The following is a 114,543-nucleotide window of genomic DNA, read 5'->3' on the forward strand; positions in this document are numbered from 1 at the left end:
CGTTTGTCGGACAAGTCCTTCGCGCGGATGTGGAACGATCTGATCGACCACGACACCACCGGCCAGATCCTCACCGCCTACATCGCGAAGGAACAGCTGCGACACCTGCTCGCCGCTGCCCGCGACAACGCCGACACGCACGAGGTCCGGGCCCGGCTCTACGCGTTCTACACCTGGTGCGCCGACGCCGACCTGCCCGAGCTCACCCGCCTCGCAACGACGATCGAGGCGTGGTGGCCGGCCATCTTGGCGTTCATCGACACCGGCATCACCAACGCCCGGACCGAAGGGCTCAACCGCCTGGTCAAGCAGGTCAAACGCGTCGCCTGCGGCTTCCGGAACACCGAAAACTCACGCCGCCGGATACGATTCCACTGCACCCGCACCCAGCGGGCCAGCATCCAGCAATTCCACTGCTAAGCAAGTTGCCCGCTCAACTTCGAAGAGCCTCGAAACAGAGGCACACTACAAGTACGAGAGCCGACCCACCCTGGCTCTACCAACCGGGCCGGAATGAAACCCAGGGCACTTCAGGCACTGCCCGAATGAAGGGAGGAGAAGGGATCCTGCTCCAGGTCGTTCATTCAGCCCTGGGTTCTAGTAGTGACCCTATGGTGGAGGCTAGGGTTTCTGGGTTCACGACATCTGTCACAGGTGATACGTCGCTGATGAGTCGGGACATACGTCGCACCCCTGCCGCGGAGGCGAGAGTGACCGTGCATGTCCCGTGCACGCGTCGCAGTGATGAAGGTCGTCTCCCACCAGCTCTCGGTCACCGACACTGCCCGCCAGTACGGCTACTCACGCCGCCAGCTCCACCGCCTGCTCGCCCGCTACCGCACCGACGGCCTCAATGCCGTCGAACCGCGCTCCCGGCGACCGAGCTACACCAGAAGCGGTACACGAGAAGATCATCGACCTATGAGCTTCCGCCACGCCGGCAGGATGCGTCACCTCGGCATCGGAATCGAACATGCCGGCAAACGCGGCATCGCCGTAGCCGACGACCACACCATCACCGTCATCCACCTCGACACCGGCGAAGTCATCGCATCAAACAACATCCAGCCCGACAAGACCTACTGGCGCAACACGCAGAAAGCCCCCGGCCGATGGCCGGGGGCTTCCTCGTGACCCATGTCGCGACTCATCATACTGTGGAGGCTAGGGGATTCGAACCCCTGACCCTCGCCTTGCAAAGGCGATGCTCTACCAACTGAGCTAAGCCCCCGTATTCGGTTGTGCACCCAACAATTGGCGCCGTCCTACCGCCAAGCTACGACCTTGTGGTGGACATGTCCACCACAAGGTCCCTGCTGGTCAAACCCCTCACCGGACCTGTCAGCTAGAGATAAGATTCGAACTCCTGACATCCGCCTTGCAAAGGCGGCGCTCTACCAACTGAGCTAAGGCCCCGGGACGGGGTGTGGTGGGCCTAGGAGGACTTGAACCTCCGACCTCTTCGTTATCAGCGAAGCGCTCTAACCGCCTGAGCTATAGGCCCGTGAACCGAGGTGGAACATTACCAGCGCACCTCGGGTTCTACAAAACAGCTGGTCAGTCCCTATCTGCGAGGGTCACCTCGATGCCGCCCACGAGGTCGGCGCAGAGGTTGTAGATGAACGCGCCCACGGTGGCGAGCGCGGTCAGCAGGATCACGTTCGCGAGGCCGACGAGGCCCGCGTAGGTGAACACGTCACCGGCGGTCAGGAGGCTCGCACCGGCCTGCTCGTTGGTCAGCGTCTGGAAGCTGTCGTTGATCTTGCTCCACACGCCCATGCCGCTGAGCACGATGTACAGCGCGCCGACCGCGATCATCCACACGAAGAACATCACCACCGAGATCACGCCGGTGACCTTGAACGTGGTCCACGGGTCGATGCTGCGCAGCTGCATCCCGGCCCGCACGGGACCGTTCGCGGCCTGCGTCTTCACGCCCGCGGCGCGGGCGGGAGTGCCGCCCACGGTGTGCAGGTTCGACGGTGCCGCCTCCTCCGGAGCCGCGGGAGCGGCCTCGCCGGCCGGGGTCGCGGCCGGAGCGGTGGCCGCGGGTGCGGCCTTCGCTAGGGGCGCCGTCGGTGCGACCTGATGGATCTTGTCGAGATCCGGCAGATCCTTGGGCAGCTCGTCACGTTCGACACCCTCGGTGGGCGCGTCGATGACGCGCCCGACATCGGTGTCGCGTCGCGGGATCCGGACGGGCTGGCGACCCGCCTCCGGCCCGGTCTCCGGCGGTCGGCCGCCGGGACCGGTTCCAGGGGTACTCACATGGGCTCCTTCGAAGTCGCGGCGACTACGCGTCGCCGTCCGCCTGCTCGGGCTCGTCGCTCTCGTCGGCATTGCGGGCGATGGCCAAAAGACTAGTGCCTTCGGCCAGGTTCATCAGCCGGACACCCTTCGTCTGGCGGCCCGCCTTCCGGACCTGCCGCGCGGCGGTGCGGATCACACCGCCGCCCGTCGTGATGGCGTACAGCTCGGTCTCGTCGTCGACGATGAGCGCACCCACCAGGTCGCCGCGCTTCGGGTCGAACTGGATCGTCAGCACGCCCTTACCGCCACGCCCCTGGACAGGGTAGTCGTCCATGGCCGTGCGCTTGGCGTAACCGCCCGAGGTCGCGACCAGGAGGTAGGTGTCCTCCTGAACCACGTTGAGCGCCAGGAGCTGATCGTCGCCGTTGAACCGCATCCCCTGCACACCGGAGGTTGCCCGGCCCATGGGCCGCAACGCCTCGTCGGTGGCGTGGAACCGGATGGACTGCGCGTTCTTGCTCACCAGGAGCAGGTCCTCGTCGGCCGAGGCCAGAACGGCCCCGACGAGCTCGTCCTCGTCACGCAGGTTGATGGCGACGATGCCGCCGCTGCGGTTCGAATCGAAGTCCTCGAGCTTGGACTTCTTGACCAGGCCGTTCTTGGTGGCGAGCACCAGGTACGGCGCATCCTGGTAGCCCTTGATCTGGATAACCTGGGCGATCCGCTCTTCCGGCTGGAAGGCCAGCAGGTTCGCGACGTGCTGGCCGCGCGCGGTGCGGCTCTGCTCGGGCAGCTCGTAGGCCTTCGCGCGGTACACGCGACCCTTGGTGGTGAAGAACAGGATCCAATCGTGGGTGGAACACACGAAGAAGTGCGCCACGATGTCGTCCTGCTTGAGGTCGGCGCCCTTGACGCCCTTACCGCCGCGCTTCTGGCTGCGGTAGAGGTCGGTCTTGGTGCGCTTGGCGTAGCCGGTCTCCGTGATGGTGACGACGACGTCCTCGCGGGCGATGAGGTCCTCGTCGGTGACGTCACCGTCGGCCGCGATGATCTTGGTGCGCCGGTCGTCGCCGAACTTCTCGACGATCTCGGCGAGCTCGTCGCGGACGATGGCGCGCTGCCGCTCCGGCTTCTCGAGGATGTCCTTGAGGTCCGCGATCTCGAGCTCGATCTCGGCCAACTGGTCGATGATCTTCTGCCGCTCGAGGGCCGCGAGACGGCGCAGCTGCATGTCGAGGATGGCGTTGGCCTGCAGCTCGTCGACGTCGAGGAGCTGGATCAGGCCGGCGCGCGCGATCTCGGTGGTCTCGGACCGCCGGATGAGGGCGATGACCTCGTCGAGCGCGTCGAGCGCCTTGACGAGGCCGCGCAGGATGTGGGCCCGCTCCTCCGCCTTGCGCAGCCGGAACCGGGTGCGCCGCACGATGACGTCCAACTGGTGCGTCACGTAGTAGCGGATCATCTGGTCCAGGCGCAGGGTGCGCGGCACCCCGTCGACGATGGACAGCATGTTCGCACCGAAGCTGGTCTGCAGCTGGCTGTGCTTGTAGAGGTTGTTGAGCACCACCTTGGCGACGGCATCGCGCTTGAGCCGCACCACGATCCGCATGCCCACACGGTCGGAGGACTGGTCCTCGATCTTGCTGATCCCGGCGATCTTGCCGTCGCGCACCTGCTCGGCGATCGACAGCACGAGGTTGTCGGGGTTCACCTGGTAGGGCAGCTCGGTGATGATGAGTTCCGTTGCGCCCTTGGAGTCCTCCTCCACGGCCACCACGCCGCGCATGCGGATGGAGCCGCGGCCGGTGGAGTAGGCGTCCTTGATGCCCTGGCTCCCGACGATGAGGCCGTGCGTCGGGAAGTCGGGGCCCTTGATCCGCTCCATGCACGCCTCGAGCGTCGCCTCGGAGTCGGCGTCGTAGTTCTCGAGGCACCAGAAGATCGCCTCGGCGAGCTCGCGCAGGTTGTGCGGCGGGATGTTGGTCGCCATGCCCACGGCGATGCCGCCGGAGCCGTTCATCAGCAGGTTCGGCACCCGCGCCGGGAGCACCGTCGGCTCCTGCGTCTTACCGTCGTAGTTCGGCGTGAAATCGACGGTCTCCTCGTCGATGTCGCGCAGCATCTCCATCGCCAGCGGGGTGAGCCTGGCCTCGGTGTATCGCATCGCCGCGGCAGGGTCGTTGCCCGGCGAGCCGAAGTTGCCCTGCCCGTCGATGAGCGGGTAGCGCAGCGACCAGGGCTGGGCGAGGCGCACGAGCGCGTCGTAGATCGCGGTGTCGCCGTGCGGATGGTAGTTGCCCATGGTCTCGGCGACCGGCTTCGCCGACTTGACGTAGCCGCGGTCCGGCCGATAGCCGGCGTCGTACGACGCGTACAGGATTCGGCGTTGCACCGGCTTCATGCCGTCGCGGACCTCGGGCAGCGCGCGGCCCACGATCACGCTCATCGCGTAGTCGATGTAACTGCGCTGCATCTCCTGCTGGATGTCGACCGGTTCGATCCGGTCGTGCCCGCCGGTCTCGGTGGGCGGGGTGGTGTCAGTCATGGAAATCCTTCAACTTCAGGCGGTTCGACGGTGCGCGGTAGTCGCCCGGAGGGCGATCGTCCGGCTACACGTCGAGGAACCGCACGTCCTTGGCGTTGCGCGCGATGAACGAGCGGCGGGCCACCACGTCCTCACCCATGAGGATCGAGAACAGTTCGTCGGCGGCGGCGGCATCGTCGAGCGTGATCTGCTTGAGCACGCGCACCTCCGGGTCCATCGTGGTCTCCCACAGCTCCTTGGCGTTCATCTCGCCGAGGCCCTTGTAGCGCTGGATGCCGTCGTCCTTGTTGATCTTCTTACCGGCCTTGAGGCCCTCGGCCAGCAGCGCATCTCGCTCGAGGTCGCTGTACGCGAACTCCGGCTCGGCGCCCTTCTGCCACTTGAGCTTGTAGAGCGGAGGCTGTGCGAGGAAGACATGACCGTGCTCGACGAGCGGTCGCATGAAGCGGAACAGCAGCGTGAGCAGGAGCGTCGCGATGTGCTGGCCGTCGACGTCGGCGTCGGCCATGAGAACGATCTTGTTGTACCGCAGTTTGGCGATGTCGAACTCGTCGTGGATACCGGTGCCGAAGGCGGTGATGATCGACTGGACCTCGGTGTTCTTGAGCACCTTGTCGATCCGCGCCTTCTCGACGTTGATGATCTTGCCGCGGATGGGCAGGATCGCCTGGTACATCGAGTCGCGGCCGCTCTTCGCGGAGCCGCCGGCGGAGTCGCCCTCCACGATGTAGACCTCGCACTTGGCCGGATCGTTGCTGCGGCAGTCCGCGAGCTTGCCCGGGAGGCCGCCGATGTCGGTGGCGCTCTTGCGACGCACCAGCTCTCGTGCCTTGCGGGCCGCGAGGCGGGCCTGTGCGGAGGCGGCCGCCTTCTGCACGATGGTCTTCGCGTCGGCCGGGTTCGAGTCGAACCAGAACTGCAGCTGCTCGCGACACACCTTCTGGACGAAGCCCTTGACCTCGGAGTTGCCGAGCTTGGTCTTGGTCTGGCCCTCGAACTGCGGCTCGGCCACCTTCACGGAGATGACGGCCGCGAGGCCCTCACGGATGTCGTCGCCCGAGAGCTCGCCGTCCTTCTCCTTGACCAGCTTCTTGTCCTTGGCGTAGGCCTTGACGACACCGGTCAGCGCGGTGCGGAAGCCCTCCTCGTGGGTGCCGCCCTCGTGCGTGTTGATGGTGTTGGCGAAGGTGTGCACGGACTCGGAGTAGCCGGAGTTCCACTGCATCGCGATCTCGATCTCGTGGCCCTTCTCCTTGCCCTCGAAGGAGATGATCGAGCCGTGGATCGGCGACTTCGACGTACGCGCGTTGATGTGCTTGACGTAGTCGACCAGGCCGTCGGGGTAGTGGAAGATGCGCTCGCGCTTCTTCGGCGCGACCTCGGCCAGCGCGGCCGCGACGTCGTCCTCATGCGCGGACGGCGCGGCCTCAGTGGTGTCCTCATCGGGGACCTCCACGGCGACCGGGCGCTCGTCGGTGAGCGTGATGGTCAGGCCCTTGTTGAGGAAGGCCATCTCCTGTAGGCGGCGCGAGACCGTCTCGAAGTCGTAGTGGGTGGTCTCGGTGAACACCTTCGGGTCGGCCCAGAATCGCACCGTGGTGCCGGTGCGGGTGGTGGGCTCGCCCTTGATCAGGTCCTCGGCGACGGAATCGCGCTTCTTCTCGTCCCAGTGGAAGTTGTTCTGCCAGTGGTAGCCGTCCACATCGATCTCGACCTCCACGCGGCTCGAGAGCGCGTTGACCACCGAGATGCCGACACCGTGCAGACCGCCGGAGACGGCGTAGGCGTCCGAGTCGAACTTGCCGCCGGCGTGCAGTGAGGTGAGCACCAGCTGCACGGTCGGCATGCCCTTGGCGTGCATCGCGACGGGGATGCCACGGCCGTCGTCGATGACCTCGACGCCGCCGTCGGCGAGCAGCTTCACGTCGACCCGGGTCGCGTGACCCGCCATCGCCTCGTCGACCGAGTTGTCGACGACCTCCCAGATCATGTGGTGCAGGCCGCGGGGTCCCGTGGTGCCGATGTACATGCCGGGGCGCTTGCGCACCGCCTCGAGGCCCTCGAGCTGCTTGATGGAATCTGCGCCGTACGAGCCCGCGGGCTTTCCAGCGTTGTTGTCAGCCGCCACGATGTGTTGGCGCTCCTTCGTCGGAACCACCGGGGCGAACGGCCCTGAACTTCCTCGGCCGCGGGCACCGCGATGGTGATCGGACAGCGACCCGAGGAGACGGGGCGCTCTTGCCCTTCCAGTCTACTCCTCTTCACGACGATGAACGCGCGTGGCGCGCCCTAATCGCCTCCCAGACGAATCCGACCTCGTTTCGGCGCGATCACCCCGGATTGCAATCGGATGCGTTCACGGCGACGCTGGGCCGTGAACCCGCAACCGCCCGCCTACCCGTACGTGTCGCGTGGACCACGCCCGGGGACGTGCAGCGGTCCCTTGCGCCAACTCGGCGCACTGGGGCCCGTGATGTTCAGCGAGGTCACCACACCCTGACCGACGGCGGCGTTGATCTTGGCCAGCAGCTGGGACTGCATGAGCCGCAGCTGTGTCGCCCATGCGGTCGACTCCGCCCGGACGTAGAGAACCTTGTCCCGGAGGTTCACGGGCTGTGCGTGCGCGGCCACGTCGGCACCCACGACGGCGTCCCAGCAACCGAGAACCGTTCCCTCGCTAACCTTCTTGTCCCAACCCCGCGCCTTGGCGATACCCCCGATGAGGGCACCGAAGGCCTGCGGGTCACGGTTGTCCGGCGACGGCCCGCTCCACCGCTTGGATCCACGGCGCAGCCGGCGCACCCCGCCGGTCATCGGCTCGGAACGGCCCTGGCCGACGGACTTGCCGGCCGCCTTCGCGGCTGCGCGCGCCTCTTCCAGCGCGCGCCGTGCGATGTCGGAGCCGTGCAGCTCCGCGTCACCGTTCGACCCGGTCATGCCGCCTCCCCGCACTCGCGAACTCGTGCCCCTCAGGCTACTCGCCGCCACTGACGGGTTCGGCGACGAAGAGGTCCGGAGCATCGAGTTCGTCCAGCAGTCCCCGGCAGCGTGCCTCGTCCCACTCACCCGGGTCCGACGGTGCCGCGGCCCCGTCGACGAGCAGTGCGTATCCGGTGCCCGGGCTACCCGTCCCCGCCCCGGCATGTCCGCCGACCACGTAGCCGCGCATCAGCGCGAGCCCGATCGCCGCGAGTTCCCCGTAGCCGACGGTGCTCGTGAACCCGAAGAGGCCGAACAGTCGCTGATAGTTCTCCGCGAGGCGCGCGCGGACCGTCCGTTCCGCGCGGTCGACGGCCGCCACCACGCGGTCCCGCTGCGGCCCCGCCGGCAACGAGGGCACCGCCATGGCGAGGGTCAGGTAGAGCCGCCACCGTCGGTCCTCGTCCCGATCGGCGAGGAGATCGTCGTCCGCGGATGCGCTCACCGCCCGCAGGAGTGCGGCCCGGCGCCCCGCCTCCATACGCAAAGTCGACGGATCGTCCCCGACGGCGCGCCGCACCACCCCGGTGGCCCGGGCGCCGCGGGTGGAGGCGGTCGGTAGCGCGTGCTCGGCGAGTGCGGCGAGGACGTCCGCGAGGAAGTCCTCACGCTGCGGCCAGCACCGATAGGCCGCAGTGCGGGAGACGTCCGCGTCGCGCACCACATCCTCGAGGCGGACGTGCTCGAGGCCGTTCCCTCCACGCTCGACGAAGACGCGATCGACGGCGGCGTCGAGGACCCGGCGACGGGTCTCCTCGAGAGCGAGGCGCGGCCTCCGGCTCGGGGTTGTCCCGGATTTTGGTACTCGGGGTTCCAAGTTCGCGCTCACCGACATATGGTACTCGGTGTACCAAGTTGGTACGCCAAGTACCAAAGGAGAGGGACATGATCCAGAACACGGACATTCGGGCCCCGTACGCACCGTCGGCCCGGACGAACGGCACCGTCGTCGCGTACGGGCTGGGCGCACTCGTGACCGCCGGCGCGCTCGTGTACGCGGTCGTCGATCAGCTCGCGGTCGGGGGCCTCGACGGCCACCTGCACCGCCTCTACGATCCGGTGGGGAAGTACGGCGAGGCCGCGCCGCTCTACGGCTACCTGTACGCGGTCGGCGTGATCGGCCTGCTCTGCTGGTGGGCGAACCTTCGGCGAGCCGTGCGCGGCGCGCGCGGAACCCGCCGCCTCGGCGTGATCACCCTCGTCGTCGCGCTGCTGCCCGTCGCGGCTCCCCTCGTCCTGCAGGAGTACGGGCAGCCGGTGATCCCCGTGCAGCTCATCGCCGGGTATCTCGTCGCCTGGCTCCTCGGGCTCGTCGGCGTCGTTCTCGCCGGCCGCGCAACGACGCCGGGGGCGTGATCGGAGAACGGTCAGTGGCGCTGCCGGAGCGCGGCGTCCACCGCCGGATCACGCAATCCGGACAGGAACTGCAGCGTGTGCGGGGGTGTCGACGGGTTCGCCGCGACGGCGACGCGCAGGGCGGGCAGGTTGTGCGCGATCTCGTCCAGATGCTGCTGCGGTGTAGCAGGATTCGCGGCCGCGACCTCCGCGGGCGGCAGGGCGCCGGCGGCGTTGGGCGGAAACGGCGCCGGGCCCGGGCCCATCGCGGGCCGAGGCCCGGTGCCCGCCGACACCCTCGCCATGACGTCGTTGAACAGGCCCGACACGTAGGCACCGCCGACGAGCACCACCACCGCACACAGCAGGATCAGCAGCCCCGGCAGCACGGTGTACGCGCTGTTGAACGCGATGACGGCCAGCACCAGCAGCACCGCCGCCACCGCCGGCCCGGCGACCTTGTTCACGAACACTCGTCCCGCACCGACCGCGAGACCTCCGAGCAACCGCTCCACCATCAGTACGCCCCTGAGCATTCCGCCGCGATCGGCGCCGCGTTCCGGTAGTAGGCCGACACCGAGAACGTACCGGTCATCTTGTCCAGTGCCTTCCCCGCGTCCTGCACCTCGCTCTTCGGGTAGTGCGAGGCGGCGGAGGCGAGCCCGTCGAGATCGACGACGTACGTGCTGTCGTCGCTCACCTTCGCAGAGGCCTTCGAGTAGGCCGAGCACAGATCGGACGTCGAGGTCTCCGCCCAGAAGGTCAACGAACCGATGAACACGACCAGCGCCACGAGCGCCGCCCCGCCCACGATCGGCGCCACGACCTCACGGTTCGGGCCCGACGGTGCCGGGCCCGGCCCCGGCGGAACGCCCGGTCCAGGATTCATCGCCATCGCGGCACTCCCCTTCGAAAGATCCTCGCTACGAAGGAGAACGGTAGTCAGGGCGGGCCGTCGCCGTCCATCGTCCGATCGGATGACACGGTCTGCGGGGCGGCCCCCGCCAGACGGGAGACGCGGGAGTCCGCCGGCCCCTCGACCGACACCTCGAAGGTCCGGGCCCGCAGTTCCGCGGGGAGGTCCTCGGGGACGGCCGCGGTGACGATCACCTGCTCGGTGTCCGCGGCGACCGCGGCGAGCGCGGTCCGGCGTTTGGCGTCGAGTTCGGCGAAGACGTCGTCGAGCAGCAGCACCGGTTCACTGCCGCCGGCGCGCAACAACTCCAGGGATGCGAGCCGTAGAGCCAGTGCGTACGACCAGGATTCGCCGTGCGAGGCGAAGCCCTTCGCCGGCTCGTTCCCCAACCGGAGGTCGAGGTCGTCCCGGTGCGGGCCGACCAGGCCCACGCCCCGGTCGATCTCCCGCTGGCGCGCGGCGGCCAGGCCCTCGAGCACGACCCGCTCCAGCTCGGCGACGGACGCGGAGGCGGGGTCACCGTCGAACTCCTCGAACAGCGAGCTCGTGTACGCGACGGTCGCGGCGCGGGAGTGCGGCGCGAGTGCCGCGTACGCGACGGTGAGGTGCGGCGCCAGGGAGGCCACCACCTCGAGCCGCGCGGCCAGGACCTCCGCGCCGAACCGCGCGAGCTGCGCGTCCCAGACGTCGAGCGTGGAGAGCATGGACTCCGCGTCCGCTCCCCCGCGCCGTGCGGCGGCGTAGGCGGTCTTCAGCAAGGCGTTGCGCTGCTTGAGAACCCGTTCGTAGTCCGCCTTCTCCGCGGCGATCCGGGGCGTTCGCAGGATCGCGAGATCGTCGAGGAAGCGGCGCCGGCCCCCCGGCTCCCCGCGCACGAGCGCCAGGTCCTCGGGGGCGAACAGCACCGACTGCAGGATGCCCAGAAGGTCGCGGGGCCGGCGGCACGGCGCAGTGTTGATGCGCGCCTTGTTCGCCCGGCCGGCCACGATGTCGATCTCCGCAGTGAGCTCCCGGCCCGCGTTGTGCACCGTCGCCGACACGGACGCACTCTCCGCGCCGACCCGGATCAGGGGCTGGTCGGTGGCGACGCGGTGCGAGCCGAGCGTCGCGAGGTAGTTCAACGCCTCGACGAGGTTGGTCTTCCCGAATCCGTTGCGGCCCACGAACACGCTGACGCCCGGTTCCAGGTCGACGGAGACGTCGTCCCAGGACCGGAAGTCGTGCAGATGCAGCCGGCGGACGTACAACGAGCGATCGGCCCCGCTAGTCCGCGCGGCGCACGGCGTGCCCGCCGAACTGGTTGCGCAGCGCGGAGACCGCCTTCATCGTGTCCGAATCGTCCTCGCGGGACTGGAACCGGGCGAACAGCGCGGCCGCGATCACCGGCGCCGGCACCGAGTGCCGGATGGCCTCCTCGACCGTCCACCGCCCCTCGCCGGAATCCTCGGTGTAGCCGGTGATCTCGTTCAGGCCGGGATCCTCCTCGAGCGCCTTCACGAGCAGATCGAGCAGCCAGGACCGCACGACGGTGCCCTTGCTCCACGCGCGCAGCGTGCCGGCCACGTTCTCGATCAGCGGCTCCGCCTGGAGCAGGTCGTAGCCCTCGCCGTAGGCCTGCATCAGGCCGTACTCGATGCCATTGTGGATCATCTTGGCGTAGTGCCCGGCGCCGACGGGGCCGCTGTGCGCGAAGCCGTCCTCGCGCTCGCCCGCGGGGCGCAGGGCGTCGAAGATCGGCATCGCCCGCTCGACATCGGCGTCCGAGCCGCCGACCATCAGGCCGTAGCCGTTCTCCAGGCCCCACACGCCGCCGGAGACGCCGCAGTCGAGGTAGCCGATCCCCTTGGTCTCGAGCAGTTCCGCGTTGACCTGGTCGTCGGTGTACCGCGAGTTACCGCCGTCGATCACCACGTCACCCGGCTCGAGGATGTCGGCGAGTTTGCGCACCGTGTCGCGCGTCGGCTCGCCGGCCGGGACCATGACCCACACGGTGCGGGGCGCCGTGAGGGCCCCGGCCAGGGCTTCGAGCGAGGGCACGTCGGTGACCTCCGGCCGCGGGTCGTACCCGACGACCTCGTGGCCGGCGTTGCGGATCCGCTGGCGCATGTTCGCGCCCATCTTGCCCAGACCGATCAGACCCAACTGCATGCTCACGGCACCTCTCCTCGCTGACGGACGATGTGACTCAGCCGGGCAGACGCACCGGCATCAGCAGGTACGTGTACGCGCTCTGCGGCGCCGGGAAGGCGCCCGAGTCGTCCGGCTCGTAGCCATTGTCCACCGCGGGCCGCAGCACCGCAGGCCGACTGGGAGTCGTGAACCCGAAGGTCACCGATTCGGTGTGGATGGCCGCCAGGCCGTCCTGGAGGTACCCGGGGTTGAACGCGATCGTCAGTGCCTCGCCCTGGAAGTCGGCGGGCAACTCCTCCTCGGCCCGGCCGGCGTCGTCGCCGCCGGCGGAGAGGCGCAGCGCACCGTCGGAGAACTCCATCCGCACCTGTGCGCCCCGGTCCGCGACCAGGGCGACGCGCTTGATGGCCTCGAGCAGCGGCGCGATCTCCATCGTCGCGAGCGCGGTGTGCGAGGCAGGCAGCAGCTGCCGGAACTTCGGGAAGTCGGCATCCAGCAGGCGGGTGGTGGTCCGACGGTCCGCGCCGACCACGCCGAGCAGGCCGTCGGCGCCCACGGCCGAGCCCGCGCCGAGTGCGATGCCGACCTCGGGGTCGACGGCGAAGGTCTTAGCGGCCTCCGACAGGGTCTTCGCGGGGACCAGGACCGCGGCCTTGACGTCGCTCGACGCCGGCCGCCAGTCGAACTCGCGCACGGCGAGACGGAACCGGTCCGTGGCGGCGAGAACGACCTTCTCGCCCTCGATCTCGACGCGGATGCCGGTGAGCATCGGCAGCGTGTCGTCCTTGCCGGCGGCGATGGCGACCTGCGCGATGGCCTCGGCGAAGGTTCCGCGCTCGATGCCACCGGTCTGCTGCGGCAGCTCGGGAAGCTGCGGGTAGTCCTCGACGGGCATCGTGGGCAGCGAGAACTTCGCGCTGCCGCAGGTGATCGCGACGCGAGTGGTGTCGAGTTGCACGTCGACCGGCTTGTTGGGCAGCGCCTTGGTGATGTCCGCGAGCAGGCGGCCGGAGACCAGGGCCTGGCCCTCATCCGCGACCTCGGCGGCGACGCGGACCTGCGCCGAGACCTCGTAGTCGAATCCCGAGACCGTCAGACCGTCGTCACCTGCGGTGAGCAGCACGCCGCCGAGCACCGGCACCGGAGGGCGCGAGGGCAGGCTGCGCGCCACCCACGCGACGGATTCGGCGAACTCCTCGTGCGGGACGCGAAACTTCATGCCGACGGGGCCTTTCGGTGGGGGGCGTTCGGGTACGGCGTGGCGGGCACGACCGTGAGGTCTTCGATGCTATAGGAGCGGGCCTGATCCGGTGGCGTTCAGGTGTCCGCCGGCCCGAACTACACGTCCGAGCGCGTGAAGCGTGCCGGACGTTCACACAGCCTCTTTTCAAAAGAAGTATCTAGAGAAGAAATATGTCATCGTCATAGGCCCTGTGGAGGATGTGGAAACTCCGTGTCGCCCCAGTTCTCCGTGCGTGTCGGGGTGTTGACGACGCGCCGCAGGGATTGTGGAACTACATCCGTGTGATTGTTGACGGAGCCTGCCTGTGGAAACCTGTGGATGAACTCTCCCCAGGTCACTCCTGGGATTTCGTCGATTCATCCACAGGCTGTGGGAAATACTCATCGGTAACTCACAGCCCGTCCCGGGCCGCCGTGCGCGTACGGTGTGACCATGGGATATCCGGATCCACAGCACCCGGGACAGCACCCCGGCGACCAGAACTACCCCGCGACGCCCTCGGCGCCCCGTCCGACCCGCGAGTACGAGCGGAGCGACTACGGAACCGACGCGACCGGCGAGCCCCAGGGGCCGCCGCCGCTCCCTCAGGGCCCCGCGGAGCAGCCCGGTCCCGGACCGGTGGGGCCGCAGGGCCCCGGATACGGTGCCGGCTACGGGGCGGGGCAGGAACCGCCGACGCAGGCCTACGACGGTGGCTACCAGCTCGGCTACGCGCCCGGGGGCCCCGGTGCGCAGTACGGGGGCGGTGTTCCCCCGGCGGGGCCTCCCGCGGGCCCCGGCGGCCCCGGTGGCGGCTCGGGGGGCGGTGACGGTTCCGGAGGCGGCAACAAGAAGCTGCTGTGGATCGCCGTCGCGGCTGTGGTCCTCGTGCTCGTGCTCGCGGTCATCGTCGTGCTCGTCGCGACGGGTGGCACCAAGAGCACCTCGACATCGTCGACCGGCACGACGCAGACCACGACCGCACCCACCACGACGCGCAGCGGGATCGCGCTCCCGACGGGCCTCCCGTCGGGCATCTCGATTCCGCCGATCTACGGCGGCTCGACGACCGGCGCCAACGCGAAGAAGTGGGTGGTGGAGGTCACGGGCAGCGGCTCCGCCCAGGTGATCGCCGTGGGCATCCCGGACACGAACACCCTGGGCTCGCAGACGCTTCCGTGGACGAAGTCGTTCACGGCCGACACCTTCCTGGTGACGGTCACGGTGTTCAGCCCGAAGCCCGACATGGCGTGCAAGATCACCCGCGACGGTGCGGTGGTCGCGGAGGAGAAGGCCTCGTCCGGGCCGCTCATCTGCACCGCGACCGGCTCGTAGGAGTACTACGAGAGAACCGCCCGGGCGCAGGGAGTGCATCCCCTACGCCCGGGCGGTCCTGTGCGAGAACGTTATTGGCTGCGCCGCTTGATCCGGGTGGTGAGCTCCTGCACCTGGTCGTACACGCGGCGCCGCTCGGGCATCTCCTTGCGGATCTTCCGCTCCGCGTACATGACCGTGGTGTGGTCGCGGTCGAAGATCTGCCCGATCTTCGGCAGCGACAGTTCGGTCAGTTCGCGGCACAGGTACATCGCGATCTGGCGCGCGTGGGTCACGGCGCGGGCGCGCTCGGTGCCCTTGAGGTCGGCCACGGAGATCTCGAAGTACTCCGCGACCACCGAAAGGATGGTGCTGGAGGAGATCTCGAGCGTCGTCGTGTCCGGCACCAGGTCGCGCAGCACCATCTCGGCCAGCTCGTAGGTCACATCGGTCTGCGTGAGCGAGGCGAAGGCCGTCACACGGATCAGCGCGCCCTCGAGCTCGCGGATGTTGCGATCGATGCGAGTAGCGATGAGCTCCAACACGTCCGGCGGAACGTGGATCCGTTCCATCTGCGCCTTCTTGAGCAGGATGGCCATGCGGATCTCGAGCTCGGGCGGCTGCACATCGGTGATCAGGCCCCACTCGAATCGCGTGCGTAGCCGATCTTCCAGTGTTGCAAGCTGTTTCGGCGGCCGGTCGGAGGAGACCACGATCTGCTTGTTCGCGTTGTGCAGTGTGTTGAACGTGTGGAAGAACTCCTCCTGGATACCCAGTTTCCCCTCGAGGAACTGGATGTCGTCCACGAGGAGGATGTCCACGTCGCGGTACCGTTGCTTGAACTGGACCTGACGGTCGTCCTTGAGCGAATTGATGAAGTCGTTCGTGAACTCCTCCGTGGACACGTACTTCACGCGCATCCCCGGGAACAGTCGCCGTGCGTAGTGGCCGGCGGCGTGCAGCAGGTGGGTCTTGCCGAGGCCGGACTCACCCCAGATGAAGAGCGGGTTGTAGGCGCGCGCCGGCGCCTCCGCCACGGCGAACGCGGCGGCGTGCGCGAAGCGGTTGGACGCGCCGATCACGAAGGTCTCGAAGGTGTACTTCTGATTGAGGCTGGAGCCCGACGAGCCGGACGGACCCGTGCCGTTGCCGCTCGGGGCCGGCCCCGTCGTGGGCGGCGGCAACTGGACGGACGGCGACGGAGCGCCCGGCATGCCGGACGAGATCTCGGTGACCGGCACGGCCAGATCCGCGGTACTCGGGCCCGACGGTGCCTCCGCCGGAGAGCCCACCGCGGGCGCCACGACCGGAGGTGTGGCGTCGGGCGAGATGCGCACGCCGAGCTCGACGTCCTGCCCGAGCCGGGTGGTGAGCGCGGCGACGAGCGGCTCGCGCAGGCTGCGCTCGATCGCGTCCTTCATGAGCTGCGAGGGCACCGCCACGAGCGCGAAGCCCTCGGTCAGGGTCAGCGGCTGGACGAGCTTGAGCCAGGCCTTCTCCTGCTTCGTGAGGGTGCGATCGGTGTTGTCTCCGCAGAGCTCGTCGACCACGGCGGTCCACGTCTCGATCAGCGGATCAACGGTCATCTGGTCCTCCGCACCGGTTCGAAAGCTTTCGTGCTCCGGCTTCCGACCGGCGTTCTCGTTACACGTCCAATATCGAGCTGTGCATATCGGAACCCCGCCCGACCTGCGCAAGAAACTGTACTCCACAGGTTCATCCACAGGTGTGGACGAGTGTGAGTACAGGTGTTGCCGGCAGCCTACTTCGGCCGAGAAGAGATCGAGGTGCCTGCGGATCGCGACAACCCGGGAAGCTCTGCTTAGGGCGCGGCCCCGAGCCCGCTACACGCCCGGTGCCGTACGCCCCGGAGCTGCCGTGCTCGGTCGCCACGGGGTGCCGTGGCCGTGCTCAGCAATCGCATTCGGCGAAGTTAACAGAGTGGAGCGCGGTCCTCAACACCGAGCACATTCCCGCAGGACGATGTGGGATGTCGGAGTCCCCCGGCGTGTCGGTCGAGACCGTCTGTGAGCTGCGTCACGGAGGTGAACGTGTTCCGGTTTGACCTTGTCAGTGGGGATAAGTAGGCTTGACCGGTCTGTGCGCACAACCGATCCGTCGGAAGGGTTCGACCTCAGGTCGAGCTTCATGTGCCGCCGAAGAGTTTCCGTCCACTACAGGCGGCGCGCGTGCGTCGCCTACTTATGCAAGGAGTGTCACCGTGGCCAAGGGCAAGCGGACGTTCCAGCCGAACAACCGTCGCCGCGCGCGGGTGCACGGCTTCCGTCTTCGTATGCGTACCCGTGCCGGGCGCGCCATCGTCTCTGCGCGTCGGACCAAGGGCCGCGCGAAGCTGACGGCCTGATTCCGACTTTCGCGTAGCGCCACCGTGTCCGGTCACCGGGTGCGGTGGCGTTCGTGCAGAGGCGAGAAGAGAAGGCAGACCGACACGTGTTACCCGCCCGTCACCGGATGAGCTCGTCGCGCGATTTCGCCGCGGCGGTCAAGGGTGGCAGGCGCGTCGGCCGCCGATCGATCGTGGTGCACGTGGCGAATGCGACGAACGCGAGCCCGGTCCCCGCTTCCGAGGGGGGACCGGGCCTCGTCGCGTCCGCAGGAGACGTCGTGACGCCGGCCCCGCGTGTGGGTCTCGTCGTGTCGAAGGCAGTGGGAGACGCGGTGACCAGGCACGCCGTGGCCCGGAAGTTGCGCGCCGCTGCGGCTTCCGTCACGGGCGAGCTGAACGACGGCGCCCTCGTCGTGATCCGGGCGCTGCGTGCGTCGGTGGACGATGATGCGAATGAGCTGGCGGCACAACTGCGGTCGGGCCTGACGAAGCTGGGTGCGCTGTGAGCGGCGCACGCCCGGCCGGCGTCGGCACGCGACTGCGGGCCGCGCCCCGTCGAGCCCTGATCTCTCTGGTTCAGCTGTACCGGACCTGGATCTCCCCCGTCCGCCCCCCGACCTGCCGTTTCGTACCCACCTGCAGCGAGTATGCGGTGGAGGCGCTTTCGGCGCACGGCGCGGTCAAGGGCGTGTACCTCAGTACCATTCGGCTGCTCAAATGCGGGCCGTGGCACCGCGGCGGATGGGACCCCGTCCCGGAGTAGCCACTCCCCCACCGGCGCCCGGCGCCGTCCGCGCGGATCACCGCGCCCGAGAACCTCTTCCGCAAAGAACAGCTAGGAGCTCAGAGAACCGTGGCTTTCAATCCAGTCTCGCTGGACTACGTGTACTACCCGGTATCGGGCATCATGTGGGTCTGGCACAAGGTGTTCTCCTTCGTGCCCGGCCTCGGCCCGGACAGCGGCGTCACGTGGGCCCTGTCGGTGGTCTTCCTCGTGCTCACGCTGCGCGCCATCCTGTACAAGCCCTTCGTCCGGCAGATCAAGACGACCAGGCAGATGCAGGAGTTCCAACCGCAGATGCAGGCGCTGCGGAAGAAGTACGGCAAGGACCGGCAGAAGCTGGCCCTGGAGATGCAGAAGCTGCAGAAGGAGCACGGCTTCAACCCGCTGCTCGGCTGCCTGCCGGCCCTGCTCCAGGTACCGGTCTTCATCGGCCTGTTCCACGTTCTGCGCTCGTTCAACCGGATGCACGAGGGCGGGAGCCCCACGTCCTTCCTCGGCGGCCCGCAGATGTCGGCCGAGGAGACCCGGAACACCGCCAACTACTTCTTCTCAGCACACGACGTCTCGAGCTTCCTCGACGCCCGCCTGTTCGGCGTGCCGCTGTCGTCGTACGTGCAGCAGAACCCGAAGGAGTGGGTGGCGTTCATGAACCCGCCCGTGCCGTACCACGAGGGCATGGACTTCGGCTTCACCAAGTGGAACATCCTGATCTTCGCGCTGCCGCTCATGATCATCGCTGCGCTGGCCACCCACTTCAACGCACGCGCCTCGATCTCGCGCCAGCCCGTGGCGTCGCTGGAGAACCCGCAGACGGCGATCATGAACCGCCTCATGCTGTGGATCTTCCCGCTCGGCGTGCTCGTCGGTGGCTTCTTCCTGCCCGTCGCGATCCTCATGTACTGGGTCACGCAGAACATCTGGACCTACTTCCAGCAGCACATCGTGTTCGGCCGCCTGGACAAGGAGGACGAGGAGAAGAAGCGTCTCGCCCAGGAGAAGCGCGCCGAGAACGCCCCGAAGCCCGGCGCGAAGCCCAAGCGTGGTGGCGCCGTCGCCCTCACCAAGTCCGCCGCGGACGCCGACGCCGATGACGCCGGCGACGATGCGGACGAGAGTGCGGCACCGTCGAAGCCCTCCCCCGGTGCGAAGCCCGCAGCGGGCGCGAAGCCTGCGGCCGGCGCCAAGCCCGCCGCGCAGCATCCTTCCGCGAACGCGCGGCAGCAGCAGCGCAACCAGCAGCAGCGCAGCAACAACCGCAAGAAGCGCAAGCGCTGATCGCGCCCCACGAACCCCTAACGAACGATTCCCAAGGAGTACCCATGGCTGTCGACGTGACCGTCGAGGAGGAGCAGACCGCGACCGAGGCGCCTGCCGAGGCCGAGGCCGAAAGCCCCGCCGAGGCGGCGGCCGAGAGCGCTGCGGAGGAGGACGACGAGCTGGTCGAAGAGGGCGAGATCGCCGCGGACTACCTCGAGTCGCTGCTCGACATTCTCGATTTCGACGGCGACATCGACCTCGATGTCGAGGGCGGCCGCGCGATCGTGGCGATCGACGGCGGTGAGGATCTCGCGAAGCTGGTGGGCCAGCGCGGCGAGGTGCTGGACGCGCTGCAGGAGCTGACGCGCCTCGCGGTACAGCAGTCCACCGGTGACCGCAGCCGCCTCATGCTCGACGTGGCGGGCTGGCGCGCCGGTCGCCGGACCCGGCTCTCGAGCCTGGGTGCCGAGGTCGCGAAGCGCGTCGTCGAGTCGGGCGAGAAGGAGTCGCTGAAGCCGATGACGCCGTTCGAGCGCAAGATCGTCCACGACGCCGTCGCCAAGGTCGACGGTGTGCGATCCGAGAGCGAGGGCGCGGAGCCCAACCGCCGCGTCGTGGTGCTTCCGACCGCATAGACTGCGAAGTAGGTGAACGATGGGTCCCGGGCCGTGCGCCTGGGGCCCATCGTTGTTTGTGAGAGTGGCCGGTCCGGGCATGAGGTCCGCGGCTTCCGATGAGTGATGTGTGACAGGAGTGGTTTCACGTGGAACGGAGCGACGAGGTGACGGAGAGCTCCGTCGGCGGTGAGGCGACTGTGGAGGCGCTGCCCCCGACTCCCCCGATCGCGGGTGAGGTGTTCGGCGACCGGCTCGCGCTCGCGGAGGAGTACGCCCGCGTGCTCGCGACGGACGGCGTTGTGCGCGGCCTGATAGGTCCCCGTGAGGTGCCGCGGCTGTGGGAGCGGCACGTGTTGAACTGCGCTGTGCTTGGTGAGCTGCTGGAGTCGGGTGAGACGCTCGTGGACATCGGGAGCGGCGCGGGCTTGCCGGGTGTGCCGGTCGCGATCGCGCGCCCGGATGTCGAGGTGATCCTCGTCGAGCCGCTGCTGCGTCGCGCGGTCTTCCTCGAAGAGTTCTGCGGTCCGCGGTTGCCCAATGTCCGGGTGGTGCGCGGGCGTGCCGAGGAGCGTTCGGTGATCGAAGCCGTCGGTGGCGCCGACGCCGTCACCTCCCGCGCCGTGTCCGGCTTCCCGAAGTTGGCGCCGTGGTCCGCTCCCCTGCTCCGGGACGGCGGCCGACTGCTCGCGCTCAAGGGCTCGCGTGCCGCGGAGGAGATCGAGGAGCATGGCGCGATCCTCACCAAGGCGGGTCTCCGCGACCCCGAGGTCGTGTTGTGCGGTGTCGGGATCGTCGATCCGGCGACGACGGTCGTCCGCGCCGTTCGCCGCGCACCCGTGTCCAAGAAGCGGGCTCGCGCGCGACGGTGACGGAAATTCGGGCATTTCCGGCCCGATTCTCCCGTAGGTAACCACCCACGGGTCGTTTCGACACGTGACAGTTCGCTCGTTTCGGTGGTGGCGCCGAGCGTCCCCATGGCGATCTTCAGGTACTGCCGTACCGGAATTGGCGCGATTTTCGCGCCGGGATCCGACGGTGCCGACCTTGCTGACCTTGCCGACCGAGAGGCTGAGGGGTTGAGGACCCCGCCGACACCGCCCCGTTGGTTGGAGCGGTCAGGAGACCGCACCGCGGACGCCGGCGCGTCGGGACCCGACTCCCCTGCGGCACGGCGTTGATCGCGAGCGGAGGCGGGAGATCGCCTCCGGTCGCTCGCAATGCTCGCCCTCCTCCGGTCGCTCGCAGTGCCCGCACCGAGCAGGCGATCGATCCGACCGGCGGACCGCATTGAGAGCGATCCGCGAGAGCGCGGCACGCGCCATGCCGATCCGGCGCGACGCCTCGGGTACGCCTCCCCACCGTCCGTTCAGGCGAGAAGCCGAAGAGGCGCTTCTCCCGGAGAATGGTGTCGGTCGCGCTTTCCGGACGGGGCTCCCGATGCTGTCTACCGCGCCCGAGCGAGGACTGCTGTCGAGCGCGGGCCGACCCGTTCCTGACCCTGAGGCGACTGTGTGACCGCGGGCGAGTCGCCGAGGCCGGGCCGTGACGACTGCACCGTGCGAGTGTGCTCCGTGCCGACATGATGCGGATGGGCGGGAAGTCGCAGGGCAGAAGGAGGGTGGCGCGCGGTATTCCGAGTCGGTCCTGAAGTCGTGCCCGCTCCGGGTGCGGCGGGAAGATCGTGACGCCCAGTGAGTAGCCGCTCGGCGGGGCGTCACTGCTGTCAGGCTCCGTGAGATCCACGAGCGAACCGGTCGACGCGATGGGCGTCAGGTCCGGTGAAGCTGGTCTTGTGTGCTGCGACCCGCGACCCGCGATCCGATTGGTGGCCGGGGCGAGGCCCGGATTCGGCGCACCACCGGTACGCCGCGGGAGCACGGGACCTCGCTCCTCCCCTCCCCCACAGCGGGATGCCGCTCCGCGTTTCACGTGAAACCCATGAGCGGTAGCCGGCCCACGAGAACCTGGACGAGCTTCCGGGGCAAGCATGCGCGATGCTCCGAACGTCGGGCGGGAGATGGAAGTCGACGCGGATCTGTCGGAGGCGAGGCGCCCGAGGCCGACGGACGGTTCCGACGATGATCGGCGCACGCGGTGTTCCCGGCCGCGGCGAGGGCCGCCACGGGCGGGGAGGGATGTGCGCGGAGTGGTGCGCCGGAAGCCGGCGCGGTTCATTCGGCGCGACAGGCGGCGTGCATCCGTGATCGGCGGACATGACTCTGTGCGGCGGGCCGCGATGCCCGGTGCGTCGATGAGTGGATGACGGGCTGCCACTGCGGGCGTGTGCACACGCCTGGAGTCGTCGGACGGTCTCCGCAGCGGGACGGTCGGGGGACTCCGAACGGATGGCTCGGATGCGTCGCGGCGATCGGATCGCGGGGTTGGTGGTCGTTCGCCGACCGGTCGAGACATCGTCGGAGCCGGCGCCGAAGCGAATGGCGCAGTTCGTGGCGCGACAGGCAACCACAACAGGGACGCGAGAGGAACGCTGTGACGGGGGATCACATCCGTGATCGTCGACAGGCCCCGCTGGAGGTGGCGGGATGACAGATCGTCGATGTTTCACGGGAAACATGACGGACGGCGCTCCCCCGTATCGAGGCCGTGAGCACGCGACAGGAAGCCGCGCCCTCAATCGCGCGCGAGTACGGGATCTCGGAGCTCCTCGCACGGGTCTACGAGGAGGGGAGATTCTCAGGGTCCAGGGGAAGGAGAGCCTGTCGCCTGCCGGTCGCTCTCGTTACGCGCGAACGTGCCCGGCGAACGGGCAGTCGGTCGCGCGAGGCTGCGTAGGTCGTTGCCGACAGCGGCTGCGCTGAGCCCCGAGATCTACTCGCTCGAGAGGAGGGGGATCGTTCCGAGCCACGTCGAGGAGACACCGCGGCAGCCGGCGCCGCGAACCAGAGGATCGTGCCGCGTTGACGGAGAGACATCCCGCGACGAGCTGGTCGGCGGATGCGCGTTCGGGTACGGCGCCTCCGTCCCCCGGGGATCATCCCTCCGTGACCGTGACCGTGACCGTGACCGTGACCGTGACCGTGACCGTGACCGTGACCGTGACCGTGACCGTGACCGTGACCGTGACCGTGACCGTGATCGTGACCGTGATCGTGACGGCTGTGTTTCACGGGAAACATGATCTGCTGCCGATGGGACGTACCTGGCGGGCTGTTCGGTGCGTCGAGCCACACGCCGGCGGCGCAGCAGCGGGCGAGTGTTCGCGAGCCGTACAGCGGAAGGCGACCCGTATGGATGAGAGTCCGATCGTGTGTCGATCTGGCGTCGGGGTGCCACGACGGTGAGGTCGCCGGCGCGGCTGACCGGGCGGCAGCGGAGATCGCTGTCCCTCCATCGGCGACGTTATGCGCGCCTGCATCCTGCACTCGTCCCACGGCGACCGGTGACCGCCGGACCCGTGACCGGTGTACTGCGGACGGCGCCGTGTGTCGGCTGCGGCTCGTCACAGCCGACCCGGGGTGGCGCCGGCGGCGGGCTCAGCTGCGACTGCGTAGGCATCGGCCCGTCGGTCCGGGAAGGCGGCTCGCACTGAATGCTCGCCGAGTGGGTATACGAGCGGGCGTGAGTCATCGGTCGACGACGAGGCGCCGCTGCCGACCGCGCTGCGCCGCGCCGGCGCGCACCGTCGCAGAGACTGCGGCACGTCCGGACGGGACGACGCCGTCGGATGGGAAGAGTGACGATAGGGCCGGTCACGACGAGTGCACCGTCGGGGGCGGGAGCCCGAGGCCGTTCCCTGGGGCCGCGACCACCGGTGGTGTCGGGTCGTTGTGGCGGAAGATCGAGCGGAGGAGTCGGACGCCCGGCTGACGCAGTCGGAGGGAGAAACTAGGATGGGGGCAACAGCTGAGGAGAGTACGTGACTGATCACGAATCCGGCTTCAACGTTTCACGTGGAACCACTGAAGACGACACCCCCATCGCCGCCGCCGCGCAGCGCGCCAGTCAGGTCCTGACACCGGGGGCGGCGGGCACGTTGCCCAAGCCTCGCGCGCGGCGCGTCCTGACCATCGCCAACCAGAAGGGCGGCGTCGGCAAGACGACGACCGCGGTGAACCTCGCGGCGGCACTCGCGCTCCAGGGCCTCAAGGTGCTCGTCATCGATCTGGACCCGCAGGGGAACGCGAGTACGGCGCTGGGCGTCGACCATCGATCGGGCGTCCCGTCGACGTACGAGCTCCTCCTCGGAGAGACGACGCTGGAGGAGGCGATGGCGCAGAGCCCGCACTCCCCCAACCTGTTCTGCGTGCCCGCGACGATCGACCTCGCCGGCGCGGAGATCGAACTAGTCAGCATGGTCGCCCGCGAGACGCGACTGAAGAATTCGCTCAACAGTCCCGCCGCCGCTGACATCGACTACGTGTTCATCGACTGCCCGCCGTCGCTGGGACTGCTCACGGTCAACGCGCTCGTCGCGGGCCGCGAAGTGCTCATCCCGATCCAGTGCGAGTACTACGCGCTCGAGGGCGTCGGTCAGCTGCTCCGCAACATCGAGCTGGTGCAGGCGCACCTCAACCCGGACCTCCACGTGTCCACGGTGCTCCTCACGATGTACGACGCGCGGACCAAGCTCGCGGACCAGGTCGCGGCCGAGGTGCGTAACCACTTCGGCGATCGTGTCCTCGGCGCGACGATCCCGCGCAGCGTCAAGGTCTCCGAGGCACCGGGCTACGGGACGACGGTGCTCGACTACGACCCGGGTTCGCGGGGCGCGATGAGTTATCTCGACGCCGGCCGCGAACTCGCCTTCCGCGGCGCCGAGAAGGTGGTGTGATCATGGCCGGCCAGAAGAAGGGCGGCCTCGGCCGCGGGCTCGCCGCGCTCATCCCCACCGGACCCGACGAGGGGCCGCGCCTCGGCAACGCCGCGGCGGATGTCATCATCGGAGCCCGGCCCGCCACCCCGGCCGCGCCGAAGGCTCCGGCCGACAAACCGGCGGGATCCGCCCGGTCCCGGGCGCCCCGCCCCGAGGCCGAGCCGGCACCGTCGGACCTCGCGGAGGCGGGCGCGGTCTACCGGGAGCTGGCACCCACGTCGATCCAGCCGAACCCGCAGCAGCCGCGGTCGGTCTTCGACGAGGAGGCCCTCGCCGAGCTCGTCCACTCGATCCGCGAGTTCGGGCTCATGCAGCCGATCGTGGTGCGCCCGCTGCCCGCGCCGCGCGGCGACGTCCGGTACGAGCTCGTCATGGGCGAGCGGCGCTGGCGCGCGAGCCAGGAGGCCGGCCTCGCCGCGATCCCCGCGATCGTCCGGGAGACGGCCGACGGTGACATGCTCCGGGACGCCCTCCTGGAGAACATCCATCGCGTCCAGCTGAACCCCCTCGAAGAGGCCGCGGCGTACGCCCAGCTGCTCGAGGAGTTCGGCGTCACCCACGACGAACTGGCCGCACGCCTGGGGCGCTCGCGACCGGTCGTGACGAACACGATCCGGCTGCTGCGGCTGCCCGTCGCCGTGCAGCGCCGCGTCGCGGCGGGCGTGCTGTCGGCGGGCCACGCGCGGGCACTGCTCTCCCTCGAGGCCGGCTCCGAGGCGCAGGAGGTCCTGGCGGCCAGGATCGTCGCCGAGGGGATGTCGGTGCGTGCCACGGAGGAGGCCGTCACCCTGGCGAACCGCGGGGACGGTACCGTCGCCCCCGCCCCCCAGCGACGGCAGCCGGCGGACACCGGCCTGCGGGATCTCGCGGACCGTATCGCCGATCGCCTCGACACCAAGGTCACCGTCTCGATGGGCAAGCGCAAGGGCAAGATCGTGGTCGAGGTCGGCTCCGCCGACGACCTCGAGCGCATCGTCGCCCTCCTCGCTCAGGGGTAGTCCGCCATGGCCCTCACGATCGTGCCGCTGACACTGGCCGGCTTCGACGACCTCCCCCGCCACGTCCGGCGGTGCGTCTACTGGGAGGTCGCGCCCGACGGCGCCACCCTCACGGACACCGAGTTCGACAAGGAGGCCTGGCTGTCGATGCTCATGCTCCAGTGGGGATCCTGCGGGCAGGTGGCGATCGACCACGCCGTCGACGGCTCTGCGCGGGTCGTGGGGGTCGCCTTCTACGCCCCGCCCAGCAGCGTGCCCCGTGCGACCCACTTCCCCACCGCGCCGGTCAGCCCCGACGCGGTGCTCCTGACCTGGGTCGGCGCGGAGCCCGGCATGGAACCACGGGTCAAAGAGGAGTTGGTGAGCGCCGTCTGCACCGATCTGGTCCGACGCGGCGTGCGCGCCGTGGAGGCCTTCGCGCTGCTCACTCCCGTCGGCATGTTGACCGAAGATGTTGTGGCACAACTTGATTGCGGACCGTGTGGGTGCAAGGAGCTACCGCTGAGCGACGCGGACTTCCTCGAGGGCATGGGCTTCGAGACGGTCGCGCCGCACCACCGCTTCCCGCGGCTGCGCCTCGAGCTCTCCGAGGGCCTGGGCTGGAAGGCGGGCGTCGAGCACGCCCTGGAACAGCTGCTCGCCGCCTCCGCCGCCGAGGCGGCGCTCAGGACCGCGCTGGAGGACACCGGAGATGCCGCTGCACCCGTGGGAGGGTCGACGGTCCCTAGGCCCGCACGGGCCTCCTGAGGCCCGATTCCGCGGTGCCGCAGGTCCGACGGTGCGCCGCCCCCGGCGCGTGCCGGGCGGGGCGACGGCGGACCGTCAGGCCCGGTTCTCGGCGTTCTCCTCGAGCTCGAGCAGCTCCGCGAACGTGTAGGTGCCGGTGGGGCGATCGTTCTCCCCCAGCAGGTACAGACGCTTGACCGCGACGAGGATCGCCTCGGCGATGGTGTCGCGCATCTGCGGGGAGGCGAGGACGGCCGCGTCGCCCGCGTTGGTGGTGTAGCCGATGTCGATCTGGACAGTGGGCATCCGGGTCAGCCGCACGATGTCCCAGGTGCGGCCGTGGTAGTGGCAGTCGCTGAGCGGGGTGCGGGCGACGATCTCGCGCTGGATGAACCCGGCCAGGTTGCGGCCGATGTTCGAGCTCGCGCCGTGCGTGTTGCCGAAATGGAACGACGCCACCCCGTGCGCGCGGTCGTTGCGGTAGTGCGCCGTGCGCAGCGCGATCATCATGTCGGCGTCGAAGGTGTTGGCGGTGTAGGCGCGGGTGCTGTCGTCGGCGTCCATGCCGCGCGGTCGCGAGAGGTAGGTCTCCATGCCGGCGGCGGCCATGCGGCCCTCCAGCCGGGAGGCGAGATCCCAGAGCATCTCCTCCTCGGTCACCGGGCGCCCGTCGGGGCCGATCACGGCCAGGCCGCGGTCCGGCCCGCCCAGGCCCGGATCGATGACGATGCGCTTTCCGGACAGCCGCGGCCCGGAGCTGCGCACGTGCTCCTCCTCCTTGATGGCGTGCGGCGAACCGCCCGTCACGCGGGAGCCGAGGAAGGTCAGCGAGCGCAGCGTGGCCGGCCCGCAGATCCCGTCGGAGACGAGGCCGAACTCGCGCTGGTACGCCGACAGGCCCAGATGCGTCTGGGGACCGAACAGGCCGTCGATCATGCCCGCGTAGAAGCCGAGGTTCTGCAGGCGGGCCTGCAGCGCCGCGACGTCGTCGCCCGACGGCGGGGCGGACGCGATGTAGCTCAGCGTGCGAGCGCCGAGCTGGTACGTGGACTCCCGCAGCGCGCGGTAGGTGGCAGGGCCGACGACGCCGTCGACCAGGAGGCCGCGCTGCTGCTGGAAGGCCCGCGTGGCGCGGTCCAGTCGGCGGTCGAACACGGCCTCGGGCGCCGTCCAGCCCCCGACCACGAGCTCGGTGGGTGCCACGTAGTCCCGGAGGAAACCCTGATCGGCGAGGATGCCGCGAATCTCCGCCACGGCGCCACCGTGATCACCGAGGCTGATGCGTGGCATGGAGGACCCTTCGGTAGCTTCCTGTGGGCGGGTGGCCGACAGGGCGGGAAATCGAGTACACGATACGGCCTCGGGGCCCGTCCACCCAACGCGGCGGCGCGTCACACCAGGCCGTCGAGCTCCTTGAGGATCGCGGACTTGCTCTTGGCGCCGACCAGCTTGCCGGTGGGCTCACCGTTCTGGAACAGGAGCAACGTGGGAATGCTCAGCACCTGGTAGTCGCGCGGTGCGCCCGGGTTCTGATCGACGTCGATCTTGGCGAAGGTCACCTTGTCGCCGTGCTCGGCCGCCAGTTGCTCCAGCACCGGGGCGACGACCCGGCACGGCCCGCACCAGGTGGCCCAGAAGTCGACGAGCACGGGCTTGTCGGACTCGAGTACCTGCTGCTGGAAGGTGTCGTCGGTGACGGTGACGATGTCGGCCATGGTTTCTCCTGGGGGAAGGGGTGAGTGGGGGGTGACTACTGCGCGACCGCGGCCTCGCGGTGGTGCGCGAGCCAGCGCTCGGCGTCGATCGCCGCGGAACAGCCGCTGCCGGCCGCCGTGATGGCCTGGCGGTAGGTGTGGTCGACCAGGTCGCCGGCGGCGAACACGCCGGGCACGCCGGTGGCCGTGGTGCGGCCCTCGACCTGTACGTAGCCCTCATCGTCGACGGTGACCTGGCCCGCCACCAGTTCGGACCGCGGATCGTGACCGATCGCCACGAACAGGCCGGTCACCTCGAGCGTGTCGACGGCGCCGGTCACGGTGTTCTCGACGAGCAGCGACTCGACCGACTTCTCGCCCTGCACCGCGTTGACCTTGGTGTCGGTCAGGAAACGGATCTTCTCGTTGGCCTTGGCCCGGTCGAGCATGATCTTCGACGCGCGGAAGGTCTCACTGCGGTGGATCAGCGTGACCGACTTGGCGAACTTGGTGAGGAAGATCGCTTCCTCCATCGCCGAATCCCCGCCGCCGACCACGGCGATGTCCTGCTCGCGGAAGAAGAAGCCGTCGCACGTGGCGCAGGCGCTGACGCCGCGGCCCAGCAGGGCCTCCTCGCCGGGGATGCCGAGGTAGCGTGCCGCGGCACCCATCGCCAGGATCACGGCGCGGGCGCGGTAGGTGCCCTCGGACGTGACGACCACCTTGATCTCACCGTCGAGTTGCGCGGACTCCACGTCCTCCATGCGCAGGTCGGCGCCGAACCGGATGGCCTGCTCGCGCATCTCGTCCATGAGGGTGGGGCCCATGATGCCGTTCTGGAAGCCGGGGTAGTTCTCCACCTCGGTGGTGGTCATGAGGGCCCCGCCGAAGTTGGTGCCCTCGAACAGGATGGTGTTCAGCTCGGCGCGGCCGGCGTAGACGCCCGCCGTGTATCCGGCCGGACCCGATCCGATGATGATCACGTCCGCGATATCGGTGCCTGCTGCAGTCATCTACCTACCCAACCTCGAAGAAAGCGCCCGGATCACCCGAGCCGACATGTGTTGCCAACGGCGCCGGGCCCGGAGATGTTCCCGCTCGCCTTTCCCCCAGGTTACGGCGTGGCGGCCCGCGCGGCCGCGCCGGCGGGCAGCACTCGGTCGACCAGGACGGCCGACGACTCGCCCTGCGCGCACGACGGCGTCACCGCCAGCACGCGCAGGTCCCCGAGGTCGCCGCCCGGTAGTAGCAGGACGGTGGTGCGCTCACCCCGCAGATCGATCCGGCCGGCGCCGACCAGCGTGCGCCGGGCGAGCGGTACCGACGCGGCGTCGAGGCACCGGGCGAGGGCGGCACCGTCGGCGAACGGTCCCCTGTCGCCCCCCGGCGACGCGGCCGCGAGGAGCACCCCGGGTTCGGGGATGGCACCGTCGGGCTCTGCGACGGTTCCGAGAGCGACCGCGCCGGCCAGGATCCCGACGGCGGCAGCGGCGGCTCCGAGTGCGTACCGCAGCCGCCGCCGTGGCAGGACGGGGGCGGGAGCCGAGCGGATCGCGGCTTCGATGGCGCGGTCCCCGAGGGGTGACTGACCGCTGTAGATCCCCGGGGCCGACCATTGGGCGTAGGTGCGGTCACGGTACTCGGCCAGGGCCGCGTCGACCCGAGCCTCTTCCGTGCGGCCGAGCCGATGGGCGTCTCCCGCCGGCTGCGATCCGGCCTTCTCCATGGAGCCTCCTCCCCTGAACGTCCCCCATGAATTAGACGCACCAGCGCGGTGATCGGTTCCATCGTCGCAATATCCGTTGTGCGTCCGCCGTTCGATCGAGTCCGCGCGATCGGGTGGGCTCGGTCAGCGGAGCAGGCGCTCGAGACGTGCCCGTGCGCGTGCCCGCCGGCTCTTGACGGTGCCCGGCGCCACCCCGAGCAGTTCCGACGCCTGGTTCACCGACAGACCGTGCATGTCGACAGCGATGACGGCCGCCCGTTGGTCCTCGGGGAGCATCCGCAGCGCGGCCTCGACGCTCAGCCGACGATCCAGGTCCTCCGCGCAGCGGCCCTCGTCGGAGGCGACCTCACTGAGGTCGTCGGGCATCGGCAGCGACACGCGCAGCTGGTTGCGGCGGGCCCGGTCCAGGCAGGCGTTGACGACGATGCGGTGCAGCCAGCTCGCGACCTTGCAGTCGCCGCGGAAGGTCGGCGAGAGCTGGTAGGCACGCAACATGGCTTCCTGCAGGCAGTCCTCGGCGTCCGCGTAATCCCTGATGGTTCGTAGTGCCGTGGCCCGGAGTTGCCGGCTGTGCCGGTGGAAGAGCTCCGCGAAGGCGTCGCCGTCACCGTGCGCCGCATCGGACAGCAGACGCTCGTCCGACGGCCGGTCGCGACTGCGGCGCGTGCGCGGCCGGTGCCGGGCTGCGCCGATCGTCTCGGCCGACGGATCCCCCGGTCCGGTCGAACGCGAGATGGTGTTCCCCCACTCGGTCATGCAGGGATCGTAGAGAGTCCCTACGGTGATTCGCATACCTTTCAGAAGTATTTGACCTCCGATAGATGTAGGAGCTAGACATTCGCGATAGCACACGGGATCGCGATTCGGAGTGAGCGGCGTTACACTCGTCCATAGGCCAGGTGGCGCACCCGTCGCTGTGGATTCTCCATTCACTGCGCGAGCTATCAGGAGGCCTCTCATGGTCGAACCGTCCCGTCTTCCGTCCGACGCCGTGGCCACGCCGGCCGTCGACACCCAGCCCGTGACGAACCGCGAACACGATCCCGTCGTCGACGCCACCGTCGCCCGGGCGCAGCGCTGGTTACGTGCGAGTCGCGGCGACCGCCCCGCCGAGGTGGGCCGGCGAGAGGCGGCCGCGACCGCGAGCCTCGCTGCGCTGCTGCATGATCCGAGCGGTGTCGAGTTCACGATGGGCTTCGTCGACCGGGTCGCACGCCCCGAGGACGACCGGGTCGCGGCAAAGGCGTTGCGCCGCCTCGTCTCCCCCGCCGCCGGCGGCGCCCCGGGCTCGAGATTCATGAGCCCGCTCGACGCGGCGATGCTCCGAGCGGGCACCGTCGCCGCGGGGATCGCGCCGTCGATCGCGATGCCCGTCGCACGGTTGCGACTGCGCCAATTGGTGGGGCACTTGGTGTTCGACGCCGACGGCGAGAAGTTGCAGCGTCGCCTGCGGCGAGCCCGCGAGGTGGGCGTCCGACTCAACCTGAACCTGCTCGGCGAGGCGGTCCTCGGCCAGGGCGAGGCCGACAACCGGCTCTCCCGCACGCATGAGCTGCTCGCGAACCCTTCGGTCGATTACGTCTCGATCAAGGTCTCCTCCGTGGTGGCCCAGCTGATCCCGTGGGACCTCGAGGGCAACCGCGAGCGGATCGTCGAGCGACTGCGCCCGCTGTACCGGACCGCCCGCGACGGTGGGAAGTTCGTGAACCTGGACATGGAGGAGTACAAGGACCTGCACCTGACGATCGAGGTGTTCACCGCACTCCTCGACGAGCCCGAATTCCGGTCGCTGACCGCCGGAATCGTGCTGCAGGCCTACCTCCCCGACGCTCCGGCCGCCCTCGCACGGCTCACCGAGTTCGCCCGCCGCCGCGTCGCCGCGGGCGGAGCACCGATCAAGGTCCGCCTGGTCAAGGGCGCGAACCTGGCGATGGAGCGGGTGGACGCGGAGGTCCACGACTGGCCGCTCGCGACGTACGGCAGCAAGGCCGACGTGGACGCCGACTACCTGCGGATGGTCGACACCGCGCTGCGCGCCGAGAACGCCGACGCGATCCGCATCGGCGTCGCCTCGCAGAACCTGTTCTCCGTGGCCTACGCGGTGGAGCTCGCCGAGCGGCGGGACGTGCAGCGCCAGTTGGACATCGAGATGCTCCAGGGCATGGCGCCGATGGAGGCCGCAGCCGTTCGCGCCGACGTGGGCTCGCTCATCCTGTACACCCCCGTGGTGCACTCCGGCGACTTCGACGTCGCCGTGTCGTACCTCGTGCGCCGTCTCGAGGAGAACTCCTCCAGCGACAACTTCCTGTACTCGATGTTCAGCCCCGACCCCGGCGCGATCGACCTGGAGGAGAGACGATTCCGCACCGCCGTGGCCCGGCGCGACGAGGTCCAGGACGGCCCCAACCGGGTACAGGACCGCGGGAACGACCCCGTCGTGCCGCGCGACGGTGCCTTCGTCGGCGAGCCGGACACGGACCCTTCGACGCCGGGTAACCGGGCGTGGGCACGCGCGGCCCTCGCGAGCCCGGTCACCGTCGAAACCCCTGCGCGGGTGACGATTCCCACGGAGGTCGACGATGCGGTGGACCGGGCCCTCGGCGCGCAGCGACGGTGGGCGGAGCTGCCCGCCGCGGAGCGCGCTGCGCTCCTGCACCGGGTGGCCGACGAGCTGGCCCGGCGCCGCGGCGAGCTGCTGAGCGTGATGTCCTACGAGGCGGGCAAGACCGTCTCCGAAGCGGATCCCGAACTGTCCGAGGCGATCGACTTCGCGCGCTACTACGCGCAGAGCGCGGTGGATCTCGACTCCACCACGGCCGGTGAAGCCGTCTTCACGCCGCACCGGCTGGTCGTGGTGACGCCGCCGTGGAACTTCCCCGTCGCGATCCCCCTGGGCGGCGTGCTGGCCGCGCTCGCCGCGGGCGCCGCCGTGATCATCAAGCCGGCCCCGCAGGTGCTGCGGTGCGGGACCGCGGCGATCGCCGCGCTGCACGCCGCCGGTGTCCCCGACGACCTGGTGCAGTTGGTGAACGCCGACGAGTCCGACGCCGGGCACCGCCTGGTGACCCACCCCGACGTCGACGCGGTCGTGCTCACCGGTGCCAGCGAGACCGCGGCCCTGTTCCGCGGCTGGCGGCAGGACCTGGACCTGCTCGCCGAGACCTCCGGCAAGAACGCGATGATCATCACCCCCGCGGCCGACCCCGACCTCGCGGTGAACGACCTGGTGCGCAGCGCCTTCGGGCACGCCGGCCAGAAGTGCTCCGCCGCGTCGCTCGGGATCCTGGTGGGCAGCGTCGGCAGCTCGCAGCGCGTTCTGGGCCAGCTGCAGGACGCCGTCCGCACCCTCGTGGTCGGCGAGGGGCACGACCTGGGCACCACCGTCGGCCCGCTGATCGAACCCGCCGCCGGGAAACTGCTGCGCGGGCTCACGCGGCCCGGGCCGGGCGAGAACTGGCGCGTCGAGCCCCGCAAGCTCGACGACGAGGGCCGGTTCTGGTCGCCCGGCGTGCTCGACGGGGTCGCCGAGGGCAGCTGGTTCCACACCACGGAGCTGTTCGGGCCCGTCCTGGGCATCATGCGGGCCGCGACGCTCGACGACGCCCTGCGGATGCAGAACTCCACCGGCTTCGGGCTCACCGCCGGCCTGCACAGCCTGGATCCGGAGGAGATCGACCACTGGCGGGAGAAAGTGGAGGCGGGCAACCTCTACATCAACCGCCACATGACCGGCGCCATCGTCCAGCGGCAGTCCTTCGGCGGGTGGAAGCGCTCCTCCATCGGCCCGGGGGCCAAGGCGGGCGGCCCCAACTACGTGGCGCAGTTCGGCGCCTGGGCCGACGCCGCGCCGGCGACGGGGCCCGACGGCACCGTCGACCTGCCGGAGGTCGCGCCCACCGTCTTCAGCGAGCGGATCATCGCCGCGGCCACGGATCTGTCCGATGCCGACGTGCGGTGGCTGCACGCCGCCGCCGCGTCCGACCAGCGGGCCTGGGACACAGATTTCGGGGTCGAGCACGATCCGACCGGCCTGGCGAGCGAGGCCAACGTGTTCCGCTACCGCCCGCTCCCCCATCTGGAGGTGCGCGTGGGCGCCGGCGCCCGCCCGCGGGACCTGGTACGGCTGCAGCTGGCCGCCGCCCGCACCGGCACGCGGCTGGACGTGACCGTCGGCCCCGACGCGCCGGCGATGCCCTTCGCGGCGCCCGAGCACACCGCGCAGGACTACGCCGACGGCCTCGCGGGGCGCGCAGAACCCGTGCGGATCCGGGTGCTCGGCGAGGCCGAGCCGGCGGTGGCCGCCGCGGCCGCCCGGCACGGCCACAGCGTGCTGCGCGGGCCGGTGCTGCTCTCCGGCCGGCGGGAGATGCTCACCGTGCTGCGCGAGCAGGCGGTGAGCACCACCCGGCACCGGTACGGGCACATCTCCGGCGGGGCCGCGGTCCACTAGGCCGGAACGCGGGCCCGCCTCGCGTTACTCGGCGGGCCCGCCGGCGGTGTCCCAGACACCGGAGCTGCCGCGCCGGTGGCTGCCCACCAGATGATCGTCGACGATGCCCACCGCCTGCATCAGGGCGTACATCGTGGTCGGTCCCACGAACCGGAAACCGCGGCGGCGCAGCTCCTTCGACAGCGCTACGGACTCCGGTGAGGTGGCGGCGACCTCCGCCATCGTGCGGGGCTCCGGGGTGCGCTCCGGCTGGAAGGACCACACCAGCGCGACGAGGCCGCCGTCGTCCCGCAGCGCGACGGTGGCCCGGGCGTTGCCGATGGTGGCCTCGATCTTCTGCCGGTTCCGGATGATTCCCGCGTCCGCCATCAGCCGCTCGACGTCCGTCTCGTCGAACGCCGCCACCGCGTCGGGATCGAAGTCCGCGAAGCCCGCGCGGAACGCCGGGCGTTTGCGCAGCACCGTCGCCCAGGACAGCCCCGCCTGGAAGCCCTCGAGCGCGATCCGCTCGTACAGCCCGCGCTCGTCCCGGACGGGCATGCCCCATTCGGTGTCGTAGTACTCGCGCAACAGGCCGTCGGCCGCCCAGGCCGGACGCGCCAACCCGTCGTCACCGATCAGTACGCCGTCCTCCGGTGGACCCTGTGGTTCCGTCATCTCGTTCCCCCCCGATCGAGTGCGCCCGGCGGGCGCCGTACGAGGAACGGTAGAACACCCCACTGACGAGTTCCGGACAAGCGCAGTCCAAGCCCCCGTTCAGCGGCGTGGACGAGTATGCGGTCATGTCCGATCCCGTCGATCCGCTCCGCGTCCTGCGTGCGCGGTGGTGCCTGCTCGCCGCGGCGCAGCCCGTCCTCGCCGCCGCGGGTGCGCCCCTGCCCTTCCGGGTGACGGTGAGCGCCGGAGATCGCGGCGTCGCCCGCTACGACGCGTCGTCGACCGCCGGCGCGACTCTCACCTGGTTCGGCCCCGACCGCGCGGTGCTCTCGTGCGGGGATCTCGGGTGGCGCGTCCCCGGCGCGCCCGGGCCCGAGGACCGGGTGGCGGGCGCACCGTCGTGGCTGGAGCACGTCAGCGCGCTGGATCACCGGGTGAGCGCGCAGCACTACGGCTGGCTGGCCGTCTGGGACGGCGGGGCCTGGGCGGCGGACGCGGCCCCCGAGCCGGGTGCGCCGTTGCCACCCGTCCAGGGCACGGCGGCGACGGTGCTCGCGCTCGGCGCCCGCCTCGAGCAGACCGACGCGCTGTTCCATCTCGTGCGGATGTGCGAGTACGAGTGGCTCGACGCCGCGGCGTGGTGGGCGGCGTGCGGCGGCCTCGCGTCCGAGCGGGTGATCGAGGAGTCGTGGTCGCAGCTCGTCGGCTACGGGATCACCCAGCGGACGGGCGGCGGACCGGTGTTCGACGGAGTGCCCGGGCGGACGCCGTCGGAAGCGAAAGAAGTTGCGGCGGAACATGCCCGGGAGCGCGGGCTGCAGATCCCCGACGATGTGCGGGTGGAGGCCGCGATGCGGACGAGGGACGGCTGGCAGGTGCGCTTCCTCGACTATCGGGATGCGGAATCCGCGCGGCCGCTTGTGATCTCGGTGCCGGACAAGGGCGCGGCGTGGATCGAGGGCGCGGTGTCGGCGGGGCTCAGGAGCCCTGGAACTCGACCTGATTGATCGTGGTGTACCACTCGGTACCGGACTCCTTGGTGAGTCCGGTGATCCACACCAGGACGTAGCGCGAGCGTGGCGCCACCGAGCTCACGTGGAAATCGTTGGCGCCCTTGTGAAGAGTGCCGGACCAGACCAGGGAGGTCTCCTCCAGGTTCTTCACCGAGTCCTTGGTGGCGGTGCGCACCTCGACGGTGCTGCCCTGGCTGGGCGAGGTGATCGTGCCGCGGGTCAGCGACACGGCCTTGTCGAGAGTGACGAGGAAGCCGACACCCTTCTTGAGATTGCCGAACGCGGGACCGGCCTTGTAGGTATCGGTCTTCCAGGCCGGGGTCTTCCCCGTGAGCACGTTGCTCAGGTTGGTCGCGGGGTCCTTGGAGGTGGCGAGATCGACCAGCGAGACGGCGGTGCCCTTCACCGGCGCGCCGACGCCGGGTGCCGGTGCGGGCGCCGCGCTCTGCACCGCGGTCGCGCTCGAGGTGTACAGCGAGCCGACTCCGGACTGCGTGTCCTTGCCGCCGATGAAATTGCTGATGAGCAGTGTGAGCGCGATGATCACGAGGAGCGCCACGGCGCACGCGGCGATGACCAGCAATGGCACGTTCTTCTTGCCGCCCCCGACTCGGCTCAGGAGCGACTGCTTGGACTGGATCCGCTTGGCGGGCGTGGGACGGTCGTCGAGAGAGGGCACTGCGCGCGGCGCCTCCCGGGGTGCCTCCCGCGGCGCCTCCTCGCGCACCGGCGCGAGCAGGTCGGTCTTCACGTCGACCACGGAGGCCTGGTCCAGCAGCTGCTGCACGGTGGCCGCGGTGCGGATGCCCTGGCCGCCCTCGAGCGTGCGGGTGGCGACCGCCGAGATCTCGAACGGGATGTCGCCCTTGGCGTCCCGCGGCTCCACCGGGCTGCCGTTCGCGTCCGCGTCGGCCTGCCGGATCCCGGCGACGGTACCGGTGCCGGTGGTCACGGTGCGGCCCGTGGCGTCGTCGAGCGGCCAGCGCTCGAGCAGCAGCGCGTAGAGCACGGCGCCCAGACCGCGCACGTCGGACTCCTTCGACGCATCGGCCAGCGTGCCGGGGAACGCGAGGAAGGCGTGCCCGTCCTGGGAGATGCGCACGCGGTCGGGATGGTCGATCGACAGAGCCGCGCCGGCGCGGTGCGCGCCCTCGGCGGCCCCGGCGAGCGCACGGACGGCCTTCGCCGCGCCGATCGCCGACGGGTGCGTGCCGGCCACGTCCGCCAGCGAGCTGCTGGGGATCCACTCGGCCACCACGATGCCGCCCGAGCTGCCGCGCACCACGTCGAGCACTCGGGCCAGGCCGTTCGAGTGGACGCGACCCAGGCGCAGGGTGCGCGAGAGGATCGACTGCGGGCCCTCGCCGCGCAGGCTGATCTGGGCGCCGCGCTCGGGTGCCGGTGCGCGCTGCTCCGAGTCGACGAAGGTCAGTGCCACGTCACGGTCGAGGTTGATGTCGCGCGCCTGCCAGAACTGCAGGCCGCGGATACCGCCGTAGTGCTCGATGAGCCGGTACCGGCCGCCCGCCACGACGGCGCCCGGGATGAGCTCCGGGCCGCGGGGTGCGTCGTCGGCCTCGTCGAGCGGGGCCGGCACGCCGGGCTGCACGGACGGCAGTCGCATCTGACCGGTGCCCGGTGCCTCGTGCCCGGAAGTACCTGCGGAGTCGTCCTCGGTCACTGCGAATGCTCCTCTTCTGCGGTACCTGAGGCCCGTGGTCGGTTGTTCGGCGCTCGCCCGCGAGCGTCGGGGAACATGGCTTTGACCAGCATACGGGAGGCCGATGTCGTCGGCGATCCGCGGCAGCTGGGCGGTGATCTCCTCGCGGCGCAGGCTCGCGTAGGCCTCGAGTTCGTCGAGCCGCATCTCCCGGGTGTCGGGGGCGCGGGCGGCCTCGCGCTCCGGTTCCGACGGTGCGCTCGGCCGCAGGGCCGGGACGAACCGGCCCGCGATGCGCCGCAGGGGTGCCAGGATCGCCAGCACGTCCGGCACTCGCCAGAGGGCGAGCAGCGCATAGATCAACGTCATGGAGAGTACGCCTGCGATTGCAAGGTACACGAAAGCGCCCGCCGGTCCGCTCCGGTCGATCGCCTTGAGCACGCCGAGCTGCATGACCGCGTAGATCGTGACCACGACCAGCACGGAGACCGTGGTGGTCTGGAGCAGCGTGCGGGTGACGTTCGTCAGGTGCAGCGGGCCCAGTGTCCGGCGCAGGAGGTACCAGCCCATGATCGCGCCCGCCGTGTACGCCAGGCCGCGGGCGGTACCGACCAACTCGACGATCCGGTGCTCGTCGTCCACGAGGACCGGCACCAGGTACGACAGCCCGATCTGCGTAGCGACGATGACGATGACGATGCCGGTCGGGACCCAGGCGCGCTCCTGGGCGTAGAAGACCCGCAGGTGGATGAGCACCATCGCGTACGGGATCAGGACGAACGCCGAGAACGAGATCGCCGTGCCCAGGAAATTCGCATCGTCCTGGCTGAACTGCCCGACGTTGAACAGTGCGCGCCCGATGGACGGGCCGAACACCGTCAGGAAGGCCACGATCGGGATGAGGGCGACCATGGTGATCCGGGTGGCGACGGACAGGTCGTCGAGGACGGCGTTGCGGTTGCCCGCAGCGGCGTTGCGGGAGAGCCGCGGCATCACGGCGGTCAGGAGCGCCACGCCGATCACGCCGTAGGGCAGCTGCAGCACCATCCACGCGTACTGGTTGATCGCGGGCCCGCCGTCGGAGGCGTGCGACAGGATCGGCGTGACCGCGTACCAGCCGGCCAGTGAGATGAAGACATAGGCGACGATCGCGATGCCCATCGACCCGAAGTGCTTGAGCCGGTCGTCGATGCCCCAGCGCAGCCGCAGCTTGATCCCGGAGCGGCGCATCGCGGGGATCTGGATCAGCGCCTGCAGCACCACGCCCAAGGTGCTGCCGATACCCAGCACCAGCAGCTTCGGCTGGCCCATCGCGGTCGGATTCAGCGTCAGCTCGCCCGGCATCAGATAGAAGGCCACCAGCGTGGCGATCTGCACCGTGTTGCAGGCGACGGGGGCCCAGGCGCCGGGTTTGAACTGATCGCGCGTGTTGAGCATCGCGGTGAACAGGGCCGAGAGGCCGAAGAAGACGAGTTGCGGCAGGAACATGATCACGAGGGCCTGGGTAAGGCCCTCGTCGACCTTGGATCCGCCGACCAGGAGTCCGACCAGCACCGGGGACAGCGCCAACGACACGATCAGCGCGATGCCCAGAATGGTCAGGGAGAGGGTGAACAGCCGCTCGAAGAAGGCCTGGCCCCGGTCCCTGTCCTCCATCTCCGCGCGCACGAGCACCGGGATCACCAGCGCGGTGAGCACCTGGCCGAGCACCAGCTCGGAGACCTGCTGCGGCATCTGGTTGGCGATGCTGAACGCCGAGGCGACGGCCGGCCCCAGGATCGCCGCGAGAAGGATCGTGCGCAGGAAACCGGTCACCCGAGAGGTGAGCGTCGCGACGGCGACCGAGCCCGTGGACCGCAGCAGGCTCGCGGTGCCGCCACCGTCGCCCTTCCCGCCGGCGGCGGACGGGCTGCTCGGCGGGATGTGCCGGGGCTCGGCGCGGCTCATGTGTCCTTCGGTTCGGGGTGCTCGTGCGGATGCTGATTCGACGAGGTCGGTCGATGTGCAGCGTAGCTGTTCGCGATGAGCTTCTCGTGCTCGTCCGCGGTGGGGCGGTCCTCATCGGCGGGGTCCGGACGACCGCGGAACCGGCGCCACAGGCGCCGCCCGGCCAGCAGGACCAGCAGGATCCCGGCCGCGCAGGTGATCCAGAACAACGACTTGCCGTACGCATTGGAGTGCACCGAGATGGAGATCGGACTGCCCACCGGCATGTCGCTGCTCGTGCGCAGCGACATCTGCACGGAGATCTGTCGCGAGTAGTCGACGGTGGTCGGGAGTTCGATCTGCCGGGTCCCGCGGGCGGGCAGCTCCTGCACCTCCGACGCGTCGATGGTGACGCCCTCGGGCGCGGACCAGTGGATCACCGTGCGGATCGGCAGCGGCAGGTCGTTCCGCGCGACGATGAGCAGCGGCGACTTGTCGGAGGCCAGTGTGTACGCCCCGCCCGGGCTCACGAACCGCACCGAGCTCAGCTGCGCGGCCATGGAGGCGCGCGCGGCCGTCAACCGGATGGAGGCGTCACCGTCGACCGCGGGCCGCGACGGGGCCCACCGGAGCGCACGCACGGCGTCCTCGCGCAGTGGCGAGGTGTACACGAGTGGGGTGAGCGGTGTCTTGGGCAGCGGGAGGAGGGCCGCGCCGAGCTGATCGACCTGACGCACGTGGGCGGCGGCCGCGCCGACGATCGAGTCCGGGACCCGGGACGCGGCGGTCCCGGCCGGCTGCCGCAGCTGCCACGGATCGGCGCTGCGGGCCGGGTCGCGTCCGGCGGACTGCGCCGAGGCGACCACGTCGCGGAAGGTCCGCGGTCCCGCGAGACCGGCCTCGAACTGCGTCGACAGCGCGTCGAGCACCGCGCGGGCGTCGGCGGGGCCCGCGGCCCAGACCTGGGGCGGCATGATCAGGGCGGAACGGCCGGTGACCCGGGCGACCGGATCTTCGGTGGTGTTCGCCGCCCATCCGTTCGGCGGTGCGTAGCGCTGCGTCGGGTCCAGGGCCGCAGCCGCGAGGGCCCCCACCGCGGCCTGTCGCCGCATCGTCGCCGACTCCTCGGCCAGGGTGAAGGTCGACGCGGTCGGCACGGTCCCCGTCGGACCCGGCGCGACGCCGCGCTCGGCACCGTCGGGCAGCCCGCCCATCGCCGCCAGCGCGGCGGAGACGTTCGGGTCGAAGACGGCCGCGCCGATGCCCTGCCCCACCGCCACGATGCCCGACGGTGTCCCCCGGTTCCGGGCGGGAGCGCCCACCGCGGTCGCGGCGAGCACGGTGGCCGAGACGTCCGAGGCCCGGAGTTGCCGCGCACCGTCGGACAGGAGCAGGCCGGAGGTCGGGATCGCGACGCCCCGGACGGACTGCACACCGAGGATGGAGTCGATGACGTCCGAGGGCGTGTCCAGGGCCGCGCGCTGCAGCGAGGGCTCGGCGGAGCGGCCCAGCGCCTCGAGGTCGACCTGGCCGAAGGGCAGCGCCACCACGCAGGAATCGGCCGCGACGCGCTTGAGCCGGTCGAGCCATGCGCTCGCCCGGTCGCTGCCGGTGCCGGCCGTGGTCGGTCCGCGCGGGTCCGCGGGATTGCGGGAGACGCGGTACGGGCCGGTCATGGCCTGCACGGTCACCAGCAGGTCGGGGTCGATCGCGAGGCACGCGGCGGCGCGCAGTGCGGTGTGCCGCGGGTCGGGGCCGCGGGTGGCCTCCTCGTACGCGGTGAGCAGGCCGTCGAGCCGGCCGCCCGGCGCGAGGGAACCGGCGAGCGCGTCGTCGACGAGGCGCACCGCGGAGTCGCCGCCGCCGGGGATGCCGCCCGCGAGCTTCGGGTTGTCGGCCAGCGGCCACAGGAGCGTGACCTGTGAGGGCGAGGTCGTCACGGGCCGCTCGACGGTGCCCGGCGTGTCGGTGCCGCCGTCGGGCAGGGCGTACACGGGCAGTAGCGTCCGAGAGTCGTCGAGCCGGGCGACGCCGCCGTACGCGGGCTTGCCGTTGAGATTGAGCAGGATCGGGTACACGCCCGGCCGGTCGATGCCGAGCGTCGGGCCGCGCGTCGTGGTGGTCGGGCGCACCGGGATGCTCACGCTGAAGCTGGTCTTCTCCCCCGGCTTGAGCACCTTCGACACGGGTTCGAAGCGGCCCAGCGTGTCGTAGGCGTTGTTGTCGGCGACCAGGTCGGAGCGCACCTGCGCCGAGGTCGAGACCGCGGGCGCGCGCTGGACCCGCAGGTCGAGGTCGCTCACGTCCCGGTCGCCGAAGTTGGTGACGCTGCCGCGCACCACGACCTCGTTCGGGGAGCTCTCGGTGACCCGCGAGGTGATCTCGTCGACGGTGATCCGCACGAACTGCGCGTCCGGGAGACCGGCCCCGCTGAGGGCGGGCGTACCGGTCAGGGCGACCAGGAGCGTCAGCACGCACAGGAGGCGGGCCGACCGGATCACGTCTGACCGCTCCCGCCGCTCCCGCCACTGCGCCGGCCCCGCGAGCGCCGCCCGCCGCGCCGCCGACGCGGCTTCGGCGGGTCGTTGCGGACCGCGTTGCGTTCGGCCGCCGCCTTCTCATAGGCCGACGGTTCGCTGCGGGGCTCGGCGGCGACGCGGGCCGCGAGCTCCGACGGATCGGCCGTGAGGTCCTCGATCACGGTGCGCGCCGTGGCGACGAGCTTGCGCTCGTCGGAGTAGGTGAGCCGGGTCGCGAGCTCGGCGAGCGGCACCCACGCCACCTCCGAGACCTCGTAGTCCTCGGCCGAGAGGTCGCCGCTCTGCCAGGACAGCAGGAAGTGGTGCACCGTCTTGTGCACGCGGCGCCCCTCGACGGCGAACCAGTAGTCGATCTTCCCGATCGACGCGAGGACGGAGCCGGTCAGTCCCGTCTCCTCCGCGATCTCCCGGATCGCGGTGAGCTCGGCGGTCTCGCCCGTCTCGATGTGGCCCTTGGGCAGCGACCACAGGGTGCGGCCGCGGCGGTCCACGCGCCCGATGAGTGCGGCCCGGAGCTCGTCGTCACCGTCGAACCCCGCGACCACGAGGCCGCCGGCGGAGGTCTCGCGGACCGTGCGGATGCGCGGGTCGGGGCGGCCCCGTCCCGGTGCCGGACGCTTCGACGTGGGCGTCGGTCCACCCTGCTTGCGGGTGGGCTTGGCCGGCCGTACCTGGTCCGACGGTGCCGCGTCCGGCTCCGGTGCGACCTTCTGGTCGGCGACGGCCGCCAACTGCGCCCGGCCCCGCCCACGGCCACCGCGCCGCCGTCTCCGCCGGGGCCGGGGGGCGGCCCCTCCCGCGGAGTCGCCGACGGAGCCCTGGCGCTGGGGGCGCCCGGGGCTGTCGGCGGATTCGGCGGAGGTCACCCCCCGATGCTACTGGCCGGTCGGTCCCGGATACGCCACCGTCGCGTTTTCGACCGGCAGTAGACTGGCGTGTCGTGACCGAGACCCCTGAGCAGGCGCGCGCGGAGCGGCGTACCCGACTGTTGGCGGCCGCGCACATCTCGCTGCGCGAATTGTCCGACGTGCTGGTGCCGCTGGGCACCCGGTTCGCCGACGCGGGTCACGAGCTGTACCTCGTGGGCGGCTCGGTCCGCGACGCGCTGCTGGGCCGGCTGACCAGCGATCTCGACTTCACCACGGACGCCCGCCCGGAGCAGGTCCAGGACCTGCTGCGCGGCTGGGCCGACGCGATGTGGGACACCGGGATCGAGTTCGGCACCGTCAGCGCCGCCTTCCACGACCAGCAGATCGAGATCACCACCTACCGCGCCGAGGCCTACGACCGGGTGACCCGCAACCCCGTGGTCCGGTTCGGCGAGAACCTGCACGACGATCTGGTGCGCCGGGACTTCACGATCAACGCGATGGCCGTGCGCGTCGGCCGCGGCGGCGCCGAGGACTTCCACGACCCGCTGAACGGCCTCGACGCGCTGCTCGCGGGCCTGATCGACACGCCGGCCACCCCGGAGGAGTCCTTCTCCGACGATCCCCTGCGGATGCTCCGCGCGGCGCGGTTCGTCTCCCAGCTGGGGTTCGCCGTCGCGCCGCGCGTGCTGGCCGCGATGACCGACATGGCGCCGGAGATCGACCGGATCACCGCCGAGCGGGTCCGGGCGGAGCTGGACAAGCTGATCCTGGGCGAACACCCCGTCGACGGCATCGTGCTGCTGGTGGACGCCGGGCTCGCGCAGCGCGTGATCCCCGAGATCCCCGGCATGAAGCTGGCGATCGACGAGCACCACCAGCACAAGGACGTCTTCTGGCACTCGATGACGGTGCTGCAGCAGGCCATCGACCTCGAGGAGTCGGATCCCGACCTGATCCTGCGCTGGGCCGCCCTGCTGCACGACATCGGCAAGCCCGACACCCGCCGCCACGAGCCGAACGGCGGTGTCTCGTTCCACCACCACGAGGTGGTCGGCGCCAAGATGGTGCGCAAGCGGATGCGGGCGCTGGCCTATCCCAAGGCCGTCACCGAGGACGTCGCGCAGCTCGTGTTCCTGCACCTGCGCTTCCACGGTTACGGCGACGGGCAGTGGACCGACTCGGCGGTGCGGCGCTACGTCACCGACGCCGGCCCGCTGCTCCCCCGCCTGCACAAGCTGGTCCGCGCCGACTGCACCACTCGCAACAAGCGGCGCGCCGCGCGGCTGCAGGCCACCTACGACGGGCTCGAGCGTCGCATCGAGGACCTCGCCGCGCGGGAGGACCTCGCGCGGGTGCGGCCGGACCTCGACGGCAACGCGATCATGGAGTTGCTCGGCCTGTCGCCCGGCCCGGAGGTCGGCGCGGCGTGGAAGTTCCTCAAGGAGCTGCGTCTCGACCGCGGCCCGCTCGACCGCGACGAGGCCGAGGCCGAGCTGACGAAGTGGTGGGCGGAGCGGCAGGGCCCCTAGCGGGGTTCCGTGTACGGCGTGCGCGGTCCGGGGATCGCGGCGATCCGCTTGTCGAGGTCGCTCGGGAGCTTGCCGAGCGCCGCCCAGCCGCGCGGTTCGGGGTTCTCGACGCTGGCCTCGAGGACCGTGCCGTCGGCGGCGCGCACGGTGGCCGCGACGATCCAGCCGTCGTAGATCACGGCCTTCCGGTCGTAGTTCGGGCGGTTGCGGAGCACGTGCTCGGCGATGGCACGCAGGTCGGCGACGTCCGCGGGCTTGCCGCGCAGCTCGACGAGGCCGCCCTCCGAGGACACCGCCTTGGTGATGATGCGTCCGTCGGCGTACACGGTGGTCCGCGGCGGCGTCTGCCTGGCGAGGGTGAGGAAGACGTGGGTGCGAACGTCGACGACCACGGTGTTCCCGGGCGTCTGCGCCGGCGTGGGAGCGGCCGTGGCCGGACCGGCTACCGACACGGCGAGTCCGATCACGAGCGCGGCGGTCCCGAGTGTGTACCTCATGGCGTCAGCGTAGCCCGGATCGCACGACATCGAATATCGAATCGTTGTTGATACACGATGGAGTCGGACGCGCTACCGAGCGAGCGGGGTGGCCCCGTCGACGGTGCCGTCCCCGTCGGTGTCGAACAGCAGGACGTCCGGCGCACCGTCGTTGTCCGTGTCGACCACGGCCTGCCGGGGCGGTTGCCCGGCCTCGGCGGGGACCGGCGTGACCGGTGGATTCGTCTCCTGCTCACCGACGCGCCCCACGCCCGGGATCGGGCAGGTCGACGGTGCCCGCGGCGCCGTCCCGATGGTGCCGGTCCCCGCGGGTGGTGCCGGCGCCGCAGATGTCGTCGGTGCCTCGGCGGGAGCCGGCTGCGACCACGTGCCGGATCCGTCGTCGCGGTAGCGGGTCTCGCGGACGCCGTCGTCATCGAGGTCGAGCGCGGCGACATCGGCCCGGCCGTCCCCGTCGAGGTCGATCATCGCGTCGTCGACGCGACCGTCGCCGTCGAAGTCGAGCCGGACCGCGCCCTGCGTGCCGGGTGAGGTCCAGCGGGTGGCGTTCCCGTCACCGTCGCCGAACCAGTACTCGATCGAAAAGTCCCCCATATCAATTGGACGCGCGAGCGGCCTCGGCGGTTCCCGTGCGGCGGTAGAGCAGGACCACGACGATCACGGCGACGGCGTAGAGGACCGCACCGGCGGCGGCGAGCGGCCGGGAGGCACCGTCGAACGGGACGACGGCGGCGGCGAACGCGACCGCGCCCACGAAGGTCACGTTGAAGAGGGCGTCCTGGAAGGCGAAGACCTGCCCGCGGCGCTCGTCGGGAACGTCGAGCTGCATGGCCGCGTCGCCGGACAGTTTGACGACCTGACCCGCGAGCCCGAGCACGGCGGCGGCGAGCACCAGGACGACGAAGTTCAGCGACAGCACCGTCAGCTGGGTGAGGCACGCGGCGATCAGCGCCCCGACCACGGTGTTCCGCCGGCCCCACCGGGCCACGGAGAAGGGGGTCAGCACCGCGGCGACGAACATGCCCACCGCCGTGGCGCCGGCGACGGACCCGAAGCCGGCCAGCCCCAGTGTGCCGTCGGCGAAGCGGTGCCGGGTCAGGAGGAGCAGCATCAGGGTGTTGAAGCCGAACACCACGCGGTGCGCGCCGATGCCGCTGAGGGCCGCCGTCACCGACGGTGCCCGCCAGGCCGCTCGGGCGCCGTGGGCGAGGCCGGCGGCGACGTCTCGGAGGGCGGTCGGCGACCGCTCGGCGGCGGGGATGTCGTGATCGGGCCCGAGGACGCCCCGGGGGAACCGAGTGGAGAGGATCGCCCCGAGCACGGTGACCAGTGCCGCGCAGGCGAGGACTCCGCCGCTCCCGGCGTCGTCGGACCCGAACAGGGCGCGCAGGCCGACTGCCGTGCTCGCGCCGAGGGCGGTGGCGCCCGCGCCCAGGGTGGTGGTCACGGAGTTCATGGCGACGAGCTGCGGTCGGTCGACGACGTGCGGCAGTGCCGCCGAGAGGCCGGACGCCACGAACCGCCCGGCGCCGCCCACTGCGAGCGCGACGATGAAGATGGCGGTCTCCCCCGCCCCGGACGCCAGCACCGCCGCGCACGCGACGATGAGCAGCGCCCGCACGAGGTTCGCGACGATGAACACGCGCCGCCGGTCCCAGCGGTCGAGGAGTGCGCCGGCGAACGGTCCGATGGCGGAGTACGGCAGCAGCAGAACGGCGAGGCCGGCCGCGATGTCGGCGGGCGAGGCGTTGCGCTGCGGATTGAAGACGATGGCGGTACCGAGCGCGGCTTGGAACAGGCCCTCCGCGTACTGGCTCAGGAGGCGCACGCCGAGGAGTCGCAGCAGGTCGGGCAGGTCGCGGAAGGTCCGCCACGCTGGTTTCGGCGCGGCCGCTGGGGCGTCCGGGCCGCTGGTGGTCACGGACTACAGCCTATCGAGGTGGAGCCTTCCCCGTCGGCGGACCCCGTCGCTCGTCCGCGTGCCATGATGGGGGTGTGGGTCCCGATCGTTCGAATGAATCCGCTCCCCGGGACGCGTCCTCCGGTGAACCGGCCGGCGCGGGTTTCGACGTGTCGTCCGGCACGCTCCTGGTGGCCTCGCCGGAGCTGATCGAGCCCACCTTCTCCCGCACCGTGGTGTACCTCATCGAGCACAACGAGTCGGGCAGCCTGGGCGTGGTCCTCAACCGCCCGAGCGAGTCCGCGGTGCACGGCGTCCTTCCCCAGTGGCACGACCTCGCGGCCAAGCCGAAGGCCGTCTTCGTCGGTGGTCCCGTCAATCAGTCGGCGGCCCTGTGCCTGGGTGTGGCGAAGGCGGGCGTCGACGTCAGCGGTATCCGCGGCCTGCAGCCGGTGTCCGGCCGCGTCGTGCTGGTGGATCTGGACTCGGACGTCGAGATGATGGACGAGCTGCTCGACGGTGTGCGCGTGTTCGCCGGCTACAGCGGCTGGGGCATGGGTCAGCTCGACGACGAGCTCGAGCGCGACGACTGGATCCCCTGCGGTTCGCTGCACACCGACGTGCTGGTGCCCGCGCGGGTTGATCTGTGGGGCAAGGTCCTGCGCCGCCAGGGCTTCCCCACCTCGCTGCTGGCGACGCATCCGGTGGACATCTCCGTCAACTAGAAGACTTAGGCTAGTCTTACCTTCCTGACACTCAGGAGGGTTCATGAAGCGGAGCACCACGGCGTTCGTCGCAGCGGTATCGGTGGTCGGGTTCGTCACGGCGGCGTGCGGCGGTGCGGGCTCCGACGGTGCCGCCCCCGCAGCCAAGACCGTCACGATCACGCAGGTCCAGGGCGTGACGGAGTTTCCGGTCGGGCCGACGCGCATCGTCGCCGCCGGCTACTCGATCGACAACCTGCTCGCGCTCGGCATCAAGCCCGCGGCGGTGATCGAGGGGCAGGTCCCGCTCCCGGCGCCCTGGCACGGGAACAGGCTCGACGGTGTCCCGATCATCAAGATGCCCGACAAGCGGACCGTCCCGGTCGAGGAGGTCGCGAAGTACCGCCCCGATCTGTTCGTCGGCGACAACCAGGTCGTGTCCACCAACTACGACCGGCTCGCGCCCGTCTCGAAGGTGCTCGGCGGTATCGACAAGGACGGTTCCAAGGCGGCGTGGGACGTCCAGCTCGAGGCGCTCGGACAGATCCTCGGGAAGCAGACGGAGGCGTCGAAGGTGATCGCCGACGACAAGGCGAACATCGCCGCTGTGCGCCAGCGGAACCCCGGGCTCGACGGCAGGACCGCCGTCGTCGCGCAGTACATCGCCGCGTCCAGCAACTTCAACCTCGTCGCCCAGGCGAACGACCCGACGAACAGGTTCTTCGCGGAGCTCGGCATGAGCCTGCCGAAGGGCATCCGTGAGAACCCGGCGTTCTCGGCGAACACCACGATCCAGGGCGGCCGGGCACCGGTGTCGCTGGAGCAGCTGCCCACGATCAGTGCGAACTTCATGGCGATCTACCCCAACGGCGCGGGCGAGGCCGACCTGCAGCGCCTCCCCGGGTACGCGGGCCTTCCCCAGGTGGTGAACGGCACCACGCTCGTCTCCGACCTGCACACCATCGTGTCCATGAACCAGCCGACCTCCTTGAGCCGTGCCTGGATCCTGCAGAAGATCGAGCCGATGCTGGCGAAGGTCGCGACCCAGCCGGTGGTCGCCTGATGAAACGGCTCGCCGGAGTCGTCGCCGCCCTGGCCCTGCTCGCCGGTTGCGGTTCCAGCCCGACGGGGCCCGCGGCACCGTCGGCCTCCACGGTCTCGATCGCCCAGGCCAACGGGACGCTGGAGTACCCGGTCGGCGCGAAACGGATCGTGGCGCAGGGGTACTCGATCGACAATGTGCTGGCCCTGGGGATCAAGCCGGTCGCGATCGTGCAGCTCACGCAGCCGCTGCCCGCGGCGTGGCAGCGGGAGCTGCTCAAGGACGTGCCGGTGATCAAGGCGTCGGGCGCCTCGAGCCTGCCCGCGGAGGAGATCGCGAAGTACAAGCCGGACCTGTTCGTGGGCGACCACCGCATCGTGAAGGGCGCGAACTTCACCGCGGTGAGCGGTGTGACGAGGGTGCTGGGCGGTATCGCCGCTACGGGCGAGGACTCGGGCTGGGACGCCCAGCTCCTCGCCCTGGGGAAGATCCTCGGCAAGGAGGCCGAGGCGAAACGGGTGATCGCCGCCGATCACGACGCCGTCACGGATTTCGCACGACGGTATCCGGGGCTGAAGGGGAAGACGGGCTTCGTCGCCCAGTACGCGGCCGCGGCGTCGAGCTTCAACGTGATAGCCAGTCCCGAGGACCCGACGAACACCTTCTTCGCGGAGCTCGGCCTGACGGTGCCGAAGGCGATCCGCGAGGAGCCGCGCTTCGTCAACCCGGCGACGCGCGGGATGGTCTCGCTGGAGCTCCTCCCCCGCGTGGGCGCGAACTTCATGGCGATCTACCCGAACGGGGCGACGGGCGAGGACCTTCTGCGGCTCCCGGGCTACTCGGCGTTACCGCAGGTGCAACGGGGTACCGCGGTAGTGGCCGACCTCGACCTCACATACTCCGTCTACCAGCCCACGTCCCTGAGCCGGGCCTGGTTCCTGCGGACGATGGAACCGACGCTCGCGAAGGTCGCGGAGCAACCGGTCGTGGAGTGAAGGTCAGGCGGGGGCGGGCTCGAGCTCGCGTCCGTACCGGGCGGCCATCCACGCGCACATCATCAGCTGGATCTGATGGAAGATCATCAGCGGCAGCACCAGTAGCCCCACGGGTTGCCCGGCGAACAGCACAGCGGCCATCGGCAGACCCGTGGCCATGGACTTCTTGGTGCCGCAGAACTGGATGGCGATCATGTCGGCGCGGTCGAAGCCGAGCTTCTCCGCGGTGGCGCGCGTCATCCACAGCATGACCAGCACCAGCGCCACGGACAGCACGATCAGCTGCACGACGCCCACCCAGGAGACCTGGCTCCAGATGTGCTCGCGCATGCCCGCCGAGAACGCGGAGTAGACCACCAGCACGATCGAGCCGCGATCGACGTACTTCAGCGCCGCCGCGTACTTCGTCACGAACCCGCCCACCCAGGGCCGCAGCAGCTGGCCGAGCAGGAAGGGCAGCAACAGCTGCAGGCACAGGTCGATGATCGAGCTGCTGTGGAAGATCACCTCGCCCGTGGTGGCCATGAGGGCCAGCACGAGCAGCGGCGTCACGAACACGCCGAGCAGATTCGACACCGACGCGCTGACGATCGCGCCGGGCACGTTGCCCCCCGCGATCGAGGTGAACGCGATGGACGACTGCACTGTCGACGGCAGCAGCGTCAGGAACAGGAAGCCCGCGTACAGCTCCGGTCGCAGGAGCACGTCCGGCGCGAACCGCAGCAGCACGCCGATGATCGGGAACACCACGAAGGTGAAGCTCAGGATCACCACGTGCAGCCGCCAGTGCCCCAGGCCGGCGATCGCCTCCCGCGGGTGGATCCGCGCGCCGTAGAGGAAGAACAGGATCGCGATGGCCACGGTCACCGCGTCGTCGACGACCGGCTCCGCGCGACCCGTCGCCGGGAACAGCGCCGCGACGCCCACGGCGGTGAAGATCGCCAGGATGAAGCCGTCGATCGACAGCTTGTCGAGGAGCTTCTTCATCGCGCTACGCGGGTCGTGCCTCGTGGTCGCACATGCCCTTGAGGGCACACGCGCCGCAGCCTCCGGTCACGCCGCAATCCTCGGACGGGTCGTCCGACGGTGCCTCGTCGGCACTGCAGCACGTGGCCTCGGGCATCTGCAGGCGCGCCTGGATCGACGCTGCGCGGGCGCCCTGGAGCGCGCCGAATCCGGCGAGGAAGAGGCCCGCGACGACGGCCACCGCAACAGCGATGAACGACCAGGGGGCGTCCATCGCCACGCCGATCAGGGCGCCGGCGCCGAAGATGACGCCCGCCGCGACGAGGCCCGGTCCGGCGACGCGGTTGGCGGTGCGCCACAGCAGTGGGTCGGAGAGGGTCTGTTCGGTGCGGACCCCGACGATGCCGTTCTCCGGGAGGCGGCCGGCGAGCCCGGCGCCGCCCACGATGACGGCCGCCAGCGCGGCCAGAGCGAGGATCACAACCAGCACGAACACCCCTCCAGTCTAGAGACCTGCGCAAATCGGCCGAGGAGCGGTGCACGGATCCCTTCCGTGGATACCGCCGGTCGCGCACGGGCCCGCGCAGCGGTGGCGAGTCCGGGCTGTTTACGCTGGTGGGGTGACGCAGAACGGTGAACAGACTCCCTCGGCCGGCCCCGCCCATCGGTACACGGCCGAGGTCGCGGGCGCGATCGAGCAGCGGTGGCGCGATGAGTGGCGCGAGGGTGGCGTGTTCAACGCCCCGAACCCCGTCGGGCCGTTGCGGGGCGACGACGCCCTCCCCGCCGAGAAGCTGTTCCTGCTCGACATGTTCCCGTACCCGTCGGGCGCGGGCCTGCACGTGGGCCATCCCCTGGGCTTCATCGCGACGGACGTCTACGGCCGGTACCACCGGATGAACGGCGCCAACGTGCTGCACACGATGGGCTTCGACGCGTTCGGCCTGCCCGCCGAGCAGTACGCCGTGCAGACCGGCACGCACCCGCGGGTGACCACCGAGAAGAACATCGAGCGCTACCTGGAGCAGATCGCCACGCTGGGCCTGGCCCACGACGAGCGTCGCCGCGTCTCGACGACCGACCCGGAGTTCTACCACTGGACCCAGTGGATCTTCCTGCAGATCTACAACTCCTGGTACGACGCCGGCCAGGACCGCGCGCGGCCGATCGCGGAACTGGAGGCGGAGTTCGCCTCCGGTGCCCGCGCCGTGCCCGACGGCCGCGAGTGGTCGGGCCTGACGGTGCCCGAGCGCGCCGCCGTCCTGGACGATCATCGCCTGGTCTACGAGAGCAATTCGCTGGTGAACTGGTGCCCCGGCCTGGGCACGGTGCTGGCCAACGAGGAGGTCACCGCCGACGGCCGCAGTGAGCGCGGTAACTTCCCCGTCTACCGCAAGCAGTTGCGGCAGTGGATGATGCGGATCACGGCCTACTCGGATCGGCTGATCGACGACCTGGCCGTGCTGGACTGGCCCGAGAAGGTGAAGTCCATGCAGCGCAACTGGATCGGCCGCAGCCGTGGTGCGCGCGTCGCCTTCACCGCCGCCGGCGAGCGGATCGAGGTCTTCACCACCCGCCCGGACACCCTGTTCGGCGCCACCTACATGGTGCTCTCCCCCGAGCACCCGCTGGTCGACGTGCTGACCGCCGCGGCGTGGCCCTCGGACGTCGACGACCGCTGGACGGGGGGCGCCGTCTCCCCCGCCGAGGCCGTCGCCGCCTACCGCGCGTCGATCGCCGCCAAGTCCGACCTGGAGCGCCAGGAGGGCAAGGAGAAGACGGGCGTCTTCCTCGGCACCACGGCCGTCAATCCCGTGAACGGCGAGCAGGTTCCGGTGTTCATCGGTGACTACGTGCTCATGGGCTACGGCACCGGCGCGATCATGGCCGTCCCCGGCCACGACGTACGCGATCACGAGTTCGCCACGAAGTTCGGCCTGCCCATCGTCGAGGTGGTCGGCAGCGAGGCCGGCGTCGCCGACGAGGCGTACACCGGCGAGGGCCCGGCTGTGAACTCCGCCAACGCCGAGCTGGACATCAACGGTCTTCCGATCGCGGAGGCCAAGGCCGCCGTGATCGCCTTCCTGGAGAAGACGGGCGCCGGTGCGGGCACGGTGCAGTACAAGCTGCGCGACTGGCTGTTCGCGCGCCAGCGGTACTGGGGCGAGCCCTTCCCCATCGTCTTCGATGCCGACGGTGCGCCGCACGCCCTCCCGGAATCGGAACTGGCGGTCCTGCTTCCGGAGGTGAAGGACTACGCGCCCGTGGCCTTCGATCCCGAGGACTCCGATTCGCAGCCCTCTCCCCCGCTGGCGAAGGCCACGGATTGGCTGCACGTCGAGCTGGACCTGGGTGACGGGCTCAAGGACTACACCCGCGACGCCAATGTCATGCCGCAGTGGGCGGGCAGCTCGTGGTACCAACTGCGGTACGTGGATCCGACGAACACGGAGACCTTCTGCGCCAAGGAGAACGAGGCGTACTGGATGGGCCCGCGGCCCGAGCTGAACGGCCCGCAGGATCCCGGCGGCGTGGACCTGTACGTGGGCGGCGTGGAGCACGCTGTGCTGCACCTGCTGTACGCCCGGTTCTGGCACAAGGTGCTCTTCGACCTGGGCTACGTCACCTCGCGTGAGCCCTATCGGAAGTTGTTCAACCAGGGCATGATCCAGGCCTTCGCCTACACGGACTCCCGCGGTGTCTACGTCCAGGCCGACGAGGTCGTCGAGCGTGACGGCACGTACTTCCTGGGCGATCAAGAGGTGAACCGCGAGTACGGCAAGATGGGCAAGTCCCTGAAGAACTCCGTGGCACCGGACGAGATCGCTCGCGACTACGGCGCCGACACCCTGCGCGTGTACGAGATGTCCATGGGGCCACTGGATCAGGACCGCGCATGGGCCACCAAGGATGTCGTCGGTGCGCAGCGCTTCCTGCAGCGCGCGTGGCGCGCAGTGATCGACGAGGAGACCGGTGCCGTCCGGGTCACCGACGAGACGCCGTCCGACGATTCGATGCGCGTGCTGCACAAGACGATCGCCGGGGTTCGCGATGACTATGCGGAGATGCGCGACAACACCGCCATCGCGAAGCTGATCGAGCTGACGAACCACCTCACGAAGGCCTACCCGGGCGGCGCCCCGCGTGCCCTGGCCGAGCCGCTCGCCCTGATGCTGGCCCCGGTCGCCCCGCACATCGCGGAGGAACTGTGGAACCGCCTGGGTCATACCGAGTCACTCGCGCACGGCCCGTTCCCCCGTGCCGAGGATCAGTGGTTGGTGCAGGACACCGTCGAGATCCCGGTGCAGGTGAAGGGCAAGGTCCGCGCCCGGATCACCGTCGGCGCCGACGCCTCCGACGCCGCCCTCGAGGCCGCCGCCCTGGCGGAGCCCAAGGTCGCCGAGTTGCTCGACGGTGCCCCGCGCAAGGTGATCGTGGTCTCCGGCAAACTCGTCAACATCGTTCCGTAGGAGGGTGCTGCGCCGTGATCGGATCCGTGGCCGACCTGGCGACCGAGGAACGGCGCAGCATGCTCGCGCTCATCGAGACCCTCACGGTGGACCAGTGGCGTACCCAGAGCCTCTGCGGCGACTGGACGGTGCGCGAGGTCGTGGCGCACCACATCGGCTACGATCTGCACTCCACCCCGGAGCTGCTCTCCCGCATGGTGATCGGCCGCGCTGACCCGAGCCCGCGGTCGAATCGGCGACGGGTGGCGGAGCTGTCCGAGATGCCGACAGCGGACTTGATCGACGCGTACCGGTCTCACCTCCGCCCACGGGGGATCGCCGCGGGCTTCGGCAGCCGGATCTGCCTCACGGACTGCATGATCCATCAGCAGGACATCCGCCGGCCGCTGGGCCTGCCGAGGTCCGTGCCGGTCGACCGGATCCGGCCTGCCCTGAACTTCGCCACCTACGCCCCGCCCCTGCGCGGCGCGATCCGCGGCAGGGGAGTGCGCCTCGTCGCCGAGGACATCGGCTGGTCCTTCGGCCGTGGACCGGAGGTGCGGGGGAGCGCCGAGGCGATCCTGCTCGCGATGGGCGGGCGCACCGTCGTCCTGGACGAACTGCGGGGACCCGGCCGGGATCGCCTGGCGCGCAACCTCGGCGCGCTCGACTGACAGTCGGCCGGGCCTCGCTCGGCCGGCGCGTAAGCCGGCTGCGTCAGGCCGCGGCGTAGCTGTCCATCGGCCATGGCGGAGCCTCGTGCCGATGATTCGCGGCGTCGTCCTCGGCGAGCAGGTTCTCCAGGATCGGGGGGCCGTGCGGCCCGTCGAGGATCGCCGCGATGTCGTCGTGGATGGAGCCGACGAACTCCTCGTGCTGGGCGCGTAGATCCTGGGCACGCCAGGCATCGGCGAACTGCTGCTGACGTTCTCGGTGGTGCTGCTGGGCGAGTCGGTACAGCTCGGCCGGATGGTGCTGGTGGTTGACGCGGTACTCGCCGGTGGGGTCGGCGGTGCGCCGCCAGCCGGTGCGGCCGGCGTTCTCGCCGTCGGGGATGGTGATCGTTTCGAAGCCTCGGCGCGCATCGTCGTGGCTGGGGACGACCTTGCCGTGGTGTTTGTCGCAGGCGAGGGTGAGGACGTCGATGTCGGTGCGCCCTCCGTCGGCCCACTCGGTGATGTGGTGCACTTGGCAGCGGGTGGCGGGGGCATCGCACCGGGGTGCGCTGCAGCCCTTCTCGGATCCGTACAGTGCGATCCGCTGGTCCGCGGAGGCGAGGCGCTTCTCCCGGCCGAGGTACAGCGGCCGGCCGGCCACGTCCAGCAGCAGCACGTACCGGGGGTTGGCGCCCATCATCCGTAGCGCGTCTTCGACGGGCAGGCGACCACCCGTTGCGGTGGTCGCGATCCCGGTCTCGGATTCGAGTTCGTCGATCCCCAGCGTGATGATCGGCACGCACGGGAGGCCGCGGTGCTGTCCGAGCAGGCCCGAGCAGATCGCGGCCCGCAATGCCGCGACGAGGGTGTCGTGGTTGCGTTGTGCGGCCGTGCGCCGGTCCCGTTTCGCCGCGGCGGCGACGGCATCCGCGTCGTCGATGTCGACAGGTGCCTCCTCGTCCTCCGGGTTGTTCACGCCGGGCCGGGCCAGCTTCTCGAGCACGACGTCCATCAGCGCCCGCGCCTCCGGGGACAGCACCCCGGCGAGCCCGGACATCAGATCGTCGCCCTGCCGCCCGATCGACAGTTCGCGGTTGCGGGCGACGTCCTCGGCGGACGGTTCGGTCCCGTCGGATCGAGGAGCTCGCAGGCCCGGTTGCCGAGCTTGGTGATGTCGTCGGGGGTGCAGCCGCCGACGGCGGCGGTGACCAGCATGTCCTCCAGATCGTGCAGCGCGGGGTCGGCGAGTTTGCGGGAGCACTTGTCGAGGGCTTTCTCGACGGCGACGGCGTGCCGCTCGGAGAGCAGCCCGTCGCGTTGCGCCCCCGCGAGCACGGCCAGCCGGGGTTCCGGTGCGTATCCGCGCTCCTGCCGCGGCGCGCGCGACCGGGCGCCGCGGATGCGGTCCTGGGCTTCACCGCCGGCGAGGTGGAGCTGATCGATCAGCATCTCCTTCGCGCCCGTGTACCCGAGCTGCCCGGGCAGGCCCTGCTCGATGCCCACCTCGGTGAGCCAGTACTGGGAGCTGGGCACCTTCCGTGCGGCGCATTCGAGCCGACGCAGCCCATCGAGCACCTCCTGCGAGGAGAGCATGACGGGGTTGGATGCCGCGAGACGCTCCGCGGCCTGTTCGAAGGAGGCGAGCGCGGCGAGATACTCAGTGGCGGTCGTATTCTCGATCACTAGTACCCCCTCTCGCTACAGCAAGTCTACGCCGAGATTCGAGTGAACGCCATATATACGAACACATATCCGATGTCGGGTGCATGCTCTAGCCTGGGAACTCCACGAGAGGGGAGCGCAGGATGCGCCTGATCGACGACGCCGAACGTCGTGCCCGAATGGCTCGCAATCATGCCCTCGCGCAACCGGTGTCGACGGTGGCGGAGGCGGTCCGGGCGGTGGTCGCGCTGCATGCCACCGAGCCCGCCACGCCCTACCTGTCGCTGCGGGCACGCCTGGAAGGCTTCGCGATCGGCGATCTCGAGCGCGAGCTGTACGCCGAGCGGAGCCTCGTCAAGCAACTAGCCATGCGCCGGACCATGTTCGTGTTCCCGCGTGAGGCACTCCCCGCCGCGTTGGGCGGACCGTCGGCGCGGGTGGCCGCACAGGAGCATGCCAAGGTGCGCAAGGACGTCGAGGCTGGCGGGATCGCCGCCGACGGTGCCGCCTGGCTCGCGGAGGCCCGTGCGGCGGTCCTCGCCGCCCTACGCGGCCGCGAACTCAGCGCGCAGGAACTCCGCGAGACCGTGCCGGAACTGACCGGGCAGATCACCCGGTTCGAGGGCAAGAAGTACGGCGGCGATCAGCATCTCGCGCCGCGTGTGCTCACCTGGCTCGGCGCGACGGGCGATCTCGCACGCGCTCGCAACGCCAGCCACTGGCGGGTGAACCGGAATCTCTGGGCGCGCGCCGACGATTGGCTCGGTGCGGCGGTGGAGCCCGCCGACTCAGCCGCGGGCCACGCCGAACTGGTACGGCAGTACCTGCGCGCCTTCGGACCCGTCACCGAGACCGATGTGGTGTGGTGGTTCGGCTCCACCAAGTCGGTGATCCGGCGCGCGATCGCCGACATCGGAGCCGTGCCAGTGGAACTCGAGCGCGGAGCCACGGGCTGGGTGCTGCCGGAGGACGAGGACCCGGTCGAGCCCGTCGAGCCCTGGGGAGCGCTGCTGCCGGCTCTCGACCCCACGTCCATGGGTTGGAAGGAACGCGACTTCTATCTGGATCCGGGCTTCGCCCAGGCGATCTACGACCGAGCGGGCAATGCCGGCACCACGGCGTGGTGGGACGGACGGATCATCGGGGCGTACATCCAGGACGACGAGGGCACCGTCGACCTGGTGCTCCCGGCGGGGACGCCCCGGGCCGCACGCACGGCACTGACTGCGGAGGCCGAACGCCTGACCGCATGGCTGGCCGGCGAGCGGGTGAACTCGCTGTACAAGTCGCCGATCACGTTGCCGGGCTTCGGTTCCTGATCAGCGCACCACGGCGATCGCAAGGCCGTCCCAGCCTTTGACGCCCACGGTCTGCAGCGCGGTGGCGTCGAGCCGCGGGTCGGAGCCGAGCCGTTCGAGGGCGCCGCGCGTCCCGTCCGCGTCCGGGCCCTCCTCGCTGATCCGACGGATCACGTTGTCCACCACGATGACCGTGCCCGGGATGCTGAGGCGCAGTGCCCAGTCGAGGTAGGCGCGGTTGTTCGCCTTGTCGGCGTCGATGAACACCAGCCCGAACGGCCCCTCGACGAAGGGCAGCGCGTCGAGGGCGGCGCCGACCCGGATCTCCACCCGCTCGCCGAGCCCGGCGGCGTCGAGGCTCGCACGCGCGACGGATGCGTGTTCGGGGGAGTACTCCAGGGTGACGACGGTGCCCTCGGGCCCGACCGCGCGGGCCAGCCACGCGGTGCTGTAGCCGCCCAGGGTGCCGATCTCGAGGACGCGCTCGGTGCGGGCGATGGACGCCAACAGGTAGAGGAATTTGCCCTGCGTGGGGGACACCGCGATGTCCGGCAGCCCGCCTGCGGCCTGCGCATCGCGGATCGGCGCGAAGGCGGCGGCATCCGGTGCCACCGTCCGTTCGAGGTAGTCGTCCGTCTGGGCCCACAGCTCGGCACTCACCCTCCCGATCCTACGCCCGAGCGGGCCCGGCGGTGGGCCTCAGCGGGGACGGAGCACGATCTCGGTCGGGTGCGCATCGCCCGGGGTGGCGACGGCATGGGCGACGGCGGCGGCCACCGTCTCGGGGCGCAGCAGCCCCTCGGTCGAGTACTCGCGTCCCTCCGCGGCGAAGATGTCCTGCTGCATCTCGGTGTCGATGCGGCCCGGGAACACGCCGGTCACGCGGAGCCCAGGCTCCTCGGCCCGCAGTGCCTCCGCGAACGCGGTCAGCCCGAACTTGCTCGCTGCGTACGCACCCCAGCCGGGGTTGGCCCGCTTGCCCGCGCCGGAGTTGATGAGCACGACGTGGCCGCCCGAAGCGCGCAGCGCGGGCAGCAGGGCCTTGGTCAGCTCGACGACCGAGAGGACATTGACCTCGAACATGTCCCGCCAGTCGGCGGCCGGCGTGTCCTCGATGCGCCCGATCCTGCCGAGCCCGGCGTTGTGCACCAGGACGTCGAGCCGGTCGATGGGCGCGGCGAGCGCTGCGACGGCGGCGTGGTCGGTCAGGTCAGCGGGAAAGGCGGCGGCACCGTCGAACTCGGCGACGAGGGCGTCGAGCGCGGGGGAGGAGCGGCCCCCCAGCAGCAGGCGGTGCGTCGGGGCCAGCTCCCGCGCGATCGCGAGGCCGAGGCCGCGCGAGGCACCGGTGACGAGGGCGAGGGGACGGGCTTCGTCGGTCATCGCCTCACCGTAGACGAACCGGCTCACACGCGAGAACCCCGGCCGAATCCTGGGGATTCGCCGGGGTTCTCGCAGTGGTGACGATCAGAATTCGGCGTCTCCAACCAGGGCGGCCTCGGCGGGCACGGTGCGCGAGTCGACCTTGGATCCGCGGACCTGGGTGAGGATCACCGCCGCCACGACGCAGGCGCCGGCGCCGATGTAGAAGGGCGCGGCCGGGCTGCCGAACCAGTTCGCGAAGTGCGCGACGAAGGTCGCGGCGAGTGCGCCGCCGGCCCAGCGGAGGAAGTTGTAGCCGGCGCTGGCGACGGGTCGCGGCGCATCCGCGATGGACATCGCGGTGCCGGTGAACAGGGTGTTCAGCACGCCCGACGGGATGCCGGAGAGCACGACGACGGTGACCACGACGGGCACGTTCTCGTGGCCCACGGCCGCGATCACCAGCAGCACGCCGTAGACCAGCACGGCCGCAATGGATCCGGTGCGCTCGCCCAGGGAGGCGGCCACCTTGGGGGCGAGCCACACGCCGCTCACGGCCACCAGCAGGCCCCAGCCGACGAACACGGCGCCCACGAAGTACGCGCTGCGGTGCAGCACGAACGGCGACCAGGCGAGGATGGTGAAGAAGGCGGCGGTGTAGAAGGCCGAGCCCAGGCCGGTGAGGAACAGGCCGCGCTGGCGCAGGGCCTTGAGCGGCGCCAGGGGCGAGACGGTGCCCTCGCGCTGCCGCTTCTCCTTCGCCTCGGCGGCGTCGGAGCGCAGCATCGTCGTGCACAGCACCGCGCCGATCAGCATGAGGATCGCGGTGCCGGCGAACGGTCCGCGCCACGAGTACCCGCCGAGGACTGCCCCCAGCAGCGGGCCGACGGCCAGGCCCACGCCCAGCGCGGCCTCGTAGAGCAGGATGGCGCCCTGCTGGCCGCCGGTGGCGGCCGCGACGATCACGGCGAGGGCGGTGGCGATGAACAGGGCGTTGCCGAGGCCCCAGACGGCGCGCCAGGCCACCAGCACGCCGATGGAGTCCGCGAGGGCGCAGGCCGCCGCGGCGACGACGATGAGCAGCAGGCCGGCGATCACGGTGCGCTTGGCGCCGAACATCGAGGTGAACCAGCCGATGAAGAGCATCGCCACGACCTGCACGCCGAGGTAGGACGAGAACAGCAGCGTCGTCTGGCTGGGCGTCGCGTGCAGCGATTCAGCGATGGACACCAGGATCGGATCGACGAGGCCGATCCCCATGAACGCGATGACCGCGGCGAACGCCGTGACCCACACCGCCTTGGGCTGATGGGAAAGCGTGTCGCGCAGGCTGGGGTGCCCGTGATCGGTCTCAGTACGTTCGGCGGTGGTCGTCATCGCAGCTCCTTTCAATACTACGAAACTCTAACTATTTATCCGCACGAAGCACAAGCCGGTGTGACCGATTCCTCAGGACTCCTCAGTATCCCCGGGTCAGATCGCGTCCCGGTAGAGCTCCATGAGCCGGTTGAGCGCGGGCACGGCAGCGTCGAGGCTGCGCCGCTCGGCGTCGGTGAGCTCGCTGAGGTGGCCCGCGAGCATCGTGTTGCGAGCCGCGATCAGCTCGGACGTCAGCCGGGTGCCGTGCTCGGAGAGCTGGACCACCACGGCCCGCCCGTCGTCCGGGTCGGGGTTGCGCTCCGCCAGACCGAGCCGCTCCAGACCGTCGACGGCGCTCGTCGCCGAGGGCAGACGGATCCGCAGGTACCGTGCCAGTTCGCCCATCCGCACGGGCCCGAGCCGGAGCAGGCTCTGCAGCGCGGCCTGCTGCGCCGGTGTCAGGTCGGGCCCCGGGGTGTTGCGGCGCACCAGGAAGTGCAGCTGCAGCAGTGGGGGCCGCAGCCGCGCGGCGAGGTCGACGAGTGCGTCCTCGGCGGGCGGCGTCGTCGGAGCGTCAGTGGCATCGGACGCGGGAGTCATGATGTCGATATTAGGCACATATGCGACGGTGCCGGTCCCCCCGAGGGCGGGACCGGCACCGTCGGGCCGGAGAACCGGTGGTGCGCAGCGGAACTAGGAGCCGATGTTCCCGGACTTCTTCCACACCGCGACCACCGACGGGCGGGGCTGCGAGGAGCCGCCGTCGGGCCAGTGCGAGGTGGGCTTGTCGGCGGTCGCGTCGTCGGTCTCGCCCGGGTGCTGCACGGCGACCAGCACCCGGTTGTCACGGACGACGGGGCCGCAGGTCTCCGCGCCGAAGGGCACCGTGAGGAACTGCTTGGTCAGGCCGCGATCCTCACCCTCCAGGACGACGCCGAACAGGCCGTCGTTGCTGTCGAAGGTGGCGTTGGTGCCGTCCGTCGAGATCCACAGGTTGCCGTGCGAGTCGAAGGTGACGTTGTCGGGGCAGCTGATCCGCGAGACCTTGGTCTTGTCGAAGCCGCCGTAGTAGGTATCGGCCGCGGCGGGATCGCCGCACACCAGCAGCAGGTCCCAGGAGAACGTGGTGCCCGTGTGGTCGTCGGTGATCTCGAGCAGCTGGCCGCTCTTGTTCTTCACGCGCGGGTTCGGCGTGTCGATGCCGGCCTTACCCTCGGTGCCGCGGTCGCTGTTGTTGGTCAGCGCGCAGTAGATCTTGCCGGTCTTGGGGTTCGGCTCGATGTCCTCGGGGCGGTCCATCTTGGTGGCGCCCACCTTGTCACCCGCGACGCGGGTCCACAGCGCGACGTTCTCCGCCGGCATGCCGTCGACGTGCGACTCGGCGGTGCCGTCGGCCTTGGTGGTGAGCAACGGGATCCACTTCCCGGTGCCCTGGTAGCCGCCGTCGGGGACCTTGCCGTTCTCGACCTTCTGGCCCTCGAACTTCGCCACGTACAGTGTGCCCTCGTCGAGGATGCGCATGTTCGCCTCCATGGCGGCGGCACCCTTGCCCGGCTGGATCTTCCGCGAGCTGACGAACTTGTAGATGTACTCGAACTTCGAGTCGTCGCCGCAGTAGGTGACCACGTCGCCGGCGGGCGTGAGAAAGATGTTGCCGCCCTCGCGCTTCATCCGGCCCAGCGCGGAGTGCTTGATCGGGGTCGACGTCGGATCGTGCGGGTTCACCTCGACCAGGTAACCGAACCGGTTGATCTCGTTGGGCTCCTTGGCCAGATCGAACCGGTCCTCGTACTTCATCCAGTGGTGGGCGTCCTCGTCCTTGCCCACGCCGTACCGCTTCCAGCCCTCCTTGAGGCCGTCGAGCGGCGGCTTGTCGGTGCCGGAGAAGTAGTTGGTGTAGTTCTCCTCGCCCGAGATCATCGTGCCCCACGGCGTGATACCGCCGGAGCAGTTGGCGATCGTGCCCAGCACGCGGGTACCGGTCGGGTCGGCGGCAGTCCGCGTGAAGAAGGTGCCGGCTGCGGGACCGCGCAGTTCGAACTCCGTCGACGCGGTGATGCGGCGGTTGTACTCGCCCAGAACGGGAGTCAGCTTGCCCGAACCGGGCTCTCCCTTGACCTCGACCACGGTGATGCCGTGCGCGGCCATCTCGACCCGCACCTGGTTCTCGGTGGGGTCACCCTCCTTGTAGCCCTTGAACATCGCGGTGCCGGTCGTGTACTCCTGGTTGCACACCATGAGGAACGTGTCAGGCTTGCCCTCCACCGCAATGAGATCGGTGAAGTCGTTGTTGAAGCCGAACTGCTGCGCCTGCGCCTCGGGCGTCTGGTTGTCGAAGTCGAACTGCGGCGCGCCGGGCACGACCGGATCGCCCCAGCGGATCACGACGGCCTGCTCGTAGCCCTCGGGCACCGTCACCGCGTCGGCCTTGTTCGGGGCGATGGCCGGGAAGTTCAGGCCGGGCGCGCTCACATTCGCCGACGGTGCGCCGTTGCCCGCCGCCGCGCTCGACGACGCGCCCGCGCCCGTGGAGCTCGAGTCGCCGCACGCCGCGAGGACGGTGACCGCGCCCGCGCCGATCGCGGCGACACCGGCGCCGCGGAGCACGGTGCGCCGGGTGATGTCGCCGAAGTACTCGCCCTCCGACTGGTTGTCATGCTCGCGGAAGCACTGGTTGCCGCACTTGTACTTACAGGTCGTGTGCGAGCGCGCGGACTTACCGTCGTGATCGGTGAGCAGGCGCAGGTTGGGCAGGCGCATGGGTTCTCCCTGGGGCTGAGCTGGGCGAATCGGGCTGGGCTGTTGCTGATCGTCGCCAATGTAGAAGCGACACGTGATCAGTTGGCAAAGCCCAGGTAAACGCCGAGGAGGGAGTTGAACGGGGACGTCGAGCGAGGTGTCCCGTGGCGACGAGTCCGCCCGATCAGCGCACCCGGAGATGCCGCTCCGCGAAGGCGTCGAGGGCGTCCTCGGTGCCGGCATAGGGTTCGCCGTCGCGGGGCCAGTGCAGGATCACGTCGGTGAAGCCGAGTTCGGCGGAGCGGCCGACGGCATCGTCAGCGGCGTCGGGGGAGCTCAGAGAGTAGGTCCCGCCGGAATCGATCGACAGGTAGCGGTCGATGCTTCCGGGAGCGCGCCCGGCACCGTCGAGGGCGTCGTCGAGTCGCTGCGACAGCTCCGCGACGCGGGACCACCAGGCGTCACCTCCGTCACCGTCGGGCCCGGTGGTGACCCAACCCTGCCCCTGCTCGGCCACGAGCCGCAGGCCCTTCGGGCCGTTCGCCGCGAGCACGAAGGGCATGCGCGGGGACTGCGCGGGCGTCCCGACCATGCGCGCGCCGACGGCGCGGTAGTGCGGACCGTCGAAGGAGACCGGTCCGTGCTGCTCGAACCGGAGTAGTACGTCGAGGTCGCGGGTGAACTCGACGAACCGCTCGTGTCGTTCGCGCGGGGTGAGCTCGGGCTGCCCGAGCACGAAGGCGTCGAACCCCGTCCCGCCGGAGCCGATCCCCAGCAGGAGGCGACCGCCGGAGATCTCGTCGACGCCCGCGAGGTCCTTCGCGAAGGGCACGGGGTGCCGGAAGTTCGGGGAGGTCACGAAGGTGCCCAGCCGGATCCGGTCCGTGGCGGTGGCCGCGGCGGTGAGCAGCGGCACCGTCGCGCCCCATGGCTGGTCCGCGAGGGTGCGCCAGGACAGATGGTCGTAGGTCCAGGCGTGGTCGAAGCCCAGCTCCTCCGCCTTCCGCCAGCGGCGGCGGGCCTCGGGCCAGGGGTACTGGGGCAGGATCACGACTCCGAATCGCACGCATCCACCCTACGACTCGTGACCACGCCGCACGACCTGGCGCGTTCCCGTCGTACGATCGCGTGCTTGGACCTAGGGTTTTCACGTTCGGCCGAACAGGCCACCGTCCTTTTGAAGGGATAGCACCATGTCCACTCCGCTCACCGCCGAGCCGCGATCCGGCATGCGGGAGTTCACGGCCCGCGCCGTCGTCCTCGGCGGCCTCATCACGCTCGTGTTCACCGCGGCGAACGCCTACCTGGGATTGAAGGTCGGCCTGACCTTCGCCACGTCGATCCCCGCCGCCGTGATCTCGATGGCGCTGCTGCGCTACTTCGCGAATCACTCCATCGTGGAGAACAACATCGTCCAGACGATCGCGTCGGCGGCGGGCACGCTGTCGGCGATCGTCTTCATCCTCCCTGGCCTCGTCATGATCGGCTGGTGGAACGGCTTCCCGTACTGGATCACGATGCTCGTGTGCTTCGTGGGCGGTGTGCTCGGCGTCATGTAGTCGATCCCGCTGCGCCGCGCGCTGGTCACCGGCTCCGACCTGCCCTTCCCCGAGGGTGTCGCGGCCGCCGAGGTGCTCAAGGTGGGCGACACCGCCGAGGGTGCCACTGAGAACAAGCGCGGCCTGCGGCTGATCCTGCTCGGCTCCGTGGCCGCCGCCGGCTACGCGTTGCTCGCGAAGATGAAGGTCGTGGCGGAGGGCCTGTCGACCACGCTCAAGATCGGCAGCGGCGGCACCCTGTTCGTGCCGGGCCTGTCCTTCGCGCTGATCGGCGTCGGCCACCTCGTGGGGTTGACCGTCGGCATCGCGATGATCGTCGGCCTCGTCATCTCGTACTTCGTGCTGCTGCCCATCTGGACCGCCGGCGACCTCCCCGACACCGGGAGCATCACCAAGGTGATCTCCACGGCGTTCAGCCAGGAGGTCCGCCTCATCGGCGCCGGAGCCATCGCCATCGCCGCCGTCTGGACGCTCATCAAGATCCTCGGCCCGGTACTGCGCGGCATCGCCGATTCCATCGCCAGCTCGCGCAAGCGACGCGAGGGCCAGCTCGTGGACATCACCGAGCGCGACATGCCCTTCCCGTACGTCGCGGCCGTCGTGCTCGTCTCGCTGGTGCCGATCGGCGTGCTGCTGTGGTGGTTCACCGGCACCCCCAAGGCCGATTCCGGAAGCAATCCGCTCGACGGCCAGTCCGGCGGGATCATCCTGCTGAGCATCCTGTTCATCCTGGTGCTGGGCCTCGTCGTGGCCTCGGTCTGCGGCTACATGGCGGGCCTGATCGGCGCGTCCAACAGCCCGGTGTCCGGCGTCGGCATCCTCGTAGTGCTGGCCGCGGCGCTGCTGATCCGCGTCGTCTGGGGACCGTCCGCGGGCGACACTGCGACGGCGCTCGTGGCGTACACGCTGTTCACCGCGGCGATCATCTTCAGCATCGCCACCATCTCCAACGACAACCTGCAGGACCTCAAGACCGGCCAGCTGGTCGGCGCGACGCCGTGGAAGCAGCAGGTCGCGCTGGTCATCGGCGTGGCTTTCGGCTCCGCGATCATCCCGCCCGTTCTGGATCTGTTGCAGAGCGGCTTCGGTTTCGTCGGTGCGCCCGGCGCCGGGGAGAACGCGCTCGCAGCGCCGCAGGCGTCGCTGCTCGCGAAACTGTCCGATGGTGTCTTCGGCGGCGACCTCGACTGGGGCCTCATCGGGCTCGGCGCCCTCATCGGCGCCGGCGTGATCCTCATCGACGAACTGATGGGCCGCTTCTCGAAGTTCCGGCTCCCGCCGCTGGCCGTGGGCATGGGCATGTACCTGCCGATGAGCGTGACCCTGATGATCCCGGTCGGCGCCGTGCTCGGCTTCTTCTACAACCGCTGGGCCGACCGGTCCAAGGACGGGGCCGAGGGCCGCAAGCGGCTCGGCACACTGCTCGCCACCGGCCTCATCGTCGGCGAGTCGCTGTTCGGCGTGGTCTACGCCGGCATCGTCGTCGCGACCAACAAGGACGAGCCGCTCGCACTGCCCTTCATCAAGGAGGGCTGGCTGCACGGGGGAGAGGTGCTGGGCGTGATCGTGTTCGCCGCGATCTGCGCGGTGCTGTACCTGCGCACCAAGAAGCTGGCCGCGAGCGCCTGACCCGGCCGCGTCCCATGGAGGATCGACCCCGTCATGCGGGGTCGATCCTCCACGGCGTCACGCCAGGAACCGCGTCAGCTGCGGGACCGCGTCGCGCGGTGTCTTGGCGTTGATGCACTCACCGATCGCCTGCAGCTTCCACTCGCCGCCCTGACGTCCGATGGTGCACATGACGATCCCGGTGTAGGGCATGCCGCCCGCGAGCGCGAACCGTGCCAGCTCGACACCGGTCGTGGAGTCCACCAGCCGGCAGTACGCGTTGTCCACCTGATCGAACTTCTGCCCCTGGTACGAGGTCACGATGAACACCAGGGACGTGACCGCCGCGTTCACCGTCGGCAGGTCGACGTTGATCACCTCGTCGTCGCCGTCGCCGGCGCCGGTCAGGTTGTCGCCCTGGTGCTGGACCGAGCCGTCCTTGGAGCGCAGGTCGCCGAAGTAGACGGTGTCGACCTTCTGCTGTCCGGAGAACATCACCACGGAGGCGTCGAGGTCGATGTCCTTGCTCTTCGCCCCGAACAGCCCCTGCTTGCGCACCGGGTCCCACCCGAGCCCCATCGCGATCTGCGTGAGCTGCACGCCGCCGTCCTTGCGCAGCACCACTTTCTGGCCCTTGGTCAGGTCCACGCGACGGTTCTTCGTGAGGCTGACCTCCCCGCTGCCGGACGGCGGCTGTTGTCCGGCCAGCTGCGCGGTGGGGGTGAAGGGCTGCTGCGGGGGAGCCTGCGGCGCAGGGGTCTGCGGGGCCGGGCCGTTGAAGTAGTCGACCGGCGCGCTGCCCGCCGGGGCCGACGGTGCCGCACCGCTCGCGAAGTAGTCGATCGGCGTGCTCGACGGGGCCGGGGGCGTGTTCTGTGCCGGAGCCGGCGGAACCGGGTTCGACGGTGCCGCGGGCTGCGGCGGCGCGGGAGGCGGTGTCGCAGCGGGGGCCTGGGCGGCGGGCGCGTCGTCGACGCTGACGCCGTGGTCGCGCACCATGTCCGCGAAGCCGCCGGCATAGCCCTGCCCCACGGCGCGGACCTTCCAGTCGGCGCCGCGCCGGTACACCTCGACCGCGATCACCACCGACTCGCTGCTGAGGCCGTCGACGGCGTACTCGTACAGGGGGTTTCCGGCACCGTCGGCGATCCGCGCGACGGGAGCACCGAACCGCCCGAACGAGGACGACGCGTCGTCGAGGGTGATCGCGACACGGACCTGCGTGATGTCGGCCGGCAGCTGGGAGCCGTCGATCCGGAGAGCGCCGCCTCCGAGGCTCACGCCGGGCCCGTTCGGCTGATTGAAGAACACGAAATCGGCGTCGGAGCGCACCTTCCCGCTCTCGGTGACCAGCAGGGCGGACACGTCCGCGGGGGCCGGCAGCTCGACGGTGACGGTGACCGGCCCGGCGGGCAGTGGCCCGTTCTGGCCCTTGGACAGTGCGGTCATCGGATCTCCTTGATCGGATCGGGTACGGGTACAGCGGTTCCGGTGCCGCTCGCGGCGGCGAGCCAGTCGACGATCTCCGTGCCGGCGCCGACGCCGGCTGATTCGGTGAGTATCAGATGGGGTAGGGAGAAGCCGAGCTCCTCGAGCTCCCCGTGCCGGGGCCGGATCGCGGCGTCGGCGTCCTGGAGCAGATCCGCGTCCAGGGCCCCGTCGCCCGCGGCCAGCCAGCGCGCTCCGGACTCGAGAGCGCCGGACTCGACCAGGCGCCGTCGAACCTCCTGGGCGGCACGGGACTTCGTCACCGGCGCGGGGATCGTGTAGAACTTGCGGCCCTGCTGCGAGACCGTCCACCCGCGGGGTTCGCAGTACGCCCGCCACGCGGCCACGGCCTCGGCCGGGATCCGCACGTCGGAGACCACGTAGGCGAACAGGCCCGGAACGAGCCGCAGCCGCGCGCCCCACGCGGGTTCCAGCCGACTCTCGAGTTCGGCGGCGATCGCGTCGAGGTCCGCCGGAAGTGCGGCGAGCAGGCCGCCGACATGGTCCTGCCACAGCGGGTCCGGAGCACCGTCGACGAGGATCTCGCCGCCGTTGGAGCAGATGGCGTACCGGGACGGTGTGCCCGGCAGCCGCACCCGGAGGTACTGCTCGGGCGTGCGGGTCGTCGTGGGGACCAGGGGAGTCGCGGCGGCGAGCACGGCCAGGCCCGCGTGCGCCGCCGCCGACATGTACGACAGGGGTGCGTCGCGGTAGATCTCGACGCACACCGGATCGACGGTGTCGAAGGCCGGACCGGCGGCGGCCCGGGAGTAGATCAGCGTGCGGTCGAGATCGCTGGTGACGAAGGCGATCACGAGTCCTCCTTGATCAGGCCGATGCACGCGTACGCCAGATCCGGCACGATCTCCACCGGTACGCCGCGCTCGGCGGCCAGGCGCCGGATGTGCCGGTGATCGGGATCGTCCGGATCGCGCAGCAGCACGCGCCACGGAACCCGGCGCAGCAACACCCGAGTGGTCTCCCCGATCCCGGGCTTGACCAGGTTCGCGGACGAGACGCCGTGCTCCTCACGGACCCGGTCCACCGTCGCCCACCCGGACCAGTCGGGTTCGCGCGCACCGGGATCGGCGGCGAGCCGGGCGGCGACCGCGCGGGCGGCGGGAGCGGCACCGTCGAAGGCGGCGGCGACGGCGTCGAGGAGCAGCCCGGAGACGTCGTAGGGCGTGAGTTCGGCGTAGAACTTGGCCCCGTGGAACTCGTCCGGCCCGATCAGGTCGGCGTTCAGGACGGTGCGCGAGACCAGCCCGGACACCGTCGAATTCAGGCACGCGGAGGCGATGAGGAAGTCGTCGCGGGTGCCGAAGGTGCGCACGCAGTGGCCGGGGTCGGCGAGCACCGCGAGATCCGGGTTCAGGCGGACACCGGTGGCGGCGGCGTACTCATCGAGCGCCTCCGCGAGCTCGCGGGTGATCGCGCCCTTCCCGGTCCAGCCGTCGACGAACACGATGGAGGCCGGGTCGTGGTGCGCCACCAGGTGATCGAGCGCCACGTGGTCGATGCCGCGGCCGCGCACGATGGACACGGCGTAGTGCGGCAGGTCGTACCCGTGGAAGTGCTGCGCCCATCGGCGCATGAGGATCCCGATCGGCGTGCCCGCGCGCGCGAGCGAGACCAGGACGAGCTCGCGCCCGCGCTCGGCGAGGAGCAGCTCCGTCACGGTGCCGACGGCTTCCGCGAGCCGGGGCGCCGAGCCGGCGAGCGCCGCGTCGAACAGGGCCCGGTACTCGGCGCTCGGCTGGTATTCGACGGGCAGCGATTCGGCGTAGTGGGCCTCGCCCGACTGGATGCGCCGCTCGCGCTCGACGATATCGGCCTCCAGCGCCACGTGGGAGAGATCCTTGAGGAGCCAGGTCACCTCGTCCGGTGCGTACGAACCGAACCCGGGTCCGCGCAGCGGCGGGGTGATCGCGGTCATCGCGCTGCCGCTTCGGCACGGGCCGCGCCGAGCTCGGCCTGGTCGGAGGCGGGAACGACGGCGACCAGGACGTCGTGCCCGGCCGCGGCGAGCACGTCGAGGAGACCACCCGGTGCGCGCAGCCGGTCGGTGTCGGCGGGCGAGTCGGCGATGAACACGATCCGCGCCTCCTCGCGGGCCCACTGCGCGTTGTACAGGTACCGACGTGGCGCCTCGGGATCCGGTTCGGGGGAGAGGAATTCGAAGCCCCTCCGCAGCGGATACCCGTCCTCGTCGCGCACGAGTGCCGGGGAGCGGGTGGTGGTCTGGAACCGCACCGGGTGACCGTCGGCGGCCAGTGACTCGGCGACGCACAGCGGGAGGTACATCAGCTCCTCGTGGCCGATCACGATCACGGGCCGCTCGTCGAGGAGGGGCGCGAGCACCGCGGCGACCTCCGCCGCGGCGTCCCGTAACCGTGACTGGTCGGCCGCGAGCACGCCGTGCCGGCCACCGTCGGGCACGTCCGACGGCCACGGCGCAGGGAGGACCTCGACGGTGCCCCGCTGCGCGGCGACGGGGTTGAAGGGCGTGGCGGGGAGCTCGGCCACGCGCTCCGACAGCCCGTCCGGCAGGTCGACGGTGCCCCGCGCCAGCGCGACGAAGACGATGTCGAGTCCGGAATCGGCTGCTGCTCGTGCGTTCTCGGCGGCGTGTGCGGGCGAGCGGACGTCCACCAGTGAGGCCACCACGTACCGGCTGTGCGGTGCGAGCGCGTGCAGCGCGCGGATCGAGTCCAGCGCCGTCGCACCGGTCGAGATCTCGTCGTCGACGAGGACCAGCACATCGGCGGCGGACAGGAGGTCCGGTGAGGTCGGCTGCAGCAGGTGCGACGTGGCGTGGGAATGCCCCTCGGTGAACTCGCCGTGGATCGTCGCACCCGTGCGGCGGGTGGACTGCAGGTACACGGCGGCGTCCAGGCGTGCTGCCACGCAGTGGCCCAGGCCCGTTGCGGTCTCGGCGAACCCGAAGACGACGCAGGGGTCACCGTCGAGTTCCTGCGCGACCCGGTCGGCCAGCCGATCCGCCGCCGCGCGGACCGCGCTCGGTTCGGCGGGTACGTGCTTGCCGAGCACCGTCGAGACGAGCAGATGGGCGCGGCGCGGGTTGCGGCGCAGCCCCGGCACGACGAGCTCCGCGAGTGCGGGCTCGCCGTTCACGTGCATCCCGAGGCTCCGGCACAGAGCGGGTGACGCCGTCATCGTTCCTCCACGAGCGCGGTCAGCAGGTCGACGAAGCCGACCTCGGCGCGGGTCACGCCGAACAGGTCCGCGCGGATCAGAGTCTGTCGGGCCCAATTGCGGTGCGGCTTCATCTCGTTCATCTTGTTCCGGTAGCTCGAAGCGCCCACGCCGCCGGATTCGCCGTGCATGATGTCGAGCGCGTCCTGATGCTCCTCGTGCGTCACGGCCGAGAGCGCGTGTACAGCCGCGACGTGCGACGGGTGGATGACCGTCTTGCCGTGCAGGCCGTTCGCCCGGTCCAGCGCGGTCTCCCGGAGCAGCCCGTCGAGGTCGCGCCCCACGAGCAGCTTCTCGCGGAACCGGGCGGCGTGGTTGCGCTCGAAGGGCGTGGCCCGCAGCAGCGGGCGGAACATGCGCTCGTGATCGGCGAAGTACTCCCACACCGGACCCGTGACCACGAAGCCGGTGCCGTCTGAGCGCGCGAGCCGGTTCACGATCGCCGAGATGGTCTCGGCCACGACGTGCACGTCGTAGATCGTCAGATCGCGGTCGCGCCGGATGCCGAACAGGGCCGACATGTCGGTGGCGCCGATCCGCACGGCGAGGACCCGCTCGCGCTCCTCGGCGAGCAGTTCGCTGATGCCGCCGAGCTGCTCGTCGCGGCACTCGCGGTAGACGATCGACGGGGTCTCCAGCACCGGCATGGCGTAGAGGTGCGTGTCCCTGGCCGCGAGCACCGCGAGGGCGTCGCGTCCCGCGGCCGCCGTGAACTTGGGTAGGACCACCCCGGTGAGGGCCCGCGCACCGTCGCCCACCGCGTCCAGGAGGGAGGCCGTCTCAGCGGTGCTGCGCGGGCGGAGGAACAGCAGCGGCAGTGGCCCCGAGCCGTCGGCGAGTTCGGACAGCGCCGCCGCGGTGGCCCGGATCGCGTGCTGGACCTCGTCGTCGGCGACGGCGTCCTCGAGGTCGATCACCATGGACAACACCCCGTCGGACCACCGCCGTCGGATGGTGCCGGCGAGGTCCGGCCTCGTCGCGGGCACGTACAGCGTGGCGCCGAGGCCGAACGCGAGCTCCTCCCGGGGAGCAGCGCGGTCGAAGGGTTGCGGCGGCAGGTGGAACAGGCGCTGCCGGACCTCGTCCGGGAGCTGGTGGAAATGGCGCAGCTCGGTGCTCACGTCCGCCCCCGCATGCGGTTCACCGCGTCGGCGATCACGCGGTCGATGTCGGCGAGGGTCTGCAGGTACTGCCAGTAGTCGGGGTGCACGCGCTCCAGGTCGGCGATCGCCCGCTCGATCCGGGCGTGCTGCGCGTCCAGTACGCTGCCCCAGCGATGGACCTGCTGCTTCTGGACGGTGAGCAGCTGGGCATCGCGGAGGGCGAAGCGTGTGCGCTCCGCGCGCGCCGCGGGATCGGCCTTCACCCCGCGCAGCGTGCGGAGTCGCTCGCCGACCGCGTTCACCGCCGCGTCGGCGGCGTCGAGGTGATCGCGGGCGACCGAGACGTTCTCGAGGGCCAGGTCGGGGGTGCCGGCACGGAGACCGCTCGACGCCGCCGACAGCGCGGTCTCGGCGGCGGCGGACTCCCGCTCCGCGACCTTGTCGTTGTCGACGAGATCGGCCGAGCAGGCCGCGCTGAACTCGCGCAGCAGCGCCGAACGGATGTCGCCGATGTCCGCGGCCCGGTTGCGCACCGCCTGGAGGCGCGTTCCCGTCGATGCGAGTGCGTGTTGTGCGTCGTCGCCGATTCGCGGGGCGGCGCCGACCGCGGCGGTGAGCTCCGCGGCCTTCTCGAGCACGCCCTGCGCGGCGGCGTCGCGGGCGGGGAGGTCCGGCGCACCGTCGAGCGCCTGGACGGCGAGCACGAGGGCGTCGGTGGCCCGGATGACGGGCCGGAGGCCCAGGTAGGGAGCCGTGGTGGGGGCGGCGAGGAGGTCGGTGGCGCGCTCGGCTGCGACCCGCGCGGCCTGTTCCTGGGCCGCGGAGCTGGCCCGGGCGCCGCGCGCGGAGGCGAGGGTGCGCTCGTGGTCGCTGTGGAAGCGATCGAGGACGGAGACGAGGTCGGACAGCTCCCGTGCGGTGGCGGCCTGATCCTGCGGGGTGGGCGGGCGCGTGCCGGACTGGCTGCCGCTGGCCCACAGGTACCGCTCGGTGGCCCCGCCGAAGCGGTCGCGGATGGCGGGCCACTGCTGTACCGCCGAGGCGCCGGGATTCTGTGCGGAGAGGGTGCGCACGTCCTCGTCGAGCGAACTGAAACGACGGTCCGCGTCGAGGTAGGCACTTGTCAGGCCCGTGTCGACGCCGCCGGCGCCCGCGGCGTTCGATGGAGAGCGATCGGGCTCTCCACCGAACAGCCGACGGAACGCACTACCTGCCATGGTGAATCCGGCTCAGGCGTCGATCTGCTGCGGGGCAGACACCGGGGCGTCGCCCTCGGCACCGTCGCCCTCGCGACGGTTGCGGACGATGCTCGAGCCGAGCGCGGCCAGGATGAGGACCACGCCGATGAGGCCGGTGACCACCTCGGGCACCTCGGTGTGGATCGAGAACAGCAGGATGCCGGCGAGCGCGCCGATGGCCCAGTGCGCGCCGTGCTCGAGGTACACGTACTCGGACAGCGTGCCCTTCTCCACCAGGTACACCGTGAGCGAGCGGACGAACATCGCGCCGATGAAGCCGAGGCCCAGGGCGATGATGATCGGATCCGCGGTGATCGCGAACGCACCGATGACACCGTCGAACGAGAACGACGCGTCGAGCACCTCGAGGTAGAGGAACAGGAAGAAGGCGGCCTTGCCGGTGACCTTCGCCAGCTCCGAGGGGCCGGACCGGGCGCGTTCCGCCTCCTCCTCCATCTCCTCGACGTGGAAGAACTCGCCGAGGCCGTTGACCACGAGGTACGTCACCGTGCCGAGGATGCCAGCGATGAACACGGTCTTCGACTCGTCGACGGTGTGCGCGGCGAGCGTGCCCGTGACGACCAGGGCGACCAGGGCGACGACGATCGGGAAGCGGTCCAGCTCGCCGATCTTCTGCAGCGGGCGCTCGACCCAGCTGAGCCAGGTGAGTTCGCGCTCACCGTCGAAGATGAAGTCGAGGAACAGCATCAGCAGGAACATGCCGCCGAAGGCCGCGATCTGCGGGTGCGCCGCGGTGATCAGGGTCTCGTAGCTCGCGCTGCCGTCCGCGAAGTACTTGGCACCGTCGGCGGGCGGGTTGAGCGCGAGGTCCATCGCCTTGACCGGGTCGAGGCCGGCGGTGATCCAGACGATCGCGAGCGGGAAGACCAGGCGCATGCCGAAGACGGCGATGAGCACGCCGACCGTCAGGAACATGCGCTGCCAGAAGTGGCTCATCCGCTGCAGCACGGTGGCGTTGATCACCGCGTTGTCGAAGGAGAGGCTGACCTCGAGGATGCCCAGGATCAGGGTCAGGACGAGGGCCTGCGGCCCGCCGTAGAAGAACGCCACCACCAGCGCGATGACGGTGATGAAGAAGGAGAGTCCGAAGATGCGGAACACATCGGCCTTTCGAAGAAGGGATGCGGGAGCGCGAGACCCGGCGGGCGGTGGTCCGCTCGCCGGGTCTGCGCGCTCTGCGTGAGCTCGGTGCTAGACGTTGACGCCGTAGTCGCGCGCGATACCCGCGAGACCGGACGCGTAGCCCTGCCCGACGGCACGGAACTTCCACTCCGCGCCGTTGCGGTAGAGCTCGCCGAAGACCATCGCGGTCTCCGTCGAGGCGTCCTCGGAGAGGTCGTAGCGGGCGATCTCCTGGCCGTTGGCCTGGTTCACGACGCGGATGAAGGCGTTGCGGACCTGCCCGAAGGACTGGCCGCGATTGTCCGCGTCGTAGATCGACACGGGGAACACGACGCCCTCGACGTTCGGCGGGATCGCGGCGAGGTTCACCTTGATGACCTCGTCGTCACCGTCGCCCTCGCCGGTCAGGTTGTCACCCGTGTGCTCGATGGAACCGTCCGGCGTGCGGAGGTTGTTGAAGAAGACGAAGTTCTCGGGCGACGCGACCTTCCGGTTCGCGTCGATGCCGATGGCGCTGGCATCGAGATCGAAATCGGTGCCCGTGGTGGTGCGCAGATCCCAACCGAGGCCGACCGAGACGGCGGTGAGGCCCGGGGCCTCCTTGGTGAGCGAGACGTTGCCGCCCTTGACCAGACTGACACCCATAGAACGTGTTCCTCCCGTTAGCACGACGGCGCCAGTCCGCCCCCGCGTGTGATTCGAACTATACCGACGAAACGGATATCGAACGGCGGTGAATTCGAGGCTGAACTCAGATGTTCACGCCGAAGTCGCGCGCGATGCCCGCGAGACCCGACGCGTAGCCCTGGCCGATGGCGCGGAACTTCCACTCCGTGCCGTGCCGGTAGAGCTCGCCGAAGACCATGGCGGTCTCGGTGGAGGCGTCCTCGGAGAGATCGTAGCGAGCGATCTCCTGGCCGCCCGCCTGGTTGATCACCCGGATGTAGGCGTTGCGGACCTGGCCGAAGGACTGGCCGCGGTTGTCCGCCTCGTGGATCGAGACCGGGAAGACGATCGCGTCGATCTGCGGCGGCACGGCCGCGAGATTGACGTTGATGGTCTCGTCGTCACCGTCACCGTCGCCGGTGAGGTTGTCACCCGTGTGCTCGATCGAGCCGTCCGGCGAGCGCAGGTTGTTGTAGAAGACGAAGTGCTGATCGTTGAGCACGCGCTTGGCGGTGTCGACCGCCAGGGCGCTCGCGTCGAGGTCGAAATCGGCGCCGGTCGTGCTCCGCGCGTCCCAGCCCAGCCCGACGGCGACCGCCGTCAGCCCGGGGGCCTCCTTGCTGAGCGAGACGTTTCCACCCTTGCTGAGGCTGACTCCCATGTGATTCCTCCCGAGAAGCTGTAGGCGCCGGAGCACCGTCGCCTGATGACGTGGTCGCGAAATTCACAGTACGCGAATTCGGCCCGTGACCGCCGGGTTCGTGCCGCAGTCATCCGGACGAACGACATGTCAGTCTGATCCGTGCGTTCCGTGCCGATTCGCCGGATTCTTGCAACAATCGTCAGTGTGACTTCACTCGCACGCGGTCAGAACACGGCCCTGTCCCAGACCACACTCGCGGTGGCGATCGCCGGCGTCGCGCCCGGGTCGGTGGATCTGTTCGCCATCCAGGTCGGCGACGACGGTCGGGTCCGCAGCGACGCCGACCTGGTGTTCTTCAACAGCCCGACCTCGCCCGAGGGCGCCGTGCGCCTGACCGGTCCGGACGCGTTGACCCTGGACCTCACCGCGATCCCACCCGCCATCAGCACCGTCCGGCTGGCCGTCGCGCTCGACGACAAGGTCCCCGGGTCGCTGGCGTCCGTGCCGGGCCTCAGTGCGCGCGTCGGCGCAGACGACTGCCCGGCGGGCGGTCTGACGACCGAACGGGCCGCGGTGCTCGCCGAGGTCTACCGCCGGAACGGTGCGTGGAAGCTGCGCAATGTCAGCGCAGGGTGGGATCGGGGTCTGGTCTCGCTGCTCACCGAGCACGGTGTCACCGTCGACGGTCCGCCGCCCGCCGCGAGCACTCCGCCCCCGGCGCCCTCCTACCCTCCGGCGCAGCCGGCCTACCAGCCCCCGCCCGCGGCACCGTCGTACCCACCTGCGCAACAGGCCTATCCGCCCGCGCAGCCGGCCTACCCCCCGGCGCAGCCGGCCTACCAGCCCCCGCCCGCGGCACCGTCGTACCCGCCCGCGCAGCAGGCCTACCCGCCCGCGCAGCCCGCCTATCAGCAGCCTCCGGCGCCCGCCGGTCCGCCGGTCAACCTGTCCAAGATCACGCTCACCAAGTCCGCGCCGACGGTGTCCCTGGCCAAGTCCTCCGAGCGGCCCACCGGCCACATGCGGGTCAACCTGAACTGGACGCAGGGGAAGAAGGGACTGTTCGGCGGCGGCAACGCGGTCGACCTCGACCTCGCGTGCTTCTACGAACTGCGCAACGGCGACCGGGGCGGCGTGCAGGCGCTCGGCAACGCCTTCGGCAGCCTCGACCGCGCGCCGTACATCCAGCTCGACAGCGACGACCGATCCGGCCAGTCGCAGGGCGGCGAGAACCTGTACATCAACCTCGCGCACCTCGACGACTTCGTGCGGATCCTGATCTTCGCCTACATCTACGAGGGCACTCCGAACTGGGCGTCGGCCAACGGCGTCGTCACGCTCTTCCCGCCCGGTGGCCCCGAAGTGGAAGTGCGGCTGGACAATCCGGATCGGCGTGCGATCTCCTGCGCGATCGCGCAGCTGCACGTGGTGAACGGGGAGCTCACCGTCACGCGCGAGGTGCAGTACATCCACGGGTCGCAGCGCGCCGTCGCCGAGGCCTACCACTGGGGCCTCAACTTCACGCCCGGCAGGAAGTGACGGAGGGGTCATGCAGCTCGTTTCGAAGACGAAGCGGGTCGTCGAGGCGCACCTGAACAACAGCTCGATCCGAGCGATCAGCGGCTCGATGATCGCGTACGAGGGTCAGGTGACCTTCAAATCCGCCGGATTCGGTGGGGGCGACGGAGTGCTCGCGGGCCTCAAGCAACGCGCCACCGGCGAGGGGCTGTCGCTGATGGAGTGCACCGGCACCGGTGTCGTGTACCTCGCGCAGGACGCGGCCACGGTCACCGTCGTCGACCTGACGGGGGAGACGCTGCAGGTCGAGTCGCAACAGCTGCTCGCGCTCACACCGCAACTGTCGACCAACGTGACCTTCGCGGGGGTGCGGGGCGGAATGTCCGGGCAGGGCCTGTTCACGACGACGGTGACCGGGCACGGCCAGGTCGCGCTGCTCTCGCTCGGTGGGCCGCTCATCCACCTGGAGGTCTCGCCGCAGTACCCGCTCGTCGTCGACCCGGACGCCTTCGTCTGCGCCCGAGGGCAGCTGTCGCAGTCCTTCGTCACCGACGTGTCCTGGCGCTCCGCCCTGGGACAGGGTGGCGGCGAGGCCTTCTCGCTGCGCTGGGACGGCTCCGGCGTGGTCTCGATCCAGCCCGCGGAGAGGTAGGCGCAGGTGTTCACCAAGGTCAACGGCAAGGTCGTCTCGATCGACCTCACGCGGTCCGGGCCGGTCATCGCGCGGCGCGGCGCGATGCTCTTCTACACCGGTCAGGTCTTCTTCCAGCCCCACCAGATCCCCGGCATGGGCGGCGGATCCATGATGGGCGGCCTCGCCGGCATGGCCGGGCGGATGATGCAGGGCGAGCACGAGGCGACGATGGTCGCGCAGGGCAACGGCACCGTGCACTACGGCTTCCGCGGACTCGAGGTCGAGGTCGTCGAGATGCCGCAGGGCGGCGAGCTGCGGGTCGAGGCCTCGCGGCTGCTCGCCCACACGCAGGGCCTGCAGGCCTCGATCGTGTCGACGGCGGCCTCGGGTGGGGGCGGCGGAGGCGGCCTGATGGGTGCGCTGCGTTCCGCGGCCGGCGGTGTGGCCACGGGCCAGGGCATGTTCACCACGCAGCTCAGCGGCGTCGGCGCCGCGGTGATCCTCGGCCACGGCGGCTTCATCACCCTGCAGGTCGCGCCGAACCGCCCGGTCACCGTCGACCCCCAGGCGTTCGCCGCGGCGCTCGGCCCGGTGCAGACGAACCTCCGGTCCACCGTGAGCCTGCGGAACATGGGCCGCACCGGCGGTGAGGCCTTCCAACTCGACTGCACCGGACAAGGTGTGGTGTACGTCCAAGCATCGGAGCACCGGTTGTGAGCGAGCTCGACACGGTCTGGAACCCGCACACCCTGCCCGCGGGCGGCGACAACGTGCCGGGCAACCAGTACTCCTACTGCATCGACCTGATCAAGCCGTGGTTCCTGTCCAAGGGCGCGATGATCGCCCACTACGGGCAGATGAGTTTCACCTCGCTGCAGCACGGCCTGCAGGGGCAGCTGCTGCAGATGGTCGCGCACCAGTTCTCCGCGCCGCTGTACCTGGGCGACTACGTGGTGGCCGAGGGGCACGGCAAGCTCATCATCGGTGACCGGGGCAACGACATCAACGCCTACGACCTCGACGACAACGGCAACCTCACGATCCGCGCGGCGAATCTGCTCGCCTTCGAGCCGAATCTCGCACTGCAGCAGTCGATCGTGCCCGGGTTCGTGACACTGATCGGCACGGGCCGGTTCCTGGCCTCGTCGAACGGCCCGGTCATGTTCGTCGAGCCGCCGATGCGCGTGGACCCGGAGGCGCTCGTGGGGTGGGCCGATTGCCCCTCGCCGAGTCACCACTACGACCAGGCCTGGGTGACGAGCTTCGTCGCGGCCGCCGGGCGCGCGCTCGGCGTGAGCTCGGGCGAGGAGCGCCAGTTCGACTTCACCGGCTCCGGAACGGTTCTCGTGCAGTCGAGCGAGAAGGTGCTCGACGACGTGCACCTCGTCCGCAACATCACCGGTCAACTGCCGGGGATCTCCGTCTCCGGCCTGCAGCAGATCAACGCCACGATCCAGCAGCAGATGGGACAGCAGCAGTGATCCGGCGCGCCACCGCATCGGATGCGGAGAACGTGTCGGAATCCGCCCGCGCTGCCGGTAGTCGGCAGGTTTCGGCGCTACCGGCAGCGTCGTACGGATGACCACCAGAGGTCAAAAGCCGCCGAAGTCGCCGCCACCGCCGAAGTCGCCGAAACCACTGTCGCCGCCGAAGCCGCCGTCCGAACCGGAGTCCCACCCGCCGTCGGTGCCCGAGTCGAGAGCACCGTCGACCCCGGGATCGGCGAGGACGGTCGGGCCGACCCCGGCCATCCCGGCGAACATCGAACTGAACAGCAGGTAGCTGCCCACGCCCCAGGCGCCGGCGACGAGGGCGGGCTTCCACCAGGGCTCGCTGTACCAGCCGGCGGGCACGGGGCGACCGGCCACGACGCCGCCGGGGTAGTAGTTCGGGGTGCGGTCCGACGGTGCCGGGGACGCGTCGAGCGTGCGGCCCTCGACCTCGACGGACCGGTCCTCGGAGACCGAGCCGGCGGAGCGCTGACCGTCGAGCTCGGGGATCGGCGGGCCGGGATCCATGTCCATGGCCACCCGCGCGGCCCGTGCGTAGTAGAGGCCCTCGAGCGCGGTCTGCTTCGCGAGCCGGGCCTGCGCGGGCGTGTTCGCACCGCCGACCTGGGCGCCGGCGGCGGTGTACCGCTCGCCCGCGTCGGCGAGGGCCTGGCGCGCCGCGTCGTTCGACCCGACGAGGTTGTTGACCTGCCCGGCGAGGCGGTCGATGGCGGCCCGGGCGTCGGCCTGCGCGTCCGACAGTGCGGTCGTCCGGGCACCGCGATTGCGCACGACGTTCGCGATGATGAGGGCGACCGCCACGATCACGACGATGATGAGCAGGGTCTTCATGTCGTCGACGGTACCGAGACCGGACGTCGCGCGGCTTACAGCGATCTGAAGATTCGGACTTTTCGCCGGCGGAGAAGGACGGAGGACCCGCCACCCACGCGGGTGACGGGTCCTCCGGTCCGGGCGTGCGCCCGCCGATCGCGCGGACTACTCCGCGCCGATGATGAACTCCTCGAGCTGCTTGCGCGCGATGTCGTCGGCGATCTGCTCCGGCGGGGACTTCATGAGGTACGCCGAGGCGGGGATCACGGGGCCGCCGATGCCGCGGTCCTTGGCGATCTTCGCGGCGCGCACGGCGTCGATGATGATGCCGGCCGAGTTGGGCGAGTCCCAGACCTCGAGCTTGTACTCCAGGTTCAGCGGCACGTCGCCGAAGGCGCGGCCCTCGAGGCGGACGTACGCCCACTTGCGGTCGTCGAGCCACTCGACGTAGTCCGACGGGCCGATGTGCACGTTCTTGTCGTGCACCTTGCCGGCCAGCGGGCCGTTGAGGTTGCTCGTGACGGCCTGCGTCTTGGAGACCTTCTTCGACTCGAGGCGGTCGCGCTCGAGCATGTTCTTGAAGTCCATGTTGCCGCCGACGTTGAGCTGGTACGTGCGGTCCAGCGTGACGCCGCGGTCCTCGAACAGCTTCGCCATCACGCGGTGCGTGATGGTGGCGCCGACCTGGCTCTTGATGTCGTCACCGACGATCGGGACGCCCGCGTCGCGGAACTTCGCGGCCCAGACCGGGTCGGAGGCGATGAACACGGGGAGCGCGTTGACGAAGGCCACGCCGGCGTCGATGGCGCACTGAGCGTAGAACTTGTCGGCCTCCTCCGAGCCCACGGGCAGGTACGAGACCAGCACGTCGACCTCGTTGTCCTTGAGCTGCTGGACCACGTCGACACCCTCGCCCGGCGCCTCCTCGATGGTCAGGCGGTAGTACTTGCCCAGGCCGTCGAGGGTGTGGCCGCGCTGCACGACGACGCCGGTGGGCGGCACGTCGGCGATCTTGATGGTGTTGTTCTCCGAGGCGTTGATGGCCTCCGAGAGGTCGAAACCGACCTTCTTGCCGTCCACGTCGAACGCGGCGACGAACTCGACGTCGCGCACGTGGTACGGGCCGAACTTCACGTGCATGAGGCCCGGCACAGTGGCGTCGTCGGCCACGTCCTTGTAGTAGTGCACGCCCTGCACGAGCGAGCTTGCGCAGTTGCCCACGCCGACGATCGCAACGCGAACCTTGTTGTCAGTCACCGTTGTTCCCTTCATTCGGTGTCAGTGAAGCGGCGCCGGGAGCGATGCGCGCGGGCCGATCTTCTTGGTCGGAGCGGGACTCGGCGGCGATCAACTCGTTGAGCCACCGCACCTCACGCTCCGTCGTTTCCAGTCCCAGCTCGTGCAACTGCCGCGTGTACGTCTCGCTCGTGCCCCCGGCCGCGAGGGCCCGACGGAGCTCCTCCCGCCGTTCCTCGACCTGCCGGCGGCGACCCTCGAGGATGCGCAGCCGGGCCTGGGCGGGGGTGGCGGTGAAGAAGGCGAGATGCACGCCGAACCCGTCGTCCGTGAAGTTCTGCGGTCCGGTGTCGGCGACGAGGGCGGAGAACCGCTCCTTGCCCGCCGGGGTCAGACCGTAGACACGGCGCGCTCGGCGCTTCCGGGCGGTTGCGGTGGGGCCGGGCGCCTCTTCTTCGGCGATGTAACCGGCGTCCTGCGCGCGGCGCAGGGCGGGGTACAGCGATCCGTAGGAGAACGCGCGGAACGGACCCAGCAGTTCCGTCAGCCGCTTGCGGATCTCGTAGCCGTGCATCGGGGATTCGTGCAGCAGACCGAGTACTGCGAGTTCGAGCACTGCCGCCTCCTCTCCGGGCACGACGCCGAGCCCGTGCGGGCGACGCGAGTGGATCTATCTCATCAATCGATCGGCAGTTGTATCGCGCCGATATATACGACGATACCCCAGCGATGAACGCGCGATGAACGGCAGGCGGCGCCGCGCTCGATGGGAGCGCTCGGACCGGGGAGGATCGGCATGGGCGGAATGCCCTTGTCGCGGCAGTGCGGACCCGAGCCACGTACATTGGATCCGTGCGGACGCAGAGGCAAACGGTGGACTACGCGCTGCAGCGGCGATCGCTGCTCGCGTCGGTCAACGCCGGGCGCACCGCGGTGAAATCCGTGTGCGATGCCGATACCTACCTCCTGCGTGCGGCCAAGTTCCACGGCCGTACGTCCGAGGTGCTGTGCCCGATCTGCCGCAAGGAGCAGCTGACTCTCGTGTCGTGGGTGTTCGGTGATTCGCTCGGCCCGGCGTCGGGTTCGGCACGGACGGACGCGGAGCTCAGCGACCTCGAATCCACGTCAGTGGAGTTCTCCGTGCATGTCGTGGAGGTCTGTAGGTCGTGCAACTGGAATCATCTGGTGCAGTCGTACGTCGCGGGGCTGCCCCCGCGGCCGAAGCGGAAGCGTCGCGCGGCGCCCGGGTAGCGGGATCCGACGGCCGGTCGGTACGACGGGGGTAGCGCGGGGGCGCACGAAGAGAACGAAGAGACGAGCGGAGAACCAGCGGTGACGAACCCGGGTGGCAACGACGAGCGGAACGGGGCGGCCGGAAGGCCGTCGCGGTCCGGAGGGGCGGTCCCTCCGCGGCCCGCGCCGAAGCCGCCGGTCCCGCCGCAGGCGGCGCCGACCACGCAGTTCCCGCTGGTACAGCCCAGCGGCCAGACTCCCGCGCAGTCCGCCGGCCCGAATCCCGGCCGTCCCGCCCCGGGCCCGAACGCCCCGGCACCGTCGGGCTCCGGCGCGCGCCCGGCACCGTCGGGCGCGAACGTGCCGCCGTCGGGCACCGCCCGCTCCGCCTACCAGCCCCTGTCCGGCCGCCCGGTCGACGAGTCCGAGCTGGCCGCGGAGGCGGATCGCGGCGGACCGTCGCGCCCGGAGGAGCCGGAACAGCCCGTCGTGATCCGCAAGAGCGCCCCTGTCGCGCCCCCACCCGCCGACGGTGGCGGTGATGGCCCCGGGGGCGACGGTCCGGGGGGTGACGGCCCCGGTGGGGGCGACGGGGACGGGCCGGACGAGCCCGAGGACGACGATCATGACGACTCCGACAAGAAGGGCCTGCGAGCACTCGTGAGCGGATCACTCTTCCGACGCGTCGTGACCGGCGGTGTGGCCGCGGTCGCGCTGATCCTGGTGGTGGCGCTGCTGGCCTTCCTCATCGGCTACTGGCGCACCGACGTGCCGCAGCCCGGGGAGATCCAGACCGAGCAGGTCGCCACGATCACGATGAAGGACGGCACCACGCCGATCGCGCGGGTCGTCCCGGCCGGTGGCAACCGCGAGATCCTGCCCGCGCAGGACATCCCGGACGTGATGAAGAACGCCATCATGGCGGCGGAGGACCGCGACTTCGCGACGAATCCGGGCTTCTCACTCAAGGGCTTCGCGCGCGCCGTGTGGCTGCGCGTACCGGGCGTCGCGAGCGACGGCCAGGACGCGGGCGGCGGTTCCACGATCACGCAGCAGTACGTGAAGAACGCGCTGGTCGGGGATGAGTCCTCGCTGACGCGCAAGTGGAAAGAGCTCATCCTCTCGACCAAGATGTCCAACTCCTGGTCGAAGGACGACATCATGGCCGCGTACCTGAACACCATCTACTTCGGTCGGGGGGCGTACGGGATCCAGGCCGCGGCGAAGGCCTACTTCAACGTCAACGCGAAGGACCTCAAAGCCGAGCAGGCGGCTCTGCTGGCGGGCGTCGTCCGCGGGCCGTCGCTGTACGAGCCGACCACGCACCTGGCGGACGCCACGGGCCGGTGGAACTACGTGCTCGACGGCATGGTCGACATGAAGACGCTCGATCCGACGCAGCGGGCCAAGATGCAGTTCCCGAAGGTGACGGCGCTGAGCAAGAGCAGCGGTGACGATCTGTCGGCCGGCCCGAACGGCCTGATCAAGACCCAGGTGCTGCGCGAGCTCAAGGACGCGGGCATCGACGAGTCGACCCTCAATACGCAGGGCCTGAAGATCACCACCACGATCGACCCGCAGGCGCAGTCCGCGGCGGTGAAGGCCGCCAAGAACATGGCCGAGAACCAGCCGAAGGACCTGCGCACCGCGATCGTCTCGGTCGACCCGAAGACGGGCGGCGTGCTCGCCTACTACGGCGGCGACGACGGCAACGGCTACGACCGCGTGCAGGCCGGCCTGCAGACCGGATCCTCGTTCAAGGTGTTCGCGCTGGTCGCCGGGCTGGAGCAGGGCATCGGCCTGTCGAAGGTCTACTCCTCGTCGCCGTTCAAGGCCCAGGGAGTCACGGTCACCAACTCGGACGGCGAGTCCTGCGGCAGCTGCAACCTGGCGACGGCGATGAAGATGTCGCTGAACACGGTCTTCTACCGGCTCATGATGGATCTCAACGGACAGGCTCAGGCCGTCGCGGACGCGGCGCACAAGGCCGGCGTCGCGGAGAGCTTCGGCGACATCAAGAAGACGCTGCAGCAGACCGACGGCAGCGGCGTCGAGGGCGGCGTCGTGCTGGGTCAGTACCAGAGCCGGCCGATCGACATGGCTTCCGCGTACGCCACCCTGGCCGCCGAGGGCATCTACCGCAAGCCGCACCTCATCTCGAAGGTCGTGACCGCCGACGGCCGGACCCTGTTGGACCGGCAGACCGATCCCGGCGAGCGTCGCTTCAGCAAGGACGTCGCGAACAACGTGACCGCGGCGCTGCAGCCGATCGCGTCCTACTCCAACGGCCACGGGCTGGCAGGCGGTCGCGCCTCGGCCGCGAAGACCGGCACCGCGCAGTACCAGGACACGGGGCAGAACAAGGACGCGTGGATGGTCGGCTACACGCCGTCGATCTCGACGGCGGTCTGGGTCGGCAACGACAAGGGCGGCCCGATCACCAACTCGTACGGCGGCATCATCTACGGCTCGGGCGTCCCGTCGGACGTCTGGAAGCAGACGATGGACGGCGCGCTCTCCGACTCGGACTACGAGTCCTTCCCGACGCCGGGATACATCGGCGGTTCCGCGGGCGTGCCGGTGGAGACCCGGGTGCGCACGAGCTCCGCGGGCTCCGCCTCCGCGTCGGCCTCGGCCGAGCCGAGCGCGAGCCGCACGGTGCCCGGCCTGCCCGGCGTCCCGATGCCGACGTTCCCGTGGGATCCGACGACCACGCAGCCGGGCAACGGCTACCCGACCTATCCCGGTCAACCCACCACACGTCCGCGCCCCGGTGGCGGAACGGGCAACGGCAACGGCGGCCAGACGGTGCCGCCGCGGGTGACGAACCCGGTGCCGTGACGGAAGCCCCGGACGAGTCCGGCACGGGTGTCGGCACGGACGTGGACGTCGACCGTCTCCACGTCAGCCCGGGCCGCTTCGATCCGGCGACGGCGGTCGAGCCGGACCGGGACGTCCCGAGCCGCACCGATGCGGTGGCGCGGGACTTCTCGACGGCCCTCGGCGGCCCGGTCGGCGCGCACGCGCAGCTGGGCTTCCAGCGGTTCTTCACGCCGCTGCGCCTGATCCTGCTGGTAGCGGTGCTGTTCCTGGCGCTGGGTTGGACCACGAAGGCGGGCTGCCTGCAGCAGAAGAACGACGGCGGGCAGCTGGTGCTCGACTGGTCGGGGAACCGGCCGTACGCCGCGATGTGCTACTCGGACACGGTGCCGCTGTACGGGGCGGAGCGTCTGAACGAGGGCCTCATGCCCTACAAGACGCAGTTCTTCGACACCGATCCCACGGGCGCCCGGCAGGAGCGCTACATGGAGTACCCGGTGCTCACCGGGATGTACCAGTACGCGTCGATGCGGATCGCCAAGACCTGGGCGGCGCTGCACGACGAGTGGGGCGTGCCCGCGGCCATCGAGGTCGTGCTGTTCTTCACGGTCGCCGCGGTCGGGCTCGCGATGTTCTGGCTGATCGCGGTGTGGGCGACGACCCGATTAGCGGGCGGTGCCGCCGGCCCCGGGCGGCTGGCGGCGCGCCGGCCCTGGGACGCGATGCTGATGGCGGCGTCGCCGCTGGTAGCCGTGCACGTCTTCACCAATTTCGACGCCATCGCCGTCGCGGCGATGGCGGTCGGAATGTTGCTCTGGGCCAAGCGGATGCCGGCCTGGGCGGGCATCGTGATCGGCCTCGGCACCGCGGCGAAGCTGTACCCGGCGTTCCTCCTGATCGTGCTGTTCTTCCTGTGCCTGAGGGCGGGCCGGCTCCGGCCGTGGCTCACCGCGTCGCTCACCGCGGCCGCCGCGTGGCTCGCCGTCAACCTGCCGGTGCTGGCCCTGTGGCCGCAGGGCTGGTGGGAGTTCTTCCACCGGAACTCGATCCGCGCGGTCGACATGGACTCGATCTACGCGGTCATCAGCTCGTTCACCGGCGGTTGGGTGTTCGGCGGCGCGGGTCCACGGGGCGGCGCCTCCGCGCTCGCCAACGCGATCACCCTCGTGCTCTTCCTCGCGGTGATCGCCGGCGTGGGCTACCTGGCGCTGAAGGCGCCGCGGCGGCCCCGGGTCGCGCAGCTGGCGTTCCTCCTGGTCGCGGGCTTCCTCCTGGTCAACAAGGTGTGGAGCCCGCAGTACTCGTTGTGGCTGGTGCCGCTGGCGGTGCTCGCGATCCCGCACACCCGGATCCTGCTGGCCTGGATGACGATCGACGCGCTGGTCTGGGTGCCGCGCATGATGTACTTCCTCGGCATCCAGAACAAGGGCCTGCCGGAGCAGGCCTTCACGGCCACCGTCCTCCTGCGGGACCTGGCCGTGATCGGCCTCTGCGTGCTGGTGGTGCGGCAGATCTACCGGCCCGACGAGGACCTGGTCCGGTCGACCTTCCCGGGGCCGTACTCGCCCCCGTTGGACGACCCCGCGGGCGGCGTGCTCGACGGTGCGCCGGACGCGTCCTGGCTGCGCAACCGCAGCGAGGCGCGGGGCAGGTACCAGAGGAAGAGCAGCAGCAGCGCGGCCCGGCCCCAGACGCCGATCCACACGCCCCACTGAACCCACCAGGTGATGGGCGAGTTCGCCGCGTGCTCGGAGAAGTAGTTCCACACCGTGAGCTCGAGGCTCAGGTCGCACAGCAGGTAGGCCGCGACGAGTCGCCAGTCGACCTTGAGCAGCACGAAGAAGGGCAGCAGCCACAGCACGTACTGGGGTGAGTGCACTTTGTGGAAGAGCATGAACGCGGCGAGGATCGCACCGCTGACGCCGACCCACGGGTAGACGCCGGTGCGACGGTAGCGCAGCCATCCGACGACCAGCAGCGCGACGATGGATACCGCGATCAGCAGCGGTGAGAGCGCGCCGACGAGATCGTCGTAGGCCTTCGGATCGTCGTAGGCCTTGAGCACTCCCCAGTACCAGATGGAGTTGGTCGACAGGTCCGCCGTGCGCAGCTCCTGGAACTTCAGCGAGGCGCGCCAGCCGTCGAAGCCGAAGACCATGAAGGGCACGTTGATCGCGACGGCCACCACCACTGCCGTCGCCGCGGTGGCTGCGGCGCCCACCCAGTCGAGCAGTCGCCAGTCGATCCGGGCGCGCGGTCCGGGACCGTCGGGCAGGGCGACGGTGCCGCCCCTCCCGTGGGTGAGCACGTAGAGCACGAGCGGCGCCACGAACAGGCCCGGATAGATCTTCAGGTCGAAGCCCACGGCGAGGACCGCGGACGTGGCGATCGCCGGGATGCGGATCGAGCCCCCGGTCCGGTCGGCCCAGGCCATGATGCCGAAGGCGAGCGTCGCGGCCGCCACCACTGGAAGCTCCATGTTGTGGAAGGCGTACAGCGCGAGCGGAGGGGCGACCGCCCACAGCGCGGCCGTGCGGCCCGAGACCTTCGCGAGTACCCACGCGGTGAGCAGGCCGAAGGGCGCGAGCAGCAGCGCCATGTGCAGCAGGAACTCGGCGTCGTTGTGCGCACCGATCGCACCCACCCAGAACAACAGCCCGCTGAGCACGGGGTACTCGATCGCGCCGCCCTGCAGCTTGCCGTCGGCGTCGATCCACCCGTTCAGGTACGGGAAGACGTGGTTGTTCACCTCGCGCCCGCTCCAGAGGAACTGCAGGTCGGAATAGCAGATCCGGCCGGGCGTGTTGGCGAAGCCCTCGGAGCGGCCGAACTGGTCGAAGGGTGCGCCGGTGCACTGAGCCTTGATCTGGTAGCCGATGACGAGCGCTGCAACGGTGAGACCGAGCACGGTCCACGCCACCCGGTCGGGGCGGAATCTGGGCCGGGACATGCGCTCCACCCTATCGGTCGAGGTCGCGCGCCCGGGCTTCGCGGTCGTCCGGGTGCGCGTGACGCCTCGTCATCCGGCGAGCAACTGCACGGGGTTCGCGTTCCACACGCCGTGGATCACCAGGAGCGGCCACATGACTCGGTAGCGCAGCCACAGGAAGCCCAGGAACAGTCCGCTCACGCCCTGGTTGGCGAGCACGTTCACCGCGTCGCCGGCCAGGTTCCCGGACCCCTGGATCGCGATGTGCCAGGCCGCCCACACGATGGCCGAGATCGCGACCGCCGGCCACGGGCCGAGCGCGGCGCGCCATCGGGTGAGCAACCACCGGCGGTAGAACACCTCCTCGAGCAGCGCGTTCATCGCGAAGCCCCCGAGCAACAGGACAGCGCTGTCCGCGACCGGCACGCCGGCGAGGAAGGAATCGCGCTCCTCCGCCAGCGACAGGTACACGGCCAGGTACGCGATCACGGCCGGCGCCGGGCTCCACCGTGCCTCTACGGTCGGATCAGGCCAGGCCGCCCCGCGTCGCCGCGCGACCGCGAAGACGACGACCGGCACAGCGAGGAGTAGGCCGAGCTTGAGCACGGTGTAGTTCGGTTCGGCCGGGCCGAGCACGATGAGGGCGCTCGCGAAGGCGACCCCGCAGGTCAGGAGTGCCCAGGCCTGCGGCAGCGGGTTCGACGGTGTCGCTGGGTCCCGGGCATCCACGGGGAAAGCGAGCGCGGCGAGCAGCCCGGCGACGGCCGGTGCCCAGGGCTGCCACCACGAAATGGTGTCCATCGAGTCGGCGGTGTACCGCAGGCCCCGGCCCGTCACCGCGAGAACGAGCGTCGACCCGACGATGGCGCCCACGCCGACCACCGCCGCCGTCGGACCCGCCCACGCCCTCACGCTCACCACGGTAGTGCCCTTTCGCGAACCTTGTTAACGATCACGCAGCGTCGGTCGATCAACCAGTGAGCCGCATCCTGCGGCAGGGGAGGAACGGACATGGGGACGACGATGAAGGTCGCGGGCGCGGTGCTGTTCGCGACGGTGGCCGTGGCGGGGTGCGGGGACGGGTCACGGTCGGCCGGGCCGACGGTGACGGTGACCGCCGCGCCGAGCGCGAACCCGGGCGGCTCGTCCGCGGGGACGCAGCAACCCGAGACGCCGACCCGGACGGCGACCGCCGCCCCGACGGCCGCGAATCGCACCGTGACGGCCCTGCCCACTGCGGGGCAAGCGGTGCGGGTGCTCACCGAGTCCGGCAAGACCACCTGCAACATCCGCGCTGAACTCGTCGAGTGCCAGTCCGTCGAGTTCGGCAAGACCTACCGGGCCAAGACCGGGGAGCCCGCCACCGGGTTCGTGTACCGCGACGGGGCTCTCGGTTGGTACTACGGGAACATGGCGGTCACCGCGCCGGCCACCACCATCCGTTACGGCAGCACCTACAGCGCCTACGGGTGGACCGTCGAGGCGAGCGCGGGGAAGACCGTGTTCTCCCGCGACGGACACGGCGTCAGCGTCGACGTGACCAACACGACCACCTTCTGACGGTCCCCGCCGGTCCGGCCCGATGGGCCGGGCCACGAGCACAGAGGCCCCGGCACTCGCCGGGTCCACGACGAACATCTCTCGAGGAGAATCATGAAGCGCATCATCTGCGTCGCGGCCGCTGTCGCGGGCGCGGCACTCGTCGTCCCCGCGACCGCCCAAGCGGCGCCCGTTCCGGTTCAGCAGAGCCCGGCGACCACGATGGTCTCCAGCGGTCTTGCGGTCGCGATGCTGTGGCGCGCGAACGTCGCGGTCCAGACCCGCAGCGCGGGCGTCGTGTCGATCTCGGCCCCGGCGGACGGGCGGATCTGCATGTCGAACGGCTACGCCACGCTCATCCGCGTCGACTACGTCAACCGCACCACCGGCGCCCGGGGCGGCGTCACCGTCAAGCCCTGCCAGAACTTCGCCAACCCGACACCGGCGGCGGTCGACGCCCGCACCGGCGCCGGGAACGTGACCTTCACGACCACCTTCGTCGGTGCGCCGATGGCGGTGCCGGGCAAGGGATCGTTCACCGTGCGCTGATCCCCGAGCGATGGGGCGGTGCGGTCAGCGCCCGTAGACGTGGCGCAGCATCAGCCGCACCGCCTTCATGTCGCGGGCCTTGCGGTCGAAGGTGAGCAGGTTCATCGGAGCCGTGAACTTCTGTGCCGCGACGGCTTGCGGTCTGCTGAACTCGCGGAGCCCGTCCGCGCCGTGGATCCGGCCGAAGCCGGAGTCGCCGAGCCCGCCGAAGGGTAGGGCGGGCACGGAGGCGAAGGAGAGGAACGAGTTCACGGCCACCGAACCGGTGCGGAGCAGGCGCGCCAGCTCCCGACCCCGGGAGACGTTGCGCGTCATGATCGCCGCGGACAGCCCGTAGGTGCTGTTGTTGGCCCTCTCGATGCCCTCCTCGATGGTCGCGACCCGGTTCACCACCACGGTGGGGCCGAAGGTCTCGTCGGTGACCGCGGTTGAGTCCTCCGGGACGTCCACGAGCACGACGGGCTGAACCGTGGTCTCGCCCACGGACTCCCGGCCCCCGACCAGCGCCCGCCCACCGTGGGCGAGTGCGTCGTCGATGTGGCCGGCGATGATCGGCAGCTGCCGGGCCATCGTCGCCGGACCGTAGTCGGCACCGTCGTCGTCCCCGCCGCGGAGGGCGCGGGTCCGCGCGACGAGCTTGTCGACGAACTCGTCGTACCGGTCGGACACCACGTACACCCGCTCGACGCCGGCGCAGGTCTGCCCGGCGTTGCCGAAGGCGCCGAACGCGGCCGCGTCCACCGCGGCGTCGACGTCCGCGTCGGAGTCGACGAGGAAGGCGTCCTTGCCGCCGCCCTCGATCGTGACGGGCGTGAGGGACTCCGCGCAGGTCGCCATGACCGTACGGGCGGTGCGGGCGGAGCCGGTGAAGGCCAGTTTGTCGACACCCGAGCGGCACAGCGCGGCACCGGTTTCCCCGCCGCCGTGGATCACCTGCAGCACGGGCTGTCCCGGGCACGCGGCGTTCCAGGTGTCGGCGAGGAACTGGCCCACAGCGGGCGTGAGCTCGCTGGGCTTGAAGACGACGGCGTTGCCCGCGGCCAGTGCGTACGAGACCGAGCCCATCGGGGTGAAGACGGGGTAGTTCCACGGGCCGATGCAGCCGACGACGCCGAAGGGCCGGTACTCGACGGTGGCGGCCAGGTTCGCGCCGAGCAGGCCCGACGGGACCTTGCGCCGGCCGAGCACCTTCTCGGCGTTCTTGGCGGCCCAGTCGATGTGCACGACGGCGAGCATCACCTCGAGCAGCGCGTCGTCGGTCGGCTTGCCGGTCTCGGCGGAGATCACCGCGGCGAGCTCCTCCGCCCGCCGCGACAGCTCCGCGCGGAAGCGCAGCAGCCAGCTCCGCCGGGCTTTCGGCGCGAGGTCTCCCCACCAGGCCGCCGCCTCGCGGGCGGCATCGACCGCCTCGATCACGGTCGCGGCGTCGGCCACGGGGAAGCGGGCCACCTCGGCCCCGGTGCGGGGGTCGGTGGAGATCAGGTCACCGGTCTGCAGGTTCGACGGTGCGGTCATGCGGTCCTCCGGAAGTTCTCGGGTATCTGAGCCATATGTTAGAGACTGTTCTCTCATCTGTGCTAGCTTTCGGGCATGTTCTCAACGCGCTTCACCGAGCAGTTCGGCGTCCGGTACCCGATCGTCCAGGGCGGCATGATGTGGGTGGGGCGCGCCGGCCTCGCCGCCGCGGTGTCCGAGGCCGGCGGGCTCGGCATCATCACGGCTCTCACGCAACCCACGCCGCAGGCGCTCCGTGAGGAGATCGCGCGGGCGCGGGACCTGACGTCGAATCCGTTCGGTGTGAACCTCACCGTGCTGCCGACGATCGACCCGCCGCCCTACGAGGAGTTCCTGCGCGCGGCGGTCGAGTCGGGGGTGAAGATCATCGAGACCGCTGGGTCGAACCCCGCGAAGTTCCTGCCGTACCTGAAGGACCACGGCGTCAAGGTGATCCACAAGTGCACCAGCGTCCGGCACGCGCTCAAGGCACAGGCCATCGGGGTGGACGCGGTGTCGATCGACGGCTTCGAGTGCGCCGGCCACCCGGGTGAGGACGACATCCCGGGCCTCGTACTGATCCCCGCCGCCGCGGACGCGCTGGACATTCCGATCCTCGCGTCGGGCGGCATCGCGGACGCCCGCGGCCTCGTCGCCGCGATCGCGCTGGGCGCGGACGGCATCAACATGGGCAGCCGCTTCCTCTGCACGGTGGAGTCCCCGATCGCCCCCGAGGTGAAGCAGCAGATCGTCGAGAACTCCGAACTGGACACGAAGCTGATCTTCCGCACGCTGGGCAACACCGCCCGCGTGGCGAAGAACTCGGTCTCCGTCGAGGTGGTCGAGACCGAAGCGCAGGGCTGCGAGTTCGAAGACATCCGGCACCTCGTGGCGGGCGCCCGCGGTCGCAAGGTCTTCGAGGACGGCGACGTCGAGGCCGGTATTTGGAGCGTCGGCCTGTGCCAGGGCCTGATCCGCGACGTCCCGACGGTGGCGTCGCTCATCGAGCGGATGATCACCGAGGGCGCGTCCATCGTCGAACGGCGCCTCGCGCCGCTGGCGCGAGTGGAAGAGTCGGTGGCATGAGCGAGGACTTCCTGCGCGCCGTCGACGCCGGCGTCCTGACCGTCACCATCGCCCGTCCGCAGCGGATGAACGCCTTCGGCGTTCGCGCGGCGTGGGACCTCGCCGGCTTCATCGCCGAGGCGGACGCGGACCCAGGGATCCGTGTCGTGATCATCACCGGCGAGGGCAAGGCGTTCTGTACGGGCGCCGACCTGGCGGGGGAGGCGGCGGCGCCGCAGGAGGCGCTCGACGCGGTGAACGCGTACGTCCGCGCGATCGTCGCGGCGTCGATCCCGGTGATAGCCAAGGTGAACGGTCCGTGCGCGGGAATGGCGGTGGGCCTGGCATTGGCCGCCGACCTGACCTTCGTCGCCGACACCGCCTACTTCCTGTTGCCCTTCGTCGGCATCGGTCTGTTGCCCGACGCGGGCACCACGGCCCTGGTCCCCGCCGCCATCGGCCGTACCCGGGCGATGGGCATGGCCCTGCTCGGCGAACGCGTCTACGGGCCGGAGGCCCTCGCCGCCGGGATGGTCACGGCGGTCCGCCCGGCCGAGGAGCTCGACGGTGCCGTCGCCGCCGCGGCCGCGAAGCTCGCGTCCGGACCGCGGGAGGCGATCGCCGCCACCAAGCGCGCCATGAACGCCTCCACCCTCGCGGGCCTCGACGGTGCCCTCCGCCGCGAGACAGACGAGCAGGTCGTTCTGCTGCAGACCGACGATCACCAGGAGGGCGTCGCCGCCATGCTCGGCAAACGCCCGGCCCGCTTCGCGGGTTGAACGTCGGCCGCGAAGCTGCTCGCTCCGGTGAACCGCGGCAGATGCCAACTATCCTTGGATTGAACCAAGAATAGTTGGCATACAGTGGATGCATGCAGCTGAGCCGTCCGTTCGCCACGATCACGCCCACCCTGGATGGGGACGTCCTTGCCGTGCTGGCATCAACAGATGTCGCGTTCACCGTTCCGCAGATGCTCCGAATCGTCTCCCGCGGCTCGGACGAGGGCTTGCGGAACGCCCTGTCCAGGCTGGTCGGGACAGGAGTCGTCCACCAGGAGAAGGTCGGCCGGACCAGTACCTACCGGCTGAATCGCGCGCACCTCGCAGCGGAACCGATCATCGCGCTCGCCAAACTCAGCGAGACGCTGCATGAACGGCTGCGGGCGATGACCGCCAGTTGGGCGGAGACCCCACTGTTCGCCACGATCTTCGGATCGGCCGCAACCGGGCGAATGCGCGAGAACAGCGACATCGATCTGCTCCTCGTCCGTGCCGACGACGCCGACGACGAGGTGTGGGACACCCAGATGACGGACCTGGTGACTGCGGTGTCCGGATGGACGGGCAACGACGCTCGGCCGGTCGACTACACGGAGTCGGAATTGCGCGATGCAGCCGCATCGAGGGAGCCATTGCTGCAGGATGTCGTCAGGGACGGACTGACCTTCGCTGGGGACCGAGGGTGGTTCGTGTCACTGGTACGGAGGGCAGCTAGTGGCGGGCAAACGGAGCTGTAATGCGGTCGTCATCACCGGTCGGCTGGCGAAGGCGGTGGAATTCAACGAGGCGGCGGAGTTCCTCGAAGACGAGAAGCGCAACGCTGCAGGGGATCTGTTCGTCGACGCCGGCATCGCCGCAGCAGATGTCATCTGCTGCGTGCGACTCGGAGAACACTCGAACTCCACGAACCACAGCGAGGCGATCGCGCTCCTCGCCAAGGCGGACGCCGGAATAGCGAAACACCTGACGACCCTGCTCGGGCTGAAGAACAAGGTGGCGTACGACCACCACACCCTCTCGTCTCGCGAGTGCCTCAAGATGAAACGCGCTGCCGCGCACCTCGTTGAGCGCGCCAAACTGGTGGCTGCGGCCGCGGGAACGGCGTGACGAGGCACGTTCCGGTGCTCGCGGACGACACAATGTTGCTGTTCCTAAAACAGTAATGCTACATTGCGCACATCGGTGTTCGGGGTGCTGAACGGAGCGGTGTGAGATGAGTGATCAGTACGTGGTCGACAGGGATCCGCAGGACCTGACGATTCCCTTGCGCGGCGCGACCTTCGGCGAGGCGGTGAAGCGCTTCTTCCGGAGCTACTTCCGGTACTCGGGGCGGGCTTCGAAGAGTGAGTTCTGGTGGCCGGCCCTGGCGAATCTTCTCGCCATCCTGGTTGCGGTCGGGGTGATCGTGACCGGCGGCGTGCTCGGCGAGGAGGGTGCCGGTAGCCCTGTCATGGCGATCGGCGGGATGCTGATCGTCGCGATCATGATCGTCTACGGTATTGGTGGAATCTCGTTGAGCGTCCGCAGACTTCACGACATCGACCAGTCGGGCTGGTGGTATCTGCTCATCGTCGTTGCCGCCGCCGTACCCGTCGTGAACATCGCTGCAACCATCGCCGCGCTCGCGATCGGCCTGATCGAAGCGAAGCCCGGCGGGGTCCGCTACGACGCGCCGCGTGCGCAGCGGGACCGTCTCTTCTCCTGACCGGACGGCAGGCTTCGCTCAAAGCGCCACGCCGATTCCCCACGGGCGTCGGCCCACCCGGACCCGAGGCGCACCGTCGAACCGGGAAACGAGAGGTCCGGTACCACCCGCAGGCGGTACCGGACCTCTCGATGATGGTGCGGCTCAGTGAGTCCTACTCGTAGGTCTCGCCGGCCTCGGCCTTGGCGACCAGGGAGGCGGGCGGGGTGAACTGCTCGCCGTACTTGGTCAGCTCCTGCGCGCGGGCGACGAAGGCCTTGGGGCCCACGGTTCCGTCCGCGCCCTCGTAGCCGTTGATGAACTGCAGCACGCCGCCGGTCCAGGCGGGGAAGCCGATGCCGAAGATCGAGCCGATGTTGGCGTCGGCGACGGAGTCCATGACGCCCTCGTCGAAGCAGCGCACCGTCTCCAGCGACTCGGCGAAGAGCATCCGGTCGATCATGTCCTGCAGCGGGATGTCCTGCCCGGCGGGCAGGAGGTCCTTCAGGCCCGGCCACAGACCGGTGCGCTTGCCGTCCACGTAGTCGTAGAAGCCGGCGCCGTCCTTGCGGCCGGTGCGGCCCGCGTCGACCATCGCGTCGACGACGGCGTCGCTGCCGTGCGCGGGCAGCGGATTGCCGGCGGCCTCGGCGGCGGCGCGGGTCTCCTTGCGGATCTTCTGCGGCAGCGTGAGCGTCAGCTCGTCCATGAGCTGCAGCGGTGCCGCCGGGTAGCCGGCCTGCTGGCCCGCCTGCTCGATGAGCACCGGGTTCACGCCCTCACCGACGGCCGCGATGGCCTCGTTGACGAAGGTGCCGATGACCCGCGAGGTGAAGAAGCCGCGCGAGTCGTTGACCACGATCGGGGTCTTCTTGATCTGCAGCGTGTAGTCGATGACCTTGGCCAGCACCGCATCCGAGGTCTTGGCGCCGCGGATGATCTCGACCAGCGGCATCTTGTCGACGGGGGAGAAGAAGTGGATGCCGATGAAGTCCTCGGAGCGCTTGACGCCCTCGGCGAGGATGGTGATCGGCAGCGTCGAGGTGTTCGAGCCGAGGATGGCGTCGGGCTCGACGATGTCCTCGATCTCCTGGAACACCTTGTGCTTGACCTCGACCGACTCGAACGCCGCCTCGATGACCAGGTCCACGCCGGCGAAATCGGCGGCGTCGACGGTGGGCGTGATCCGGGCGAGCAGCTCCGCCGACTTCTCGGCGGTGGTGCGGCCCTTGGCCAGAGCCTTCTCCTCGAGCTTCTCGGAGTAGGCCTTGCCCTTCTGCGCGGCTTCCAGCGAGATGTCCTTGATGACGACCTCGATGCCGGCCTTCGCGGAGACGTACGCGATCGCGGCGCCCATCATGCCGGCGCCGATGACGCCGACCTTCTTGGCGGTGTACTTGTCGTAGCCCTCGGGCCGCGAGCCGCCGCCGTTGATGTGCTGCAGGTCGAAGAAGAACGCCTTGATCATGTTCTTGCTGACCTGGCCCGTGGCCAGCGAGACGAAGTAGCGGCCCTCGATCACCGAAGCGGTGTCGAAGTCCACCATCGCGCCCTCGACCGCGGCGGCCATGATGGCGCGTGGCGCGGGCATCGGGGCGCCCTTGAGCTGCTTGCGCAGGTTCGAGGGGAAGGCGGGCAGGTTCGCGGCGATCGCGGGGGACGACGGTGAGCCACCGGGGATCTTGTAGCCCTTGACGTCCCAGGGCTGCACGCCGCCCTCGGGGTTGGCCTTGATCCACGCCTTCGCGGCCGGGATCAGCTCCTCGACGGTGCCCACGACCTCGTGGACCAGGCCCACCTCCTTGGCCTTGGCGGGCTTCATGCGCGGGCCCTGCAGCAGGACGCCCATCAGCGCGCCCTGCAGGCCGAGCAGCCGGACGGTGCGCGTGACGCCGCCGCCGCCGGGGAGCAGGCCGAGGGTGACCTCGGGCAGGCCGATCTGCGAGCCGCGCGCGTCGGCGGCGATGCGATGGTGGGTCGCCAGAGCGATCTCCAGGCCGCCGCCGAGGGCGGCACCGTTGATCGCGGAGACGACGGGCTTGCCGAAGGTCTCGAGGCGGCGCAGCGCGGCCTTCATCGACTCGACGTTGTCGAAGACCTGCTGCGCGTCGGCCTTGGTGGCCTGGCGGATCAGGCCCAGGTTGCCGCCGGCGAAGAAGGTCTTCTTCGCGGAGGTGAGCACGACGCCCGTGATGGAGTCCTTCTCGGCCTCCAGGCGGTCGATGGTCGCGGCCATCGACTCGCGGTACAGGTCGTTCATGGTGTTCGCGGAGCTGGTGGGGTCGTCCATCGTCAGGGTGACGATGCCGTCGGCGTCCTGCTCCCAGCGGATCATGTTCTCAGCCATGTGATTGTTTGTCTCCGTAGTCTTTCCGGCCGGTCAGAGGCGCTCGATGATGGTGGCGATGCCCATGCCACCGCCGACGCAGAGGGTGATCAGGCCGTACCGGCCGCCGGAGCGCTCGAGGTTGTCGAGCACCGTCGAGACCAGCATCGCGCCCGTCGCGCCGAGCGGGTGGCCGAGCGCGATGGCGCCGCCGAGCGGGTTCACCTGTTCACGCTCGAGCTTCATGTCCTTCATCCACCGCAGCACGACGGACGCGAAGGCCTCGTTGAGCTCCCAGTGGTCGATCTGCTCCTTCGACAGGCCCGCCTTCGCGAGGACCTTCTCGGTGGCCGGGGTGGGGCCGGTGAGCATGATGGTCGGCTCCGAGCCGGTGACGGCGGTGGCGACGATGCGGCCGCGCGGGGTCAGGCCGGCCTTCTTGCCACCGGCCTCGTTGCCGATCAGCAGGAGGGCGGCACCGTCGACGATGCCGGAGCTGTTGCCGCCCGTGTGGACGTGGTTGATCTTCTCCACGGTGTAGTACTTCTGCAGCGCGACGGCGTCGAAGCCGCCCATCGCGCCGATGCCGTCGAAGGCCGGCTTGAGCTTGGCCAGGCTCTCGGCGGTGGTGCCGGGGCGGCGGTGCTCGTCGTTGTCCAGCACCGTCAGGCCGTTGATGTCCTTGACGGGCACGACGGACTTGGCGAACCAGCCGTTGTCCCACGCGGCCGCGGCGTTGGCCTGCGACTGCGCGGCGTAGGTGTCCACGTCCTCGCGGGTGTAGCCGTCGATCGACGCGATGAGGTCGGCGCCGATGCCCTGCGGCACGAAGTAGGTGTCGTAGTTGGTCGTGACGTCCTGGTGCATCGCGCCGCCGTCGGAGCCCAGGGGCACGCGCGACATCGACTCGACGCCGCCCGCGAGCACCAGGTCGTCACCGAGACCGGCGGCGACCTTCTGCGCCGCCATGTTGGTGGCCTCGAGGCCCGAGGCGCAGAACCGGTTGATCTGCACGCCGGCCACGGTCTCGGGCAGGCCCGCGACGGTGGCGGCGGTGCGGGCGATGTCGCCGCCCTGCTCACCCACGGGGGAGACCACGCCGAGCACGATGTCGTCGATCGCGGACGGATCCATCGTGGGGTAGCGGTCCTTGAGCTCGTCGATCAGGCCGACGACCAGGTCCAGGGGCTTGGTGGCGTGCAGCGCGCCGCCGCGCTGCTTACCGCGCGGAGTGCGGATGGCCTCGTAGATGAATGCTTCGGGCACGGTGTTCCTTCCATGGGTGACTGTCGTCGGGTAGGTCACAAGTGAATCACTATTCTTTAACTTTGTGCGATTCGGCTCCCCGTCGAACATGTTCTAGAACACAATCCCATACATGACCGCTCTTGAGAACATCGCCTGGTTCCCGCGCACGGAGGAGCCCCGCAGCTCACAGCGCAACACCTGGAACAACCAGGTCCGCAATCACGCCGTCATGCGCGGCGATCAGGTGGCCCTGAAGTACCTGGACAACACCCTCACGTGGGCCCGGCTCGCAGACCGGGTGAGCGCGGTCGCGGGCGCGCTGTCCGAACGCGGCGTCTCGTTCGGCGACCGCGTGCTCGTGCTCGGTCTCAACCGGCTGGAGTACATCGAGGCCGTCCTCGCCGTGACGGCCCTCGGCGGCATCGCCGTCCCCGTCAACTTCCGGATGGCGCCGCCCGAGGTGGCCTACCTGGCGCAGGACACGGGCTGCAGCGCCATCGTCTACGAGGCGCCGTTCGACCCGCTCGTCGCGGCCGCGTCCGCCGCGGGCGCCGAGTTCGGCCTGCGCATCCGGTTCGACGGTGCCGACGAGGCCGCGGGCGCCCTGGCCTACGAGGACCTCGTTGCGGAGGGGCGCACGGCCCCCGTCGTCGACGTGCCGGAGGACTCCCCGGCCCTGATCATGTACACCTCGGGTACGACGGGCCGCCCCAAGGGAGCGGTGCTCACCCACGTGAACATGACGGCGCAGGGCTTCAACAACCTCATCGCGCCCGGCACGGTGGACACCGAGGCCGTGGGCGCCGTCGCGGTGCCGCTGTTCCACATCGCGGGGTTCGGCGTGCTGGCCACCGCCTTCATCGCCGGGACCACGTCGGTGATCTTCCCGCTGGGCGCGTTCGATCCCGCGCACACGCTGGACGTCCTCGAGCGCGAGGGCATCACGACGATGTTCATGGTGCCGGTGCAGTGGCAGCTCGCGGTGGCGGAGCAACAGGCCCGCCCGCGCGACTTGAAGCTCAAGTACGTCTGGTGGGGCGCCGCGCCCGCCAGCGAGACACTGCTGCGCGCCCTGGTCGACACCTTCCCCGACGCCACCATCTGCGCCGTCTTCGGTCAGACCGAGATGTCCCCGGTGACCTGCGCCCTCTCCGGAGAGGACACGCTGCGCAAGCTCGGCTCCGTCGGAAAGGTGGTGCGCACCGTCGCCGCTCGCGTCGTCGATCCCGAGGGCAAGGACGTGCCGCGCGGCGAGGTCGGGGAGATCGTCTACCGCGGACCCAACATGATGGCCGGATACTGGAACAACGTCGACGCCACGCGAGCCGCCTTCGACGGTGGCTGGTTCCACTCGGGCGACCTGGTGCGGATGGACGACGAGGGCTTCGTCTACATCACCGACCGCGCGAAGGACATGATCATCTCGGGCGGCGAGAACATCTACTCGGTGGAGGTCGAGAACGCCGTCGCGGCCCACCCGGCCGTGGTCGAGGTGGCCATCATCGGCCGGCCCGACGAGAAGTGGGGCGAGGCCGTCGTGGCCGTGGTCAGCGTGCGCGACGGCGAGGAGCTGTCGGTGGAGTCGCTCTCGGAGTTCCTCAACGACCACATCGCCCGCTACAAGCACCCGCGTGACCTGGTGGTGGTCCCCGAGCTGCCTCGCAACCCCGCCGGCAAGATCACCAAGCCCGCCCTGCGCCAGCAGTTCGGCTGACGCGTCCGCGTCCTGTGTGCGATCGACCCCGCTCAGCGGGGTCGATCGCACACACGGCGGCGCTGAACCATCCGGTGGCGGATGCCGCCTGCACGCCTGACCTACGCTCGATCGTGTGAAAGTGCAGCTGACGGACCTGGCGCGGGTGGCCCCACCGCCCTCCGGCTCGCCGCAGGTGATCCGCGACTGGGCGACGATTGAAGCGCGTCTCGGACGGCTTCCGGCCGACTACAAGCTGTTCATCGACGTGTACGGTGCGGGACGCTTCTGGGGTGGCGAACTCGGTATCGCGCCTCCGGAATGGATAGCGTCGACCCGCGACGAATCGCCACGCGGGACGATCGGATTCCTCCGCAGCGAGGCGGCGCACCGCTCCGACGACGTGGACGTCGTGGGACACGGCTCCCTCGACGAGATCTACGGAACGCCGACGGACGAGTACCTCGTCTTCGGAGTCTCAGGGTGCGGCCAGACGCTGCTGTGGCGGACGAGCGGTGAGAACCCCGACCGATGGCCCGTCATCGCGACCAACGGCTCGGGAATCGACTACGACGGTGACGGCATGCTCAGCTACCTTATGGGACTGTTGGGCGGGACCGCCCCTACCGCGGCATTCGACGAGGAGTGGCTCGTTGACGTCATGGAACTGCATCCGGATGAGCCCTACGTGAGGGTCGAGCGCTAGCGGCTGGTGCCGGTCGTGCGATGCAATCCACCGCACGACCGGGTCAGATGAGGGGGCGGCGGAGCTTCGCGCGCAGTCGCATGTCCGCGAGGAGCAGGCGGTAGGGCAGGCGCCGCAGCGCGAGCGGGACGAGCCGGTTCACGCCCGCGAGAATGCGCCAGAACAGGTCGAAGCGGCGCTGATCGGCGGCGGTCCACTCGATCTCCATCGCCTCGCGGAACCGCGGCGCGAGGAAGCCGGCCGTCTGGAATCGGGAGAAGCCCTTGAGCGGGCCGGGAACCGCGCCGACGAAGGTGAGGTCGACGAGCTGACGCAGGTAGTCGCGCGTCTCGGTGGTGGGCCGGATCTTCTGCTCGCACAGCTCGATCCACAGCGCATCGAAATCCTCGGGGGTGGCGGGCCACATGTCCGGGTGCACCTGCAGTGTGGTGCCGAGCGGCGCGGAGTCGCGGTAGAACAGGGCGCGCTGCTCGCGGCTCATCCGCCCGCGCAGCAGCTGGTGGGTGTCCTCGAATCCCACGTACAGGCACATCGCCACCCACAGCTGCAGGTTGCGGTCCATGCCGTTGTACTTGACCGGGCTCTCCGAGGTGGGCTGCACCTGCCGGTGGGCGCCGTCGACGGCCTTGCGGTACCGGACCCGGTCACCCGCGTTCCCGAGGATGGCGACGGCGAGATAGGTGAAGGTGGTGCGGCTGCGTTTGATCGGATGCTTGTACAGCGCACCGGATTCCACTCGTGACTCCATCACGCCGTAGGCCACGGGAGGGTTGAGCAGCTGCATCACCACGTTCGCGGGGCCCGCTGCGGCGGAGGGCGCATCCATGGAGTCGGCCAGGACGGTCAGTACGTCCGCGCGTCGTTCGGGGACCGCCAGGGCGATCCGGTGTCCGGTCGCGACGGGGTCGACGGTGCGCCCGACCTCCGTCGGGACGTTCGCCGGGGCGAGGGGTGCAGTGGTGGTCATGCCGGGTTCCTCCGGAAGTTCCGTACCGAAACGGTGTGTGAACATTCATTTACTTAGTAGGCTCGACGGTACACCGCGGGCGAGCGTTCGTCACCGAGTAGGCTCGATGCGGAGCAAGGAGGAGTGGCAGGTGACGCAGGCGAAACGGAAGCGCCCCAAGGACCGGCGCGAACAGATCGCGCGGGTCGCTGCGGAGGATTTCTCCCGGCGGGGCTATCACGGCGTCGGCATCGAGCAGATCGCCGCGTCGCTCGACATCAGCGGCCCCGCGGTCTACCGCCACTTCCCCAACAAGTACGCCCTGCTCGAGCACGCGATCACCTCCGCCTCGGACGCGTTGACCACGGCCGTCGCGGATGCGGCGGAGAAGACTGCCGCTGAGCCGCCCGAGGTGCGGGTCGAGGCGATCCTCGACGCCGCGCTGGGCGTCTCCTTCGAGCGGCGCAACACGGGTGGCCTGTTCCGCTGGGAGCAGCGGCTTCTGGAGCGCGACGATCGTGCGCGGATCCGCCACCAGCTGACCGGAATGGTCGAGACCTTCGCGGATGCGGCGGAGGCGGGTCTCCCCGGCGCGGCGCGCCGCGACGTCGAGCTGCGGTGCGTGGGCGCGATCAGCGTGACGGGCAGCGTGACCGCGCACCGCACGGTCCTCGCCCAGAAGCGCGCGGAGGCGGTGCTCGCCGCCGCCGGGCGCGCCGTGTTGGCGCTGCCGGATCCGCCGGCGCCGTACCGGCTCGCGCCGCCGCCGGAGCCGGAGCCCGATGCGGGTCGGCAGGGGCAGGTGCTCGACGAGGCGATCGGCCAGATCTTCGAGCACGGCTTCCACAACGTGAGCATGGGGCAGATCGGCCGGGCCGCCGGCATCGTGCCGTCCGGAATGTACCGCTACTTCCCGAACAAGGCGGGAATCCTGGTCAGCGCGCTCGAGCGTGCCGCCGACGCGACGGCGCACGTGATCGACGAGGTGTCCGCGGCGAATCCCGAACCGCCGGAACGGCTCGCTGCTCTGGCCGAGGCGTACGTGCAGTTGTCCTTCCGCACCTCGCGACTGATGACGGTGTACTTCCGGGAGATCGGCAACGTCCCGGACGCGGATCGCAGCCGCCTCGCGAGCCTGCAACGCGCGAACATCGCCGCCTTCGCCGACGCGGTGGTCGCCGTCCGCCCGGAGCTGAGCGCGGCCGAGGCCACCTTCCTCGTGCACGCGGCCTTCGCCGTGGTCTTCGACGTGGGGCGTACCCGCCGCTTCGACCAGGACCCCGCCTTCCAGGCCGAGGTGTACGCGATGGTCTGCGCGGTGCTCTTCGAGGTGTGATCGTGGCGCGCAGCACCCGTGTCGATCAGTCGATCCTGTTGACGTACTTGGACACCGGCGCGTTCCGCGCGACGCTACCGCGGGCCGTGGGGCTGCAGGTCCTGCACCCGGCCATCGCCGCATCGTTCGACGATCACGTGCACACCAGTGTCTGGGGGCACAAGACCCGGAGTGTGGAGGCGCTCATCCGATTGGCGTACGACCCGGGGCATGCGATGTGGACCATCCGATACGCGCACGAGCACGTCAAAGGCATCGACGCGAACGGCGATCGGTACCACGCCCTGGATCCCGAGCTGTTCCACTTCCAGCACGCGACCTACGTCGATGCGCTGTTCACCGCGATCGGGGTCTACGGGCCGGGTCTGCGCGACGACCAGCGGGATCAGTTGTACGCGGAGTGCTGTCAGTGGTACGCGGGGTACGGCATCTCGACTCGCCCGGTCCCCGAGACGTGGGAGTCGTTCGTCGCGTACTTCTCCGAGGCCTGCGCAGGGCTCGCCGTCACCGCCGCGGGCGAACGGTTCGGTCGTGAGGTCCTGCGGCCCCCACGGTGGTCCATAGGCCACGTCCCGCGGTTCGCAGCCCGGGCAGTCCAGCACTCGCGGGCCAAGGAGCTTCTCGGCGTCCATCTTTCGTCCACCGAACGCGCCGCGTGGCAGCTCTACACGGCGGCCCGCCGGGCCCACTGAGCGGCGCTCCCGGCGGGCCGCGCAGTCAGATGATCGGCTTGCCCGCGCTGATCCGGTGCCGCAGGTCCATCATCAGCGAGTAGCTGCCGCCGAATCGCAGGAACCGTGGGATGAACCGGTTGACGAAACCCACGAAGACGAAGAGGTTCTCGAACCGGCGCTGGTCCGCGGCGGACCATCGCACCCCCATCTGCTCGCGGAAGTACGGCGCGAGGAAACCGATCGTGAGGAACCGCAGGAGCGAGCCGAACACCAGTCGCATCGGGAGGTTGATCATGCGCAGATGCAACAGGTCGTCGACGTAGGCGGCGACGGGCTCGTCCAGGCGGGTCTCGGCGCACGCGCGGACCCAGTAGTCGTCGAAATCGCCTCGGGTGGCCGGCCACATGTCGCGCGGCACCTGCAGCGAGGTCGCGAGGACGGCGGCCGACTGGTAGAAGCTCTCCGCGTGCTCCTCGGACAGCCTGCCGTGCAACAGCTGGTAGGAGTCCTCGAAGCCGATGAACAGGCACGCGGCCACCCACATCTGCAGATTCCGGTCGAAGGCGTTGTACTTCACCGCCGCGCCCGGCGCCGAATGCACCTGGCGGTGAGCGACGTTCACCGCCTCCCGGAAGGCGTCGATCTCCTTCTCGTTCCCCAGGATCGCGACGGCCAGGTACTGCGTGGTGGTGCGTGCCCGCTTCCAGGGACGCTTCATGAGCGCCCCGCTGTCGACCTTCGACTCCACGACCCCGTGTCCCACACCGGGGTTCATCATCTGCATGGCGACATTGGCGGCTGCTCCGGCGAACGACCAGAAGTCGAGCGCGTCGGTCACGGCGAGGCGGCGCTTGGTGTACCGGCGGTGGACGCCGGTGACGGGGATGCGGGTCTGCTCGACGGTGAGGACCATCGCGGGCTCCTAGCGGGTCGGGGGGAGGGTGGCGAGGTAGTCGTCGAGCAGCACGAGCCCCGTTGCCACGAGCCCGATTCCGACGATCACCAGAGCGATGAGGAACAGCCACGCGGCCAGCCGGACCACGGCCGGCACCTGCTGGCGACCGCCGAGGATCTTCACGTACTGGACCACCACGTCGATGATCCACACCAGCGCCATCACTGCATCGTCACATTCGTGAACAGGAGGACGGGCCAGCAGACGATCGCCCCGAGGAAGGAGACGATCCGGTCCAGGCCACTGAGGTTCCCCAGATGGTCCATGTGCGTGAGCGACCACACCAGGCCGATCAACCCGTACGGGATGCCGATCAGGATGAGGAAACCGATGAACTCGGAGACCTTCATCTCGTAGTCGAGGAAGCGTTGCAACATCTCTCGCCCTTCGGGGTCAGTTGGGGGTGCCCGACGGTGCCGGCGCCGCGGGAACGGACGGGGAGGCCGACGGTGCCGCCGAGCTCGACGGCGAGGCGCCGCCGATTCCGCTGAGCACGGCCGACGGGTTGGCGGGGTCGCCGGCTTCGGTGATCACCCAGGATCGGTTCCGGTCCAGCGTGACGGAGTAGGTGCTCGTCGTGACGGTGCCCTGCGGTGCCTGCACGTTCTGCGAGGACACGTCGACGGCGACCTTCACCTGGTAGATGCCGTTCACCTCGGACGTGGTCTTCGCGAACGAGGCCTTGCCGGTGGACGTCAGGCGCAGGGGCGTGAGCACCTCGCGCATGAGATCGACGATCGCGTCGAACTTCTTCGACAGCTCGGGCGTGGTCCCCGCCTTCACACCGTTGAGCCACGGCGTGAGGTCGCGGTAGTCCATGGTCGCCGCCTTGACCGCGTAGTCGGAGGCGATCTGCTCGGCGCGGGCCCGGTCGGCGGTGGCCTCCCGCTCGGAGCCCAGGGTGCGGGTCTGCAGGACCAGCAGGACCGATACGACGATCAGCGCGATGACGAGCACCGTCGCGAGCACGGTCTTGACGGTGCCGGCCGGGCCCCGTCGGCCCTGGGGGCCCGGAACGTCCGTGCGGGACGCGGCCGGGATGCTCTTCCCGTCCGCCGTCGCAGCGCGGGACGGGCGGCGGCCCTTGGTGAGGACGGTCCGCTTCTCGTCGGTCTCGATATCGGGTTCGTCCCGAACGTCGTCGTGCTCCTGCGGCATGTCTACCTCTCGGTGGGGTCCGGTCACGGGCGGGGGATGGTCAGGGTGACGCGCGCGGCGCCGTCGGTACCGGCGACCTGCAGTGCGTTCGACAGCAGGGTGCTGAGGTCGATCTGGGGGACGGTGCGGTTGAGGGCGGAGAAGATGGAGATGAACGGCCCGCCGGTCGTGGCCAGCGCCGGTAGGAGCTCGTCCAGGTACGGCTTGAGGCGCTTGAAGAACGGATCGATGGTGTTCAGGAAGGGGTCCGGCGCGTCGAGCGTCATCACCATCTTCTGCACGGCCTCGACGGCGCTGCGCACCACGCCGGTGGTGTTGTCGAACTCGACGCCGAGGCGCCGTATCGCGTCGGGCGTCCAGCCGAGATCGGCGGAGTAGATCTGGGTGTCGGAGAACATCTTCCGGATGGCGGGCATGCGGGTCAGCACCGTCGAGCTGAGCAGTTGGCCCGCTCTGCTGAGCGTCGCCAACTGGTCGTCGCGTCCGGAGGTGGCCTGCCAGGCGGTCTGCACGATCTTGCCGAGGGCGCCCGTGTCCGCGGTGCGGTTCAGCGCGGCGAGGGCCTGGAAGACCTCGCTCACCGATCGGGACTGCGAGACCGCGGTTGCGGCAACGACGCTCCCCGAGGAGAACACGGCACCACCCGAGGAACGGGGCGCGATCTCGACGTAGGGCTCGCTCAAAGCGCTGAGCTGCTCGATCGACAGCGCGGAGTCCACGGGGATCCGGTACTCCGACGGGTAGCGCAGGCCGATCCGGACGCCCTCCGTCGACGGCTCGACGGACGTGACGTCGCCGATCCGTACGCCGCGCAGGAGGATGGGCGAACCGGTGGTCAGCTGGCCGGTGTGCGCGAGTTTGAGCGACAGCGTCGTGTACTGCACGCCGGGCCGGATTCCCATGTAGCCGTACAGCAGGATGAAGAGACCGACCACGAGCACCGCCGTGAACGTGATCGCGTTCGCCACCAGTTCCTTCCTCATCGGACGGCTCCGATCATCCGCATCGCCCGGACGGCCTGCTCGGCCTTCTCCGCGGTGGGGACGGCCGACCCGTCGGACACCCTCGCCACGTTGATCTTGGGGCCGTGCTCCACCCACGGGATGATGGTGTCGCGAAACAGGTTCCGGAGGTTGATCAGGTTGTCGGGCCGAGTCCCGCCGACGGGTCGGTCCAGCAGGAGCAGCGGCCCGACCACCTGGGTGAACAGCGCGGCGAGGTCGCGGACGCCGGGGACCAGCGGGGCGGTGTTCCGCATGAGGGGCGCGAGCGATGCGAACACCTCGACGACGCGGGCGGTCTCGGCGATCGTGGCCCACCGGGTGAGCCCGGTCGGGGACAGGTATTCGCTCAACCGCTGGTGCTCGGCGGCGACGGTGCCCGTGACGCCGACCACGGACCGCAGCGCCGCGTCGAGGGAGCGGGTGTCGTCGGCCCACGCCCGCACCGTCGTGGCGAGGTTGTCGGTGATCTTGCGCGTGCGCGCCGGGTCGTCCGGGAAGGCACCGTCGATCCGCTGAACGGTGTTGCCCAGCTGGGCGACTCCGCCGCTCCCGAGGAAGCCGGACAGGCTCGTCATGAGGTCCTCGATGTGATCCGGAGGCCGGCTCTGCGCCAGCGGGATGAGCCCACCCGCGCGCAGTGTCTGCGCCTTCGAGGTGGGGGACGACGCGAGGGCGATGTACACGTCGCCGAGCAGCGTGTCCTGGCGGAGTTCGGCGGTGCTGTCGGCGGGGATCGTCGCGGGCTGCGTGATCGTCAGGGTCGCGACGGCGCGGTCGCCGTCGAGGCGGACGGACTTCATCGTCCCGATGGATCGGCCGTTGAATCGCACCTGCGCCTGGTCGGGGAGGTTGAGGGCGTTCGAGAACTCCACCCGCAGGGGCCATCCCGACGACCAGGTGGACGGGGTGGGCAGGGTCGCGGGACTCGCGCGGAGCACGCCGACTGCACCGAGGCCGAGTACGACGAGGAGCAGCAGGGCGCGGATGATTCTGCGCCGCAGGGTCGGTCGGTTCATCGCGCGGCTCCCGTCCCACGGAGGATGGCGGAGATCAGGTCGACCTCGATGTGCCCGGGATCGATGACCCGGCACTGCCCCGGCGCCAGCTGGTTGATGTTCGCGCACGTCAGATCGGGATTGCGGGCGACCATCTTCGTCGACGGCGGCGTGTAGACCACCTTCAGGCCGAGGGTGCGCTGGTCGAAGGACACGTTGAAGGCGTCGATCAGCGGCGGCAGGAAGCCCAGGAGATCGCCCCAGTTCTTCACGCCGGCGCTCACCAGACGCGATGCGGGGATCACCGTGTCGAGGATCGGCCACAGGTTGTGGCCGTAGTGGGAGATCAGATCGCGCAGCATCTTCCCGAGCGGGATCAGGGCGACGGCCAGCGTCTCGGTGGTGCGGGCGGTCGGCACGATGACGTCGGCGAGGCCGTCGGGCGTCGTGAGCAGGAGCTGCTTGAGCGGTGCCCAGTTGGAGGTCATGCCGTGCGTGAGCGAGGAGAGGGCGTCGATCGTCTGCCCGACATCGCCGATGCCGGGCCCCGGATCGTCGAGCAGTGCTGCGAGGCTGCCGATGACACCGTTGACATCGGGGCCGGTGCCGTCCGTGGCGGCGGCGAGGGATTTGATCGAGTCCTCCACCTGCTTGGCCTGTTCGGGGCCGCCGCCGGTGGTGAGCTTCGTGGCGGCGTCACCGAGCGAGCTCAGGCTGTGGCTCAGGGACTGCGGCGTCTTCGTCTTCGTCAGGCACGAACCGGAGCGCAGTGCCGGTCCCTTGCCGGCACCGTCGACCAGCGCGAGCTGGCGCGAGGCGATGAGGGAGGCGGAGACGGTGACCGCGCCGGCGTCGCCGGTGAGCGCCTGATCGTCATCGATGTCGAACTCGACGCGCGCGGCGGCGTTCTCGGGTCGGATCGCGGTGACCTTGCCGATCGGGACGCCGAGCCGGGTGACGGGGTTGCCGACGTAGAGCCCGATCGCGTCGGGCATGAGAGCGCAGTAGCGGGCCTGCGCCTTGCCCGGCGTGCTCGCGACGTACAGCGCGCCGGCGATCAGCGAGCCGATCGTGCCGATCGCGATCGCGGTGACGAGCCATTTCGAACCCAGGATCCTGGCGAGCATCAGCAGGGAGCTCCTTCCAGTGGGATGCAGTACTGGGACGAGATCGTGGGCACGGATCCGTCGAGGACGATCGTCCCGTCGGGTTTGACCGACGACTGCAGGCGGCGCAGCAGGTTCATCGCGTCGTCGATCATCGTCTGGTACTTGGCGAGCAACCCGCCGATCTGGCCGGACATGAGGTTGAACTGCGCCTCCATGGACGCGAGGTCGTTCTGGTAGAAGTTCGCCGGGGGGATGATCCGCTTGAGGACGGAGTCGAAGGCGCTCATGAAGCGCTTGTACCCGGCCACGTTGAGGCGCGCCGTCGAGAAGTAGATGTTCATGTCGCGCATCACCTGGGTGAGCGCGTCACCGTTGCGGTTGATCGCGGTGCTGTACTCGGAGAGGGTCTGGACGAAGCCGCCGACCTCCTCCTTCTGCGTCGAGATGCTCTTCACGACGCCGTCGAGCGTCGAGAGCAGTTCCTTCATCTGCCCGGGCCGCCCGCTCGTCGCGCGCTGGATCTGTGCGAGGGACTCGCGCAGCGGCGCGGGGTCGATCGCCCGGATCTTCGGCTCGGCCTGCTGGAAGGTCTCGACGAGGCTGTACGGGATCGTGACGCGCCCGGCCGGAATCACCGACGAGCCCAGGGACTTCGTGCCGATCGAGTCGATGTCGACGAAGTACCCGCCGACGCCCGTCAGCATCTTCACGGCGATCCGGGACTGATCGCCGATGTGCACCTTGTTCTTGATCCGCAGCCCGACGGAGACGTGATCGCCCGCCAGCTCGACGCGCGCGACGGAGCCGACCGAGACACCGGCGACGCGGACGTCGTCGCCCGAGCGGACCATCCCGGCCTCGGGGAAGTCCGCGGAGTAGGTGGTGGTGCCGACGGGGCGGACCGCCAGGACCGAGCTGGCGATCATCACCACCAGCGTGAGCCCGACCCCGAGCGCACCGAAGAAGAGTTGGCGCGCACGCGAACTGGGTAGCGCCCATGCCTCCTCGAGGCCGGACGCGAGGTTCAGGGCCACTCGGTAGCCGTCGCGGAGCAGGGTCATGGGGAGGTTCAGCGCCGACACAGTGTCACCTTCGATCCGCGGAGGAAGACCTGAAGGCCCGCAGGTAGTTGTGCTTCGCCGCGGCTGCAGCCCGTATCGCCGCCGGCTGCGGGAATCCGTTGCTGCGTCAGGTTCGCGAACAGGCCGGGCAGGAGCGCCGCGAGGTCGACGAGGCTCTGCAGGCGCGGGAGTTCGGGCCGCGCCAGCTCGATGAGGGACGTGCTGGCCGGCTGCAGGCCGGCGCCGCGCAGCAGGGCGTCGGCGGCGGTCATGAGCTCTGCACCCTGATCGGAGAGGATCGTGGTGGACGGTGCGGCGTTCCGCATCACCTCGCCGATGCCCTGTAGGTAGCCGATCACCGTCGGCAGGGCGGTGGACTTGCCGCCGAGGCTGTCGTTGATCGTCTTGAGGTTGCGCACCAGCGTCTGCAGCAGCGCCGAGCGGTCGTTCGTGAAGCGACTCAGCGTCTGCAGCGCGTCGAGCAGCGGACCGAGCCCGGAACCGTCGCCCTCCACGACGGCGGCGATCGACTGCGCGAGGTGGTTGATCTGCTCCGGCTGCATCGCGGCCAGCACGGGTTGGAGCCCGTTGAAGATCGTGGTGACGTCGAAGGAGGGCACCGTCCGGCCCGTGCCGATCGTGGATTTCGGGGCGATCGCCGCGGCCCTCGCGTCACTGGGCGAGAGATCGAGATACCGGAGCCCCGTGAGGTTCTGGAAGCGGATCGAGAGCGTCGTGGCCGTCGTGAGGCGCTGGGCCCGGTCGACGGTGAACGCGACCCGCGCGAGCGTGCCGCGGGCCGTGTCCTCCTGGTCGAGCGCGACCTCCTCGACCTTGCCCACCTGCACGCCGAGCAGCCGGACGTCGTCGCCGGGGCGCAGCCCCGACGCGTTGGTGAACAGTGCCGTGTACGGGGATTGGGCCGCCTGCGCGGGCCGGGTGAGGGCGCGCACGGTGAACGCCGCACCGACGGCCACGAGGACGACGAAGATCAGCAGCAGGGTTCCGGGGTTCTTGGCGGTGCGCATGTCAGCGGCCCCTCGTCGTGGTCGGCGCGGCTGCGGTGGACGACGGTGCCGGGGTCCCGCCCGCGGGCCGGGCGGTGGTCGGCGCCGTCGACGGGGGCGTGGCCGGCGCGGGCGCGCCCGGCGGGGTCACCGAGAACGACGGTGCCGGGGGCAGCAGCGAGGAGATGGCCGGGAACTGCTGGAAGGTGACGTCCAGGTTGAGGACGGGGCCGGATCCGTTGTCCGGCATCGACCTCCGGATCCGCTCGATGAGTTCCTCGATCTGCCGGCCGTTGCGCGCTGCGTCGGGAAAGCTCGTGGTGGCCCGGGTGGCGAGCTCGCGGATCGGCACGAGGACCTCGGTGAGGGCCGCGACGTTCGGTGCGCTGAGCAGCGCGGCGAGGGCCGGTGCGAAGTCGTAGGCGAAGGCCTGGATGGTGTCGTGCTGCCGCTTCGGGTAGCCGGGGGTGTCCGGCCCGGTCCACTCCCACAGGGTGCGCAGGCCCGGGAGCATGCGTTTCATCGACGTGTCGAGGGAGCCGAGGGTCGCGGCGATCGTCGGCAGGGTCTGCGCGGTGGGGATCCGCTGGGTGTCGGCGTTGGCCTCGGCGATGGCGCCGATCGCGCCGAGGAAGGGTAGGAACTGCCGGGTCGTGGTGTCCGCCTGGGCGATCAGCTGCGCCATGTGCGGGCGGAAGCTCTCGCGCTCCATCGTGCTCAGGGAACGGAGCAGGGATGCCATCGTCCCGTCGTCGGGGGTGCCGAGGGGCTCCCACGACGCGCCCCGCGCCAGGACCCGTCCGCCACGGCCCGGGGTGAGCGCGACGACGGTGAGGCCGAAGGTGTTCCCGGGGGCGAACGCGACTTTCACCGCGTCCGTCACCAGGTCGTCGGCTGCGCCGTTGAGCCGCAGACCCACGCCGAGCCGGCCCGACCCGTGGTCGGTGATGTCGGTGACCTCACCGATCCGCAGCCCGTCCATCTCGACGGCGGTGCCGGGCCCGACGCCGGGCGCCACATCGCGGACCACGAGCGTGAGCGTCTTCGGCGGCGTGGAGACGACCGACCGGACCAGCCAGAAGCCTGTCACCAGGAGCACTGTCGCCAGGATCGCCGCGATGCCGCGGCGCAGCAGCACTGGCCCGGGCGTCATCATCCCCGTGACCGGGGAGACCAGGTTCGTCGTCACGCCGTCACCCCTTGAACACCAGGTCGCTGTTGATGCCCCAGATCGCGAGGGTCATCAGCATGTCGAGGACGACGATGGCGACCATCGACGCCCGTACCGCGCGGCCGGACGCCACGCCCACGCCCTCGGGGCCGCCCGAGGCGAAGAAGCCCTGGTAGCAGTGGATGAGGATGACGGCGCAGATGAACACCACCACCTTGGCGATCGACGCGACGAGGTCCGCGGGGGAGAGGAACTGCTCGAAGTAGTGCTCGTACGTGCCGGCGGCGTCGCCCTGCGCGAGTGTGACGATGGTGCTCGAGGCGAAGAAGCTCACGATGATCGCGATGAGGAACACGGGCACGATCGCCACGATCCCCGCGATCATGCGGGTGCTCACGACGAACGAGATCGACCGCAGGCCGAGTGCCTCGAGGGCGTCGATCTCCTCGGTGATCCGCATGGCGCCGATCTCCGCCGTCATCCGGCAGCCCGCTTGGACGGCGAAGCCCGCGGCCGCGAGGATCGGTGCGAACTCGCGGGTGTTGGCGAGGGCGGCGATCACGCCGGTGAGCGGGCCCATGCCGAGCAGGTCGAGGGTCGAGAAGGCCTGCACGGCGACGGTGCCGCCGACGGCGAGGCCCAGGACCACCATCATCAGCGACGTGCCGCCGCCCACGATGACGGCGCCGCGACCCCAGGTGAGGTCGGTGACGGTGCGGATCGTCTGCTTCGGGTAGCTGCGGATCGCGTGCGGGATCAGCGCGATCGACGACACCGTGAAGGAGAGCATGTGGCCCAGGCGTGCGATCAGGACGCGCAGGGCGTCGTAGACCGTGCCGAGGGTCCGGAAGCCCTTCGGGCGGTAGCGGGCGATGGTCATGAGTCAGCCCACCCTCGTGTGGGACGTAGAGGGCAGCGCAGGGCGCGTGTGAAGGCTCATCATCAGCCCACCCGCATGGGGAAGTAGCTCGTGTAGATCTGCGTCAGCGCGAAGTTGAGGACGATGATGCCGACGGTGGACACGACCACCGTGGTGTTCACCGAGTCGGCGACGCCGCGCGCCCCGCCTTTCGCCTCGAGACCGTGCTGGCAGCCGAGCACCGCGATGATCAGCCCGAAGATCGCGGCTTTGAGCAGGGAGAAGCCGAAGTCGCGGGTGGTGGCGTAGGCGCCGAAGCTGAGCCAGTAGCTCCCGGACGTGACGTTCTGCCCGAACACCGCGAGGTAGTACGCGGCGCCGATGCCGACGACGGTGATGAACACGCAGAGCAGGGGCGCGACGAGGGCGGCGGCGACCATCCGGGGGACGACGAGCCGGCGTACCGGGTCGATGCCCATGACGCGCATCGCGTCGACCTCCTCGCGGATGGTGCGCGATCCCAGGTCGGCGGCGATCGCCGACGCGCCGGCGCCGCCGAGGAGCAGACCGGCGGCGAGCGGCGCGGCCTGCTGGATCACGGTCAGGCCGCTCGCGGCGCCCATCAGGGAACCCGCACCGATCTGGTTGACGATGCTGCCGACCTGGATCGTCACGATGACGCCGAAGGGGACGGCCATGAGGAAGGCGGGCACGGCGGTGACGCTGACCAGGAACCAGGCCTGGACCACGACCTCGCGAACCGGCACCTTGGCCCGGAGCACGTCGGCCACCATCGACACCGTCGCGTTGAGCACGAGTTCGACGGTCCGCCCGAGCGTGCGGACGGGCCCGAGCGCGTTCGCGTCGAGGTTCGCGC

102 protein-coding genes, 3 tRNA genes and 3 pseudogenes (1 of these 108 only partly in view) are annotated in these 114,543 nt (G+C 70.1%); 42 read left to right on the forward strand and 66 right to left on the reverse strand.

The features are described 5' to 3' along the window. Both AXK60_RS05615 and AXK60_RS25615 read left to right on the forward strand, forming a co-directional pair. On the forward strand, window positions 1-420 hold a 420-nt coding region (locus tag AXK60_RS05615; RefSeq protein WP_139057774.1), incomplete at its 5' end, for a transposase. 300 nt (window positions 421-720) lie between these two features. After that, window positions 721-1,134 carry a helix-turn-helix domain-containing protein gene (locus AXK60_RS25615; RefSeq protein ID WP_082777842.1) on the forward strand — a complete coding sequence of 138 codons (414 nt, stop codon included), beginning with the start codon at window positions 721-723 and terminating at the stop codon, window positions 1,132-1,134. Between the two features lie 24 nt (window positions 1,135-1,158). On the opposite strand, the gene AXK60_RS05625 is transcribed toward AXK60_RS25615, so the two are convergent. From AXK60_RS05625 to AXK60_RS05655, 8 genes are all read right to left on the reverse strand, one after another. Beyond that, window positions 1,159-1,231: transfer RNA gene (locus AXK60_RS05625), tRNA-Ala, on the reverse strand. 119 nt (window positions 1,232-1,350) lie between these two features. Continuing rightward, a tRNA-Ala gene (locus AXK60_RS26795) sits at window positions 1,351-1,408 on the reverse strand. A 19-nt stretch (window positions 1,409-1,427) separates the two neighbouring features. Then, window positions 1,428-1,504, reverse strand: a tRNA-Ile gene (locus tag AXK60_RS05630). A gap of 53 nt (window positions 1,505-1,557) precedes the next feature. Then, window positions 1,558-2,268 (reverse strand): DUF3566 domain-containing protein, encoded by a 711-nt coding sequence (locus tag AXK60_RS05635; RefSeq protein WP_068570127.1) that lies wholly within the window; start codon window positions 2,266-2,268, stop codon window positions 1,558-1,560. Between the two features lie 25 nt (window positions 2,269-2,293). After that, window positions 2,294-4,795 (reverse strand): DNA gyrase subunit A, encoded by a 2,502-nt coding sequence (gyrA, locus tag AXK60_RS05640; protein WP_068570128.1) that lies wholly within the window; start codon window positions 4,793-4,795, stop codon window positions 2,294-2,296. A 64-nt stretch (window positions 4,796-4,859) separates the two neighbouring features. After that, entirely contained in the window at window positions 4,860-6,923 is a 2,064-nt protein-coding gene (gene gyrB / locus AXK60_RS05645) for a DNA topoisomerase (ATP-hydrolyzing) subunit B (protein WP_068570227.1), read from the reverse strand. Window positions 6,924-7,189: 266 nt separating this feature from the next. Next, window positions 7,190-7,732 carry a DUF721 family protein gene (locus AXK60_RS05650; protein ID WP_068570129.1) on the reverse strand — a complete coding sequence of 181 codons (543 nt, stop codon included), beginning with the start codon at window positions 7,730-7,732 and terminating at the stop codon, window positions 7,190-7,192. Window positions 7,733-7,769: 37 nt separating this feature from the next. Then, window positions 7,770-8,603, reverse strand: a complete 834-nt coding sequence (locus tag AXK60_RS05655) for a TetR/AcrR family transcriptional regulator (protein ID WP_139057775.1) — start codon at window positions 8,601-8,603, stop codon at window positions 7,770-7,772. Between the two features lie 56 nt (window positions 8,604-8,659). Here AXK60_RS05655 and AXK60_RS05660 point away from each other — a divergent pair, with 56 nt between their 5' ends. Next, on the forward strand, window positions 8,660-9,130 hold the full coding sequence (locus AXK60_RS05660; protein WP_068570131.1) for a hypothetical protein: 471 nt from the start codon (window positions 8,660-8,662) through the stop codon (window positions 9,128-9,130). Between the two features lie 11 nt (window positions 9,131-9,141). On the opposite strand, the gene AXK60_RS05665 is transcribed toward AXK60_RS05660, so the two are convergent. From AXK60_RS05665 to dnaN, 5 genes are read right to left on the reverse strand one after another with little or no spacing between them, the layout of a single operon-like run. Continuing rightward, window positions 9,142-9,627 (reverse strand): variant leucine-rich repeat-containing protein, encoded by a 486-nt coding sequence (locus tag AXK60_RS05665; RefSeq protein WP_068570132.1) that lies wholly within the window; start codon window positions 9,625-9,627, stop codon window positions 9,142-9,144. Continuing rightward, window positions 9,627-10,004 carry a hypothetical protein gene (locus tag AXK60_RS05670; protein ID WP_068570133.1) on the reverse strand — a complete coding sequence of 126 codons (378 nt, stop codon included), beginning with the start codon at window positions 10,002-10,004 and terminating at the stop codon, window positions 9,627-9,629. The genes AXK60_RS05665 and AXK60_RS05670 overlap by 1 nt, the downstream gene beginning before the upstream one ends. Window positions 10,005-10,051: 47 nt before the next feature. Then, window positions 10,052-11,272, reverse strand: a complete 1,221-nt coding sequence (recF, locus tag AXK60_RS05675; RefSeq protein ID WP_068570134.1) for a DNA replication/repair protein RecF — start codon at window positions 11,270-11,272, stop codon at window positions 10,052-10,054. A 16-nt stretch (window positions 11,273-11,288) separates the two neighbouring features. Then, entirely contained in the window at window positions 11,289-12,173 is an 885-nt protein-coding gene (gnd, locus tag AXK60_RS05680; RefSeq protein ID WP_068570135.1) for a phosphogluconate dehydrogenase (NAD(+)-dependent, decarboxylating), read from the reverse strand. Window positions 12,174-12,210: 37 nt separating this feature from the next. Continuing rightward, entirely contained in the window at window positions 12,211-13,374 is a 1,164-nt protein-coding gene (gene dnaN, locus AXK60_RS05685; RefSeq protein WP_068570136.1) for a DNA polymerase III subunit beta, read from the reverse strand. A gap of 456 nt (window positions 13,375-13,830) precedes the next feature. Here dnaN and AXK60_RS26800 point away from each other — a divergent pair, with 456 nt between their 5' ends. After that, complete coding sequence (locus AXK60_RS26800; protein WP_068745834.1) at window positions 13,831-14,712, forward strand: hypothetical protein; 882 nt, start codon at window positions 13,831-13,833, stop codon at window positions 14,710-14,712. A 71-nt stretch (window positions 14,713-14,783) separates the two neighbouring features. Here the strand turns inward: AXK60_RS26800 and dnaA are convergent, their stop codons facing one another. After that, entirely contained in the window at window positions 14,784-16,277 is a 1,494-nt protein-coding gene (gene dnaA / locus AXK60_RS05695) for a chromosomal replication initiator protein DnaA (RefSeq protein ID WP_068570138.1), read from the reverse strand. A gap of 635 nt (window positions 16,278-16,912) precedes the next feature. Here dnaA and rpmH point away from each other — a divergent pair. The 10 genes from rpmH to AXK60_RS05740 all read left to right on the forward strand — a co-directional run bounded on the left by rpmH (window position 16,913) and on the right by AXK60_RS05740 (window position 26,275). Then, on the forward strand, window positions 16,913-17,056 hold the full coding sequence (rpmH, locus tag AXK60_RS25630) for a 50S ribosomal protein L34 (RefSeq protein ID WP_068526256.1): 144 nt from the start codon (window positions 16,913-16,915) through the stop codon (window positions 17,054-17,056). Window positions 17,057-17,163: 107 nt separating this feature from the next. Further along, on the forward strand, window positions 17,164-17,544 hold the full coding sequence (gene rnpA / locus AXK60_RS05700) for a ribonuclease P protein component (protein ID WP_082777846.1): 381 nt from the start codon (window positions 17,164-17,166) through the stop codon (window positions 17,542-17,544). Next, window positions 17,541-17,801 (forward strand): membrane protein insertion efficiency factor YidD, encoded by a 261-nt coding sequence (gene yidD, locus AXK60_RS25635; RefSeq protein WP_231855543.1) that lies wholly within the window; start codon window positions 17,541-17,543, stop codon window positions 17,799-17,801. Before rnpA ends, yidD begins: the two co-directional genes overlap by 4 nt. A 90-nt stretch (window positions 17,802-17,891) precedes the next feature. Further along, a complete protein-coding gene (yidC, locus tag AXK60_RS05710; protein WP_269451170.1) occupies window positions 17,892-19,097 on the forward strand; it encodes a membrane protein insertase YidC in 1,206 nt (401 codons plus the stop codon). Between the two features lie 44 nt (window positions 19,098-19,141). Then, window positions 19,142-19,714 (forward strand): Jag family protein, encoded by a 573-nt coding sequence (locus AXK60_RS05715; protein WP_068570141.1) that lies wholly within the window; start codon window positions 19,142-19,144, stop codon window positions 19,712-19,714. Between the two features lie 179 nt (window positions 19,715-19,893). Next, window positions 19,894-20,565 carry a 16S rRNA (guanine(527)-N(7))-methyltransferase RsmG gene (gene rsmG / locus AXK60_RS05720; protein ID WP_068570229.1) on the forward strand — a complete coding sequence of 224 codons (672 nt, stop codon included), beginning with the start codon at window positions 19,894-19,896 and terminating at the stop codon, window positions 20,563-20,565. A gap of 2,133 nt (window positions 20,566-22,698) precedes the next feature. Then, the gene (locus tag AXK60_RS26805) at window positions 22,699-22,998 is read left to right on the forward strand and encodes a hypothetical protein (protein ID WP_068570142.1); all 300 of its coding nucleotides are present in this window, start codon (window positions 22,699-22,701) and stop codon (window positions 22,996-22,998) included. Between the two features lie 575 nt (window positions 22,999-23,573). Then, a complete protein-coding gene (locus AXK60_RS05730; RefSeq protein WP_068570143.1) occupies window positions 23,574-24,488 on the forward strand; it encodes a ParA family protein in 915 nt (304 codons plus the stop codon). Window positions 24,489-24,490: 2 nt separating this feature from the next. Further along, complete coding sequence (locus AXK60_RS05735) at window positions 24,491-25,528, forward strand: ParB/RepB/Spo0J family partition protein (protein WP_068570230.1); 1,038 nt, start codon at window positions 24,491-24,493, stop codon at window positions 25,526-25,528. A 6-nt stretch (window positions 25,529-25,534) separates the two neighbouring features. Continuing rightward, window positions 25,535-26,275, forward strand: a complete 741-nt coding sequence (locus AXK60_RS05740; RefSeq protein ID WP_068982497.1) for a hypothetical protein — start codon at window positions 25,535-25,537, stop codon at window positions 26,273-26,275. A 75-nt stretch (window positions 26,276-26,350) separates the two neighbouring features. Here AXK60_RS05740 and AXK60_RS05745 read toward each other — a convergent pair whose 3' ends face one another. The 5 genes from AXK60_RS05745 to sigM all read right to left on the reverse strand — a co-directional run bounded on the left by AXK60_RS05745 (window position 26,351) and on the right by sigM (window position 30,430). After that, window positions 26,351-27,544, reverse strand: a complete 1,194-nt coding sequence (locus AXK60_RS05745; RefSeq protein ID WP_068570144.1) for an N-acetylmuramoyl-L-alanine amidase — start codon at window positions 27,542-27,544, stop codon at window positions 26,351-26,353. A 101-nt stretch (window positions 27,545-27,645) separates the two neighbouring features. Beyond that, window positions 27,646-27,969 (reverse strand): thioredoxin, encoded by a 324-nt coding sequence (gene trxA, locus AXK60_RS05750; RefSeq protein WP_068570145.1) that lies wholly within the window; start codon window positions 27,967-27,969, stop codon window positions 27,646-27,648. A 35-nt stretch (window positions 27,970-28,004) separates the two neighbouring features. Further along, complete coding sequence (gene trxB / locus AXK60_RS05755; RefSeq protein ID WP_068570146.1) at window positions 28,005-28,961, reverse strand: thioredoxin-disulfide reductase; 957 nt, start codon at window positions 28,959-28,961, stop codon at window positions 28,005-28,007. Window positions 28,962-29,062: 101 nt separating this feature from the next. Further along, entirely contained in the window at window positions 29,063-29,674 is a 612-nt protein-coding gene (locus AXK60_RS05760; protein ID WP_068570147.1) for a hypothetical protein, read from the reverse strand. A 123-nt stretch (window positions 29,675-29,797) separates the two neighbouring features. Beyond that, complete coding sequence (gene sigM / locus AXK60_RS05765; protein ID WP_082777849.1) at window positions 29,798-30,430, reverse strand: RNA polymerase sigma factor SigM; 633 nt, start codon at window positions 30,428-30,430, stop codon at window positions 29,798-29,800. A 202-nt stretch (window positions 30,431-30,632) separates the two neighbouring features. Between sigM and AXK60_RS05770 the strand changes: the two genes are divergently transcribed. Continuing rightward, a complete protein-coding gene (locus AXK60_RS05770) occupies window positions 30,633-34,124 on the forward strand; it encodes a bifunctional proline dehydrogenase/L-glutamate gamma-semialdehyde dehydrogenase (protein ID WP_068570148.1) in 3,492 nt (1,163 codons plus the stop codon). A gap of 24 nt (window positions 34,125-34,148) precedes the next feature. Here the strand turns inward: AXK60_RS05770 and AXK60_RS05775 are convergent, their stop codons facing one another. Continuing rightward, complete coding sequence (locus tag AXK60_RS05775; RefSeq protein ID WP_068570149.1) at window positions 34,149-34,781, reverse strand: DNA-3-methyladenine glycosylase I; 633 nt, start codon at window positions 34,779-34,781, stop codon at window positions 34,149-34,151. Between the two features lie 125 nt (window positions 34,782-34,906). On the opposite strand from AXK60_RS05775, the gene AXK60_RS05780 reads away from it, so the two are divergent. After that, complete coding sequence (locus tag AXK60_RS05780; protein ID WP_068745852.1) at window positions 34,907-35,788, forward strand: hypothetical protein; 882 nt, start codon at window positions 34,907-34,909, stop codon at window positions 35,786-35,788. Here the strand turns inward: AXK60_RS05780 and AXK60_RS05785 are convergent. Genes AXK60_RS05785 through AXK60_RS05795 form a run of 3 tightly spaced genes read right to left on the reverse strand, consistent with a single transcriptional unit; the run spans window position 35,760 to window position 42,786 of the window. Further along, complete coding sequence (locus AXK60_RS05785) at window positions 35,760-39,401, reverse strand: murein biosynthesis integral membrane protein MurJ (protein WP_068570151.1); 3,642 nt, start codon at window positions 39,399-39,401, stop codon at window positions 35,760-35,762. The two genes, AXK60_RS05780 and AXK60_RS05785, sit on opposite strands and share 29 nt — an antisense overlap. After that, the gene (locus tag AXK60_RS05790) at window positions 39,398-41,881 is read right to left on the reverse strand and encodes a hypothetical protein (RefSeq protein WP_068570152.1); all 2,484 of its coding nucleotides are present in this window, start codon (window positions 41,879-41,881) and stop codon (window positions 39,398-39,400) included. Before AXK60_RS05790 ends, AXK60_RS05785 begins: the two co-directional genes overlap by 4 nt. Continuing rightward, window positions 41,878-42,786, reverse strand: a complete 909-nt coding sequence (locus AXK60_RS05795) for an NUDIX hydrolase (protein ID WP_082777850.1) — start codon at window positions 42,784-42,786, stop codon at window positions 41,878-41,880. Before AXK60_RS05795 ends, AXK60_RS05790 begins: the two co-directional genes overlap by 4 nt. A gap of 74 nt (window positions 42,787-42,860) precedes the next feature. Between AXK60_RS05795 and AXK60_RS05800 the strand changes: the two genes are divergently transcribed. Further along, window positions 42,861-44,321, forward strand: a complete 1,461-nt coding sequence (locus AXK60_RS05800) for a CCA tRNA nucleotidyltransferase (protein WP_068570154.1) — start codon at window positions 42,861-42,863, stop codon at window positions 44,319-44,321. Here the strand turns inward: AXK60_RS05800 and AXK60_RS05805 are convergent. From AXK60_RS05805 to AXK60_RS05815, 3 genes are all read right to left on the reverse strand, one after another. Continuing rightward, entirely contained in the window at window positions 44,318-44,818 is a 501-nt protein-coding gene (locus tag AXK60_RS05805) for a hypothetical protein (RefSeq protein WP_139057776.1), read from the reverse strand. The two genes, AXK60_RS05800 and AXK60_RS05805, sit on opposite strands and share 4 nt — an antisense overlap. Before the next feature lie 72 nt (window positions 44,819-44,890). Next, window positions 44,891-45,412 (reverse strand): hypothetical protein, encoded by a 522-nt coding sequence (locus AXK60_RS05810; protein ID WP_068570156.1) that lies wholly within the window; start codon window positions 45,410-45,412, stop codon window positions 44,891-44,893. Between the two features lies 1 nt (window position 45,413). After that, window positions 45,414-46,739, reverse strand: coding sequence for an MFS transporter (locus AXK60_RS05815; RefSeq protein WP_068570157.1), 1,326 nt, complete (start codon window positions 46,737-46,739; stop codon window positions 45,414-45,416). Between the two features lie 74 nt (window positions 46,740-46,813). Here AXK60_RS05815 and AXK60_RS05820 point away from each other — a divergent pair, with 74 nt between their 5' ends. Genes AXK60_RS05820 through AXK60_RS05830 form a run of 3 tightly spaced genes read left to right on the forward strand, consistent with a single transcriptional unit; the run spans window position 46,814 to window position 49,459 of the window. Then, the gene (locus AXK60_RS05820; RefSeq protein WP_280512878.1) at window positions 46,814-47,443 is read left to right on the forward strand and encodes a YqgE/AlgH family protein; all 630 of its coding nucleotides are present in this window, start codon (window positions 46,814-46,816) and stop codon (window positions 47,441-47,443) included. A gap of 43 nt (window positions 47,444-47,486) precedes the next feature. Then, on the forward strand, window positions 47,487-48,485 hold the full coding sequence (locus AXK60_RS05825) for an ABC transporter substrate-binding protein (protein ID WP_068570158.1): 999 nt from the start codon (window positions 47,487-47,489) through the stop codon (window positions 48,483-48,485). After that, the gene (locus AXK60_RS05830; protein ID WP_068570159.1) at window positions 48,485-49,459 is read left to right on the forward strand and encodes an ABC transporter substrate-binding protein; all 975 of its coding nucleotides are present in this window, start codon (window positions 48,485-48,487) and stop codon (window positions 49,457-49,459) included. The genes AXK60_RS05825 and AXK60_RS05830 overlap by 1 nt, the downstream gene beginning before the upstream one ends. A gap of 3 nt (window positions 49,460-49,462) precedes the next feature. On the opposite strand, the gene AXK60_RS05835 is transcribed toward AXK60_RS05830, so the two are convergent. Both AXK60_RS05835 and AXK60_RS05840 read right to left on the reverse strand, forming a co-directional pair. Further along, the gene (locus AXK60_RS05835) at window positions 49,463-50,446 is read right to left on the reverse strand and encodes a bile acid:sodium symporter family protein (RefSeq protein WP_068570160.1); all 984 of its coding nucleotides are present in this window, start codon (window positions 50,444-50,446) and stop codon (window positions 49,463-49,465) included. A gap of 4 nt (window positions 50,447-50,450) precedes the next feature. Next, a complete protein-coding gene (locus AXK60_RS05840) occupies window positions 50,451-50,921 on the reverse strand; it encodes an SdpI family protein (RefSeq protein ID WP_068570161.1) in 471 nt (156 codons plus the stop codon). A 124-nt stretch (window positions 50,922-51,045) separates the two neighbouring features. Between AXK60_RS05840 and leuS the strand changes: the two genes are divergently transcribed. Both leuS and AXK60_RS05850 read left to right on the forward strand, forming a co-directional pair. Then, window positions 51,046-53,895: a leucine--tRNA ligase gene (gene leuS, locus AXK60_RS05845; RefSeq protein ID WP_068570162.1), complete on the forward strand. Its 2,850-nt coding sequence runs from the start codon at window positions 51,046-51,048 to the stop codon at window positions 53,893-53,895. A gap of 14 nt (window positions 53,896-53,909) precedes the next feature. Continuing rightward, window positions 53,910-54,548 (forward strand): maleylpyruvate isomerase family mycothiol-dependent enzyme, encoded by a 639-nt coding sequence (locus AXK60_RS05850; RefSeq protein WP_244881038.1) that lies wholly within the window; start codon window positions 53,910-53,912, stop codon window positions 54,546-54,548. A gap of 43 nt (window positions 54,549-54,591) precedes the next feature. Here AXK60_RS05850 and AXK60_RS27540 read toward each other — a convergent pair whose 3' ends face one another. Together AXK60_RS27540 and AXK60_RS27545 are read right to left on the reverse strand one after the other, a co-directional pair. Next, window positions 54,592-55,206, reverse strand: coding sequence for an HNH endonuclease signature motif containing protein (locus tag AXK60_RS27540; protein ID WP_244881043.1), 615 nt, complete (start codon window positions 55,204-55,206; stop codon window positions 54,592-54,594). Further along, a pseudogene (locus AXK60_RS27545) lies at window positions 55,180-56,123 on the reverse strand (DUF222 domain-containing protein); the annotation flags it as partial. The pseudogene AXK60_RS27545 and the gene AXK60_RS27540, both read right to left, overlap by 27 nt. A gap of 248 nt (window positions 56,124-56,371) precedes the next feature. On the opposite strand from AXK60_RS27545, the gene AXK60_RS05865 reads away from it, so the two are divergent. Continuing rightward, entirely contained in the window at window positions 56,372-57,511 is a 1,140-nt protein-coding gene (locus tag AXK60_RS05865; RefSeq protein WP_244881039.1) for a winged helix DNA-binding domain-containing protein, read from the forward strand. Here the strand turns inward: AXK60_RS05865 and AXK60_RS05870 are convergent, their stop codons facing one another. The 6 genes from AXK60_RS05870 to AXK60_RS05895 all read right to left on the reverse strand — a co-directional run bounded on the left by AXK60_RS05870 (window position 57,512) and on the right by AXK60_RS05895 (window position 64,016). Beyond that, complete coding sequence (locus AXK60_RS05870; RefSeq protein WP_068570166.1) at window positions 57,512-58,150, reverse strand: O-methyltransferase; 639 nt, start codon at window positions 58,148-58,150, stop codon at window positions 57,512-57,514. A 39-nt stretch (window positions 58,151-58,189) separates the two neighbouring features. Then, window positions 58,190-58,873 (reverse strand): SDR family oxidoreductase, encoded by a 684-nt coding sequence (locus AXK60_RS05875; RefSeq protein WP_068570234.1) that lies wholly within the window; start codon window positions 58,871-58,873, stop codon window positions 58,190-58,192. Window positions 58,874-58,957: 84 nt separating this feature from the next. Beyond that, window positions 58,958-60,229: an MFS transporter gene (locus AXK60_RS05880; RefSeq protein ID WP_068570167.1), complete on the reverse strand. Its 1,272-nt coding sequence runs from the start codon at window positions 60,227-60,229 to the stop codon at window positions 58,958-58,960. 96 nt (window positions 60,230-60,325) lie between these two features. Then, window positions 60,326-60,811 carry a MarR family winged helix-turn-helix transcriptional regulator gene (locus tag AXK60_RS05885; protein ID WP_068570168.1) on the reverse strand — a complete coding sequence of 162 codons (486 nt, stop codon included), beginning with the start codon at window positions 60,809-60,811 and terminating at the stop codon, window positions 60,326-60,328. Between the two features lie 93 nt (window positions 60,812-60,904). Further along, the gene (locus tag AXK60_RS05890; protein ID WP_068570169.1) at window positions 60,905-62,971 is read right to left on the reverse strand and encodes a PhoX family protein; all 2,067 of its coding nucleotides are present in this window, start codon (window positions 62,969-62,971) and stop codon (window positions 60,905-60,907) included. 163 nt (window positions 62,972-63,134) lie between these two features. Beyond that, the gene (locus AXK60_RS05895) at window positions 63,135-64,016 is read right to left on the reverse strand and encodes an LLM class flavin-dependent oxidoreductase (RefSeq protein WP_068570170.1); all 882 of its coding nucleotides are present in this window, start codon (window positions 64,014-64,016) and stop codon (window positions 63,135-63,137) included. Between the two features lie 127 nt (window positions 64,017-64,143). Between AXK60_RS05895 and AXK60_RS05900 the strand changes: the two are divergent. Next, window positions 64,144-66,138, forward strand: a pseudogene (locus AXK60_RS05900) (OPT family oligopeptide transporter). A gap of 57 nt (window positions 66,139-66,195) precedes the next feature. On the opposite strand, the gene AXK60_RS05905 reads toward AXK60_RS05900, so the two are convergent. The 9 genes from AXK60_RS05905 to AXK60_RS05945 all read right to left on the reverse strand — a co-directional run bounded on the left by AXK60_RS05905 (window position 66,196) and on the right by AXK60_RS05945 (window position 75,632). Then, complete coding sequence (locus AXK60_RS05905) at window positions 66,196-67,566, reverse strand: TerD family protein (RefSeq protein ID WP_068570171.1); 1,371 nt, start codon at window positions 67,564-67,566, stop codon at window positions 66,196-66,198. After that, window positions 67,563-68,420 carry a hypothetical protein gene (locus AXK60_RS05910; RefSeq protein ID WP_068570172.1) on the reverse strand — a complete coding sequence of 286 codons (858 nt, stop codon included), beginning with the start codon at window positions 68,418-68,420 and terminating at the stop codon, window positions 67,563-67,565. Before AXK60_RS05910 ends, AXK60_RS05905 begins: the two co-directional genes overlap by 4 nt. Further along, window positions 68,417-69,541 carry a cysteine protease StiP family protein gene (locus tag AXK60_RS05915; protein WP_082777851.1) on the reverse strand — a complete coding sequence of 375 codons (1,125 nt, stop codon included), beginning with the start codon at window positions 69,539-69,541 and terminating at the stop codon, window positions 68,417-68,419. The genes AXK60_RS05910 and AXK60_RS05915 overlap by 4 nt, the downstream gene beginning before the upstream one ends. Beyond that, the gene (locus AXK60_RS05920) at window positions 69,538-70,782 is read right to left on the reverse strand and encodes a phosphoribosyltransferase family protein (RefSeq protein ID WP_068570173.1); all 1,245 of its coding nucleotides are present in this window, start codon (window positions 70,780-70,782) and stop codon (window positions 69,538-69,540) included. Before AXK60_RS05920 ends, AXK60_RS05915 begins: the two co-directional genes overlap by 4 nt. Further along, on the reverse strand, window positions 70,779-71,942 hold the full coding sequence (locus AXK60_RS05925) for an HpcH/HpaI aldolase/citrate lyase family protein (protein WP_068570174.1): 1,164 nt from the start codon (window positions 71,940-71,942) through the stop codon (window positions 70,779-70,781). Before AXK60_RS05925 ends, AXK60_RS05920 begins: the two co-directional genes overlap by 4 nt. Then, window positions 71,939-73,141 carry a hypothetical protein gene (locus tag AXK60_RS05930; RefSeq protein WP_068570175.1) on the reverse strand — a complete coding sequence of 401 codons (1,203 nt, stop codon included), beginning with the start codon at window positions 73,139-73,141 and terminating at the stop codon, window positions 71,939-71,941. The genes AXK60_RS05925 and AXK60_RS05930 overlap by 4 nt, the downstream gene beginning before the upstream one ends. Window positions 73,142-73,153: 12 nt before the next feature. Beyond that, window positions 73,154-74,284 (reverse strand): DUF475 domain-containing protein, encoded by a 1,131-nt coding sequence (locus AXK60_RS05935; RefSeq protein WP_068570176.1) that lies wholly within the window; start codon window positions 74,282-74,284, stop codon window positions 73,154-73,156. 90 nt (window positions 74,285-74,374) lie between these two features. Further along, window positions 74,375-74,950, reverse strand: a complete 576-nt coding sequence (locus tag AXK60_RS05940; protein ID WP_068570177.1) for a TerD family protein — start codon at window positions 74,948-74,950, stop codon at window positions 74,375-74,377. 106 nt (window positions 74,951-75,056) lie between these two features. Further along, on the reverse strand, window positions 75,057-75,632 hold the full coding sequence (locus AXK60_RS05945) for a TerD family protein (RefSeq protein ID WP_068570178.1): 576 nt from the start codon (window positions 75,630-75,632) through the stop codon (window positions 75,057-75,059). Window positions 75,633-75,818: 186 nt separating this feature from the next. Between AXK60_RS05945 and AXK60_RS27885 the strand changes: the two genes are divergently transcribed. The 4 genes from AXK60_RS27885 to AXK60_RS05965 are packed head-to-tail and all read left to right on the forward strand — an operon-like array spanning window position 75,819 to window position 79,247. Next, complete coding sequence (locus AXK60_RS27885) at window positions 75,819-77,153, forward strand: TerD family protein (protein WP_068570179.1); 1,335 nt, start codon at window positions 75,819-75,821, stop codon at window positions 77,151-77,153. A 10-nt stretch (window positions 77,154-77,163) separates the two neighbouring features. After that, a complete protein-coding gene (locus tag AXK60_RS05955; protein ID WP_068570180.1) occupies window positions 77,164-77,784 on the forward strand; it encodes an AIM24 family protein in 621 nt (206 codons plus the stop codon). Between the two features lie 6 nt (window positions 77,785-77,790). After that, window positions 77,791-78,483: an AIM24 family protein gene (locus tag AXK60_RS05960; RefSeq protein ID WP_068570181.1), complete on the forward strand. Its 693-nt coding sequence runs from the start codon at window positions 77,791-77,793 to the stop codon at window positions 78,481-78,483. Further along, window positions 78,480-79,247 (forward strand): AIM24 family protein, encoded by a 768-nt coding sequence (locus tag AXK60_RS05965; protein WP_068570182.1) that lies wholly within the window; start codon window positions 78,480-78,482, stop codon window positions 79,245-79,247. The genes AXK60_RS05960 and AXK60_RS05965 overlap by 4 nt, the downstream gene beginning before the upstream one ends. 111 nt (window positions 79,248-79,358) lie before the next feature. On the opposite strand, the gene AXK60_RS05970 is transcribed toward AXK60_RS05965, so the two are convergent. The 3 genes from AXK60_RS05970 to AXK60_RS05980 all read right to left on the reverse strand — a co-directional run bounded on the left by AXK60_RS05970 (window position 79,359) and on the right by AXK60_RS05980 (window position 81,942). Beyond that, window positions 79,359-80,108 carry a hypothetical protein gene (locus AXK60_RS05970; RefSeq protein ID WP_068570183.1) on the reverse strand — a complete coding sequence of 250 codons (750 nt, stop codon included), beginning with the start codon at window positions 80,106-80,108 and terminating at the stop codon, window positions 79,359-79,361. A 147-nt stretch (window positions 80,109-80,255) separates the two neighbouring features. Further along, a complete protein-coding gene (locus tag AXK60_RS05975; RefSeq protein WP_068570184.1) occupies window positions 80,256-81,362 on the reverse strand; it encodes an inositol-3-phosphate synthase in 1,107 nt (368 codons plus the stop codon). Then, the gene (locus tag AXK60_RS05980) at window positions 81,340-81,942 is read right to left on the reverse strand and encodes a PadR family transcriptional regulator (RefSeq protein WP_068570185.1); all 603 of its coding nucleotides are present in this window, start codon (window positions 81,940-81,942) and stop codon (window positions 81,340-81,342) included. The genes AXK60_RS05975 and AXK60_RS05980 overlap by 23 nt, the downstream gene beginning before the upstream one ends. A gap of 236 nt (window positions 81,943-82,178) precedes the next feature. Here AXK60_RS05980 and AXK60_RS05985 point away from each other — a divergent pair, with 236 nt between their 5' ends. From AXK60_RS05985 to AXK60_RS05995, 3 genes are all read left to right on the forward strand, one after another. Further along, window positions 82,179-82,577, forward strand: a complete 399-nt coding sequence (locus tag AXK60_RS05985; protein ID WP_175399941.1) for a DUF5318 domain-containing protein — start codon at window positions 82,179-82,181, stop codon at window positions 82,575-82,577. Window positions 82,578-82,658: 81 nt separating this feature from the next. Next, window positions 82,659-85,400 carry a transglycosylase domain-containing protein gene (locus AXK60_RS05990; protein WP_082777853.1) on the forward strand — a complete coding sequence of 914 codons (2,742 nt, stop codon included), beginning with the start codon at window positions 82,659-82,661 and terminating at the stop codon, window positions 85,398-85,400. A 134-nt stretch (window positions 85,401-85,534) separates the two neighbouring features. Next, a complete protein-coding gene (locus tag AXK60_RS05995) occupies window positions 85,535-87,094 on the forward strand; it encodes a glycosyltransferase family 87 protein (protein WP_231855550.1) in 1,560 nt (519 codons plus the stop codon). Window positions 87,095-87,198: 104 nt separating this feature from the next. Here AXK60_RS05995 and AXK60_RS27890 read toward each other — a convergent pair. Beyond that, window positions 87,199-88,329, reverse strand: a pseudogene (locus tag AXK60_RS27890) (hypothetical protein); the annotation flags it as partial. 69 nt (window positions 88,330-88,398) lie between these two features. Next, window positions 88,399-89,220 carry a CPBP family intramembrane glutamic endopeptidase gene (locus AXK60_RS06010; RefSeq protein ID WP_244881040.1) on the reverse strand — a complete coding sequence of 274 codons (822 nt, stop codon included), beginning with the start codon at window positions 89,218-89,220 and terminating at the stop codon, window positions 88,399-88,401. A gap of 99 nt (window positions 89,221-89,319) precedes the next feature. On the opposite strand from AXK60_RS06010, the gene AXK60_RS06015 reads away from it, so the two are divergent. Both AXK60_RS06015 and AXK60_RS06020 read left to right on the forward strand, forming a co-directional pair. Then, a complete protein-coding gene (locus AXK60_RS06015; RefSeq protein WP_068570190.1) occupies window positions 89,320-89,868 on the forward strand; it encodes a hypothetical protein in 549 nt (182 codons plus the stop codon). Between the two features lie 93 nt (window positions 89,869-89,961). Beyond that, window positions 89,962-90,396 carry a hypothetical protein gene (locus AXK60_RS06020; protein WP_068570191.1) on the forward strand — a complete coding sequence of 145 codons (435 nt, stop codon included), beginning with the start codon at window positions 89,962-89,964 and terminating at the stop codon, window positions 90,394-90,396. A 24-nt stretch (window positions 90,397-90,420) separates the two neighbouring features. Here AXK60_RS06020 and AXK60_RS06025 read toward each other — a convergent pair whose 3' ends face one another. Then, complete coding sequence (locus AXK60_RS06025) at window positions 90,421-91,911, reverse strand: aldehyde dehydrogenase family protein (RefSeq protein ID WP_139057778.1); 1,491 nt, start codon at window positions 91,909-91,911, stop codon at window positions 90,421-90,423. A 75-nt stretch (window positions 91,912-91,986) separates the two neighbouring features. Here AXK60_RS06025 and AXK60_RS06030 point away from each other — a divergent pair, with 75 nt between their 5' ends. The 5 genes from AXK60_RS06030 (at window position 91,987) to AXK60_RS06050 (ending at window position 95,439) form a co-directional block, all read left to right on the forward strand. Further along, window positions 91,987-92,976: an NAD(P)H-dependent flavin oxidoreductase gene (locus AXK60_RS06030; protein ID WP_068570193.1), complete on the forward strand. Its 990-nt coding sequence runs from the start codon at window positions 91,987-91,989 to the stop codon at window positions 92,974-92,976. After that, complete coding sequence (locus AXK60_RS06035; RefSeq protein WP_068570194.1) at window positions 92,973-93,734, forward strand: enoyl-CoA hydratase-related protein; 762 nt, start codon at window positions 92,973-92,975, stop codon at window positions 93,732-93,734. Before AXK60_RS06030 ends, AXK60_RS06035 begins: the two co-directional genes overlap by 4 nt. A gap of 92 nt (window positions 93,735-93,826) precedes the next feature. Next, window positions 93,827-94,471: a nucleotidyltransferase domain-containing protein gene (locus AXK60_RS06040; RefSeq protein ID WP_068570195.1), complete on the forward strand. Its 645-nt coding sequence runs from the start codon at window positions 93,827-93,829 to the stop codon at window positions 94,469-94,471. Between the two features lie 34 nt (window positions 94,472-94,505). After that, window positions 94,506-94,841, forward strand: coding sequence for a hypothetical protein (locus AXK60_RS06045; protein ID WP_342342451.1), 336 nt, complete (start codon window positions 94,506-94,508; stop codon window positions 94,839-94,841). A gap of 157 nt (window positions 94,842-94,998) precedes the next feature. Then, window positions 94,999-95,439: a DUF805 domain-containing protein gene (locus tag AXK60_RS06050; protein WP_175399942.1), complete on the forward strand. Its 441-nt coding sequence runs from the start codon at window positions 94,999-95,001 to the stop codon at window positions 95,437-95,439. A 154-nt stretch (window positions 95,440-95,593) separates the two neighbouring features. Here the strand turns inward: AXK60_RS06050 and AXK60_RS06055 are convergent, their stop codons facing one another. Together AXK60_RS06055 and AXK60_RS06060 are read right to left on the reverse strand one after the other, a co-directional pair. Continuing rightward, window positions 95,594-97,765, reverse strand: coding sequence for a 3-hydroxyacyl-CoA dehydrogenase NAD-binding domain-containing protein (locus AXK60_RS06055; protein ID WP_068570198.1), 2,172 nt, complete (start codon window positions 97,763-97,765; stop codon window positions 95,594-95,596). 33 nt (window positions 97,766-97,798) lie between these two features. Then, the gene (locus AXK60_RS06060; RefSeq protein WP_068570199.1) at window positions 97,799-99,010 is read right to left on the reverse strand and encodes an acetyl-CoA C-acetyltransferase; all 1,212 of its coding nucleotides are present in this window, start codon (window positions 99,008-99,010) and stop codon (window positions 97,799-97,801) included. A 112-nt stretch (window positions 99,011-99,122) separates the two neighbouring features. Between AXK60_RS06060 and AXK60_RS06065 the strand changes: the two genes are divergently transcribed. Next, window positions 99,123-100,706, forward strand: a complete 1,584-nt coding sequence (locus AXK60_RS06065; protein ID WP_068570200.1) for a long-chain-fatty-acid--CoA ligase — start codon at window positions 99,123-99,125, stop codon at window positions 100,704-100,706. A 115-nt stretch (window positions 100,707-100,821) separates the two neighbouring features. Continuing rightward, window positions 100,822-101,391 (forward strand): SMI1/KNR4 family protein, encoded by a 570-nt coding sequence (locus AXK60_RS06070; protein ID WP_068570201.1) that lies wholly within the window; start codon window positions 100,822-100,824, stop codon window positions 101,389-101,391. 43 nt (window positions 101,392-101,434) lie between these two features. Here the strand turns inward: AXK60_RS06070 and AXK60_RS06075 are convergent, their stop codons facing one another. Continuing rightward, the gene (locus tag AXK60_RS06075) at window positions 101,435-102,358 is read right to left on the reverse strand and encodes an oxygenase MpaB family protein (protein WP_068570237.1); all 924 of its coding nucleotides are present in this window, start codon (window positions 102,356-102,358) and stop codon (window positions 101,435-101,437) included. A gap of 106 nt (window positions 102,359-102,464) precedes the next feature. Between AXK60_RS06075 and AXK60_RS06080 the strand changes: the two genes are divergently transcribed. After that, complete coding sequence (locus AXK60_RS06080; protein WP_068570202.1) at window positions 102,465-103,673, forward strand: TetR/AcrR family transcriptional regulator; 1,209 nt, start codon at window positions 102,465-102,467, stop codon at window positions 103,671-103,673. 2 nt (window positions 103,674-103,675) lie between these two features. After that, window positions 103,676-104,365: an oxygenase MpaB family protein gene (locus AXK60_RS06085; RefSeq protein WP_068570238.1), complete on the forward strand. Its 690-nt coding sequence runs from the start codon at window positions 103,676-103,678 to the stop codon at window positions 104,363-104,365. A gap of 25 nt (window positions 104,366-104,390) precedes the next feature. Here AXK60_RS06085 and AXK60_RS06090 read toward each other — a convergent pair whose 3' ends face one another. The 12 genes from AXK60_RS06090 to AXK60_RS06145 form a co-directional block, all read right to left on the reverse strand. After that, the gene (locus tag AXK60_RS06090; protein ID WP_068570203.1) at window positions 104,391-105,260 is read right to left on the reverse strand and encodes an oxygenase MpaB family protein; all 870 of its coding nucleotides are present in this window, start codon (window positions 105,258-105,260) and stop codon (window positions 104,391-104,393) included. 9 nt (window positions 105,261-105,269) lie between these two features. Beyond that, window positions 105,270-105,464 (reverse strand): hypothetical protein, encoded by a 195-nt coding sequence (locus AXK60_RS06095; RefSeq protein ID WP_068570204.1) that lies wholly within the window; start codon window positions 105,462-105,464, stop codon window positions 105,270-105,272. Next, window positions 105,464-105,679 carry a hypothetical protein gene (locus AXK60_RS06100; protein ID WP_068570205.1) on the reverse strand — a complete coding sequence of 72 codons (216 nt, stop codon included), beginning with the start codon at window positions 105,677-105,679 and terminating at the stop codon, window positions 105,464-105,466. Before AXK60_RS06100 ends, AXK60_RS06095 begins: the two co-directional genes overlap by 1 nt. A gap of 16 nt (window positions 105,680-105,695) precedes the next feature. Then, entirely contained in the window at window positions 105,696-106,460 is a 765-nt protein-coding gene (locus AXK60_RS06105) for a hypothetical protein (protein WP_068570206.1), read from the reverse strand. 23 nt (window positions 106,461-106,483) lie between these two features. Beyond that, complete coding sequence (locus AXK60_RS06110) at window positions 106,484-107,443, reverse strand: MlaD family protein (RefSeq protein WP_068570207.1); 960 nt, start codon at window positions 107,441-107,443, stop codon at window positions 106,484-106,486. Continuing rightward, window positions 107,440-108,480, reverse strand: a complete 1,041-nt coding sequence (locus AXK60_RS06115) for an MlaD family protein (RefSeq protein WP_068570208.1) — start codon at window positions 108,478-108,480, stop codon at window positions 107,440-107,442. Before AXK60_RS06115 ends, AXK60_RS06110 begins: the two co-directional genes overlap by 4 nt. Then, entirely contained in the window at window positions 108,477-109,586 is a 1,110-nt protein-coding gene (locus tag AXK60_RS06120) for an MlaD family protein (RefSeq protein WP_068570209.1), read from the reverse strand. The genes AXK60_RS06115 and AXK60_RS06120 overlap by 4 nt, the downstream gene beginning before the upstream one ends. Next, on the reverse strand, window positions 109,586-110,650 hold the full coding sequence (locus tag AXK60_RS06125) for an MlaD family protein (RefSeq protein ID WP_068570210.1): 1,065 nt from the start codon (window positions 110,648-110,650) through the stop codon (window positions 109,586-109,588). The genes AXK60_RS06120 and AXK60_RS06125 overlap by 1 nt, the downstream gene beginning before the upstream one ends. Further along, window positions 110,638-111,657, reverse strand: coding sequence for an MlaD family protein (locus AXK60_RS06130; RefSeq protein WP_068570211.1), 1,020 nt, complete (start codon window positions 111,655-111,657; stop codon window positions 110,638-110,640). The genes AXK60_RS06125 and AXK60_RS06130 overlap by 13 nt, the downstream gene beginning before the upstream one ends. A gap of 1 nt (window position 111,658) precedes the next feature. Beyond that, on the reverse strand, window positions 111,659-112,825 hold the full coding sequence (locus AXK60_RS06135; RefSeq protein WP_082777856.1) for an MlaD family protein: 1,167 nt from the start codon (window positions 112,823-112,825) through the stop codon (window positions 111,659-111,661). 4 nt (window positions 112,826-112,829) lie between these two features. Continuing rightward, entirely contained in the window at window positions 112,830-113,687 is an 858-nt protein-coding gene (locus AXK60_RS06140) for an ABC transporter permease (RefSeq protein ID WP_068570213.1), read from the reverse strand. Between the two features lie 62 nt (window positions 113,688-113,749). Next, window positions 113,750-114,543, reverse strand: partial view of an ABC transporter permease gene (locus tag AXK60_RS06145; protein ID WP_068570239.1) — the 3' portion only. It continues 61 nt past the right edge of the window; the window shows 794 of its 855 coding nt (coding positions 62-855); the start codon falls outside the window, past its right edge; its stop codon occupies window positions 113,750-113,752.

The sequence above is a fragment of the Tsukamurella pseudospumae genome (assembly GCF_001575195.1).
In the GTDB taxonomy this organism is placed as follows: Bacteria; Actinomycetota; Actinomycetes; order Mycobacteriales; family Mycobacteriaceae; genus Tsukamurella; species Tsukamurella pseudospumae.

Excerpts from the sequence above, each read along its gene's own strand:
- AXK60_RS25615 (WP_082777842.1), top strand. The coding sequence starts at position 721 with ATGTCCCGTGCACGCGTCGCAGTGATGAAGGTCGTCTCCCACCAGCTC.
- gyrA (WP_068570128.1), bottom strand. The coding sequence starts at position 4,795 with ATGACTGACACCACCCCGCCCACCGAGACCGGCGGGCACGACCGGATC.
- AXK60_RS05650 (WP_068570129.1), bottom strand. The coding sequence starts at position 7,732 with ATGACCGGGTCGAACGGTGACGCGGAGCTGCACGGCTCCGACATCGCA.
- AXK60_RS05660 (WP_068570131.1), top strand. The coding sequence starts at position 8,660 with ATGATCCAGAACACGGACATTCGGGCCCCGTACGCACCGTCGGCCCGG.
- AXK60_RS05665 (WP_068570132.1), bottom strand. The coding sequence starts at position 9,627 with ATGGTGGAGCGGTTGCTCGGAGGTCTCGCGGTCGGTGCGGGACGAGTG.
- AXK60_RS05670 (WP_068570133.1), bottom strand. The coding sequence starts at position 10,004 with ATGGCGATGAATCCTGGACCGGGCGTTCCGCCGGGGCCGGGCCCGGCA.
- gnd (WP_068570135.1), bottom strand. The coding sequence starts at position 12,173 with ATGCAGTTGGGTCTGATCGGTCTGGGCAAGATGGGCGCGAACATGCGC.
- dnaN (WP_068570136.1), bottom strand. The coding sequence starts at position 13,374 with ATGAAGTTTCGCGTCCCGCACGAGGAGTTCGCCGAATCCGTCGCGTGG.
- AXK60_RS26800 (WP_068745834.1), top strand. The coding sequence starts at position 13,831 with ATGGGATATCCGGATCCACAGCACCCGGGACAGCACCCCGGCGACCAG.
- dnaA (WP_068570138.1), bottom strand. The coding sequence starts at position 16,277 with ATGACCGTTGATCCGCTGATCGAGACGTGGACCGCCGTGGTCGACGAG.
- rnpA (WP_082777846.1), top strand. The coding sequence starts at position 17,164 with ATGAGCTCGTCGCGCGATTTCGCCGCGGCGGTCAAGGGTGGCAGGCGC.
- AXK60_RS05715 (WP_068570141.1), top strand. The coding sequence starts at position 19,142 with ATGGCTGTCGACGTGACCGTCGAGGAGGAGCAGACCGCGACCGAGGCG.
- AXK60_RS05735 (WP_068570230.1), top strand. The coding sequence starts at position 24,491 with ATGGCCGGCCAGAAGAAGGGCGGCCTCGGCCGCGGGCTCGCCGCGCTC.
- AXK60_RS05740 (WP_068982497.1), top strand. The coding sequence starts at position 25,535 with ATGGCCCTCACGATCGTGCCGCTGACACTGGCCGGCTTCGACGACCTC.
- AXK60_RS05745 (WP_068570144.1), bottom strand. The coding sequence starts at position 27,544 with ATGCCACGCATCAGCCTCGGTGATCACGGTGGCGCCGTGGCGGAGATT.
- trxA (WP_068570145.1), bottom strand. The coding sequence starts at position 27,969 with ATGGCCGACATCGTCACCGTCACCGACGACACCTTCCAGCAGCAGGTA.
- trxB (WP_068570146.1), bottom strand. The coding sequence starts at position 28,961 with ATGACTGCAGCAGGCACCGATATCGCGGACGTGATCATCATCGGATCG.
- AXK60_RS05760 (WP_068570147.1), bottom strand. The coding sequence starts at position 29,674 with ATGGAGAAGGCCGGATCGCAGCCGGCGGGAGACGCCCATCGGCTCGGC.
- sigM (WP_082777849.1), bottom strand. The coding sequence starts at position 30,430 with ATGACCGAGTGGGGGAACACCATCTCGCGTTCGACCGGACCGGGGGAT.
- AXK60_RS05770 (WP_068570148.1), top strand. The coding sequence starts at position 30,633 with ATGGTCGAACCGTCCCGTCTTCCGTCCGACGCCGTGGCCACGCCGGCC.
- AXK60_RS05775 (WP_068570149.1), bottom strand. The coding sequence starts at position 34,781 with ATGACGGAACCACAGGGTCCACCGGAGGACGGCGTACTGATCGGTGAC.
- AXK60_RS05780 (WP_068745852.1), top strand. The coding sequence starts at position 34,907 with ATGTCCGATCCCGTCGATCCGCTCCGCGTCCTGCGTGCGCGGTGGTGC.
- AXK60_RS05785 (WP_068570151.1), bottom strand. The coding sequence starts at position 39,401 with ATGAGCCGCGCCGAGCCCCGGCACATCCCGCCGAGCAGCCCGTCCGCC.
- AXK60_RS05805 (WP_139057776.1), bottom strand. The coding sequence starts at position 44,818 with ATGAGGTACACACTCGGGACCGCCGCGCTCGTGATCGGACTCGCCGTG.
- AXK60_RS05810 (WP_068570156.1), bottom strand. The coding sequence starts at position 45,412 with ATGGGGGACTTTTCGATCGAGTACTGGTTCGGCGACGGTGACGGGAAC.
- AXK60_RS05825 (WP_068570158.1), top strand. The coding sequence starts at position 47,487 with ATGAAGCGGAGCACCACGGCGTTCGTCGCAGCGGTATCGGTGGTCGGG.
- AXK60_RS05830 (WP_068570159.1), top strand. The coding sequence starts at position 48,485 with ATGAAACGGCTCGCCGGAGTCGTCGCCGCCCTGGCCCTGCTCGCCGGT.
- AXK60_RS05835 (WP_068570160.1), bottom strand. The coding sequence starts at position 50,446 with ATGAAGAAGCTCCTCGACAAGCTGTCGATCGACGGCTTCATCCTGGCG.
- AXK60_RS05865 (WP_244881039.1), top strand. The coding sequence starts at position 56,372 with ATGGCTCGCAATCATGCCCTCGCGCAACCGGTGTCGACGGTGGCGGAG.
- AXK60_RS05875 (WP_068570234.1), bottom strand. The coding sequence starts at position 58,873 with ATGACCGACGAAGCCCGTCCCCTCGCCCTCGTCACCGGTGCCTCGCGC.
- AXK60_RS05880 (WP_068570167.1), bottom strand. The coding sequence starts at position 60,229 with ATGACGACCACCGCCGAACGTACTGAGACCGATCACGGGCACCCCAGC.
- AXK60_RS05885 (WP_068570168.1), bottom strand. The coding sequence starts at position 60,811 with ATGACTCCCGCGTCCGATGCCACTGACGCTCCGACGACGCCGCCCGCC.
- AXK60_RS05890 (WP_068570169.1), bottom strand. The coding sequence starts at position 62,971 with ATGCGCCTGCCCAACCTGCGCCTGCTCACCGATCACGACGGTAAGTCC.
- AXK60_RS05905 (WP_068570171.1), bottom strand. The coding sequence starts at position 67,566 with ATGACCGCACTGTCCAAGGGCCAGAACGGGCCACTGCCCGCCGGGCCG.
- AXK60_RS05915 (WP_082777851.1), bottom strand. The coding sequence starts at position 69,541 with ATGACCGCGATCACCCCGCCGCTGCGCGGACCCGGGTTCGGTTCGTAC.
- AXK60_RS05920 (WP_068570173.1), bottom strand. The coding sequence starts at position 70,782 with ATGACGGCGTCACCCGCTCTGTGCCGGAGCCTCGGGATGCACGTGAAC.
- AXK60_RS05930 (WP_068570175.1), bottom strand. The coding sequence starts at position 73,141 with ATGGCAGGTAGTGCGTTCCGTCGGCTGTTCGGTGGAGAGCCCGATCGC.
- AXK60_RS05940 (WP_068570177.1), bottom strand. The coding sequence starts at position 74,950 with ATGGGTGTCAGTCTGGTCAAGGGCGGCAACGTCTCGCTCACCAAGGAG.
- AXK60_RS05945 (WP_068570178.1), bottom strand. The coding sequence starts at position 75,632 with ATGGGAGTCAGCCTCAGCAAGGGTGGAAACGTCTCGCTCAGCAAGGAG.
- AXK60_RS05955 (WP_068570180.1), top strand. The coding sequence starts at position 77,164 with ATGCAGCTCGTTTCGAAGACGAAGCGGGTCGTCGAGGCGCACCTGAAC.
- AXK60_RS05970 (WP_068570183.1), bottom strand. The coding sequence starts at position 80,108 with ATGAAGACCCTGCTCATCATCGTCGTGATCGTGGCGGTCGCCCTCATC.
- AXK60_RS05975 (WP_068570184.1), bottom strand. The coding sequence starts at position 81,362 with ATGAAGGGAACAACGGTGACTGACAACAAGGTTCGCGTTGCGATCGTC.
- AXK60_RS06015 (WP_068570190.1), top strand. The coding sequence starts at position 89,320 with ATGGGGACGACGATGAAGGTCGCGGGCGCGGTGCTGTTCGCGACGGTG.
- AXK60_RS06020 (WP_068570191.1), top strand. The coding sequence starts at position 89,962 with ATGAAGCGCATCATCTGCGTCGCGGCCGCTGTCGCGGGCGCGGCACTC.
- AXK60_RS06025 (WP_139057778.1), bottom strand. The coding sequence starts at position 91,911 with ATGACCGCACCGTCGAACCTGCAGACCGGTGACCTGATCTCCACCGAC.
- AXK60_RS06030 (WP_068570193.1), top strand. The coding sequence starts at position 91,987 with ATGTTCTCAACGCGCTTCACCGAGCAGTTCGGCGTCCGGTACCCGATC.
- AXK60_RS06035 (WP_068570194.1), top strand. The coding sequence starts at position 92,973 with ATGAGCGAGGACTTCCTGCGCGCCGTCGACGCCGGCGTCCTGACCGTC.
- AXK60_RS06040 (WP_068570195.1), top strand. The coding sequence starts at position 93,827 with ATGCAGCTGAGCCGTCCGTTCGCCACGATCACGCCCACCCTGGATGGG.
- AXK60_RS06055 (WP_068570198.1), bottom strand. The coding sequence starts at position 97,765 with ATGGCTGAGAACATGATCCGCTGGGAGCAGGACGCCGACGGCATCGTC.
- AXK60_RS06065 (WP_068570200.1), top strand. The coding sequence starts at position 99,123 with ATGACCGCTCTTGAGAACATCGCCTGGTTCCCGCGCACGGAGGAGCCC.
- AXK60_RS06075 (WP_068570237.1), bottom strand. The coding sequence starts at position 102,358 with ATGACCACCACTGCACCCCTCGCCCCGGCGAACGTCCCGACGGAGGTC.
- AXK60_RS06080 (WP_068570202.1), top strand. The coding sequence starts at position 102,465 with ATGCGGAGCAAGGAGGAGTGGCAGGTGACGCAGGCGAAACGGAAGCGC.
- AXK60_RS06090 (WP_068570203.1), bottom strand. The coding sequence starts at position 105,260 with ATGGTCCTCACCGTCGAGCAGACCCGCATCCCCGTCACCGGCGTCCAC.
- AXK60_RS06095 (WP_068570204.1), bottom strand. The coding sequence starts at position 105,464 with ATGGCGCTGGTGTGGATCATCGACGTGGTGGTCCAGTACGTGAAGATC.
- AXK60_RS06100 (WP_068570205.1), bottom strand. The coding sequence starts at position 105,679 with ATGTTGCAACGCTTCCTCGACTACGAGATGAAGGTCTCCGAGTTCATC.
- AXK60_RS06105 (WP_068570206.1), bottom strand. The coding sequence starts at position 106,460 with ATGCCGCAGGAGCACGACGACGTTCGGGACGAACCCGATATCGAGACC.
- AXK60_RS06110 (WP_068570207.1), bottom strand. The coding sequence starts at position 107,443 with ATGAGGAAGGAACTGGTGGCGAACGCGATCACGTTCACGGCGGTGCTC.
- AXK60_RS06115 (WP_068570208.1), bottom strand. The coding sequence starts at position 108,480 with ATGAACCGACCGACCCTGCGGCGCAGAATCATCCGCGCCCTGCTGCTC.
- AXK60_RS06120 (WP_068570209.1), bottom strand. The coding sequence starts at position 109,586 with ATGCTCGCCAGGATCCTGGGTTCGAAATGGCTCGTCACCGCGATCGCG.
- AXK60_RS06130 (WP_068570211.1), bottom strand. The coding sequence starts at position 111,657 with ATGCGCACCGCCAAGAACCCCGGAACCCTGCTGCTGATCTTCGTCGTC.
- AXK60_RS06140 (WP_068570213.1), bottom strand. The coding sequence starts at position 113,687 with ATGACCATCGCCCGCTACCGCCCGAAGGGCTTCCGGACCCTCGGCACG.